Genomic DNA, 115343 nt, shown 5'->3' with positions numbered 1-115343 from the left:
AGAGCAGAAGTAATTGCAGCCAATATTGCAAATGCTGATACGCCGGGATACAAAGCAAAAGATATCGATTTTGCCACAGCATTAAAAGCGGCAAAATCAAACCAACAAAGCGGCAATACAATGGTTAGAACCAATGCTAAACATATTGCTGGTGGGACTCGTAGTGTTGGTAATTCTGAGTTATTTCGTATGCCAAATCAAACAGATACGGGCGATGGTAACTCTGTTGATATACAAGTGGAACGAAACTTGTATACACAGAATGCTATGGAGTATCAGGCCAGCTTACAGTTTCTAGGTGGCAAATTTAAAGGTCTGAAAAAAGCACTCGGTAGTCAAGGAGCCTAATTATGAGTTTATACAATGTTTTTGATATAGCCGGTTCAGGTATGAGCGCACAGAATGTGCGTTTAAATACCACGGCTAGTAATATCTCGAATGCAAATACGATTAGTTCTTCTCAAGACAAAACGTACCGAGCAAGGCAACCTGTGTTTGCAGCTGAGCTGACTAAGGCGTCAGCATCAGTAAGTAATCCACAGGGATCGGCTGTTGGCGTTAAAGTGTTAGGCGTTGTTGAAAGTAACAAGCCATTACAAATTGAATATAACCCAAACCATCCAAGTGCGGATGAAAATGGCTATATTTATAAACCTAACGTTAATGTTGTTGAGGAGATGGCTAATATGATCTCAGCCTCTCGCTCCTATGAAACAAACGTGCAAGTTGCAGATGCAGCTAAGCAAATGTTAAGTAAAACACTGCTATTGGGCCAGCGGTAAATGAGGGTAGACCATGAGTAACGATATTAATACCTCTACATCCTATACGGACTCTTTGCGTTGGCAGGATACACAGCCGGAAACTGCAAAGAAAAGTGATGCATTAACCCAAGAAGATTTCTTCTCGTTGTTAACGCAGCAGTTGTCGTTTCAAGATCCCAGCAAGCCAGCTGACAATGATCAAATGATTGCGCAAATGACAAATTTTACCATGGCTGAAGGTATCTCAAATCTAAATTCAAAATTTGAGTCTTTGGCAGCTTCAATGACCTCCAACTCGGCGTTGCAGGCATCAACACTTGTTGGTAAGAAGGCATTAATCGGATCAAGTACATTAGAGCTTAACAGCAGTGGTGAAGCCAAAGGCACAATCGCAGCTGAAAAGCCTGTTAAAGATTTGAAACTCAGTATTACGGATGCGTCAGGACAACTTGTTAGAACTATTGAGTTAGGCACTCAAGCAGCGGGTGGCATACGATTTAACTGGGATGGAAAAAATGAAGCTGGCGAAAGTCTTCCTACGGGAGAATATAGCATAAAAGCTGAAGGGAGTATGGGGGAGGAGTTTACAAGCTTGCCTATAGCCTCATATAAAAACATTGAGAGCGTAAGTATTAATGGTGCTAATGGCATTATTCTTAACACCAAAGAAGGTGCGATTAAGCTGACTGATGTCGCAGAAATTGCATAAAGTATTTAAAGTATATTTCTAGCCTAAGGCTAAATATTAATAGTTTAGAGGTCAATTATGAGCTTCAATATTGCGTTAACTGGCATCGCTGCCGCACAAAAAGATTTGGATGTTACTGCTAATAACATTGCTAATGTAAATACCACTGGCTTTAAAGAGTCTCGCGCTGAATTTGCTGATGTTTATGCATCGTCAGTGTTTACTTCAGGTAAAACTAAAGCTGGGGATGGTGTGCAAACAACATCGGTATCTCAACAATTTCACCAAGGTTCAACTTTAGGTACGAAAAATTCGCTCGACCTTGCTATTGGTGGTGATGGATACTTTGCGCTTAGTTCAGAGCTTGGCTCACAAGATCAAACCTTTACTCGTGCTGGTGCATTTAAATTAAATAAAGATAATTTTATCGTTGATTCACAGGGTAATTTTTTACAAGGTTTCCCTGTTGATGCAGTCAGTGGCGATGCAACATCGGTGAGCTTAAGTACCTCTACAGCAATCCAGATCCCTGACTCATCTGGTTCACCGCGTGCTACAACAAATGTGTATTCATCGTTTAGATTGGACTCAACCAAAGCGCCACCATCAATTACGCCATTTGACCCAACTCAAACGGGGTCATTTACTCACTCTACCTCAACGAACGTGTACGATTCGTTAGGTGAAGCACATACAATGCAATTGTATTTTGTGAAAACAGACTCGACTGTTACAGGTAATGCTAACGAATGGCAAACCTTTGCCACATTAGACGGTCAACCATTTAACCCAGATGGTAGTGCACAACCTACAGCGCCGTATAACCCAATTTCAACATTCCAGTTTGATGCTAATGGCATACCACTTAATACCAATGGTGCATTAAATACAGGAAATACATTCAACCCAGTCACGTTAACTGGTGCAAATATATCAGGACTTTTGAGTAATGGCGCAAGCTTTCCTAATGATGTAACAATAAATTGGCGTGACGAAGCTGGTACATCTTCAAAAATACCAACACAGCATGCAGGGGCTTTTGAAAATAAAGTATTAGATCAAGATGGTGCCGCAGTAGGTCGATTAGCGAATATTGATATTGGCGTAGATGGAAAAATTGTTGCTTCTTACAGTAATGGCGACTCTACCTATTTAGGGCAAGTCGCATTAACTCGTTTTTCTAATTCTCAAGGCCTACAACAAGTCGGAAATACTTCTTGGAAGAAAAGTTTAACTTCTGGTGAGCCGATAGCCGGTGAAGCTAATTCAGGTGCATTTGGCAAAATTAACTCATCAGCATTAGAGCAATCAAATGTTAATTTAACAAATGAGCTTGTTGATTTAATTAGTGCACAACGTAACTTCCAAGCCAATTCACGTGCGCTGGAAGTGAATTCAACACTACAGCAAGCCATTTTACAGATACGATAATTTAAATTTTTATCGACTAAATACTAGGCTGCCTTGTTGCAGCCTTTTTTATTATCTGGAGTTAGAATAATAGGATATAAAAATCATCTATTTCGACAGCGATTTTTTATCATTATTAGACAGAAAATTAGCTTAAGTGGTGTCACCATTTTTATTTTTAATACAGGGTGATTGCATCAAAATAGCTGCCTTTAGCTTGATATAACTACCATTATCCCCCTCAAAACGCGTCAATTTCAATTTCATACTTCTTTGGCATCTATTTTGCATTTACTTAATTAGAGATTTTTTATGTGAGTCGATGTTATGGACAAAATGGTCTACATTGCGGCGTCTGGTGCAAAACAAAGCCTGCAAGGGTTAGCACTTAAAGCCAATAATTTGGCGAATGCTAATACAACTGGGTTTAAATCCGATTTTGCACAAGCGCGTTCTATGCAAGCGTTTGGTGAGGGTTTACCAACGCGTGTATTTTCAATGCAAGAACGTCCTGGTTCAAACATGGCATCGGGCGGTATTATTCAAACCGGTCGTGACTTAGATATCGCAATGAGTGATAACGCTTGGCTTAGTGTGCAAGATGCATCAGGAAATGAGGCATATACAAAAGTAGGTACGCTCAACATCACAGCCGAAGGCATGCTAGTTACAAGCGGTGGTCGTCAAGTTATTGGCGAAGGTGGTCCCGTTATATTACCAGTGCCAATTGAAAAAATTGCATTTAGTGAAGACGGTGCAATTCAAGTTCGTCCGCAAGGCGCACCCGCTACTTTTTTAGAAGAGATAGGTAGACTTAAAGTAGTCGAAGCAAATAACGCACAGCTTGAAAAAGGCAATGATGGTTTATTTAGACCAAAGCCAGATCAAACTGTTGAGACGTCTGCCAATGTAAAAGTATTGAGTGGTAGCTTAGAGATGTCGAATGTGAATCCAGTTCACGAAATGGTCGATATGATCAGCCATCAACGCCAATTTGAATTACAAGTGAAACTAATGAAAACAGCTGAACAAATTGACGAACGTCAAGATCAGTTATTACGCATAGTTTAGCTTTAAAGTGAGGACATTATTATGAATCCAGCATTGTGGATAAGTAAAACAGGGCTTGATGCTCAACAAACTGATATTTCGGTTATTTCAAATAACTTAGCCAACGCAAGTACTGTTGGTTATAAAAAGAGCCGCGCAATTTTTGAAGATTTACTCTATCAAAATATTAATCAACCAGGTGGGCGTTCGTCGCAAGACACTGAAATGCCATCTGGTTTAATGCTTGGCGCTGGTGCGAAAGTGGTTGCTAACCAAAAGAACTTCTCACAAGGCAACATGTTAACTACTGAAAACTCATTAGATTGGATGATTTCAGGTCCTGGCTTTTTTGAAGTGCTGCAACCAGACGGCAATATTGCTTATTCACGTAATGGACAATTTACAACTGACGGTAACGGACGAATTGTAACCTCGGGTGCGGGTTATGTTGTTCAGCCAGAAATGAATGTGCCAGATGACGCAAAGTCGATAACTATATCTCAAGATGGTGAAGTGTCAGTTAAAGTTGGAGGGCAAGCCGAAAACGTTGTTATTGGTCAGCTGACGATTAGTGACTTTATCAATCCATCTGGTCTGGAGCCTGTAGGGCAAAACTTATATACCGAAACGGCAGTAAGTGGTGCGCCTGTACAAGGCAATCCAGGTGTTGAGGGGTTAGGTACAATTATTCAAGGCTCACTTGAAACGTCAAACGTCAATGTAACCGAAGAATTAGTAAACCTAATTGAAACCCAGCGAATTTATGAAATGAACTCAAAAGTAATTTCAGCAGTTGATGAAATGATGAGTTATATCAATCAGCAATTATAAGGTTTAAGGGGCAGTTTATGCGTAATATTATGCTATTTACAGCAGGCACTTTGCTTTTAAGTGGCTGTATATCAACACCTAATAGTGAGGTAGTTCAAGACGACCCTTACTACGCACCAATGTACCCTGAACCTAATTTAGAGCCCGTTGTAGCAACGGGATCGTTGTTTAATGTAAACGTATCTAACGACTTGTATGCAGATAGAAAAGCACTGCGCACTGGCGATATTATTACGGTTAAACTACAAGAATCGACTCAAGCTACAAAAGCGGCAAAAACAGAAACAGATAAAGAAACCGATGCAAGCCTTGACCCTGTTGTTGGCTTGGGAGGGTTACCGGTAAATATTGGCGGTGACAGTATTCAATTTGGTATTGGCAGCGACTCTTCTTTTAAAGGGGATTCAAAATCAAACCAGTCAAACAGCTTGGTTGGCGATATATCTGTAAACGTAATGCGTGTTTTACCAAACGGAAATTTAGTTATCCGTGGTGAAAAATGGTTAACGCTTAATACTGGTGAAGAGTTTATTCGTCTAGAAGGCTTAGTCCGCCCGCAAGATGTAACCTCAGATAACACCGTAGAATCAAACCGAATTGCTAATGCACGTATTCAGTATTCGGGTAAAGGGCAAACGCAAGAAGCGCAAACAGCCGGTTGGTTAACACGCTTTTTCACAAGCTCACTCTTTCCTTTTTAGAGGACATTCAATATGAATGGATTTAAATTTTTCTGTTTAATCGTTTTATTCGCAAGCCAATTTTCGGCCAATGCAGAACGTATTAAAGATATCTCTATGGTGGAAGGTGTGCGCTCTAACCAATTAGTTGGTTATGGTTTAGTGGTTGGTTTACCTGGCACTGGCGAACAAAGTCAGTTCACACAACAAAGCTTTAAAGGAATGTTAAGTAATTTTGGTATTACATTACCTGCTAATTTAAAGCCTAAAATTAAAAATGTCGCAGCTGTTGCAGTACACGCAGAACTGCCTGCATTTAGAAAACCTGGGCAAACAATCGATATTACAGTCTCATCTATCGGTAGCGCAGGTAGTTTGCGCGGAGGGACTTTAATACAAACGTTTTTAAAAGGTGTTGATGGCAATGTATACGCTATTGCGCAGGGAAGTCTTATTGTTGGAGGGTTAGGTGCGCAGGGTCTAGACGGCAGTAAGGTCGTTATTAATACTCCGACTGTGGGCCGAATTCCTAATGGTGCAACAGTCGAGCGGGCTGTTAAAAGTCCCTTTATGCAAGGGGATTACATTACTTTCAACTTAAATCGTCCAGATTTTACAACCGCAAAACGCCTAGAAAAAACGATAAATGATTTGGTTGGCCCAAATAGCGCTCAAGCAATTGATTCGGTCTCTATTCGTGTAATTGCCCCAAGAGATGCATCACAACGTGTATCGTATTTATCAACGCTTGAAAATTTAGAATTTAAACCGGCTGATATGGCGGCAAAAATTATAGTTAATTCACGTACGGGCACTATCGTAATAGGTAAGAATGTGAAATTACAGCCAGCGGCTATAACGCATGGCGGGTTAACCGTCACTATTGCTGAGCAACAAAACGTATCGCAACCAAATCCGCTAAGCGAAGGTGAAACTGTTGTAACGCAACAAAGTATTATTGATGTTAAGCAAGATGACTCTCGCGCCTTTGTATTTAACCCAGGTGTCAGCCTTGATGATTTGGTGCGTGCAATTAATGAAGTTGGCGCAGCACCGGGTGATCTAATGGCTATTCTTGAAGCATTAAAAGAAGCAGGGGCTATTAACGGCCAGCTAGTGGTTATATAAATCGTTAAAAATAAGTCCTAGAAAACTATTTTTTAGGACTTAACTTGTACATTTCCCACCAACATAGTTTTATCACATATTAAGTGGTTCAATTTTTGCATTCTAATTCGTATTATTCATTATTGTGTCAAAAAGCTGATGGAAACAAATCACCTCGATAAGCAAAACTTTTTTGATTTAGGTAACTTAGATTCTCTGCGTCGAGAAGCCTTAACGAGCGGTGATGCATCAACGGATGCGTCTAAAGCTGCGCTCAAAAAAGCGGCGGCACAATTTGAAGCTATTTTTACGCAAATGTTGCTCAAAAGTATGCGCAAAGCAAACGAAGCATTTGAAGACAAAGAAAGTCCTTTCAATTCAAGTGGTGTTAAGTTTTTTGAAGAAATGCACGATCAGCAATTATCTACTGAGCTTTCATCTAATGGTTCATTGGGGTTGGCTGATTTAATTGTTCAACAGTTATCTCCTGACGGTAAGAGCTTTATGCCGGGGTCTGTACTTAGAACCACTAATGATATTTTTAGTGATAAACGAGCTGGTTCGACACTTCCTCATGAGCAAACAGCACAAGAAGCAACGTCTGCTCTTAATAACAATAAAGCAGAGGCTGAAAAATCAACAGTAACCACGCCTACGTTTGAAACCGCTGAAGAGTTTGTCAGTTCGGTTTGGGAACATGCTAAAACAGCCGCACAAAAAATTGGCTTGAATCCCGCTGTTATGGTTGCACAAGCTGCACTTGAAACGGGTTGGGGTAAACACATCATTAATAAAAGTGACGGTAATAGCTCATTCAACTTATTTAATATTAAGTCAGATAAAAGTTGGGAAGGCGAAAAAGCAAGCAAAGTAACACTCGAATTTGAGCAGGGCACGGCAGTAAAAAAACAAGCTAGCTTTAGAGCTTACGATTCAATAAAAGAAAGTGTTAATGATTTTGTTGATTTTTTAACACAAAACCCACGTTACCAAGATGCACTACAAAATACTGCAAAACCGACTGAATTTTTAGATTCATTACAAAAAGCAGGTTATGCCACCGATCCAAACTATGCCAGCAAAATAAAAAAAGTGCTTAACAGTGATGAGCTAAAAGATATTGCGGCAAATGTAATCCGCCAAGGAGTAAAGTAACATGTCGTATGATTTATTTAATATTGCACGTTCAGGAGTCAGAGCTAATTCTGAATTGTTGCAAACGACAAGTAAAAACATTGCGAATGTGAATACTGAGGGCTACGTACGCGAGCGAACAGAATTTGCAACAACCTTTGATAATCAGGTGGGTAGGGATAAAACATATCGACTACTTAACGAATTTGCGCAGAAGCAATTAAATAGAGATACCTCTAATAAAACCTTTTTTGATCAATTTGTTGGTGAAGCGAACCGGATTGATACCTTGTTTTCGGAAGAGTCTAATAGCTTATCAACACGTATAAATTCCATGTTTAATAATGTGCAAGAGGCACTAAATCAACCCTCGTCTTCGGTTGCTCGTTCATTAGTTATAAGCGACACAAAAAATTTACTCGATCAAATGAATAGACTTTCAGGAATTGTGTCAGAGCAAAAAGAAGTGGTGAATGAGCAGTTAGAAATATTTGCCGGTGAAGCCAATACGTTAATCCAAAGCATTAATACCTTGAATCAAGAAATTGCAGGGGTTAGCGGCACAAGCCAAGAGGCTAATGCGAGCTCTGCTTACAATGAACGTGATAAAGCAATTCGCGATTTATCTAAACTAATTGATATTGAAACGCTCGATGGCCCTAATGGCGAAAAGCAAGTTTTTATGGGCACTGGTGAAGCCGTAGTTATGCAAAATGGTTCATTTAATTTATTTTCAATAAGCAGTGATCCTGACGCCGATTTTAAAGAACTTCGTCTAGAGGTAAACGGTGGTAAAGCAGTGCCAATAGAAGTTGATGCGAGCAAATTAAAGGGCAAAATAGGCGGTTTACTCGCTTTTAGAGATGATATTTTAGTGCCTACTCAAAATCAAATTGGACAAATGGGAATTGCTCTAGCTGATTCATTCAACCAGCAGAACCGCCTTGGTATGGATGCCGATGGAGAGCTTGGCGGCGATATATTTAATATACCTACGGTTAACGGTTACGCCTATAAAGCGAACACAGGTACCGCAGGAATAACCGCAACGGTTGAAGTTGGAAAAGGAAGCGAGCTTCCAGCTAGTGATTTTATTATTACTTTTACTACAAACCCTAATGAAGTCAGTATTCAGCCTATTGATAACAAAGGCGAACCATTAGGTAATCCCTCTCTTGCAACTGTGCCTGCAAGTGGAATTGTCGATTCAGCCGCTATAACAAGTGGCGAATCGTTTGGTTTACAAATGAATATAGCGGGCGCGGGTGTTGCGGGGGATCAATTTCAAGTAAAACTAAACTCTGGAGCCGCTGGTAATATTACACTGACCACTGAAAGAGGTGAAGATTTAGCATTAGCATCGCCTGTAAGAACCAAAAATAATATTGATAATACCGGGAGCGCGTCTATTTCGGCGGGCGACGTAAGCAGTGTTACATCCGGTGGATTTACCAATCTGCCTTTAGGGCTAACTAATGGTCCAATTACGTTAGTTAAAACAGCTAATACAAACGAGTATCAGGTAACAGATACGAGCGGTACGACCACATTCACTGTGACGCCACCGGCTAATAATATATTAGCGCAAGCTGGTGCACCTTATAGTACCTATGGTTTTGATTTTAATATAGATGGGGTTCCTGCAACGGGCGATACCTTTACATTAGAGTTTAACGAAGGGGGCTTTGACGATAACCGCAATGGTTTAAAACTTGCTGAACTTCAAAATGGCGAATTGGTTCGTCAAAATGTAGTCGCAAGTGCATCTGCAGATAACCACGGAACATTTAATCAAGCTTTTGCTGAGGTTGTTACAGATATTGGTGTGGTAACAGGTCAGGCGAAAACAAATGGGGCCGCGTTTAATGCGCTTGCCGAGCAATCTGAATCTTGGTATGAGTCGCTATCAGGTGTAAACCTTGATGAAGAGGCGGCAAATTTACTGCGTTTTCAACAATCTTATGCCGCCTCAGCACAAGTTTTAGCGGCAGCCCGTTCTATTTTTGAAACTTTACTTAGTGCCGCGAGGTAATTATGCGCTTATCAAATAACTTAATGTATCAAAACAGTATTAATAACATACTTAAAAATCAACAAGGTGTGGCAAGTGCTCAAGAGCGTGTAACTACCGGAGAAAAGTATTTAACGACTTCAGAAGCGCCAGCTGCGGTATCGCAAGGTATGCTGTACACCAATAAAATAGAAACAAATGAACAGTACACTAAAAATATTAATCAGCTCAAAGGTCGATTAGAGACTGAACATAGTATTTTAAAAGGCATGAATGAGAACATTTTAGCTACGCAAGAATTAACCATTCGGGCGGGTAATGGCTCGCTTAGTAAAAGTGATTTGGCTGGAATTGCAGGTGAGCTACAAGAGCTACAAAAGTCATTGGTTAATTTAATGAACACCCAGTCGGAAGGTGGTAAATATATTTTCTCTGGGTATCAAGACAATATTCAAACTTACACTTTTAATAACCTTACTAAAAAATATGAGTATCAAGGCGATCAGGGCCAACATGAAGTGACTATTGCTAAAGGTGTTGAAATTAAATCCAGCGATAATGGATTTAACGCGTTTGAAAAAGTTAATGCCCGATTAGATGTAACCTCAAACAGAGGTATCGCTACAGGTACAATCACATCGGGCACTGTTTACGTTAGTAACCAAGGTGAGTTTGATAAGTTCCATAGCAATAATTACAACACCGACCCAGATCCTTTGGTTTCAGCAACTGTAAATACATACAACGTTAATGTATTACCAGGTGCAACAGCATCTTCCCCTGATACATACGAAATACTACGAGATGGTGTGCCACTTGTTCCTCCTGTTACAGGGGAGGTAACCGATGAGCCAATTGAATTTGCTGGGATGGAAATTAAACTCGAAGGCGAAGCACCAGGGCAATTAGATTTTAGTCTTGAGAAACCGCATAAAGAAAATGTACTTAATACTCTGCAAGGGCTTATAACAAGTTTAAAAGATGAAACGCTAGAAGGTGAAGACTTACAACAAGCGTTAGCTAGTGGCCTAATACAGCTAAAAAATGCGAGTGAGCAAGTTGTATTTACGCAATCTAGTTTGGGTGGGCGAATGAATGTAGTTGATAAAGTAACTGATTCTAATAGTGCTGTAGATATAAATAACAAAGCGAGCAAATCAAGTTTAGTTGAAGTTGATATGGCAGAAGCTATTAGTGAATTAACTAAACAAGAAACTGGATTGCAGGCGTCGCAAGCCACGTTTGGCCGTTTGGCTAAACTAACATTATTTGATTATATATAAACCAAACTTATTCACATTATTGCCCTTCATCAGTAAGGGTAATAACTTGCCCTTATAAAGCGGCAAAAAATTGTCACCCCTTTCTTCCTCTTTTATAAAATCAATCTAACTATTAACTAATACCCATTTTATTTTTGTTTTTTATGTTTAAAAACAATGCCTTAATGTTTTAATTTGAGTTGGCACAACAAATGCATTTACTTGATCATAGAAAAGTGTGGATTCTGCTAAAGAAAATTGAACCACATTCTTAATTAAAACTAGGAGATGGTAAAATGGCTTTAAGCGTAAATACAAATGTTGCATCACTTAATGGGCAACGAAACCTATCAAAATCTAGTATGGCACTAGAAACATCAATGCAGAGATTATCATCAGGCTTGCGAATCAATAGCGCTAAAGATGATGCGGCAGGTCTGCAAATTGCCAATCGCTTAACTTCACAAGTTAATGGCTTAACGGTTGCACAACGAAATGCAAATGATGGTATTTCAATGGCACAAACCGCAGAAGGCGCAATGCAAGAATCGGCAAACATACTACAGCGTATGCGTGATTTATCACTGCAATCAGCGAATGGCTCTAATAGTGCGGTAGACCGTGCTTCACTGCAAAAAGAAGTCAGTGCACTTCAACAAGAATTAACACGTATTTCAGATACCACTAAATTTGGTGGCACCAGTTTATTAGATGGCACATTCGGCACAAAGCAATTTCAGGTTGGTGCCAACGCGAACGAAACTATTAACGTAAGTTTGAGTAATACAGCGGCTGATGCGATTGGCGCAAATGAAATAAAAGGTCCTGGTACTGCCAGTGCAAATAAATCATTAGGTGACGTACAAACAGTAAGCTTAGCGGTGAATCATGGCACTACAGCCGATACGGTTAATCTAAATGGTACTGATATCGCTATTACAGGCGGAAGCGGCGCTGCACAAATTGCTGATACGATTAATTCATCTGGTGCAGGTGTAGAGGCCGAGGCAAAAATTGATACTATAATCGCAGGCATTAAACCAGAGAGTACTGGCGTAATAGAACTGAAAAAAAATGGCACTATAGAAAAAAGTTTTGATTTAGGTACATACGGTGGCGATATGGATCGTTTAACTAAAGATATGCAGCAGGCCGGGTATGATGCAATCTTTGATCCTAAAACTCAACAAATAGCTTTTAAAGCCACAGATGTAGATGGTATTGATGTAACCGGGGCCGACACAAGTAACTTTACTATTGGCGGTGCAGCGGTTACATCGGCTGCTAACTCATTTAGTTTGTCTGCAGAGTTAAACTTATCTTCAGCAAATAAGATAGGTATATCAGCAACTACTGGCAATGAATTGTTTGGTACAGGTGCTGCGGCAATCACATCAAGTGGTGGTGTTAGTTCTCTGACTAGTGTTGAGAGTATTGATATTTCTGGTGCAAGTTCAACGGGGGCACAAAATGCAGTTAAAACCATTGATGCGGCACTTGCTCAGATAGATGCACAGCGAGCTGACTTAGGTGCGGTACAAAACCGTTTTGGCCATACTATTTCGAATTTAGCCAACGTTGCAGAGAATGTATCTGCATCACGTAGCCGTATTCAAGATACCGATTATGCACTAGAGACCGCAACATTGACAAAAAACCAGATAATGCAACAAGCAGGTACAACCATCCTGTCTCAAGCAAATCAGTTGCCACAGGCAGCATTGAGCTTACTAGGTGGTTAAGCTTAAGTGAAATATCATTATTATTAAAAAGCCAAGTGCAATATTGCACTTGGCTTTTTTAGTTTTTAAATCAAAGTTGTTATGTGCTTTGTATTTTTTTAGTAAAAAAGATTAAAGATATTTTGATGCATGCCGTTAACTTAATCAGAACGGAGCTTGAACAAGATGTAATGGCTCTTGGTTAAAATCACTTAGTGCATTACGAAAGTAATCAGGAGTTACATAGCATGGCTTTATCAGTAAATACAAATACAGCGTCTTTAAACGCACAAAGAAACTTGTCTAAATCAAGCGATGCGTTAGGTACATCAATGCAACGTCTTTCATCTGGTATGAAAATTAACAGTGCCAAAGACGATGCGGCTGGTCTACAAATAGCAAACCGCTTAACATCACAGGTAAATGGTTTAGGTGTTGCTCAACGTAACGCGAATGATGGTATTTCGATGGCACAAACGGCTGAGGGTGCGATGCAAGAATCATCGAACATCTTACAGCGTATGCGTGATTTATCACTACAGTCAGCGAATGGTTCAAATGATGCGGATGCACGTGCAGCGCTACAAAAAGAAGTAGGCGCTCTTCAACAAGAGCTAACACGTATTTCTGAAACCACAAAGTTTGGTGGTACGAGCTTAATTGATGGTTCATTCGGTACAAAACAATTCCAAGTTGGTTCAAATGCAAATGAAACTATCAACGTAAGTTTACGTGATATGTCAGCAGATGCGATTGGTGCAAATGAGATCAAAGGTGGAGGCACTGCAGCTGCAAGCGCTAGCTTAGGTGATGCAGAAACAGTTGCTCTTGCAACTAACCACACAACAACTGCGGATACTTTAAATATTAATGGTACATCTGTAGGTGTGACTGGAGGCCAAGGTGCAGCAGATATTGCCGCAACAATAAATGCATCGGGTGCAGGTGTTAAGGCTGAAGCGCTGCTTGAGACCAAAATTGTCGGTATTGATTCTGGCGCGAATGCTGTAATCACGATTGGTGAAGATAAATATGATTTAGGTAAATTCGGTGGTGACATGGAGCGTCTGGCTAAAGATATGCAGGCAGATGGCCATGATGCAATCTTCAAGAAAGTTGAAGGTGGTGATAATGAAATTACCCTTAAAACGACTGGTGTAAATGGTGTTGATGTAGCGGGGACTGCTGCTGCGGGTGTAGGTTCATTCACTGTGGGTGGTAAAGCGGTTACTTCAGCCAACTTAGCCGCGAGTGTTTCATCAGAGTTAAACTTAAGCTCTGCGGATAAAATAGGTATTTCAGGAACTACCGCTAACGAATTGTTTGGTTCAGATGCGGGTACAATTACATCTACTGGCGGTAGCAGTAAGTTAACAACGGTTGAAGATATTGATATTTCGGGTTCGACAGCAATTGGTGCGCAAAATGCGATAAAAACAATCGATGCGGCACTGGCTCAAATTGATGCGCAACGAGCAGATTTAGGTGCGGTACAAAACCGATTTGGTCATACTATTAGCAACTTAGCGAATGTATCGGAGAATGTGTCGGCTTCAAGAAGTCGTATTCAAGACACCGATTATGCTGCAGAGACCGCCATGCTGACTAAAAACCAGATAATGCAACAGGCAGGAACGACTATTTTGGCTCAGTCTAACCAGTTACCACAGGCTGCGTTAAGCTTACTAGGCTAGTTCAATAAAGTAATAACTGATAAACGGGGCATATTATATGCCCCGTTTTTTATTTATTTCAATCGGTTATGTTTTTTTTAAAAAAAACTCAAGGTTTGCTCTTTACTGCCGTTAACTTAATTAGAACGGAGCTTGAACAAAGATGTAATGGCTCTTGGTTAAAATCACTTAGTGCATTACGAAAGTAATCAGGAGTTACATAGCATGGCTTTATCAGTAAATACAAATACAGCGTCTTTAAACGCACAAAGAAACTTGTCTAAATCAAGCGATGCGTTAGGTACATCAATGCAACGTCTTTCATCTGGTATGAAAATTAACAGTGCCAAAGACGATGCGGCTGGTCTACAAATAGCAAACCGTTTAACATCACAGGTAAATGGTTTAGGTGTTGCTCAACGTAACGCGAATGATGGTATTTCGATGGCACAAACGGCTGAGGGTGCGATGCAAGAATCATCGAACATCTTACAGCGTATGCGTGATTTATCACTACAGTCAGCGAATGGTTCAAATGATGCGGATGCACGTGCAGCGCTACAAAAAGAAGTAGGCGCTCTTCAACAAGAGCTAACACGTATTTCTGAAACCACAAAGTTTGGTGGTACGAGCTTAATTGATGGTTCATTCGGTACAAAACAATTCCAAGTTGGTTCAAATGCAAATGAAACTATCAACGTAAGTTTACGTGATATGTCAGCAGATGCGATTGGTGCAAATGAGATCAAAGGGGCTGCAACATCAACCGTGTCTGCATTGGGTGATGTTCAGTCTGTTAGTTTAGCAAATAACATGGCCACTTCAGCTCAAACAGTGAACTTAAACGGGGTTGATGTTGAAATTGCGGCAAACTCCGGTGCTGCTGATATTGCTGCGACGATAAATGCTTCGGGCGCTGGCGTTAAGGCTGAAGCTGAACTTGAAACCGAAATTGTCGGCATAGATTCTGGCGCAAATGCAGTCATCACGATTGGTGAAGATGAATACGATTTAGGTAAATTTGGTGGTGACATGGGGCGTCTGGCTAAAGATATGCAGGCAGATGGTCACGATGCTATTTACGATGATAGTAGCAAAACCATTACTTTAAAGACCACGGGTGTAAACGGTGTTGATGTAGCGGGGACTGCTGCTGCGGGTGTAGGTTCATTCACTGTGGGTGGTAAAGCGGTTACTTCCACTAACTTAGTTGCGAGTGTATCAGCAGAATTAAACTTAAGCTCAGCTGATAAAATAGGTATTTCGGGCTCATCTGCGGATGAAATATTTGGCTCAGATGCGGGTACGATTATATCGACAGGCGGTAGCAGTAAGTTAACAGCAGTTGAAGATATTGATATTTCGGGTTCGACAGCAATTGGTGCGCAAAATGCGATAAAAACAATCGATGCGGCACTGGCTCAAATTGATGCGCAACGAGCAGATTTAGGTGCGGTACAAAACCGATTTGGTCATACTATTAGCAACTTAGCGAATGTATCGGAGAATGTGTCGGCTTCAAGAAGTCGTATTCAAGACACCGACTATGCTGCTGAGACGGCTCAGTTGACTAAAAATCAGATAATGCAACAGGCAGGAACGACTATTTTGGCTCAGTCTAATCAGTTACCACAGGCTGCGTTAAGCTTACTAGGCTAGTCCAATAAAGTAATAACTGATAAACGGGGCATATTATATGCCCCGTTTTTTATTTATTTCAATCGGTTATGTTTTTTTTAAAAAAAAGCTCAAGATTTACTTTTAACTGCCGTTAAGGTAGTAACGGTGGAGCTTAAACAAATTTTATGGCTCTTGGTTAAAATCACTTAGTACATTACCAAAGTAATCAGGAGTTACATAACATGGCTTTATCGGTAAATACAAATACAGCGTCTTTAAACGCACAAAGAAACTTGTCTAAATCAAGCGATGCGTTAGGTACATCAATGCAACGTCTTTCATCTGGTATGAAAATTAACAGTGCCAAAGACGATGCGGCTGGTCTACAAATAGCAAACCGCTTAACATCACAGGTAAATGGTTTAGGTGTTGCTCAACGTAACGCGAATGATGGTATTTCGATGGCACAAACGGCTGAGGGTGCGATGCAAGAATCATCGAACATCTTACAGCGTATGCGTGATTTATCACTACAGTCAGCGAATGGTTCAAATGATGCGGATGCACGTGCAGCGCTACAAAAAGAAGTAGGCGCTCTTCAACAAGAGCTAACACGTATTTCTGAAACCACAAAGTTTGGTGGTACGAGCTTAATTGATGGTTCATTCGGTACAAAACAATTCCAAGTTGGTTCAAATGCAAATGAAACTATCAACGTAAGTTTACGTGATATGTCAGCAGATGCGATTGGTGCAAACGAGATCAAAGGGGCTGCAACATCAACCGTGTCAGCTTTAGGCGATGCTCAGTCTGTTAGTTTAGCTGCTAACATGGCTACTTCAGCTCAAACAGTGAACCTAAATGGCGTAGATATTGAGATTGCGGCAAACTCCGGTGCTGCTGATATTGCTGCGACGATAAATGCTTCGGGCGCTGGCGTTAAGGCTGAAGCTGAACTTGAAACCGAAATTGTCGGCATAGATTCTGGCGCAAATGCAGTCATCACGATTGGTGAAGATGAATACGATTTAGGTAAATTTGGTGGTGACATGGGGCGTCTGGCTAAAGATATGCAGGCAGATGGTCACGATGCTATTTACGATGATAGTAGCAAAACCATTACTTTAAAGACCACGGGTGTAAACGGTGTTGATGTAGCGGGGACTGCTGCTGCGGGTGTCGGCTCATTCACTATTGGTGGTAAAACTGTCTCATCAGTAGCTACAGAGTTAACTGCGAGCGTATCAGCAGAATTAAACTTAAGCTCAGCTGATAAAATAGGTATTTCGGGCTCATCTGCGGATGAAATATTTGGCTCAGATGCGGGTACGATTATATCGACAGGCGGTAGCAGTAAGTTAACAGCAGTTGAAGATATTGATATTTCGGGTTCGACAGCAATTGGTGCGCAAAATGCGATAAAAACAATCGATGCGGCACTGGCTCAAATTGATGCGCAACGAGCAGATTTAGGTGCGGTACAAAACCGATTTGGTCATACTATTAGCAACTTAGCGAATGTATCGGAGAATGTGTCGGCTTCAAGAAGTCGTATTCAAGACACCGACTATGCTGCTGAGACGGCTCAGTTGACTAAAAATCAGATAATGCAACAGGCCGGAACGACTATTTTGGCTCAGTCTAACCAGTTACCACAAGCAGCCTTGAGTTTATTAGGCTAAACTAGAATAAAAGGGAGGTTTAACCTCCCTTTTATTTATTATTATAAAATTGTATCTCAGCTTTATTTTAGGGGCGAGTTATGGAAACTTCAAACGTACCATCTCAAATTAATATTATTAATCACAAAGATATATCTAGTCAGTCAGCTAACCAAGTTTCGCTTTATAATAATAGTGGTAAGCAAAACGACACTGCTGAACAAATAAATCAAACGCAAACTGCTAGCAATGATGATTTATCTCCAGAGAAATTAGAAAAAGTGGCGCAACAATTGCAGACTTTTATGACTGACATGAATCGAAGTTTAGAGTTTCATGTTGACGAAGATTCTGGGCGTAACGTTATCAAAGTAATAGATAAAGAAAGTGGCGATTTAGTTAAGCAGTACCCTTCGGAAGAAGTTTTGAAAATTGTTTCTAATTTAGCTGAAGCAACAGGTGTACTAGTAGATTTTAAAGTATAACAAATTAAGTTTAATAGGAGGTTGAATTATGGCTCTTTCATTTACAGGTATTGGATCTGGTTTACAAGTTAACGATATTGTAGATGCACTGGTGAATTCACAAAAGGCCCCCTATCAAGCAAGAGTAACTCGTCAACAAGCGGCTCATACTACCGATATATCAGCGGTTGGTACGCTTAAGTCATCGCTTGAAGAACTCAATAAATCTTTAGAGTCGCTAGGAACCACGGACAATTATCAAAAACGTTCTATCAGCGGTAACGATGACTTTATTTCTTTGAGTTCTGAAAAAGCGGCTCAAGTAAATAATTTTTCTATTAAAGTTAATAGCCTTGCAGATAACCATAAATTGGTAGCAGCAGCGGTACCGAATGGAACTGCTGTTGGCGAAGGCAAATTAGCTATTAGCTCTGGTACCAATAAATTTGATATCGAGGTAAAAGCTACTGCTACGCTTACGGATATTAGAGATGCAATTAATGACTCTGAAGATAATGATTCAGTAAGTGCAACCATTATTACCGATAGCACCGGTGAGCGTCTTGTTTTGTCTAGCAAGGAAACTGGGGAAGTTAATGCAATTAAGATTGTTGTTAATGACACAGGTGATGCAAATAATACAGATACTAGCGGTTTATCTCGTTTTGCTTACGATCCGGATCCGGCCTCAACAACGTATGCTGAAAACTTAACCGAAGTAACTAAAGCTGCGGATGCGTCGATAACAATTGATGGTCAATTAAATGCTACAAGTAGTACCAATGAGTTTGTTGATGTTATCGATGGCGTTACTATATCCGCTAAAAAAATACACGGCACTGATGACGATATAAGTAATGCTAAAATTACTGAAAATAATAATAATGTATCCGCTGGGCTTAAATCCTTTATAGATAAATTTAATTCATTTATTGACTTATCAAAGCAACTAGGTCGTTCAAGCAAAGAAGATGGAGTGGGGGCTTTAGCTGGTGATTCACTATTGCGAGGCTCTGTGAATCAAGTGAGATCGATGCTAACCTCTGAATTTAATGTTACTGATAAGAAAAAAGAATTTTTAGCTAACCTTGGGGTAAGGACTGAGCGTTCAGGGAAGTTAAGTTTAGATTCGGATGCATTAAAAGCTGCCATAGAAAAAGATCCAAATGCAGTTCAACGATTTTTTACTGGCGATAATGATAATGGCTTTGTTGCTAAATTTGATGATGTTATTAAAGGCTATACTGCGTCAGGCGGTATAATAGAAACTAGAATTGATGGCCGAGAAGCTCAAATAGATAAGCTTACAGATGAATCTGTTAGCTTTAATTTAAGAATGGCTGATTATGAACAAAGATTACTTGACCAGTATAATGCAATGGATTTACTCGTTGGTAATTTAAAAAATACGGGTAATTATTTAACCGCACAATTAGCTAACCTCCCAGGGGTCGTTAAGAAAAGTTAATGGAGTAAACCTTGAGCGTTAACCAACAAGAATTAACAAAAATGATGTTACAGGCTACGTTGTTAGCTAATTTAGCGCTAATAAAAGAGCGTATGCCTGGTATTTATAAAGAGTTTAAAGATTACCAACCTACCGATACCGGCGTTGCGATAGATAATCAAGGTTGTGCCAATCTATTTAATAATAATAAATTTGTTTATGAGGTAGACCCAAGAGAGTTTGCTAAGCAGCAAGTGACTCAGTTTTTAGAGCGTCCCCTCTACTTTAAATATCAAATAGAACATCAAGCAGATGAAGAGATCTTTTTTAAACATTCAGCCTTACTTAAATCTATTCATAATGTTCGAGTAGCTGAATCTGAAAACAAAATTGGTAACCCCGCAGACGAGGAGCGAATTGATTTTGTTTGTTTTTTTGGTGGTGGATTAGGTTATCAAATTGAAGAGCTATTAAATACGAAAGATGTCTTAAATGTTTTTTTATTTGAACCAAGTAAAGATAGCTTCTATGCCTTATTGCATTGTATTGAATTAAAACCTCTACTAGATAAGTGTACAAGTAAAGGCGGACAATTCTCTATTCGTATTTCGGGTAGTGAAGACGGGGTTGTAAATGATATTTCTAAATTTTTATTTCAACAAGGCCACTTTAACCTTAGCCAAGTGCTGTTTCTTAAGCATTACGATAGCCCATTAATAGAAAAAACAATTGCTAGAATAAAAGCAATTGGGCATCGCTGGTCTGGGGGCTGGGGATTTTTTGAAGATGAAGTTATTGGTATCTCGCATACACTCTCTAACTTAAGTGCCAAATTTCCAGTTGTAAAAAAGAGCAGTACATTTAAAAATCCCTTAGTAGATTACCCTGTATTTATTGTAGCAAATGGACCATCGTTAGATTTAGCAATTGATTTTTTGAAAGAAAACCAAAGTAATGTTGTTATTTTATCATGTGGTACTGCACTCAAAGCATTACTTATAAATGGGATAACTCCAGATATTCATATAGAAATGGAGCGTACTGCAGCATTACTAGACTGGGTAGAAGTTGTTGAGCGCACTGAAGGTGTAACCACCCGATTAGACGAGCTTAATATAGTAGCACTTAATACGGTGTATGATGGAATATTAAAGCGCTTCAAGAGTGCTCATTTATTATCTAAAGTAAATGATGCCGGAGGACGTTTAATACGTGCGATGGATGAAAAACAGCTATTTACCTATCCAGAAAGCAGTAACCCGAGTGTGTCTAATACTGGACTTGCTGTTGCCGCTGAACTGGGCTTTAAAGAGGTCTACTTAGTAGGGACTGACTTTGGCTTTGTATCGCAAGAACATCATCATTCTAAGCATAGTATTTATTTTGATAAAGATTTTAAGCATAAAGAGCTAATTAAAAAGAATATGCAAAGCGATATGGTCGTAAAAGGTAACTTTAGAGATGAAGTTCTTTCTACCCATATATTTGATTCTTCAAAAGGTAATGTTGAAATATTATTACAGAGTAACCCTCAAGTTACGGCATATAATACTTCAGATGGGGCGTTTATTCGATTTACCACGCCTAAGCGTATAGCTGATATTAGCCTTAAAAATACGATAAAAAATAAGCAAGAAATGGTGAGTGAGTTACTCAAACGAGCAACCTCATTAGAGCAGTTATCTTTAGGTAATATTGATAGTAAGATGACGGCTATAAAAAGCGGCACTAAAGCTATTTTAGAGAAATTGTTGTTAATAACGTCAGCGCACTTTAATACCAGAGAGTCTCTTGCTGATGCGTTTACTCTGCAAAATAAAATTCTACTAATGCTGCGCGATGGAAACAGTAATGATCATGTTGTTTATTGGTTGATACAAGGAACATTCAGGTATTTTCAAGCCTATATAATGACTAACAGTTATTATTACCGTTGTTTAGAACAGCGAGCTGAATTTATGAATGCATGTATTGATGCATTTCACAGCCATGTAGAAGACTTATATTTAGAGTTTATTGAAAACTACAATAAATCAGCTAAGCTTTAATCTTTTATTATTCAATGGGCTGGTGGTTTTATTAACCAGATTTTAGATTAATAGCGATTACTTTAAGTAATCGCTATTTTTATCGCTTCGGGGTTACTTTCATTGAATAGAGAAACCTGAACTAAATCACATGGTTTATCATTTAATAAGTAGTGGTCTTTTAAAGTGCATTCATTCTTATATCCAGATTTTATAAATGCTTTTGTGCTGCCTATATTGGAAGAGTAAGCTCCCGCAGTTAATTTACGCAGCTGTAATATTTTAAATGCATATTGGCTTATTAGCTTAATAGCTTGGTTTGCATAGCCTTTTCCCCAACTTTCTTTTTCGCCAATAAACAGGCTCACTTGAGCTATATTGTGAACCTTATTTATACTTCCAACTTTTATATTCCCAATGTGCTTATTATTATTGCTTGTTCTAATAGTAAATAATTGTTCAAGCGGATTATCTAAATTAGCAGAAATATAGCTCTTAACTGAGTTAAGATCTTGTTTACTAAAACGAGTTTCTAAGTATTGATTTACCAAAGGATCGTTAAGCCAAGCAACATAATTTTCATTCGCATCGTCTAAAGATATACTTTGTAAAAATATATCTTTAGTCTCATTACTCGTTATTTTAATTTGGCTACTCATCAATAAATTCCCATTTAGCAGCTGTTCCTCTTGTTATATCTACGGCGGCTTTTTTGCCAATCAGCGTATCGTAATACTTACAAGGCAGACCGTAGCCTGGGCGTATTCTTTTTATGTGTTTTTTTGTTATGATTGTACCTGCCGGTATATCTTCAATAAAATAAATAGAGCGTCTAAATTTTAGATTTTCGCTTTCAGCTGATTTTAATTCATACCCTGCATTACCTATCGATTTGTACACATCTTTGCTTTGGCTAACAATTGATTTAAGTTGCTCTGGCTCAATTGAAAATTCTGAGTCAGGGCCTTTTTTAGATCTATCTAAAATAAAATGCTTTTCAATAAAGGATGCTCCTAAAGCAACTGAGGCAATTGCTGCCGTTGTGCCTAAGGTATGATCAGATAAGCCTGTGATAACGTTAAAGCGTGTTGCAATATCCGCGATTGTCGCTAAATTAGCTTGCTCGAATGGCGCAGGGTAAGCACTTATGCAATGCAGTACAATCAGTTCATCACAACCATTATCTCTTGCTGTGCTAATCGCTTCTTCTATCTCTGTGATATTAGCCATACCTGTAGACATAATGATAGGTTTACCTGTTTCAGCAATTCGCTTGATGAGAGGTAGGTCGGTTAATTCGAAAGAGGCGACTTTGTAAGCTGGGGTATTTAATTCTTCTAGCAACTCCACTGCTGTTTCATCAAACGGTGTTGAAAATATAGTGATACCGACTTCTTTGGCTTTTTCAAACAGTGCACAGTGCCATTCAAAAGGGGTGTGAGCCCATTTATATAGTTCATATAAATTATAACCATCCCATAACCCGCCTTTAATCTGAAACTCGTTTTTATCGCAGTCGATAGTCATTGTATCTGGCGTATATGATTGAATTTTTATCGCATCGGCTCCACATTTAGCTGCTTCTTCGATTGTTTTTAGGGCTTCTTTAAGATCGCCGTTATGGTTAGCTGAAAGCTCAGCAACAATGTAAGGTTCATAATCTAAACCTATTCTTCGACCATTTATTTCTACAAATTTATTTTTCATTGTTACTCAAATAAAGTTAATTTTATATTGGCAGTTAAAGCGCCGTTGCTTTTTGTGGCATTAGTAAACTCAAGCTTATACTTTCCATGTTTTATGTATGCTTTTGGATAACTATCGGCATCTAACATGCGAATATGATCAAAGATAGCATCCAGATCTAAGTTCGTATCAATAACGCTTTGGCTTGGATTGCGTCTTGAAAATGCTGTTACAGGCCCTTCTTGAGGTGTTACTTCAGGATTTTCGTTAACAATAAACTGAATCATATCAAAAGTTAAGGCTGAACAGCGTAAAAATATTTGTTGTGCGGTGCCCTCCAAAGATAAAGGCCTTTTTAGGTAAATAGGGCCTGTATCTATACTTTCTTCCATTTTTAGGGCACTTAATTTTGTGGTGGTATGGCCAAGAGAAATTAAATTCTGCATTGGACTTCCGCCCCGCCCATAAGGCAAATCAGTCATATGGAAGCATACGCAATTAAAGTTGTTAATTATTTCTTCAGGAACAATCCAGCTCCAATGAGGAAAAAATATATACTTGGGGTTTAAGTGTTTTAAGTGACTATAAGTGAGCTCTTTTTTGTCAGTAATTAAATGCCAATTTCCATTGTAAGCTGGCGTGCGTTTATTATATTGGGCAATATTCCAGTCTTTAATTGTAGCTACAACGTAATTGTTCATGTTCAATCGCTTATCGGTTTTAGAGATGTGATCTCTATAGTCAAATTAATAATTATTCAGTTTCAGGTTAATTGCTATTTTATAATTTTGAGCACTTCGTTGGCGACTCTTATACTGCCTTTGCCATCACAAATACTAATGCAATTTTTATAAACGTCATTATTTAATTTTAATCTATTTTGCCAAAATTCAACTTCTTTAATTAATTTTTCTTCAATCTCTGCTATTGAAATAAAGCGGATCACTTCAGCTAATTGAAGCGCGTTAGCGATCTCTCGCTGATTGTCTGCCTGTACAATAACAACAGCAGGAAGGCCTAAAGCGCACCTTTCCCATGACGTTGTTCCTGCTGCACCAATCGCTAATGTTGCCGTTGACATGATCTCTGCAATATTGCTCGGCGATATATGTAAAAAGACTTTTTTATGGCATTGTGCAAAGTCAAACACTGACTTTACGTTTTTTGCTGTTCTATTTAGGATTACATTAATTTTTTCAAAGTATTTTAATTTTATTGCTAGCGTTAAAACTTGAAGAGTCAAGTTGTCCGGATCTGTTCCTCCAAACATTATGAGTAAGGTGCGCTCTTTTTTTTCAATTGAGACTTTTTGAAACTCTAAAAACTCAGGTCTTAATAAAGCAAAGTCTGAGCCAAGTAGTAGTTGAGTATGGTTATTTACCAAGTGTCTGTATTTAACTGTTGGGCATTGGTAGGTTTGATCTAATAACAAGTCACAATTGTGTTTTCGATTTGCTAGGTCGTCAATAACCATCATTTTTTTGGTTATGCTTTTCACTTTATTATGCCAACGGGTATCAATAGCATAATGATCTATTACGATTAAATCGTAATTTTTCCCCGCCGTTAATTGTAAAAACTCTTCGCTGTCATCATCTAAACTAGCACCTAGCCATGAGCTGTAGTTTTTTAAGTCGATGGTACTTTTTGGAGGAGCCATTTTTACAAGCTCAAACCCTGATTGGATTATATTTTCATTACTATTGCCAATGGCATCGCGACAGAAAAAAGTGATATTAACATTGGCAGCTTTGCTAATTGCCGTCGCTAATGTAAGGCAACGCATCACATGACCCGAACCAATATTTAAAGAAGAATCAACTCTAAAAGCGATGTTGAATAATCGAGTCGGGGTTTTGGTATTACTTTTTTTTATATTAATGCTCACCTTTTAGAGCCTCTTTACGGATGTAAATAAAACATTTTTTATTTTCTATTGTTGTTTCTTTTTCTCGTTTAAAATTACAGGCTTCGAATAATTTAATAGATGCTTTATTTTCAATTAAAATAGTCGCTATAAATGTACTATCTATGCTCTTTTCTATTAGGTTTAGTGCTTGTGTTAAAATTTTTTTACCGTAACCATTGCCTCTACTGCAAGGAGATAAATGCGTATCTATTTCATACGTATTAAGAGTTGTTTGATTAAATCTGACTTGTCCGATGGGTTTACCGTCAATGGATGCAATATAAATTTTACTATTAAGAGACACTAGTTGCTTATTAAACCAAGTTAAGTGATTTTGTAAGGTAATTGGGGCGTCGTTTAATGCGCAGCTGCGAATAACGGGATCATTAACCCAATGGTATAAAGTAGTGCAATCACTTTGCTCGGCTTCCCTTAATGTTATCATTTTATTTTCTATCCTAAGTTATACCTATCGTAATAATACTTAATCAATTTGAGGGATTAAACTTGGCGCTAACGGTGTTAAAAATCTCTGATAACGAACAACTAAATAACGAAATTTTTGCTTCAAAATAGACCACTTAATTAAGCGAATTGGTATTAGATATTAAAACCGCAATTTAATAATGAGCGTAATAGGCCTAATCTATAAAGCGTTCAATATAAAATGCTTCAGCAAGTGGAGTGCCTACACACATACCTCTAAATTTAGCGAGTGCTTGAATATTCTCAATACTTCGAGTGTGTGGGGCTTCTCTCATTTCATCTTTATAAGCTGTGAGAGCTTTTATTTTTTTACTAAATACATGCTCGATATTGACAAAATAGTTAGGTTTGAATGCCTCGTAACGGTGACTTGCCCATTCAGTGCTTGATAGTGTTTCGAAGCAAAATATTTGCTTTACTGATTGCATGGGTTGCGGCCTGCAAGCGGTTAAAACAGCTTCATAAGTTTTTCGATGATCAACATTTAAATCGCTATGATAATGGGTATACACGCGTGTAATTATATTTTTAGATAAAAATAGTTCGATAGCTTGCGCTATTTTTAGCAGTGATACCGTATCGAATTCATTATCTGGAAAATCCAACGATGTTAGATTGTTAGGTGAAATACCTAATTGTTGGGTTGCATTTAAAAAAGCGGTTTGCCGCGTTTTAATGTCTGCTTCGTTATGCTCTTGACGTGAGCTAACCCCATTAGAAAGCGTCAAAATATATATTTCATCACCTTTTTCAATATGGTTCGCGATTGTGGCACCACAGCCGAGTGTTTCATCGTCAGGATGGGCGACGATTATTGCTACTTTCATGCTTTATTATCCTCGATAAATTTAATGATACCAATCGGCTTATATATGGGGTTTATTTAATGATAAAGAAATTGCGCTGTAACTAGGCAAAAATTTTTATATCTAGTTGTTCTAAATAAAAAATTTTTAACAACGTTATAGAGTGATTTAATTCGTTAAATTGTTCAAATATTTATGCCGGTTGGTATTAAAGGGCGGTTTTTTTAGCCGTTCATCTAACCTTAAAAACGGGCTCTAATAGTTTGCCTTTAAAAACAGTATAAAGGTTTTGTGTTTTTATGGTGTTAACTAAAATGGCGATAACTTCATCGTATGCATTGAGGAGCTTTTCAATATCGCACAAGGTATGCGCATAACTAAGGTTATGACTTCCTGCGATTAAAATACCTCTAGTGCACATCTCTTGAATAAATAATGACTTTAATTCTAGCGAGCTATAGTGTGCGGTATCTTTTATTACGATAAATGACCACGCAGGATGTCCTGCCGTACTTAGCCATTGTTGTGCATTGTGCTTTAAAATTAACGTGTCGAGTTCTGCTATTAATTTATCACCTAAGTGATGAATGTGAGTAAGCACATCCTTTTCCTGCATTTTTTTTAATGTCGCCTTGGTCGCAGCTAAAGACATTGTTTCACCTGCAAAGGTGCCTGAAAAAAAGATGTCTTCCATTAGCGACATTATTTTTTGTTTACCTACGACAGCCGAAATAGGGAACCCGTTTGCCATACCCTTGCCAAAAGTTGCTAAATCAGGAGTAACATTAAACAATCCCTGAGCGCCATGTAAATCAAATCGAAAACCTGTAATAGTTTCATCAAAAATGAGAACAGTGCCATATTTTTGACAAAGTGCTTTTACTCCTTCAAGAAATCCTTGCTTTGGGTAGGCAACGTTCATAGGTTCCATAATTACAGCAGCAAGCTGTTCAGGGTGCTCATTGAAGAGTTTTTCTAATGAATCAAGGTCATTGTATGTAAAAGTATGGGTAAGCGCTCTAACACATTCAGGAACACCTAAGTTTCTGGTTGTGGAGCCAATATACCAATCTTGCCAACCGTGATAACCACAAACAGCAACATGCTCTCTTTTTGTATACGCTCTTGCTAATCGAATTGCTGCAGATGTTGCGTCACTGCCATTTTTACCAAAACGCACCATTTCTGCACAAGGAATTAGTTTTACTAGCTCTTCAGCAACTTCCATTTCGAGTTTATGAGGAAGAGAAAACGTAACACCTAAAGCAAGTTGACTGATAACAGCTTGGTTTATTTCAGCATCACAGTAACCTAAAGATATTGACAGTAAACCGTTAACAAAATCAATGTATTCGTTGTTATCGGCATCCCATACTTTAGAGCCATAACCTCGCTCAATAAATAAAGGGGCAGCATTTTGGGGAAATGCAACTTTGCTTTTGCTGAAGGTTTGAGAACCAAGCGGGATCGTTTTTTCAGCTCTTTGTAGCCATTCCCCTGAGTTAGTATAATTATTCATAGCCTTCTTCTTTATCTTGTTTTAATGATTTTAGCATTCCCTCATTACGCGAGAATTGGGCATTGATAGAGCTCAGTTCTGGTTTCAAAGAGAGTAAATGAAGTATATCTTGATAATTAAAATAGTGATTTTGTGTATATAAATGATCATAAATTGCAGAGATTAGTGCAAAATCTTCAGGCTCATCAACGGTCCATCTGTGATTAGATAAATCAGTCTCACTTTGGATGTTTTGTAATTGATATTTTTGCGGATTATTACGTATATATGGTGTTACATGCTCCAGCTCTGAGGGCTTTTTAGCGTATTTATAAGCATCTAGGAGTGCGTGTTTACTGATGACTTCCGTATCAAGACCATCTGGGAATGTGCTTTTCAAGCAGTTACTTGTGTAATCATTGCTATTAATTAGGTGCGCATTAATAACATGATCTATAAGTGCAGAGTCTATAACCGGGCAGTCGGCAGTCACTCTAACTGCGTGCTCGCATGGGTAAGCGAGTTGTGCATAATAATAGCGACTAAGTACGTTATTTAAATCGCCTCTAAAGCACAACAAATTGTTTTCTTTACAAATAACTTCAAGTATATCATCGCTTTTTTCAGTGCTTGTAATAACAATCAGTTTATCTATTTTTTTACATTGCTGTATTCGTTTCGCTTGCTGTACAAACATAGGTAAACCGTGAAGGTTCTTAAGTACTTTGCTTGGTAGGCGCGAAGAGCTAACTCTGGTTTGCATGAAGGCGTTTATCATATGTTTAATCCCAGCTGTATCTTAACTGACCCACAGAGAAGGGTTAATTAACGCTAATTCAGAGGTCGCTAAAGAGCTTAAAACGTCATCAGAAGGGAGTTTTAGATTTTTAGCATCGGCGTAGCGCTGAATTAATTGCGTTAATTGTTTTTTTGAGCAACAACCTATTACGGCACTTTCAATATGTGGTGTTTTTTGAGCAACAATGGCCATTGCAAATGTAAGGTAATCGCATTCTAACTCTTCAATAATTGCATTATATTTTGAAAAAATATGACCGAACTGAGAGAAATAAGCACGCTTTTGAATTTCTGGTTGTAGTAACAGCCCTTGCAAAAAAATCGAACGAGCGTGCAATTTTATATTTTTCTTTATTAGTAAATTCGTTACTTCGGGTTGAATAAAACGCTGATCTAGCCAGTTCAATGGCGCTTGAACTATGTCTAAATTATACATGTCACTGAGTAAACTGAGTTGCTCAGGAGTATAAACAGACACTCCTATACGTTTAATGATGCCAGTGTCTTTTAATGCTTCTAATTGCTTAAAGTGATTTTTACCTGCGTTATTTAATAAAGGGTCGAAATCATGAAATAAAACAGCATCTAATTCTTCACGTTGTAGATTAGAAAGGCTGAGTTGTACTTGTTCTTCAATACTCAAATGGCTGCTAGCGGATATTTTTGTTATAACTGAAAAGTGATTGCTAAAACCAGACGTGCCAATGTTCTTTTCACTATTTCCGTATGCTAAAGCAGTATCAAGTGTAGTAATACAGGATTCTTTAGCCAGAGTGAGCATTTGCTTAATTTCATCAAAATTAACTTGGCCTTGGTCATTACTAATACCGTAATTTAAACCGAACTGTGCAGTTCCTAGCGCTAATTTCATACTAACTCATTAATCGTCTGAATAATAAATTCTTGTTCTGACTGCGTTAATCCAGGGTGCAGTGGGATGGTAAGTGACGTTTGGTAATATTCAATCGCGTTAGGAAAATCACTTTCTTTAAAACCAAGTGCAGCATAATAGGGCTGGATATGTATAGGAATATAATGCAGATGACTCATTATTTTTCTATTACGCAATTCACAAATTAAGGTGTGATGAGCTGCTTTGTCCTCCAGCTGTAAAATATACAAATGATAGCTAGATAAACACGCATCTGATTGCGCTAAATGATTTAATGGTTGTGCTTTAAATGCTTGAGTGTAAATAGATGCGATAGCATTTCTGGCTAAAATAAATTCATCTAGCCGCTGCATTTGACTAACACCTAAAGCGGCTTGTAGTTCGGTCATCCGGTAATTAAAACCAAGTTCAATTTGTTGGTAATACCATGGACCATGGCTTGCCTCTGTCATTTCAGTAGGATCAGTTGTAATTCCGTGACTTCTTAAGCGTTTTAATCTTTTTGCTATGTATTCATCATTTGTTACAGCCATACCCCCTTCGGCAGAAGTGATAATTTTAACGGGGTGGAAACTAAATATGCAAATATCTGAAAACTGACAGTTTCCAACTTGCTTACCTAAGTACTGAGCGCCTATTGCATGGGATGCATCTTCAATTATTTTAAATCCGTATTGCGTTGCTAGCTTATGAATGGCGAGCATATCGCACGACTGGCCTGCTAAATGAACGGGTATAACTACTTTTGGCAAACTGCTTTTTTGTTTTGCATTAATTAATTTTTTCTCAAGTGCGGCAACTGACATATTACCTGTCGTTAAATCAATATCTACAAAGTCAATTTTTGCACCACAATATAAAGCGCAGTTAGCCGATGCAACGAATGAAATGGGTGACGTCCACACTATATCGTTTTTGCCAACATCCAATGCTAAACACGCAATATGCAACGCAGAGGTTGCACTATTGGTCGCACAAGCAAAGTCGACATTACAATAGTTTGTAATTGCCGATTCAAACATTGGCACTTTTGGCCCTTGGGTCAGCCAATCTGATTCCAATACACCAACGACAGCATCTATATCAGCTTGAGATATAGATTGTTTACCATAAGGGATCATGTTTACCTGCTGTTTAAAGGAGTGCTTGTGTATTAAACATTTTTATATCATCAATGCTCATATAATGATGATTATTTAATGAATTATACTCAAAACCTTGAGGCACTTTATGCCCTTTTTCACCAATAGCATTTACAGTAAAGTCATTACTTCGGCTACTAAATTTAATACCTGGTGCTATAAGGTAATGATCATGATATTCATAGGTTTCAAAGCACAAATCGGCAGGGCACATAACTTCATGAAGCTTTTCTCCAGGTCGTATCCCTATATCTTTTATAGGTAAATCTGGCGCCATGGCTTTTGCTAGATCTATTATTCGAATTGAAGGTATTTTAGGAACAAAGATCTCACCGCCTAACATGCGCTCAAAATTGGTTAAAACAAAATCGACACCTTGCTGCAAGTTAATCCAAAAACGTGTCATTTCTAGGTGAGTAATCGGAATGTGATCACGACCCTCATCAATGAATTTTTGAAAAATAGGTACTACAGAGCCCCTAGAACACACAACATTACCGTAGCGCACGACAGAAAATGTAGTTCTATGACCGCCTGCAATATTATTTGCTGCAATAAATAATTTATCTGATGCTAATTTTGTGGCACCGTATAAATTAATTGGGTTTGCAGCTTTGTCGGTAGATAGCGCGATGACTTTTTCAACATTGTTATCAAGTGCTGCATCAATTACATTTTCAGCCCCATTAATGTTGGTTTTTATGCATTCCATTGGATTGTATTCTGCGGCAGGGACTTGCTTTAGTGCTGCTGCATGAATTACATAATCCACACCACGCATTGCTCTTTGTAAGCGAGCTTTATCTCTAACATCTCCGATAAAATATCGCATACAAGGTTGATCAAATTCTTGCTGCATTTCAAATTGTTTTAGTTCATCACGCGAGAATATTATGATTTTTTTTGGCTGATAACGCTCAAGTAACGTTTTTACGTACTTTTTACCGAATGAACCTGTGCCACCCGTTATGAAGACAACTTTTCCGTTAAACATTTTGTATATCTCCGTTGGATGCTTAGTTAATAGTTAGTAATACTCTAAATTAAGAGTTGGCTTTGTATTGATTGACCGCGTTATTGCTTTTTTGCTTACTTATTATTTTTTCTGCAACTTGTTGTTTAGCATATTCTATTTTAGCAGATAGTTTTCCAATTAGATCAATTATTAATTCAAGCTCTGCGGCGGAATAAAAGTTTTCATCTTTTGCGATAGATTCTTTCAAATGGCTATCTAAATCATTATGAGCATGAGTAGCGCTTTCAACTTGCAGCACTTCGTCATCTGATAATAGTTCTATAAGTTTTAAACATAGTTCACGGGTGTGACAATCGTTTATTGATAGCGCTGTAATTGACTTTCCTAACATGGTTAATCCTAAGATCTATGCTCTAGAGGAATTGCTTCCCAACCTGATTTAATCTCTTTGATCAGTACGATAACTTCATCAAGCTTATCTATGTTATTTTCCATATTGGCCATCAAAAGCGTGCGCTGGCAATAGTCGTACAAAGAATCTAAGTTTGTAGATACTGCGTTATCACCTTCAAAATTCAGGACTTGCTGTAATGCCCCAAGCAATGTAATACAGTCTGAAATAGCAATTCCTTTCTTATCAAACTCTTTACGCTGGATGAAGCCTTTTGCTGCTGAAAGTTTACCAACAATATTTGCAAACACTAATTTGACTTGGTCATAAGGCGTCATTTCTTTAACGCTACTTACAGTGACTTGACGGTATTTGTTTATTGACGCGTGTGCCATATAGGTAATTCCTAGAAATTTAATTACAATACTTAAACCTTAAGCAAGTTTAGTTCCAAAATGAACATAACATTTACTTATCGGCAAATAAGTTTGTTTCTTTAAAAAAATGCATGCCATATTTCAAATATTTTACTCTTATTGATATAAAACTACTATTGCAAGTTATTTGCATGTGTTGGGTCGTTAGGTATATTTATACTCTTAATGTAAATGAGCATTTTTTAGTACTTTAATGTGCATGCCTAGATTGTAAAGAGTTATTAATTAGTTATTAAGTACTGCTTTTTTAATTTATATGTCTGTTTTTTGGCGTTAATGTCAAAAAATTGCCGCTAGTGCTTGCATCCAAAATTTACTGGCTTACAATTTCATTAATAAATAAATTAGTGAAATTATGGCTCGCTATATATGATCTTGATTTTAGATAATAATAACAACCGCTCGATAGGGTTAAATGCATCACTTACTTTTATTGGTGAAGCTGTTCAACTTTTAGACGAAGCAAACTTTGAGCAAGAATGTGCGAAGTATCAACAAAAAGAATGCATTGTAATTTTAGGTGCCTTGCAATCGCTCGATCATGAAAGCTTAATTAAGTGTTATCCAACACTGCCATTTTTGCTAATAGGCGAAACGCTAAAACCATTACTTAGTATCGCCAATGTAGTCGGACTTATTTGTGAGCCATTTAGCCATGAAGTAACAACGCAATTGCTTCACGATTGTCAGCAATATCAGCGAATGCTTCCCAGTGACCATAAGCACTCTAAACCGCATAAAACTTTTGATGGCCTTGTGGGTGAAACCGATGCAGTTAAGGATGTACGCTTTTTAATTGAGCAAGTTGCAAAAACTGACGCAAATGTTTTAATTTTAGGCGAATCGGGAACTGGTAAAGAAGTTGTTGCACGCAATGTACATTTACTATCAAAAAGAAGCGCAGGGCCGTTTGTGCCAGTCAATTGTGGTGCGATCCCAGCTGAACTTTTAGAAAGTGAATTGTTTGGCCATGAAAAGGGCGCATTTACAGGGGCTATTTCGGCGCGTAAAGGCCGATTTGAACTAGCACAAGGTGGCACGCTATTTTTAGATGAAATAGGCGATATGCCATTGCAAATGCAAGTAAAGTTATTGCGTGTGTTACAAGAGCGCAGTTATGAACGTGTTGGTGGTACCAAAGCTATTCAGGCAGATGTACGGGTCATTGCTGCAACGCACCGTAACTTAGAAAATATGATTGAAGAAGGTAGTTTTCGTGAAGATTTATACTATCGCTTGAATGTGTTTCCTATAGAAAATCCATCGCTTAGTGAGCGCGCTGATGATATTCCATTGCTGCTAAAAGAATTAATGCGCCGTGTTAATGATCAAACAGGGTCAACGGCTAAATTTACCGAGCGTGCAGTTGATAGTCTAAAAGAGCATGCGTGGCCAGGGAATATTCGTGAACTCGCTAATTTAGTTGAGCGCATGGTGATCATGTTTCCTGAAAAGGTAGTTGATATACCTGATTTACCTAATAAATATCGTTATATTGAGGTTGAAGCATACGAGCCAGAATACCCAGAAGAGCTAATGGAAAAAGATGCGTTTAACGATATATTTAGCACTGGTTTTAGTGATTATGACGAAGAGCCTGAGCCTGAATTCAACCAATCTGGAAGTGGTTTACTACCCGATGACGGGATCGAACTTAAAGAGTATTTAGCTGAGCTTGAAATTAGCTTAATTACCCAAGCACTAGAGCGTTTTGATTACGTCGTTGCTCGTGCGGCTGAAATACTAGGTGTACGCAGAACAACTTTAGTTGAAAAAATGAAAAAGTATAATCTATCGAGAGACTAGGGCGTGTTGACCTTTGTAGATTGAAATTTGTTCAATCTAGGGGCGATTTAATCGCGGCGCGAGGTTTGTAACCTAGTGGGCTAAGTAAAAACTGAGTAACAAAGAGTTAATCGTCCCTAGAAAGAACCCAAAGGGCAGCGCATGTTTGGCATTTATGCTGCGTTATCGCCTATTTATGGGGAATAACCACACTACATAGGCTCTGCCTTGCCTAAAAACCAAACATACAGCTGCAAAATCAATCACGAAAGGTCAACACGCCCTAGGGGCTGTTGATCTTTGTGGATTGAAATTTGTTCAATCTAGGGGCGATTTAATCGCGGCTATTTTCTCATCGAAAATAACCGCATAAAATCAATACCTTCTTTTCTAAAAGCACATTACTTGGTAATCCCCAAAGAGTCGTTGCTTCTAATGCTTCATTAAATTTGAGATTACTTAACCTGAACTCTGGATAATAAATCTATCTCGAGCAGCTATTTTCAGCGCTAACCGCGTTGAATTTACTTGCAATAGGCTAGCTATTGACGCGTAAATTCGCCTTGTTTTCACTGAAAATCTCTGGCTAGAGAAAATAAATTTAAACATCACCATAATTCAATGCGTTAGTAAATCTCTAACCAGATCTCAGGTTACTTAACGAATATTTCTTTGAACATATTAACTACTTTTGAAACTGTTTCAGGTTTTACATGTCGTGTATCAGAGTTCCAAGCATCTTCAGTGCACTCGGTCACCAACTCATAACTAGGAAGGTAATACATATCCTCATTATTGTTGACCAACTCTTCAGCAGCAACTCTTAAAACGGCTTTCGAGTGAGTATTTGCTGTAATTATATGATGAGTATCCGCTCTGCCTGTAGCTAAAAAAGGAATCGGCGAAAGACTAATTATCAGTTTAAAATCAGGATTGTATTTTTTGATGATATCAAAAAAAGATTGAATATTATTTACGTTTTCTTCGACCGTTAGCGTTCGGTGTTTTACAAACTGATAGGTGTTATTTCTAGGGTTTCTAGACATAACAGTACCATCTGGAAGCTCCCAGCATTCATTTAATCCCAATGTGACGACAAACACTTTACAGCTTAAAAATGAATCTTTAACGGCTTGAATATGCTTATCGTAATCAGCTAGGTAAGCTTCTTTGGTGTTAAAAAATACATTTTCACGGTATGGATCTACGTAATGGCCAGTTTCTGATTGAAATAATAATTTATCAAACTTTTTAACACCAAATGCTTTTTCTGCTAACTGTTTAAAGCTCGGCGTGTTAAACAGTATTCCATAGTTTGCACAAAACTTGGCATACTTGTCCCCAGGTTGATAACCATCGACCACTAAGCCGCTCTGTGGATTATCATTTCGCTCTGTGATGACGTAGTTATAACCATCTTGTTGAAAAAACTTGGCTATCTCAAAGGCAAAACAACTTCCTGCCGAACCAATAGGTGTATCCATATCCATAATCGGTACTTTATTAACATAAGGCAGCGCATTATATTTTGATAAAGGGCGGGTTGGGTGATCTGGATTCGGCCAAAAGACGGCGCTAGGGTCGGGTTTTTTATTTGCGTTGTAGCGGGCGCAACTATCAATGTAATTTCGTTCATACTCACAGATATTAGTGAGTGCCTCAGACCATATTTCTTCTGTAATCGAATCGGCTTTAAATTGCTCAATGATAGATTGCTTAATAAACTTAATAAGGTCAAATAGCGTATTGTGGTATTTAAGCTCGGGGTCATTCGTTTGAATATGTTCAAGAAACATATTTTCCACGGCACTATTTTTAATAATCGCTTTTAAAAGGTAAGCCAAATGTCGCAAGTTAGTAACTTTATTATCTAATGCAATATCAATACAGTCATCGTCATTGCGTTTGATAAATGTTTTAGTTAATTCAGGGAACCCATCAAATGCGATAGAAGTGGTCCCAGGGGTAAAGTGTTCGTCGGCTACTTTCTTCCAGTGCAGCTCACTAGGCAAAAAACATAATGTTAAAGAATAGCGAGCTTTCCCTTTATTCGCAGGCATTGCTTTATGGGCAAGTTGATGGGGATTGAAAATAATTGAGTCCCCTTTATTTGGTTTAATCAAACTTGGCGAAAAATTGATGTCGTAATGTTTGCACAAAGGAGCAATGTCTATATTTCTCTTGTTTATATTATTAAATATATAGCCAATGTCTTTGAGTTTATCTGTGGATTCTTTGTCTAATACTGCGGTGCTACTGCCGTGTTCATCATAACCATTTAAGTAGGTTATAAGCTTTAAGTGATTTTTAGGACCGCCATCACAATGCCACTTTGAAAAGTAAGTATCTTTTTCTATGTCATCTTCAAGTTTATGCATTGCCCACCACAATACACAATATTCACTTTTAAAATAAGATCTTAGATGGTCATCTACTTCTTGCGTTAATATGTAAGGCAAAAATGACTTTAATACAGCGGGATCTTTTAGTGCTTCTTTATCTTTATCATATTCAGAAATTAAAGTATCGCACAGCAGCTCAGGTACATTATTTTTTACAACATGTTTATGGGCATTTATCAATGGCGTGTCGATTATATCGCGGCGAAAAGCGTTGGTAGCTCTATAATTTAAATTGGTATAGCCTTGGTTTATTTCATAGTGATGCGCCGTATTAACATTAGAGCTTTTAAGCAAGCAGTAACGTATATCATCTATTTCTAATACTTCTTCCGTAGTTATCTGTACCATTATTCTAGCCTTGTTCTATTAATTATCTAATATGATTGACATTATGCATATTGCGAGCCAAAGCTTTATTGCTAGATTTGACTTTTAAAAGGGTCACTTCCTTTCGTATTAAATTCATTGAAGCGTTTTTATTGAGGTTGCTGTAAGTTAGTGAGTTAAATTTTAATATAGTATAAAAATACTTTAGGACAACTAAATAGGTTCTAATACTCTGAAATTATTTCATTTTTTCTAAAGCAATCATTACTGTGATCGTTAACCATGCCGCAAGCTTGCATATAAGCGTATACCGTTGTTGGTCCTAAAAATTTAAATCCACGTTTTTTTAAATCTTTAGCAAATGCAGTAGATTCCTCTGTAATTGCAGGGTAATCATCAATATTATTTAACTGACTCACCAGCGGCTTATTACTTACAAATTGCCATTGGTAATTGCTAAAACTAGCAAACTCTTTTTGTATCTCAATAAAGCGCTTTGCATTATTAACAGTCGCTGCGATTTTTAAACGATTTCGTACAATGTCTTTATTAAGCATTAAGCGTTCTATGTCTTCGGGTGTGAATGAAGCTACTTTTTCTACATCAAAATTAGCAAATGCTTTTTTATATCCATCACGTTTTTTTAAAATGGTATACCAACTCAACCCCGCCTGTGCTGATTCAAGTGTGATAAATTCAAATAGTGTTTGATCGTTATAAAGCGGCACGCCCCACTCTTGATCATGATAGGCCACATAGTCAGGTTTAGTGGTATCTAACCATGGACATCGGCACTTCTTTTGTTCAGTCATTAGTCACTCTTTATTTGTAGGCGTCATTTTTATGTCGCGCATTATTTTATGTAACACGATGAAAATTATAAAATAAAACTTTGGTACAAATTGTGCATTTAGCTCTATATAGACATCAATTAGAGATTTGATTATGGCCCTTGCTACTGTGCTAAAACCACTGTTTATTTCTGCAAATCAGTATAACCCATGTTTACTTCAAGAGGAGTATGTTGGGGAATTAAGTGATCTGCGTAAGCAGGCGAGTTGGCTTTCACATTTGGTTGATACCATGCCTGCGGGTGTCGTGGTACTCGATGGCAAAGGGTTAATTGCTAAAGCGAATCAAATTGCTATGGATATGTTAGGTGAGCCGCTTGAAGGTGAAAAGTGGTTTAATGTTATCCAACGCTCTTTTAGACCGCACCAAGATGATGGTCATGAAGTCTCTTTAAAGGATGGTCGATTAATTAAGCTCGACATCACCGCATTAGCTCCAGAGCCGGGGCAACTTATTTTAATGACAGATTTAACAGAAACGCGCCGTTTACAAAAGCGTGTTGCTCATATGCAACGATTGAGTGCGCTAGGTAAAATGGTGGCATCATTGGCGCATCAAGTGCGAACGCCATTGTCTGCGGCCATGCTTTACGCTGCTAATTTAGGGTCAAAGCGCTTACCAGAAGCCTCTCGTGATACCTTCCAAACTAAGTTGATGTCGCGATTAAAGGATTTAGAAACCCAAGTAAACGACATGTTGTTATTCGCTAAAAGTGGTGAACAGCATGTTGTAGAGCAAGTATCCATGCAGCAGCTACTTAGTGAAGTAAAAGTAGGAGCCGATGTAATGGTTACGCTAAATGAAAGCGAGCTAGACGTTAGCTTACCCGAGCCTGACATACAGATCACGGGTAATAAAACAGCAATTGCCAGCGCTATACAAAATTTAATACACAACAGTATTCAAGTGATTGGGGCAGGTGCCAAGGTTCATTTGAGCGCATCGACGGATAGAAAAGATCATGACTTTGTGCGTATTAGTGTCAGCGATAACGGCCCTGGTATTGATTTAGGGAAAGCCGATAAAATATTTGAACCCTTTTTTACGACTAAAAGCCAAGGCACGGGTTTAGGTTTAGCTGTGGTTAGTTCTGTCGCTCATGCACACCAAGGACGTGTTGAAGTTGATAATAATACACACGGTGGGGCTTGCTTTAGTTTGCTTTTGCCAATTCGTACATCATCTAAATTAGAGGAATCATTATGAGTAATACTATTTTAGTTGTAGAAGATGATGCAGGGCTACGAGAAGCCTTAATTGATACACTTGAAATGTCAGGTATTGACTGCGTAGCAGCGAATAGCGCTGAGCAAGCTATGTTATTGCTAAAAAAAGAGTCATTTTCATTGGTGGTGAGTGATGTACAAATGGGTGCAATGAGCGGCCTAGATTTACTTCGCAGTATAAAATTAAATCATCCAGACTTACCTGTTTTAATGATGACAGCTTATGCCACAATTGATGATGCCGTGGAAGCAATGCGCTTAGGGGCTATTGATTACATGGCAAAACCATTTGCACCAGAGGTGCTATTGAACATGGTGAGTCGCTATTTACCCGAAAAACCAAAAGAGACAGACGGTCCTATTGTTGCCGATCCAACCAGTATTCAGCTATTAGAACTTGCCAGTAAAGTTGCACGTTCTGAAGCCAGTGTTATGGTGCTTGGACCAAGCGGGTCTGGTAAAGAGGTTTTAGCACGTTATATTCACGATAAATCAAATCGCTGTAATGAACCATTTGTTGCTATTAACTGTGCAGCTATTCCTGAAAATATGCTTGAAGCCACTTTGTTTGGCTACGAAAAGGGCGCATTTACAGGTGCAATCCAGGCGTGTCCAGGAAAATTTGAACAAGCTCAAGGTGGTACGATTTTACTTGATGAAATTACCGAAATGGATTTAGCTTTACAAGCTAAACTACTGCGCGTGTTACAAGAGCGTGAAGTTGAGCGTTTAGGCGGTCGTAAAACAATTCAGCTTGATGTGCGAGTATTAGCAACCAGTAACCGCGATTTAAAAGAAGCGGTTGCTAAAAATCAATTTAGAGAAGATCTATATTATCGCCTCAATGTTTTTCCATTAATGTGGAGACCATTGTGTCAGCGCCCAGGTGATATTGTTATATTAGCTAAGCATTTAATTGAACGTCATATAACTAAAAGCAAAGAGCCGATGGCTTATTTGGATAAAGTAGCTGAAGAAAAACTACTGGCCCATACCTGGCCTGGTAATGTTCGTGAACTTGATAACGTGATTCAGCGTGCACTTATATTACGAACAGGCGACACCATAAACGAACATGCTATTTTTATTGAAAATTTAGCACCGAGTAATTTTGTTATGGACGCTACATCTACATCGGTCCTAGAAGCTGAAAAAGCATCAGAGATTTCAACAGAAAATAAAGAAAAAAGCACGTTAAGTTCAGCTTATTATGATAAGAAAAACGATGATGAAAAAAATATAACGGCTGATCAGCCAAAGCATGATTTACTCGCAGCTGAGACCGGAAGTTATAAAGATGAGCTTAAAGATAAAGAGCATCGCATCATTTTAGAAACACTTGCACGCTGCCAAGGTAAACGAAAAGATGTGGCAGAGACGCTGGGTATTAGCCCCCGTACTTTACGGTATAAATTAGCGCAAATGCGTGATCTAGGTATTTCTCTTCCAGCATAACCTTTCTTAAGCCCTAAATTCAAGCAGTTGAATTTAGGGTTGTCAAAACTATGACTCACCAAAATTCCATCTAACCCTTTGTATTTTAAGTTTAATTTATTTGGCATGTTTTATGCTTTATTGACTGTAATAGTAAACTGCATTGTCAGAGATAAATTATGAAAATTCAAAATAGCGCTGTATTTCAAGAAATGCAATCAATGGCCCTAGAAGCTGGTCGTAATGATCAACTTAATAAAATACCTACTCAGGTAAACTCTACATCTTCTGCACAATTTGGTGATATGTTGAGTAATGCGCTAAATACAGTGCATGAGCTACAACAAGACACAAGTAAAAAAGTAAAAGCAGTTGAAATGGGCGACCGAAGTGTATCACTCGCTGAGGCAATGATTGCTTCTCAAAAGTCTTCAGTTGCATTTGAAGCGACGGTACAAGTTCGTAATAAACTTGTTGAAGCTTACAAAGAAATTATGAATATGCCTGTTTAACTAGGTAGTGGAGAATAATTGTGGCGCAATCTAATCAATCTACAGATCTGGCACTCGCTGATGGCGATATCGGCATCGACCAAAGTGATAGTGATGATCAACAAGAACAAAAGTCGGGCTATTTAAGTGCTTTAAATGGTGTTGATATATTACGCCAAGTAACACTTGTTATTGCACTGGCCATTTGTTTGGCTATCGCGATATTTATCATTATTTGGGCTCGTCAGCCAGATATGCGCCCGCTTGGTAAAATGCAAACTGAAGAGCTTATTCAAACGCTTGATTTTTTAGATGCGCAAAAAATTGATTATCAACTTGATGGTAATGTGGTGTCAGTTGATGAAACTGAATACCAAAATATTAAATTACTAATGACTCGAGAAGGCCTAGAGCAAGGTCCGACTTCAGGTTCAGATATTATAATGCAAGATATGGGCTTTGGTGTAAGCCAACGTCTTGAACGAGAGCGTTTAAAGCATGGTCGCGAACAGCAACTAGCACGCACAATCGAAGAGCTTAATAACATCACCCGCGCTAAAGTATTGTTAGCTATTCCAAAGGAAAATGTGTTTGCTCGCAGAGAAAAAAAGCCCTCAGCTACCGTTGTATTAACACTAAAGCGTGGACGTTCACTCGATAGAGAAGAAGTCGATTCAGTTGTAGACATGATTGCTTCTGCAGTACAAGGTTTAGAGCCCTCACGTGTGACAGTTACAGATCAAAATGGTCGCTTATTAAATTCAGGTTCGCAAAGTTTATTGGCAGCACGTTCGCGTAAAGAATACGATTTAGAGAGAAAGCGTGAACAAGAATACCTTGAAAAAATAGACAGTATTTTAATTCCAATCGTCGGGCTTGCAAATTATACGGCACAAGTTGATTTGAGTATGGACTTTAGTGCGGTCGAAGAAACGCAAAAGCGTTACAATCCAGATTTACCTGCGGTGCGAAGTGAAACCACGTTTGAAGAAAATAATATTGGTGGTTTAGCTATCGGTATTCCAGGTGCACTGACCAATCAACCACCAGTTAATTCCGATATTCCTGAATCGGTGACTGAAGGTGGTGCCGGTACAGCAAGCTCACCAAGTCGCAGCCATAAAGAAGCAACGCGCAACTATGAGCTTGATACGACTATTTCACACAGACGCCAACAAACAGGTGTTATACGCCGTATAAGTGTATCGGTTGCGGTTGATTATATAGCAAAAGTGGGCGAAAACGGTGAAACAACCATGACACCACGCTCTGTAGAAGCATTGTCAAATATTCGACGCTTATTACAAGGTGGTGTAGGCTTTGATATGCAACGTGGTGATGCACTGGAAGTGGTTACTGTTCCTTTTGTTCGTGAAGAAAGCGGTTTAAATCTTGAGTTGCCAATTTGGGAGCAGGATTGGTTCTTGAAAATGGTTCGCCTAGGGCTGGGTGCCTTGGTTATTATTGTACTAATCATGGCTGTCGTTAAACCAATGCTTAAGCGCCTAATTTATCCAGACGACACGTTAGAGGATTACGATGACGATGCACTCAGTTCAGGTGTTGATATTGGCGACAGTACGCTAGATATGCTAAATAAAGACTTTGATTCTGCTTCAATTGGTTTCTCAAGCGATGGTACACTACAGTTACCAGACCTGCATGGTGACGAAGACTTACTTAAAGCGATTCGTGCCCTTGTTGCCAATGAACCAGAACTATCATCACAAGTAGTGAAAGCGTGGTTAACAGAAGATGACTGATCAAGAACAAAAACAACTACCAGCAGCATTTGATGTTGATAAGCTAGATGGTGTAGATAAAGCGGCTATATTACTTTTAAGTTTAACCGAAGAGGATGCCGCACAAATACTCAAACACCTTGAGCCTAAGCAAGTGCAAAAAGTAGGTATGGCAATGGCAAGTTTAGATGACTTGTCGCAAGCCAAAATAAGTGCTGTTCACAACTTATTTATAGAACAAATTCAAAGCTTTAGTACTATAGGTTTTCAATCAGAGGACTTTATTAAGAAGGCGCTTACTGCAGCACTAGGTGAAGATAAAGCGGCAAGTCTCATTGATCAAATTGTAATGGGCTCAGGCGCTAAAGGTCTTGATTCATTAAAGTGGATGGACTCAAAGCAAGTGGCGAACATTATTCGTAACGAACATCCGCAAATTCAAACGATTGTTTTATCCTACTTAGAACCGGAGCAATCAGCTGAAATACTCGCTCAATTCCCTGAAAAAGTACGTTTAGATTTAACAATGCGTATTGCTAATCTTGAAGAAGTACAACCAGCTGCATTGCAAGAACTTAATGAGATTATGGAAAAACAATTTGCCGGTCAAGCCGGTGCACAAGCGGCCAAAATGGGCGGCTTAAAAGCGGCAGCAGATATCATGAACTACCTAGACACTAACGTGGAAGGGCAGTTAATGGATTCAATTCGTGAGCACGATGAAGAAATGTCGCAGCAAATTCAAGACTTGATGTTTGTATTTGAAAATCTAATGGATGTTGATGATCGGGGTATTCAAGCAATACTGCGCGAAGTACAGCAAGATGTATTAATGAAAGCGATTAAAGGTACCGACGACGCACTTAAAGAAAAAATACTGGGTAATATGTCTAAACGTGCGGCAGAAATGCTTGCTGATGATTTAGAAGCAATGGCACCAGTGCGAATTAGTGAAGTTGAAGCCGCGCAAAAAGAGATATTATCAACAGCAAGGCGTTTATCTGACTCAGGCGAAATTCAGCTTGGTGGCGGCGGTGGTGAGGAGTTCTTGTAAACCATGAGTAAATTGAAAGGACGGTCACTGCATGCTGATGAAGCAGATGCACTGTTAAAAAATTGGCCGATACCAGATGTTGCGCCGGATGAAAAAAGTTTTGGCAATCGCTCTACAGCCTACGGTACGCCACTTTCAGAATTATACAGAAAAGAAATGGCACAAGAGATGCCAGAGGAAGAGCCAGAAGAACCTGAACTTCCTTCTCTTACGATGGCTGAGCTTGAACGAATTAGGCAAGATGCGTACGAAGAGGGAATTAAGCAAGGACATGAGCAAGGTTATATTGATGGTTTTGACAAAGGTGTTACTGAGGGTAAAGAAGCCGGTCATAAAGAAGGCTTAGAGCTTGGTAAAGCCCAAGGCCACGAAGATGTAAAGCCGCTAATTGAAGAGCAATTAACTAATTTACGTACGATGCTAGATAATTTAACAAACCCGTTAAATAAAGTCGATGAGCAAGCTGAAAAACAGCTTGTACAGTTAGCGGTTATGCTAGCTGAAGCATTAATTTACCAAGAGGTAAAAACGTCGCCTAGTATTATTTTACATACACTAAAGCAAAGTATTGATTCGCTTAATGTAGAGCAAGAAAAAGTAAAAATTCATTTGCACCCTGATGATCTAGATTTCATCAAAGAAAGTTATGGTGAGCAAGTAATTACAGATAATAATTGGCAGTTAATTTCGCAGCCAAGCCTCGAACGCGGTGGCTGTGAAGTTAAAACAACGCAATCATCACTTGATATGACACTAAAAACCCGTGTCAAAGAAACGTTGGATAGTTTTTTGCATAGTAGTGGTATATAACTATTATTTTGGCGCGCTATGTCAGCTCAAAATGCATCGTTAAGCGAACGCTTATCTCAATATCAACAACACATTAAAGCCCCTACACCTGCTGTTGCGGGTATTTTAACTCGAGTTGTAGGCCTTACACTTGAAGCAAAAGGCTTGCGTGCACCAGTTGGTAGTCAGTGTAAAATAGAAACTTTGAATGGGTTTGTTGATGCTGAAATAGTAGGTTTTAATGACCAAACACTCTATTTAATGCCAAATGATCATATCTCAGGCGTATTACCTGGGGCTCGTGTAATTCCTCAAGTCAATAATTTAGGTCTCCCCGTGGGTATGAGCTTACTAGGGCGTGTGGTTGATGGCTTAGGCCGTCCGCTTGATGGCCTAGGTAGTATTAATGCTGAACACCATTTAAAATTTGCGCAAAATACAATAAATCCACTTTCTAGAAGACCAATAAGCCAGCCGATGGATGTAGGCGTGCGCGCAATAAATTCTGTCATTACCGTTGGGCAAGGTCAGCGAATGGGTTTGTTTGCAGGCTCTGGTGTGGGTAAATCTGTACTGCTGGGTATGATGACTCGCGGCAGTGAAGCTGATGTCATTGTGGTTGGACTTGTAGGCGAGCGTGGTCGTGAAGTAAAAGAGTTTATTGAAGAAATACTCGGTGTTGAAGGGCGCAAACGCTCAGTAGTGGTAGCAGCACCTGCTGATTCATCCCCGCTAATGCGTTTAAAAGGCTGTGAAAGTGCCGTAACCATCGCTGAATACTTTCGTGATCAAGGTTTAAATGTACTGTTATTACTCGATTCGGTTACTCGCTATGCGATGGCTCAGCGTGAAATAGCGCTTGCTGTTGGCGAGCCGCCTGCAACAAAGGGCTATCCGCCATCGGTATTTGCTAAGCTACCTGCGCTGGTGGAGCGAGCCGGTAATGGGGGAGAAGGGCAAGGTTCAATTACCGCCTTTTTTACGGTATTGAGCGAAGGCGATGATATGCAAGATCCTATTGCAGATGCTGCTCGAGCTATTTTAGATGGTCATATAGTACTGTCGCGAGATTTAGCCGACAGTGGTCATTACCCTGCAATTGATATTGAAAAATCAATCTCACGTGTAATGCCTCAAGTGGTTTCTGAGCGGCATATGCAGCAAGCGAGGGTGCTTAAACAAGTGTATTCCATGTACCAGCAAAATAAAGATATGATTACTTTAGGTGCCTACCAAAAAGGAACTGATCAAATGCTTGATCAGGCTATTAACATGATGCCAAGAGTAAATGCTTTTTTACAACAAGGTATGCGAGATGTAATTAGTTACGATGATGGTCTCGAAGGTCTTGCGCAATTATTAGGGCAAGCATAATGGCAAAAAATAAATTGCACTTATTACTTAAACTTGAAAACGACAAAGAAGAAACGTTGAGAATGAGCTACTTGCAAGCTAATCAAAACTTGCAGGCTAATCAACAAAAATTAAGAGGTTTAAACGACTTTAGACTTGAATATACGCAGCAGCTACACCTAAAAGGTCAAGCGGGTTTATCGAGTGAAGGGTTTAGTCAATACCATGCTTTTATTGCAAAAATAGAAGAGGCGATACGTCAACAAGGAAGTACCGTTAATACAGCAAAACAAGTGGTAACCCAACGCAAAGCGATATGGTTAAAGCAACAAATTAAAGCTAAAGCGGTTGCAAAATTAATTGAGAAACAGAAATTAAAAGCAGATGTGTTGATTGCTAAAAATGAGCAAAAAATGCTAGATGAGTTCGCTTCTAATCAGTTTTTTCAAAGGCGTAAAGCATTATAAGTTAGGCATGTTAATTGCTTGGATATTAAGTAGAGTTTAATTTTTGGTGATGTGCGGTGGCGCATTGCCGCATATTATGGGTGATTTATGGCAATGAATAATATTTCAACTTTAGCAACATCTGAGCAAGACTCTTATTCAGCTTATCAAGATAAGACACCTGTTGATAAAGAGAGCACTTCAGACTCAGGGTTTTTAAGCTTATTGCATCATGCCGAACAATCATCTGAACAGCCTAACAGCACTGATGTTAACGCTCAAATAGACTCACAAAACACGGTTGTGCTCTCTTCTGAACAACAAAGGAGTGATGACAGTACGGTTAATAAAATCTTTGTTGATATAGAAGATGATAAGAATAAGGGTGTTGAGGGCAATGATTTACCCAATAAAGAGTTAACAGATAAGGAATTAGTAGATGAGGGCGTTTTGTTATCTGGGGATTTACTACTAGCTCAAATTAATTCGGCCCAAACAATTAATACATCGGTTAAAAAATATAGTTCTGCTATCGAAAAAATAGAAGTTGATTTAAAAGGGAACAATAAGAAACCGGTTGATGATGTAACACCTATAATAATTTCACCACAAAAAGTAAATACTGATAACTTGCAAGATGAACAAGCTAGCAATATAAAAATAGCCGTTGAGAAAAATGCTTTAACAGAGGTCGACTCGCCAATAAAAGCGTTAGTCAAAGGTAACAAAGAATTAGAGCTCATTGTTAATCAACATAAGCCAACGAGCGGGCTAGATAAATCAGTTGAAAGTTTGACGTCTAGTCAGCTTGATAAATTAAACGCGCAAATTCAATCGCTAGATAAGCCAAATAGTAATGTAGCGACATTAAAGCAAATGATAGAGCAGTATGTAACTGAAAGTGAGTCTATTGAACCTGAATCTATTGAACCTGAGTCTAAGCCTAATTTTAATTTGGAAATTAACGCACTAACAAAAGCTGAGAAGCAGGCGTTGGTTTCTCAGTTAAATAGTTATATTAAAAGTGTGCAACCTCAAGGTGAAGAATTAGCTTCGCTTAAACAAATGGTTAACGACTTAACGGCATCAATAGATGAAGCGCTCACACCACCGCTAAAAGTGAAATCAATAGCTGCTGGTGTAAGTGATAAGTTAAATACAAGCAGTAACTCTCAAACACACAGCGAAAAATTTGTAGTTGATGATAAAACTCAAGAATCAACAAAACCCGCTATCTTAGCTAAAAACGAAGAACTCGCCAAGCCATTAGAAGGCAATGCTAAAGAAGGTTCTCGCAACAACGCTAATACTGTGGAGCAATTAACCAACCGTGCTACGCAGCTGTTTACGCAGATCACCAATGCATTTAGTTCTGGACAAGCGAGCACGCTGAGTAGTTACGATACGTTGAGCTATGAGCAATCAATAACGGATATGCAAGCTTTGCAATCACAGCAATTGCAAAGTACCGCTCAAATCAAGCAGGTAAGTATCGATCCTGGTGTGATGCAGGCAATTAATATAGTTAAAAGTGATGCTGCAAAATTGCTTCAAGAGCGTGTGAGCTCTATGCTAAATATCAACAATAAAGAAGCTGAGATACGCCTTGATCCTCCCGAAATGGGCAGTATGCAAATACGCATTAGAAGTGATGCAGAACAAGCTCAAATAAATTTTGTTGTACAAAACCAGCAAGCAAAAGAGGCGCTAGAGCAATCTTTACCGCGTTTACGTGAAATGCTTGCGCAGCAAGGTATCGAAATGGGAGAGAGTACGATTTCTTATGGTGACTCAGGCAGTGGCGCAGATCAAAGCGAAGAGAATGGCCAAGGCAGATTGGCTAATAAAGATTCAGTTAATGACGAAAATGATGAACAAGTGGGCAATGGCGCTGAAACTTCTCGACAACAAACGTCATCATCAATAGATTACTATGCCTAAGTGCTGCTATTATAATAGTTAAAACAAGTAAATACCTTTGCGGATAAAGGAAATACAATGGCTGAAGACACTAATTTAGAAATAGAAGAAACAGGTAAAAGTAAAAAGAAACTCATAATAATCATCGCAGCCGCTTTACTTGTTGTAGGTGGCATTGCAGGTTACTTTTTAATGTCAGGTTCTGACGCTCCTGCAGAAGCTGTAAACAAAGAGACAGCAGCGGCCACTGATGCTCCTGCTGATACGGCTAGTTCATCAGCTGAGGTCGGGACTGCGTTATATGTCGCCATGCCTAGACCATTTGTATTTAATGTACCTGGTTCAAGTAGAGATAGAATAGTACAAGTTAAAGTACAACTTTTGGTACGTGGTAGTGTTAATGAAGAAACTGCAAAAAAACATATTCCACTTATTGAAGGAAAGCTACTTAGTATTTTTTCAACGACCACCGCTGATGAGTTGAGCACAAGTGCAGGTAAAGAAACACTTCGTTTTGCAGCTCTGGAAAAAGTGCAAGCAGCGTTAATCGATGTTGAAGGTAGTAAAGTAATAGAGCGGGTGTTATTTACCGGCTTTGTGATGCAATAAGGGGTTAGTGTGAGCGATTTATTATCCCAAGACGAAATTGATGCGCTATTACACGGTGTTGATGATGTTGAAGAGGAAGATATACACGACGGTGAAGGTGGTGGAGGGGGGACACTTCAGTACGACTTTTCTTCCCAAGACCGGATCGTACGTGGTCGCATGCCGACACTCGAAATTGTTAATGAACGTTTTGCAAGGCATATGCGAATTAGCTTATTTAACATGATGCGCCGCACTGCTGAAGTGTCTATCAACGGCGTTCAAATGATTAAATTTGGTGAGTACGTCCATACGCTATTTGTACCTACTAGTTTAAATATGGTGCGTTTCAGACCATTAAAAGGAACTGGGCTTATCACCATGGAAGCACGTCTTGTGTTTATTTTGGTTGATAACTTTTTTGGTGGTGATGGACGCTATCACGCCAAAATAGAAGGGCGTGAATTTACGCCAACGGAACGTCGTATAGTACAAATGCTACTTAAAATAATTTTTGAAGATTATAAAGAAGCATGGGCACCGGTTATGGATGTGTCATTTGAGTATCTGGATTCTGAAGTAAATCCAGCCATGGCTAATATTGTAAGTCCAACCGAGGTTGTTGTTATTAGCTCTTTTCATATTGAGCTTGATGGCGGTGGCGGCGACTTTCATATTGCGCTTCCTTATTCAATGCTTGAGCCAATTAGAGAGCTATTGGATGCGGGTGTTCAATCAGACACTGAAGATACCGATTTACGTTGGAGCAAAGCGCTGCGTGATGAAATTATGGATGTAGAGGTTGGCTTATCGACTCAATTACTGGAAGTCGATTTAACCTTAGCACAAATAATGGAGCTTAAAGCGGGCGACATAATTCCGGTTGAAATGCCAGAGCACATAACCGTATTTGTTGAAGAGTTACCTACATTTAGGGCGAAGATGGGTCGTTCTCGCGACAATGTTGCCCTACAAATTAGCGAAAAAATTAAACGTCCTGATTCAGTTAAGTCTGAGCTGCATGTATTTACTAAAGGCGGCAAGAAAATTGATTCGGATGCAGAATTAGCAGAACTAGAAGATGATTTACACCTCTCTGAGGGTGTAGACTTAGACTGGTAATTTACTAAAAGGCGAAGAGTATGAGTGATGACCAAGATACTATGGATGAATGGGCAGCAGCATTAGCTGAGGCTGAAATTCCAGAAGAGAGTGCGGATGAAGCACACGTTGCTGAACTCGATGAGTTAAGTGATGAACGACATGAGCTAAGTGGTGATGAAAAGCGTAAACTTGATACGATTTTAGATATCCCCGTTACTATTTCTATGGAAGTAGGGCGCTCTAAAATTAATATACGTAATTTATTGCAACTTAACCAAGGATCCGTTGTAGAACTAGATCGAGTCGCTGGTGAGCCTCTTGATGTACTTGTTAATGGCACACTGATAGCACATGGTGAAGTTGTTGTTGTTAATGACAAATTTGGTATCAGATTGACAGATGTTGTTAGTCAAGTTGAACGGATTAAAAAGTTACGATGAGTAGTTTGATTGCATTGGCAAATTCAGTTTTTCCTGCCGCAGATACCGCAGCCCCATCTGGAGACATACTCTCTATGGTGCTTTCATTAGCTGCAGTGCTAGTACTTATACTTGTACTGGCTTATTTTGTAAAAAAACTAAATCCTAATTTAGTCAATAGTGATGAATTTAAAGTTATTCGGAGCTTACCACTGGGCTCGCGAGAGCGTTTACTGGTTATTGAAATAGATAATACGCAACATTTGCTAGGTGTTACCCCACAAAATATTAATTATTTGCATAAATTAGAAACACCTTTAACAGAAAAAGAATTACCAGAGCTCGCTAAGCGATTTGGCAAGCTTTTAAACCCACAAGTAAATCAAAATAAAAAGAAATAACACTATGATAAAATGGCTACTTATTTTTATTGCCATTGTGTTTGTTCCCAGTGCAAGTGCAGAAGGCCTTGATGCGCTAACAATTACAACAAACGCAGATGGCACGCAAGATTACTCAGTAACATTGCAAGTTTTAGCCATTATGACGGCGTTGAGCTTTATACCCGCCGCCATAATTATGATGACATCATTTACACGTATTATTGTTGTACTCGCTATTTTGCGCCAAGCTATTGGTTTGCAGCAAACACCATCAAATCAAGTTCTATTAGGTATGTCGCTTTTTTTAAGTATTTTTATCATGTCGCCCATTTATGAAAAAATTAATGAACGCGCCATAGAACCATATTTAAGTGAGAAGGTAACCTCATTAGAGGCGTTAGAACTTGCTAAAGAGCCGATGAAAGCATTTATGCTTTCTCAAGTTCGTCTTAAAGACTTAGAAACATTTGCAAAAATAGCGGGGCACGATCAATTAGATTCACCAGAAGCAGCCCCATTAATTGTATTAATACCTGCATTTGTAACCAGTGAGTTGCAAACCGCCTTTATTATCGGTTTTATGTTTTTTATTCCTTTCCTAATTGTTGATTTAGTGGTCGCCTCAGTTTTAATGGCCATGGGTATGATGATGCTCTCGCCAATGATTGTTTCTTTACCGTTTAAAATAATGCTATTTGTGCTGGTAGATGGCTGGAGTTTAGTAATGGGTACGTTAGCTAAAAGCTTTGGTTTAGGTACGTGAATACGCTTAATAAAAAGCAAATACAAAACTAGGAGTCAGCATGGAACCGGAAATTTTTGTTGATATTCTGAGTGATGCACTATTTTTAGTTATCAAACTGGTTTCTGCAATTGTGGTACCTGGTTTAATTATTGGTTTGGTGGTTGCTGTATTTCAGGCGGCAACGTCAATTAATGAACAAACGCTGAGCTTTTTACCTCGTTTGCTAATAACTATCAGCGCACTCATTGTTGGAGGTCACTGGCTTACGCAGGAACTCATGGACTTTTTTACTCGATTAGTCATGATCATCCCTGAAATTGCAGGCTAACTATGGAGCTGCCATTTTCAGTAATCATTCAATGGTTGAGTGACTTTTTATTACCGCTAGTACGAATAAGCTCAATGATAATGGTGATGGCGGGTTTAGGCGCTAAAAATGTACCCACACGAATAAAAGTCGGGTTAGCGGTTGTCGTTACTCTTGTTGCTTTGCCTAACCTTCCTCCTGCGACATTTACCAATTTATTTTCTTTTGAAATGATTTTAGTTGTGATCCAGCAACTGCTGATTGGTGTGGCGATTGGGTTTGCATCTACGCTATTATTAAATACATTTGTTTTAGCAGGACAAATATTAGCAATGCAAACGGGCCTTGGTTTCGCCTCAGTTGTTGATCCCTCCAATGGTATGAGTGTACCTGCTGTTGGACAATTTTATTTGATTTTAGCGACTTTATTATTTTTTGTATTTAATGGTCATTTAATGATGATCCAAATGGTTATCCATAGTTTCGAAGTGCTACCTGTTGATGGTAATTGGTGGGCTGTTGATCATTATTGGGATATTGTAACCTGGGGTGGCTGGATGTTTAGCACGGCCTTGGTGCTATCGCTTGCCCCCTTAACTGCAATGCTGGTTATTAATATGTCGTTTGGCATTATGACGCGTGCGGCACCACAATTGAATATCTTTTCTATTGGCTTTCCATTAACGCTTGTGGCGGGGCTTATTATTATTTGGGCTACGCTAGGTAACTTTATTTTTCAGTTCGAATATCAATGGCTCAAAATGATTGAGTTAATGTGTACTTTAGTTGGCTGTTCGCCATAGGAGAGCCTAATGTCTGAAGATTCAGGACAAGAAAAAACAGAAGAACCCACATCGAAAAAAATTGATGAGTCGAAAAAAAAGGGCCAAATAGCACGCTCCAAAGAACTCGGAACCATGTTTGTTCTAATTTTTTCTGCAATTTCGTTATTAATGTATGGACCAGAAATAGGCAAAGGTTTGTACAATATAATGGGGCGCATGCTTAGTTTGAATCGAAATGAAACATACGATACAACTAAAATGTTTGCTGTATGGGGGGAGGTTTCGGATGCTTTGATTTTCCCGATGGGCATGTTTGTATTTATAATTGTCTTAGCTGCATTTATTGGTAACACCTTGTTAGGTGGCTTTAATTTCAGTTGGGGCGCGGCGGCACCTAAAGCAAGTAAAATGTCGCCGATGAAAGGTTTTAAACGCATGTTTGGGTCGCAAGCGGCTGTTGAACTTGTAAAATCACTTTTAAAATTTGGTTTAGTAGCCAGCTTTGCGGTGTTTTTAATTAATACATTTTTTGATGAAATACTACATTTAAGCGTAGAGAATACGCCAGGTAATATTATTCATGCTCTGGAAATTTTGGCATGGATGTTTTTGGGTCTATCGTGCACTTTAATTATTATTGCAGCTATTGATGCGCCATTTCAAAGCTACAATCATAACAAACAACTAAAAATGACGTTGCAAGAAGTTAAAGACGAATATAAAAATTCAGAAGGTGATCCTCAAATAAAAGCACGCATAAGGCAAACGCAAAGACAAATGTCGCAAAAGCGAATGATGCAAGACGTACCTGACGCTGATGTTATTGTTACCAACCCAACACATTATTCTGTGGCGCTAAAATACGATACAGAGCGTGCAGGAGCGCCTATTGTGCTAGCCAAAGGCATTGATGAAATGGCGATGCAGATTCGTAAGGTCGCAATCGGCAACGAAGTACCCGTTGTAGAGTCCCCTATGCTCACTCGAGCTCTTTATCATACAGCTGAGGTGGGCGATCAAATCCCCGATCAATTATTTACCGCTGTAGCTCAAGTTTTAGCGTATGTGTTTCAACTTAAGCGCTTTAATAAAGGGCGTGGAAAACGTCCAACCAAACTTAATAATAAACTGCCTATCCCCGACGCCTATAAATATTAAACCGTTAACTTAGTAACTTGGAATAGTTATTGCTAATTCTATGCAGTGTCAATTTTTTGAAATTGTAGATTTATGAGTTTTAAAGCAGTATTACAACAACTTAACAGAGATAAAAAAGAATATGCCAAAGGGGTAGGTACCCCTTTGCTTGTTCTTGCTGCTTTGGGAATGGTGATTTTACCCTTACCGCCATTTTTACTTGATATTCTTTTTTCGTTCAACATAGCGCTCGCTTTGGTTGTATTACTGGTTACAGTTTATACGATGAAACCAGTTGAGTTTGGTATGTTTCCAGCCGTACTCCTAATCGCAACAATTATGCGCCTAGCACTCAATGTCGCTAGTACGCGGGTAGTACTACTTGAAGGCCACAATGGCGGTGATGCTGCAGGTAAAGTAATAGAGGCCTTTGGCTCTGTTGTTATTGGTGGTAATTACGCAGTTGGTTTGGTTGTATTCTTAATTCTAATTATTATTAACTTTGTCGTAATTACCAAAGGTGCAGGGCGTATTTCTGAGGTATCGGCACGTTTTACCCTTGATGCAATGCCAGGTAAACAAATGGCGATTGACGCAGATTTAAATGCGGGCTTTATTAGTGCAGAGCAAGCACGAGATCGCCGCGAAGAAGTCACACGAGAAGCCGATTTTTACGGTTCAATGGATGGTGCGAGTAAGTTTGTAAAAGGTGATGCTATTGCGGGTATCATCATTTTGATTATTAATATTGTTGGTGGTTTATTTGTTGGTATGATCCAGCATAATTTAAGCTTTAGTAACGCAATGGAAGTGTATACGTTACTTACCATCGGTGATGGATTAGTAGCTCAACTTCCTTCTTTATTACTCTCAATTGGTACTGCAATTGTTGTAACACGTCAAAATGAGTCGCTCAATATGGGCGATCAATTTAAGAAACAACTCGGTAATGAAAAGTCATTATTTATCGCCTCAGGTATATTAATAATAATGGGCTTAGTACCTGGCATGCCACATTTTGCTTTTTTAAGCTTAGGCGCACTTTTAGGGTACTTAGCTTATTATACACAACAAAGTAAACTAAAAGCTGCTGCCGCTATAGAGGAAGAGGCTGTGAATGGTGCTGCTGGTACTGGCATTGCCAATAAACAAGAGCAAAAAGAACTTGGTTGGGATGATGTTCAGCAAGTTGACGTAATTGGCTTAGAGGTTGGCTATAGACTTATTCCACTCGTTGATCAATCACAAGGTGGTGAGCTGCTCAATCGTATAAAAGGTGTACGTAAAAAGCTTTCTCAAGAATTGGGCTTTTTAGTTCCACCAGTTCATATACGCGATAACCTGGAGCTTGACCCTAATGCATACAGAATAACGTTGATGGGCGTTTCAACAGGTGAAGGTGAGCTTAAGCATGGCGATGAGTTAGCGATTAACCCAGGGCAAGTATTTGGCCCTATTAAAGGCGTTGAGACTAAAGACCCTGCATTTGGACTCGATGCTGTTTGGATCAAGCCAGATCAAAAAGATGAAGCACAATCTTTAGGCTATACCGTGGTTGACTCAGCAACAGTAGTGGCAACACATATAAGTCAATTACTAACAAACAGTGCGGCATTATTATTAGGTCACGAAGAAGTTCAAAACCTACTAGATATGTTGGGCAAGAGCCACCCTCGTTTAGTTGAAGGACTTGTGCCTGACGTACTACCATTAACCGTTATTGTAAAAGTATTACAAAATTTATTAAATGAAGGAGTCGCAATACGCGATATGCGATCAATCGTGCAAACCCTTGTAGAGTATGGTCCTCGTAGCCAAGACCCTGATGTATTAACGGCTGCGGTGCGTATTTCATTACGTAGACTTATCGTTCAAGATGCGGTGGGTATGTCTTCAGAAATCCCTGTCATAACCTTGGCGCCGGAGTTGGAACAGATGTTGCATCAGTCATTGCAGAATGCAGGTGACGAAGGTGCCGGAATAGAACCAGGTCTTGCTGAGCGACTTCAAATTTCATTAAATGAAGCGCATCAAAATCAAGAAATGGCTGGTGAACCTTCAATATTGCTAACGTCAGGAATGTTACGCACTGTGTTATCTCGTTTTGTTAAGTACACCATTCCAGGATTGAGAGTGATGTCTTATCAAGAGGTACCAGATGAAAGACAGATTAAGATTGTTAGCTCGGTAGGCCAACAATAAGATTTAAACAGGGGTTAAACCATGAAAATTAAACGTTTTTTTGCTAAAGATATGCGCACAGTGCTTAAAGAAGTTAAAGATGAACTCGGTGTTGATGCGGTTATCATGTCAAATAAAAAACTAGCTAACGGTGTCGAAATTGTGGCAGCTGTTGATTATGAAAAAACGGCCCCAAAACCAGTTGCTCAGTCTCAAAATACAGCAACAGAGCGCTCTAATCATTTAGCACAATCGCAAAATACGCACAATTTTATAAAACCGGAACCACAGCGTGCACAGCCTTCACCACAGGCTAAAGTTGCAGATAGTTTAGAAGCATTATTGGAACGCCAATCACCTCGACCTCGTTCACCTGAGCTAGCTTCAATGTTTTCACAATCGGGAATTGATACTACCGAAAATTATCAAGAACCTGTAGCTAAACAACGTCCTAAAAATATGTTTTCACATGAAAATGCAGCGCCGATACGTCCTCAAACACAAGCTGATAGCTTAGGTTTTGATGATTTAGAAAGTGATTTTGATGACCTTGAAAGCCCGATAGCACCTCGTCAGCAAGCTAAAAATAATGAAAGCGTAGAGATGACATCTATGCGTGAAGAGATGAATGCAATTCGTCAGCTATTAGAGCACCAAGTCTCAGGTTTAATGCAACAAGATATGGCGCGACGTGATCCAACGCGTGCATGCATGATTGATCGTTTAATTGGCATGGGAATAGGCAAAGATGTTGCTGAGCAAATGGCGTGTTTTGTACCTGATGATGTTTCTCGCCAGCAAGGTTGGAAAGCTTTATTAGCGATGGTTGAAGATCAAATGCAAACCACGAACAACGAAATACTGCGTCAAGGTGGAGTTTACGCATTAGTCGGCCCAACGGGAGTGGGTAAAACAACAACTGTCGCAAAACTTGCTGCACTTGGTGCGCAAAAGTATGGCGCTGATAAAGTTGCGTTAATTACTACGGACACCTACAGAATTGGTGCATACGAGCAACTAGCAACATATGGCCGAATTATAGGGTGTAGCGTAAAGCAAGTTAAAGATGCTAATGAATTGGCTGAAGTTTTATATCATTTACGAAATAAACGTCTAGTATTAATTGACACCGCAGGAATGAGCCAGCGTGATTTACGTTTAACCGAGCAATTAAATACGTTAATGCGTAATCAACGTGTCGATATTCGTAATTATTTAGTATTAAGTGCCACAGCACAAATTAATGTATTACAAGAAACGGTAAGACATTTCAAAAAAGTACAGTTAAGTGGTTGTATTTTTACTAAATTAGATGAATCGTTAAGTTTAGGTGAGATTATTAGTATTGCGATTCAAAATCGTCTTCCAATAGGTTATCTTACTAATGGTCAGCGAGTACCAGAGGACATTCGCGTTGCGAATTCAGAAAAACTAGTAAAAAAAGCTGAGCAATTATATTTAAAAAGAATAAAATCACAACATTCACGACATCAATCAGTGGCGTCGAACACAGTAGGGATGTATGATTAACACAGTATTAGATCAAGCAAGCGGCCTGCGAAAAATGAGTCAAAACAATAATAACGGCGTAAAAGTTATCGCTGTGACCGGTGGTAAAGGTGGAGTAGGTAAAACAAATGTTTCACTAAATACTGCAATCGCATTAGGTCAACAAGGTAAGCGAGTTTTAGTTCTTGATGCCGACTTAGGTTTAGCAAATTGTGATGTGATGCTTGGGCTTCGTGTTGAGCGCAATTTATCACATGTATTATCTGGCGAATGCGAACTGGATGAGATTTTAGTTGAAGGTCCTGCCGGGATTAAAATTGTCCCTGCAACGTCGGGTTCGCAAAACATGGTTGAATTATCACCTTCTGAACACGCGGGTCTTATTCGTGCCTTTAGCGAATTAAATACCGAATTTGATATATTGATAGTAGACACCGCCGCCGGCATTTCCGATATGGTGCTGAGCTTTTCTCGTGCAGCACAAGATGTAATGGTCGTCGTGTGTGACGAACCAACATCAATAACAGATGCGTATGCACTTATTAAAGTATTAAGCCGTGAGCACGGTGTGTATAAATTTAAAATTGTTGCAAATATGGTTCGCAGCCTTCGCGAAGGCCAAGAATTGTTTGCAAAGTTATCTAAAGTAACAGATCGTTTCCTAGATATTTCTATGGAGCTAGCTGCAACGATACCTTACGATGAAAATATGCGTAAAGCGACACGTCGGCAGAAAGTTATTGTGGAGTTGTTTCCAAGCTCTCCAGCTTCAGTGGCTTTTCGAGCTCTGGCAACAAAAGCGGTCAAATGGCCAATACCGAATCAACCGTCAGGGCATTTAGAGTTTTTCATTGAGAAGCTGGTTAACGGCTAATTATGACAACATTGGTAAATAGAGCTATGGGATATCAATCAACACAAAATTTAAATGTGATTGTTGAGAAACATGCGTCACTGGTTAAAAAAGTGGCATGTCACTTAATTGCTCGTCTACCTCCAAGTGTACAACTCGATGATTTAATTCAATCGGGTATGATAGGACTGATTGAAGCGTCAAAAAACTTTGATGCAACTAAAGGCGCAAGCTTTGAAACGTTTGCAGGTATTCGCATCCGTGGCGCTATGCTAGATGAAATGCGCCGTGGTGACTGGGCTCCGCGTTCTGTACATCGTAAAAGTCGTCTTGTTGCTGAAACGATAAACGAATTAGAAAAAAACTTAAATCGTGAACCTACAGATATAGAAGTTGCTGAAAAACTTGATATTTCGTTAAATGAGTACCATCATATTTTAAACGATGTAAATGCAAGTAAAGTGTTGGGTATAGAAGACCTCGGAATTGATGAAGATGTCATAACTCCAGCAGGTCAAGATTTAACACTAGACAAACCTTTTAATAATGTTAAAAATGAACGATTTAATGAGTCTTTATTAAGTGCAATAAAATCATTACCAGAGCGAGATGCTATGGTGTTATCTTTGTACTATAACGATGAAATGAATTTAAAAGAGATTGGGCATATACTCGATGTTAGTGAATCGCGTGTGAGTCAGATACATGGTCAGGCGATGATTAAGCTAAAAGCAAAAATCAATGACTGGATAAACTAGTAGTAAGTAAATAAAGGTTAAGACCTCACTGGAGGATGTTTTGGATAAAAACATGAAAATTCTTGTCGTTGACGATTTTTCAACAATGAGACGTATTATTAAAAATTTATTGCGTGATTTAGGTTTTACGAATGTTCAAGAAGCAGATGATGGTTCGACTGCTTTACCAATGCTACAAAATCAGTCTTTTGATTTTGTCGTGACGGATTGGAACATGCCAGGTATGCAGGGTATTGACCTTTTAAGGGCAATTAGGGCGGATGACAAGTTAAAACATCTCCCTGTTTTAATGGTAACGGCTGAAGCTAAAAAAGAACAGATAATAGCTGCTGCTCAAGCTGGTGTTAATGGCTACATTGTAAAACCATTTACAGCTGGCACATTGAAGACCAAATTAGAAAAAGTGTTTGAACGCTTAGGTTAATTATAGGGAGAGGCTTATGTCAGCACCTGCTGCGCCTCGAATAACTTTAGAACAAGCGCGTCAACTCGTTGTTTTTTTAGAAAACGACGAGCAAGATAAAGCTGATCAATTAATTTTGGATACAGCGTCTAAAGAGCAGTCAGAGATATTTGCTGAAGTTGGCAAGTTAACGCGTCAATTGCATGAAGCTCTAAAAGGTTTTGAGCTAGATTCGCGTTTAACAAACTTAACAAACGATGCAATTCCGGATGCTAAAAAACGACTTAGTTATGTCATGGAATTGACAGAGAATGCTGCAAATAAAACCATGGATGCGGTTGAGGCAAGTCTCCCTATAACTCAGGAGTTAGCGGGTGAGATAGCAGCCATTAAACCGACATGGGATCGGTTAATGAGTCGGGATATAGAGCTTGGTGAGTTTAAAACTCTGTGCCACAGCATAGATAAGTTTATGAGTAACTCACACAATAAAACAGATGAATTACAAAATTTAATGACAAATGTTTTAATGGCGCAAGATTATCAAGATTTGACTGGTCAAGTTATTCGTCGAGTAATTGAGCTTGTAAGAGAAGTAGAAGAAAGCTTACTTCATCTACTCACTGCGTTTTCTGCGCAGGATGTGGGTACAGTTAATATAGTAGAACAACAAAAAACAGAAGAACCGATTGCCGTACAAACATTAGCAGGTCCCGAGGGCCCTATTATTGATAAAGAATCGCGTAATGATGTTGTGTCTGATCAAGATGAAGTCGATGATCTTTTATCAAGTTTGGGCTTCTAAGAGGAGAGTAACTGCATGTTTGAAGTCGATGAAGATATTTTACAAGACTTTCTTGTAGAAGCAGGAGAAATTCTTGAACTTCTATCCGAACAGTTAGTTGAACTGGAAAATAATCCAGAAGATACCGAACTATTAAATGCTATATTTCGAGGCTTTCATACAGTAAAAGGCGGTGCCGGATTTTTAGCTATGACAGAGCTTGTTGATGCTTGTCATGGTGCAGAAAATGTATTTGATTTGCTCAGACAGGGCGTTCGAACTGTAAACTCTGAATTAATGGATGTTATCTTACAAGCATTAGACACCATTAATGAAATGTTTGCGACAATTCAAAACCGTGATAAGCCTGAGCCTGCAGATCCTCAATTACTTGAAGTCCTACATAAATTAGGGTTACCTCCAACGGAAGATGAGTTATCTGGAGCTTCTTCTGAAATTACAGCAGACGAACCTGAACAGGCTGATGTCGTTGCCACAGAAAACGGTGACAATAACACTATCAGCTCACAAAGCCCTGACGACGACCCATTTGCATTCGATGAATTATTTAGTAGTTCGGCTTCGCCAGCTGCTGAGTCACAAATTGATGAAATTACAGAAGATGAATTCGAAAACTTACTTGATGAACTGCATGGTAATAACCAAAGCTCTGAGACTAAGAAACCTGTAAGTACTACTTCTAGTAGTGACATCACTGACGACGAGTTTGATAATTTATTAGATGAGCTACATGGTGTTGGTAGTTTTGGCACTGTTGATGTACAAAAAAATGAACCAGTTGCTTCGCATACACCGCAAGAAACAGCGCCAGTCGCCAATAACTCAGGCTCTTCTGATGATGATATTAGCGACGCAGAATTTGAATCTCTATTAGATGAATTACATGGCAAAGGCAGCGCACCTAAATCTGTAGAAAGTAATCAGCCCGTTGCTGCAAAACCTGCACCTCCAAAACCGGCTGTTCAGGCAAAGAAAGTTGAGCCTGCCCCTGTTAGTAAGCCCGCTAATAAGCCTGAAGCAAAAGCACCAAGTCCTGCAGTCCCAAGCCCAGCTGCAGCTCCGAAGAAGGCAGTCGCGCCCGCAGCTGAAACTACCGTACGCGTAGATACTAAGCGCCTTGACCAAATTATGAATATGGTTGGTGAGCTAGTGCTCGTGCGAAATCGCCTCGTTAGTTTGGCCACCAATTCAGAAAGTGAAGCGATGGGTAAAGCAATATCAAATTTAGATGTTGTAACCGCCGATATTCAAGGTGCGGTTATGCAAACCCGCATGCAACCGATCAAAAAAGTATTTGGACGTTTTCCTCGAGTTGTTCGTGACTTGGCGAGAAGCTTAAATAAAGATATCAATTTATTACTGGTCGGCGAAGAAACTGATTTAGATAAAAACTTGGTTGAAGCGTTAGCCGATCCGCTCGTGCATTTGGTCAGAAACTCAGTCGATCACGGCATTGAAATGCCAGATGTACGTGAAGCATCTGGAAAATCAAGAACAGGTACTGTTACGTTATCAGCGTCTCAACAAGGCGATCATATTTTGCTTACTATCAAAGATGATGGTGCTGGTATGGATGCTGAGAAACTCAAGAAAATAGCAATAGCTAAAGGTGTACTTGATCATGACCAAGCAAGTCGACTTTCAAACACTGAAGCTTACAACTTAATTTTTGCACCAGGCTTTTCAACAAAAGAAGAAATTTCGGATATTTCCGGACGTGGTGTTGGAATGGATGTTGTAAAAACAAAAATCACCCAACTTAACGGTTCTGTAAGTATTGAATCAGAGTTAGGTGTTGGTACAACATTAGAGATTAAAGTACCGTTAACGCTCGCAATACTTCCAACGTTAATGGTTGTTGTTGGTGCACAGACATTTGCATTACCACTTGCTGGTGTTAGTGAAATATTCCACTTTGATTTAACTAAAACAAATGTTGTTAATGGCCAGTTAACCGTTATTGTCCGCAAAAAAGCGGTTCCATTGTTCTACTTAGAACATTGGCTTGTAAAAGGGGCCGATCGTTCTCTACGTAAAGATCAAGGTCATGTCGTTATTGTTCAAATAGGCACGCAGCAAGTTGGTTTTGTAGTGGACTCGTTAATAGGGCAAGAAGAGGTTGTAATCAAACCACTTGACGCTTTATTACAAGGCACTCCCGGAATGGCTGGCGCTACAATAACGTCTGATGGTGGAATTGCATTAATTTTAGATGTTCCAAGTATGCTAAAACATTACGCGAACTGACAATAAGTAGGTGTAGTATGCACTACACCTACGTCTAAACTAAATAAGAGAGCTCAATGGTTGTTAAAGTCTTAGTTGTTGATGATTCAAGCTTTTTTCGCCGTAGAGTAAGCGAAATTCTCGAACAAGATAACGATATTAAAGTAATTGGCTTTGCTGTAAATGGTCGAGAAGCTGTTGAAAAAACTGAGCAATTACGCCCTGATATGATCACAATGGATGTTGAGATGCCGGTTTTAGATGGTATCAGTGCTGTTAAAGAAATAATGGCAAGCAATCCAACCCCTATTTTAATGTTTTCATCGCTAACGCGTGATGGTGCTACAGCAACACTCGATGCGCTAGATGCTGGAGCAATGGACTTTTTACCTAAAAAGTTTGAAGACATTGCTCGTAATAATGATGATGCAATAAAGCTTTTACAAACAAAAGTAAAAGAGATTGGCCGTCGTCGTATCCCTCGTTCATTTAAACCTTTAGTTCCAGCTAAGTTAGCACCAACATCCCCAGCGCCGAGTATAAAGCCATCAATAGCTGCTAAAGACACTAATATACGCCAGCCAGATAGAAGCTTTCAACGCTCAGCAGTGCAGCCTAAGTCATCAGTAAATGCTTCAACAATTCGCACTAGCGGTAAACATTATCAACTACTTGCGATTGGTACATCTACTGGTGGGCCTGTGGCCCTGCAAACTATTTTAACTCAGTTACCAGCTAACTTCCCGCACCCCATTTTGTTGATTCAACATATGCCTGCGGCATTTACACCGGCATTTGCGACGCGCTTAAATAGCTTATGCAAAATTAAAGTAAAAGAAGCACAACAAGGCGATCGTTTACAACCTGGAACGGCTTATTTAGCACCCGGTGGTCAGCAAATGATGGTTGAGGGGCGTGGAGCTGCAAAAACGTTAAGAGTTTTTGAAGATCAAAGCGAGCGAATCACTTATAAACCAAGCGTTGATGTAACGTTTGCAAGTGTAGCGAAAGCTTATCAAGGCGATGTGTTAGCAATAGTGTTGACTGGTATGGGAGCTGATGGGCGTGATGGAGCAAGAATGCTCAAACAAACGGGTGCAACGATTTGGGCACAAGATGAAAATAGTTGTGTCGTTTATGGTATGCCACAAGCATTAGTAAATGCAGGGCTAGCCAGTGAGATCTTAGCGCTTGATGACGTAGCTGCGAGAATAAAAAGAGAAACTGGCTGTGGATAAGCTTTCTATTCTAGGGCTACTTATTGCGCTAGGATCTATAGCAATTGGTTACTCTTTGGAAGGGGGCGTTGCATCTGCATTATTTAATGTCCCTGCGCTCGTTATAGTGCTTGGTGGCACATTGGGTGCTGTGATGTTACAAACATCTGCAAGCACCTTTAAAAAAATGCTAAAAATAAGCCATTGGGTTTTTTTCGCTCCACAATACGATATAGACGAAGCAATTGAGCAAGTTAAACGCTGGTCGCACAAAGCCCGTCAAGAAGGCTATTTGGCACTAGAAAACGAAGCGTTTATTCATCCTGATATTTATGCCGCCAAAGGGCTTGGTTTATTGGTTGATGGTTGTTCTGAGCAAAAATTACGAGACACACTCGAAATAGACTTATTACTTGAACGCGATAGATTATTAGAGGCAGGGCGTGTCTATGAAGCAATGGGAGGTTATAGCCCTACCATTGGTATTTTAGGTGCTGTGCTAGGGCTTATTCAAGCGATGTCTTTCATCACTGATCCGCAAAAACTGGGTGAAGGTGTGGCAACTGCGTTTATTGCTACAATATATGGTGTAGGTCTCGCTAATATTATTTTTTTGCCGATGGCAAATAAGTTAAAACAACGGATTGAACAAAAAATGCTTTATCATGAAATGCTTGCTGAAGGTGTTATCGCGATAAGCTTAGGTGAAAGCCCGATAAATATTGAATTAAAGCTTGAAGCCTACCGTGTAGAACGTCCTAACTTAGCTCAAGAGTAATCGCTATGTTACGCCGCCGCTTACGCAATGTCTCTTCAAAAAGCCAACATACCGAACGCTGGTTAGTCTCTTATGCTGATTACATGACCATTATGTTTGCATTCTTTGTGGTTATGTATGCTATTGCAATCAGTAAAGAAGAAAATTTTCAAATATTGTCAGATTCACTTGAACATGTTTTTGATAAATCTGCACGCCAATATTCACAAAATGGTGAAGGTGTAAACGGTAATGGTATTCTTATTGATAGAGTAACTCCTGAACAAGAAGTACTTTATGGCGAGAGCATTCAAAAACAAGAGCAAGGTCCTGAACTACTTGATGGACAAAGTGACACAAGCAATATACAGCAAAAGTATTTAGGAAAACCTTTAGATAGCTTGTTAACAAAATTACAATCAGCACTTATTGACGAAATTCGTGATGGTGAAGCAAATTTAGAGTTAAACCAAGATTGGCTAATTATTGAACTTAGCTCTGGAATGCTATTTTCAAGTGGCAGTTCAGTCGCTCATTTACGAGCTAAACAAGTCGTCAAACTCGTTAAAGATATTATTGCGCCCGTAGATAATTATATCAGAGTGCGTGGTTATACTGATAATGAAACTATTCGTAATGAAATATTTCGTTCTAATTGGGAGTTATCGGTAGCAAGAGCAACATCAATTTTAGTTGAACTAGAAGAGTTAGGAATAAACTCTGCGCGTATGGCAATAGAAGGTTATGGGCAATATTCTCCTCTTGCAGATAATAGTACAGAGCAAGGGCGAGCTGAAAATCGCAAAGTTGTCATAGCACTTTCTAAGTATGGATTACCACCTGTTATTGGCGTTGATAAATCAAAGCCAGAGAGTCAAAAAATAGAACCCGAAATTGAACTCCCTTCAGATGACGATACAATAAAAATAATTCGTTTACCTCATGGTGGTGTTCGCATCACTACTCGTAGCGAACAGTAACTAGGATGTAATGTGAAAATCTGGACTGTGGCAAATCAAAAAGGTGGTGTGGGTAAAACAACAACAGCAGTGAGTCTTGCCGGTATTCTTGCTTTGCGCGGCAAGCGTGTATTACTGATTGATACAGATCCGCATGCATCATTAACCTATTATTTTGGTATCGATTCAGAAGATTTAGAAATTAGCGTATATGATATTTTTGCCCGTGGTACAGGCATGCAAAGTGAAGAAATACTTCAATCACTCTGTCCGTCAACGCTCGAGAATTTGGATATTTTACCCGCGACAATGGCAATTGCCACACTCGATAGGAGTATGGGTAATAAATCGGGTATGGGGTTAATATTAAAAAAAACGCTTGCAAAAATTAGTGACCATTATGATTATGCAATTCTTGATTGCCCACCCGTGTTAGGCGTGTTAATGGTTAATGCACTTGCGGCAAGCGAGCGTATTTTAGTTCCCGTACAAACTGAATTCTTAGCTTTAAAAGGACTTGATAGAATGATGCGTACGATGGAGTTAATGCAAACCTCGCAAGCGAAAAATTATGAATATACTATAATTCCTACTATGTACGATAAACGGACTAAAGCATCTTTAGAAGCTTATAAAACTTTGCAAGATACCTATAAAGATAAGGTGTGGCCAGGAGTTATTCCCGTAGATACAAAGCTAAGGGATGCGAGCTTTGCGCAAAAAGTACCCATTGAGTTTTGTCCTCGATCTCGAGGTGTGTTTGCTTATAAAGCACTATTAGACTATTTAATTGAACAAGGTTGATAAATGAGTAAGCAATTATTTGCTAATGAAAAAGTTATGACTCAATATTTAGGTGCATTGTTACGTGACGATGGGCCTATAGATAACTTAGAGCCAGTCGCAAAATTGCTTGAAAAAATACCTAATGGGACTGATCAAGAACAGTTACAGGCTAAAGAGAGCAATATAACTGAAAAGACTGATGAACAAATTCAATCAGTAGTAGCACCCAAGCCTTTACCGAGTGAAAAGGTTGTTACAGATAATATTATTGATGTAACAGATAATACCGCAGCGCAATTATCAGAAAAGCCTTCACAGGCACTGAAAACGCAAAGCCAAGAAGATTATTTTGAAGGCGAATTTCAGGCATTGTTTTTTGAAGTTGCAGGGTTAACGCTTGCTGTGCCATTAAAGTCACTGGGTGGAATTCATCAGTTAAGTGAAGTAAATCATCTGTTTGGTAAGCCAAAATGGTTTAAAGGCGTTATGCTTAACAGAGATGAGAAGCTAAATGTTGTTGATACTGCTCGTTGGGTCATGCCTGAAAAGTATGATGAAAAGTTAGAGGCATCTCTTAATTATCAATATTTAATCACGCTAGGCGATAGCCAGTGGGGATTATTGGCTGAAAAGTTAATAAATAACATTACATTGAGTAAAGAAGATGTAAAATGGAATACTAATAAAGGTAAGCGTCCATGGCTTGCCGGTGTTATTAAAGAAAAAATGTGTGCTTTAATAGATGTAGATAATTTAAATGCATTATTAGAAAAAGGCTTAGATAGTCGTCAGTAATAATGACCATTACGGGGAAATAGCATGAATCAAGATAAATTACTGTCAGCAAATAAAAATGCAGATAATGATGAAATATTACAGTGGGTTACATTTAAGCTAGAAGAAGAGACTTATGGCGTAAATGTAATGCAAGTGCAAGAAATATTGCGCTACACTGAAATTGCTCCAGTGCCTGGTGCGCCTTCTTACGTAATTGGTATTATTAATTTACGTGGTAATGTTGTAACCGTTATAGATACACGCTCTCGCTTTGGTTTAGATGCTGCAGATGCAACTGATAACTCTCGTATCTTAATCATTGAAGCTGAAGAACAAGTTATAGGTATTTTAGCCGATAGTGTCTCTGAAGTGGTTTATCTACGTAGTTCTGAAATAGACAGTGCACCAAATGTTGGTACTGAAGAAAGTGCTAAATTCATTCAAGGTGTGTGTAATCGTGATGATGAATTGCTGATTTTAGTCGATTTAAACAAATTGCTCAGCGATGATGAATGGGATGAGTTAAGCGATATATAAGCTTTGCCACTAAAATATGTTGTTACTTAGTATCGCAATTGCAGCGCTGGCGATTGGACTTATATCGTTAGCGCTAATTGCTGCATTAAAAAGCAAACAAGCAACTGAGCTTGATTCTGCTATGCAGCAACTTAAAGACACTTCAGAGCAAACTCATATTCTGCGAAGTGAAGTATCTGAATTACGAACCGGATTATTGAGTATTGGTAAACGAGTGCTTGAGGTTGAACAACAAAACCAAGAGTTAGTTTTACAACAAGCGGCTCAGAAATACGACGATCCAGATGCTAAAATTTATTCTCGTGCTGTAAAAATGGTTGGCTTAGGTGCCGATTTAGACGAGGTTATACGCGAATGTGAACTGCCTAGAGCTGAAGCAGAATTACTGTTTTCTTTGCATAAGCAAAAAGGCGCTTAGCGCCTTTTTAGTTTAATTGGTATTTTAAGCCAACATTTTGTTTATGCTTTTATATTTAGCTTACCTTGAAAGTCCTTCCAACCTGGCGGGAATTGCCCCCTTAATACATAGGAAAAGGCAATTAGCTCCGCAATTACATAGTAAAGCTCTTTAGGGATTTCTTCTCCTAATGCCAAGTGTGATAATGTTTTAGCAAGCGCAGCATCTTCGTGGATCATAATTCCTTTCTTTTTGGCCGCAGCGACTATTTCGTCAGCTAATTCACCAAACCCTTTAGCACTTATCGTGGGTGTACTACCCGTTTCGTATAAAAGCCCGATAGCTGATTTGTTATTAAGCACATCACTCATAATTAAACCTTAATATTAATAATTGCATGTGAATTATCAAATGCTTGATGATTAGTATCACCGCGCTTTAAATTAAGTTCGCCTACTTGCAAACCATGCTTTGCAAGCTTTGATCTTAAGTTATCTAGGTGCGGATGAGCAATCGCTGTAATTTCTTGGCTAGATGCGAGTAACTGGCAATCAAGTGCTTTATCCATCAACTCCGCAGTGATCTGTAATTGACCCAATTCAGCATAGTCAAAATTTAATCTGACAAACCATACACTTTTACTCTCTAGTTTATCGTTACTCGATTTTTTATATTGCCCTAGCGTTATTTCTGTTTGAGCGGCCTCAGGGGGAAGTTTCATGGGTAATAAAAATTGCACTAAAGGATTTGAATCAGGATGTTGATTTGGCATTGAAACTTGTACCTGATTTAACGTGTTTTTTACTTGTATCAGCTCGTTTGCAAGAGCTTGAACTTGAGGTTTCTGTAGTTGCTCAAGCAGCTTAGCACTCGTGTTACCTGTTTTAAAAGTAGGTAGCAATACTTGCAATAATGCATCTAAGCCAGTGTGATTATTCAAGCTAACAGGGACGATTGACTGATTGATAGCGGGTGCCGCTAAAATGCTTACCGCCATTTGTTCTAGCCCTTTAGTAAAACTGCTTTGCAACGTGTCATTAGCAAGTATAGAGGGTTGAATGTTTGTTAGTATCTCACGCTGAATAGTCACGGGATGCACATTAGTACTTGAGACCATACGGTTAAAAGCTTGATTAATAAGGCGTGTTAAATCTGGTGAATCCTTTTCTATTTTGCTTGTTATGTTATTTATTTGGCTGTTTAAAATTGATTTGCTGTTCACTGGTTTTTCAGTGGCAGCAATTGAGTCAGGTAGCTTTAAAAGAGGGCTAAGCAGCTTTGCTTCTATCGGTTGTAACATTTGGCTGCGAGAAATACTTTCTGGTGAAATTATATTTTTAAAGTGATGAGCATCAGTATTATTGGCGTTACTGACTGGTAATGTTTGATTATGCTGAGGTAATGCCTGCCATATATTAACACTGGCTTTTAGGAGCTGAGTTAATTGTGCTAAAGGAGGTAGTTGATTAAAGTGCTTTGGCAAAATATTTGTTGCGTTAGTCAAGGTTTTACCGTCAATGCCTTTGATTAGCATATCTAGGTTTTGTGTCATATTTATTTTTTTTAATTGCTGATTAATAACAGCGCTAGGAGTGTCACTTTTAGATAATTCAGGTGCCAATGCAATTGTTTGTTTTGACTCTGTTGCGAACGGCTTGTGTTCAAAATATTTTACTGCGTCATTAATCCGTGTTTTTAAATCACTAAAACTATGTAGCAGCCATGATTTTATTGGGCTGCTTTGTGTAAGTAGTGGACTCATTTTTTTATTGGACGAGGTTGAGAGCGATATTTCAGGGTCACTATTTTTTTGCGCTAAAAGCAGTTCGTTAAACGGTTTGGAGAATGAATTATTAAGCGTCACGTTTATATTATTAGTATCGGTTTTAATAAATAACTTATCGGCCTGATTTACTAAGTTTACTTTAATCGGTATGTTGGGTAGTTCACTAACTTGTTTATTATTTATAGGCGTTGTAAACGAACCCGACTTTTGTGGGTGAGTTAAAATAGCTAGTTTAGGTGTTGCTTGCAGTTGTGCATTAGGTAGTAGCGCTGCAAGTAATTTAGTGAGCTTTGCTTGACTTAGTGGTTGCGAATGAACTGTATCAGCAAAGCTATTAATAACATTTATCTGCGCGCCTTTGTTGTTAGTACTCACAATTACTTTTAAAGGTTGCTCGGTTATAAGTAGCTGCGCTACCTCTTTATTTATTGCAATACTGGCGTTGAGCTTATCAATGACTAATTTTGGGGTTGGGGATAACATCACTTGCACAGCCATTGGTTTGCTTTCTACCTCGGCGCCTGTGCTCACATAATTTAATAAGCGTTGCAACTGAGCTGGTTGGTTTATGGTCAGTGTTGTACTGTTTGGCGTAATGTTGAGCTGTTTGCCATCGGGGCTGAGCTGTATGTTAGCACTGGCTATTTTTTGTAAGTTTTGAGGCACGTTGGTAGTGCCAAGCCTTAATGTTTGCCAATGCTTATCAATAAATACATCAAGCGTAATCGAATCTTTCGAAAATTGTATGTTTTTAGCGGCAAGTACCTCATCAGGTAATTGCGATAATTCATTCGTTTGAGCATTGCTCGATTGATTGATAACCAATGAATTAGATAATGTGATTTGCGTTGGCGTATTCATTATTTTAAATCAAGTTTTCTCTATTTTAAGTGAATCGATTTTAAAGCAATATTCGTATTACCCTATCATTATGGTAGACTAACGCCTAATTTTTGGCAGAGAGAATCGTCATCTTGTTACACATTAAGTCCGTCACCTGCATCAAGCAAGAACGTTGTTTGTTTGCGGATCTTAATTTTAGCCTTAATAGCGGTCAAATCATGCAATTAGCGGGTCCTAATGGGGCTGGTAAAACGTCGCTATTGCGTATTATCGCAGGTTTTTCTGTGCCTGACGAAGGCGTTATTTTATACCAAGAACAACCGATATCTAAGTACTATGAAGAGTATGCCAGAGAGTTATTATTTATAGGCCATAAAACGGGTGTAAACACCCAGCTTAGCGCGGTTGAAAATGTTCGTCATTGGTTACATATAAATGGCTACATAAATGAGCCTGACTTATATCCTATTTTAGCGAAACTGGGTCTTGTTGGGCTTGAAGATGTACCTGTTAGAACGTTATCAGCAGGGCAACAGAGACGTGTTGCTTTAGTAAGGCTTTGGTTAAGCGATGCTAAATTATGGGTACTTGATGAGCCATTTACTGCACTTGATAAAAGCGGTGTCGCCTTTTTACAACAAAGATTTACTGAGCACTTGCAAAGCGGTGGTGCTATTTTGTTAACGACTCACCAAGACTTAACGACCCACTTTAGTAACTTACAAACGGTTACATTGGAGTATCGCCACTAATGACTCGTCAACACTCTTATTGGTTGCTCTTTAGTGCGGTATTTAGCAAAGATGTAAAGCTTGCATTTCGTCAGCGCGCCGAAATTGTAAACCCTATTTTGTTTTTCTTAATTGTAATTTCATTATTTCCGTTAGCAATAGGGCCTGAGCCAGGTCTATTAGCGAGAATAGCGCCAGGTATCATTTGGGTCGCTGCACTACTTTCTACTATGTTGGGTTTAGATAAGTTATTTAGAGATGATTTTAATGATGGCTCTCTTGAACAATTAATTGCGTCTTCTTATCCGTTATCACTCACTGTGCTTGCCAAAGTTGCCGCACACTGGGTAGTGACAGGTTTACCGCTGGTATTAATGACGCCGCTGTTTGCATTGTTGTTAAACCTAGAGAGTACGGCACTAACCGCGACTGTTTTAACATTGTTATTAGGCACACCACTGTTGAGCTTTATTGGCGCAATAGGCGCTGGGCTTACTGTGGGGCTACAAAAAGGGGGTATTTTGATGAGTTTACTCGTACTGCCTTTGTATATTCCTGTTTTGATTTTTGCAACGTCGGCTATCGATACCAGCTCTATGTCGCTGGATTATAGCGGGCAGCTTGCCATCCTTGGTGCTATGTTACTTATTGCTATTATTAGCGCACCAATTGCCATATCGTCAGCTTTAAAAGTGAGTGTAAGTTAATGTGGAAATGGTTACATCCCTATGCTAAAGCAGAGCGTGCATATCAGTTATGCAATACGTTACTGCCTTATTTCGCCGTAGTTACTGTAGTTAGTATGATTGTTGGATGGGTTTGGGGGCTTGGTTTTGCACCTGCCGATTATCAACAAAAAGATAGCTACCGTATCATCTTTATTCATGTTCCTTCTGCCATTTTATCAATGGGTGCTTACTCATCAATGGCTATTGCCGCTATTGTTGCACTTGTATGGCAACTAAGAAATGCAGAGCTTGCGGTTATTGCTATAGCACCAGTAGGTGCTTGCGTGACTGCAATAGCGCTCATTACTGGCGCTGCCTGGGGTAAACCTATGTGGGGTGCTTGGTGGGTGTGGGATGCACGTTTAACCTCTGAGCTTATTTTATTATTTTTATATTTGGGTGTGCTTTCGCTATACCACGCATTTGAAGATAAGAAATCAGCAGGACGTGCCGCGTCTATTTTAGCCATTGTTGGGGTGATCAACTTACCAATCATTCACTTTTCGGTTGAATGGTGGAATACATTGCACCAAGGCGCAAGCATTACAAAGTTCAATACAAATGCAGTTGACCCAAGTATGTTTTGGCCACTTATGGTTAATATTTTAGCCTTTGCTGCTTTTGTAGGAACAGTGACTTTAATTCGTCTTAAAAATGAAATTTTGCAACGCGAAAAGCATCGACCGTGGGTGCGTACGTTGTTAAATAAGGGGTAATTATGCAGTTTGACTCTTTTTCTGATTTTATTGCAATGGGGGGCTATGGGTTTTATGTATGGCTTTCTTTTGGTACATGCGCACTTATTTTGCTTGGTATTTTAGTCAACTCTTTAAGAGATACCAAACGTATTATGGCTTCTGTAGAGCAACAAATAATACGTGAAGTGCGAATTAAAAAAGCTAAACAGGAACAAATCTCATGAATCCAAGACGTAAAAAGCGCTTATTGGTAATCATTGCCGTACTGTTTAGTATTGGTGGCTCAATTGGTTTAGTGCTCTACGCACTTCAAGAAAATATAAACTTATTTTATACGCCAAGTGAACTTATTGACGGTAAAGGCCCTAACAAAGAAAAGCCATATATAGGTCAAAAGTTACGTATTGGCGGCATGGTTGTTCCAGGTACTGTTAAGCGTAATGAACAAAGTTTACAAGTAAGCTTTAAGTTAATTGATACTGGCCCACTGGTAACAGTACGTTATCAAGGTATTTTGCCTGATTTATTTCGTGAAGGGCAAGGCATTGTAGCGCAAGGCGTATTAATTGAGCCTAACGTAATAGAAGCATTTGAAGTGCTTGCAAAGCATGATGAAGAATATATGCCTGCAGAAGTTGCAGAGGCAGTTAAAGGTATTAAGCACGAAAAACCAAAATACAACTTAGATAGTGGTAATTAGCTATGATCCCAGAAATTGGTTATTTTTCTTTAACGCTTGCCATGGTGCTAAGCGTTTTGCTGTGTATTTTTCCTCTTTGGGGTGCGCATACCGGTAATCTTCGATTGATGCGCGCGGCTCCATCTTTAGCAATAGGGCAATTTGCTTTTGTTTTAATCTCTTTTGCTGCACTTATTTATGCCAGTTTAACGGATGATTTTACCGTATCGTACGTAGCCTACCATTCAAGTAGTACATTGCCTTGGTATTATAAAATCACCTCTACCTGGGGCGGTCATGAAGGGGCCATTTTACTATGGCTTGTAATGCAAGCGGGTTGGACAGCGGTAGTTGCTGCACGCTCCAAATCATTACCTTGGGTATTACGTGCGCGTGTATTGGGTGTGCTTGGCTTTTTAGGTGTGGGTTTTATGATGTACACCTTGCTGCTTTCAAGCCCATTTGAGCGTTTACTGCCTTATTTTCCGGTCGAAGGACGTGATTTAAACCCGTTACTTCAAGATCCCGGTATGATTATTCATCCGCCATTACTGTACATGGGTTATGTAGGGCTGTCGGTTGCTTTCTCTTTTGCTATTGCGGCATTGTTAACAGGTAAACTTGATAACACATGGGCTAAATGGTCACGCCCGTGGACAATGACTGCATGGGGCTTTTTAACTCTAGGAATAACAATTGGTAGCTGGTGGGCGTATTCAGAACTTGGCTGGGGCGGCTGGTGGTTTTGGGATCCGGTTGAAAACGCCTCGCTTATGCCATGGCTTGTTGCAACTGCATTACTGCACTCTTTAAGCGTGACTGAAAAACGCGGTGTGTTTAAATCGTGGACGGTATTACTCGCAATTGCTGCATTCTCTTTAAGTTTGCTGGGTACGTTTATTGTGCGCTCGGGTATTATTGTATCGGTGCATGCTTTTGCAACAGACCCTGATAGAGGTTTATTTATTCTCGCCTTTTTCGGCATCGTTGTAGGCGGTGGCTTAGCATTGTATGCGCTACGAGTATCGCAAGTGCACAGCGAAGGTCGATACAAGCTTGTATCTCGCGAAGTGGCATTATGGCTCAATAATATATTTTTAGTGGTTGCTACATTAATCGTACTACTGGGTACGCTATTACCTATGGTTCATAAAGAAATGGGCTTAGGCAGTATTTCTATCGGTGAACCGTTTTTTAATAAAATGTTTGCAATAATTTTAGTGCCGTTCGCTATTTTGATGGGAATAGGACCATTTTTACGTTGGAAGCAAAACAAATGGGCCTTTTTGCAAAACAAAATATTAATGGGTGTCGTGTCGAGTGTCGTGATCACCTGTGCTTGGTTATTCTCTAGTTACGATTTAGTAAAACCACTTACGCTCTTAGCTACAACGCTTGCAGTTTGGATTGCTATATCAACAGGGATTGATATTTACACCAAAGCAGCTGTGCACGATACCTTAAAAGAAGGCTTAAAACGCTTAGGTGTAAGTTACTGGGCCATGGTGCTTGGTCATATTGGTATTGCGTTTGTTATTGCGGGCGTAACGCTTACATCTGCTTACTCAGTTGAGCGTGATGTATCAATGAAGCAAGGTGATACGGTACAGCTTAATCAATACGAATATCGCTTTGATGGTGTTAAAACTATTCGAGGGCCAAATTACAGCGGACATGCGGGTGTTGTCTCAGTGCTTAAAAATAATGAACTTGTAACCCAATTACATGCTGAAAAACGCAAGTACGATATAGGTATGCAGTTTATGACTGAGGCGGCAATAGATGCTGGCTTTACACGTGATTTATACTTAGCGCTGGGTGAGCAATTAAGCCAAGGTGCATGGTCACTTAGAATTTATCATAAGCCATTTGTTCGTTGGATGTGGATTGGTGGTGTACTTGTATCGTTAGCAGGATTTATGATCTTGTTTGATAAGCGGTATCGTACATCGACGAAAACAGCTCGAAGAGCAGCTGCGGAGAGTGTTTTATGAACCGCAAAGTTTTAGCTATTGCGCCGCTTTTGGTGTTTGCTTTTGTCTGCGTATTTTTATACCAGGGACTTTTTGCCAATCCTCGTGAAATTCAAACAGGGCGATTAGGACAAGAAATGCCTGCATTTAATTTACCTGATTTAATGCAAGATAATAAACAGTGGACTAACGAGTCGTTAAAAGGTGAAGTTTACTTATTAAATGTATGGGGTACTTGGTGCCCAACCTGTTTAGCTGAACTTGGCTATTTAACTAAGTTACGTGAGCAAGGCGTTAAAATTGTCGGCCTTTATTACGTACAAGGTTATGACGCAGATTTTGATGGCCCGTTTAATATGCAATCACTTCGCACTGAAGTAAGCGATATGCTAGAGCGCGCAGGCGACCCGTATCAATTTAATATTTTAGATTTGCACCGCACTTTGTCGTTGGATTTAGGGGTGTCGGGTGCGCCTGAAACATTTTTAGTCGATAAAAACGGCACTATTTTATTGCATCACACCGGTGATATAAACCCGCGAGTATGGCGAGCTAAATTTGCGCCAATTATGCAGGAGCTTAAATAATGAAGTGGTTATTACTTATTCTTAGCCTTTTTGTAAGCTTGGGAGTGTTTGCACAGCAAGATCGCTACCAATTTGATAATAACGAACAAGCAATATTGTTTGAAGAGTTGAACAAAGAGCTGCGTTGCCCTAAGTGTCAAAATCAGAATATTGCTGACTCAGACGCTGTTGTTGCTAAAGATTTACGCGATAAAGTACTTGTGTTGGTTAAAGAAGGTAAAAGCAAAGACGAAGTAATTGATTACATGATCGATCGCTTTGGTTATTTTGTTCATTACGACCCACCAGTTACACCAGCTACGTTAGTGTTGTGGGTGTTACCTGTATTAATCGTAATTATCGGCTTTGGTTTTATTGTTATTCGCCAGCGAAAAGCATCAGTAAAACAAACGTGGAGCAGTGACGACGAAATGCTGCTAGCGAAGCTAATCGATGAAAATAAACGTCAGGAGCAATGCTAAATGATTTTAATGTGGGCGTGTTTTGCTTTACTCACACTAGTTGCGCTTGGTTTTGTTATGCTACCTTTTTTAAAAAAAGAGCGTGTTCAAACAATTACTCATAACGCCAATGCTGAATTAATTAGTATTTATGAGCAGCGTTTAGTCGATTTGCAAACTGATTTAGATAATCAACGCATTGATAGCATAAACCATGCAGAATCAATCGTTGAATTAAAACGCCGTTTGTTGAACGAGCTATCACCAGAAAAATCACTAAACAGCAAAGGTAATAATCGTATTTTTGCTTTAACGGGTGGTGCATTTGTTCTTGCGCTCACAGGGATTTTTTATAGCTTTACGGGAAGTCAGCAGCAAATTTCGGCTTGGCATGACGCAATGGATAATCTAGCTGATTACGGTGAGCGTGCTGTAATGCAAAAAGGTGAGCCACTTAGTCAAAATGAGCTACAAGCTTTTGCACTGGCCCTTCGTACAAAGCTTAGCCGTTCGGGTGATGACGAAATTGCTTGGATGCTACTTGGCCGAGTGGCTATGTCGCTAAATGAGTTTGATATGGCGCAGCAATCATTTGATAAAGCATTGCGTATGAATCCTGATAATATGCAGGTACTTATTAGCTACAGCCAAGTTTTATTACTTGAAGGTAGCGAAGCTAATATGACCCGCGCGGCAGGCATGCTCTCAAAAGTATTAAAAGTTGAACCTACAAATTTAGATGCAATTTCATTACTCGCGCTGATTGCTTATGAACGTAAAGACTGGCCGCAAGCTAAAGCTGCATTTGAAGTTCTACTTGCGAGTATGGAAAAAAGTGATTCGCGCTATAGTATGATCTCCAAACGTATTGCTGATATTGAGCAGCAAATGCAAAGTGAAGGTTCTGTTATACCTGTAACAAACGGTGTGAGCACTATTACTGTTACCGTCGATATTGCAAAAGAGCTTATTGATAAACAACCAAAAAACGGCATTTTGTTTATATTTGCAAAAGCTGCAACTGGCTCTCCTATGCCGCTAGCTGCTGTTAAGCTAACTACCTATTCATTTCCAGTTACGGTTGAGTTGAGCGATAGTAGTGCTATGGTTGCAGGGCTTAACTTATCTAGTGCAGAGAATATTGTTATATCGGCTCGTATTTCTATAGATGACTCGGTTATGCCAAGTTCTGGGGAGCTTGAAGGGCATTCAGAGCCGTTAAAGCGTGAAAGTGTAAGTGACTACCAACTTCAAATTAATACATTAATACCTTAAGGACGTTAGATGTTAAAACATAGTTTCACATTTTTATGTTTATTGGTACTGGCCGGTTGTGCTCAGGTACCACAAAGCAAAGTAGATGATAGAGATCCGCTGCAAAGTATTAATCGCCCGCTGTATGACTTTAATATGGATGTACTAGATGCATACATATTACGTCCAGCCGCAGTCGGTTATATAACAGTAACGCCAGCACCTGTTCGACAAGGTGTTGTACATTTCACTGATAATATTACAGCACCAGTGGATATGATAAATGCTGGTTTACAGGGTAAAGCAGGAAATGCAGGCGTGAGCTTAGCGCGTTTTTTAGTTAACTCGACGGTGGGTATATTTGGTATTTTTGATGTTGCGAGCTCATTAGGTCTTGAAGTTGTAGATGAAGACTTTGGCCAAACTCTGGGTGTATGGGGCGTCGGTGATGGTGCTTATTTAATGCTCCCAGGTATGGGGCCAACGACTGCCCGTAATTTAACAGGTGATGTTGTTGATAATATCGCCTTGCCTAAAATAGCACTGACCACACCACAAACAATTTTAGTCTTTGTTTTAAAAGCCGTTGAAGCGCGAGCATCGTTAATCCCTCAAGAAGGTTTGCTGAATGATTCGCTCGACCCATATTTATTTGTTAAAGATATTTACTTTCAACGTCAAATATATGAACTATATGATGGTAATCCGCCAGTAAAAGAAGAGCCTGCGGATTTTGATGAAGATTTTCTAGAAAGTCTGTAATTAAAAAGCCACTTACAAAAACGCCAGCTAAATGCTGGCGTTTTTGTTTGCTATTTATATAGTTAACTTGAATTCTGGATAATAAATATATCTCGAGCAGCTATTTTCAGCGCTAACTACGTTGAATTTACTTGCAATAGGCCTGCTATTGACGCGTAAGTTCGCTTTGTTTTCACTGAAAATCTCTGGCTAGGGTCCGTTGACCTTTCAAGGTTGAATTTGCAGCAGTCTGTTTGGTATTTAGGCAAGGCAGAGCCTATGTAGTGTGGTTATTCCCCATAAATAGGCGATAACGCAGCATTAATACCAAAAAGACGCTGCCAAAGGGTTCTTCCTAGGGGCTATTTACTCTTTTTTACTCGGTTTTTACTTAGCCCACTAGGTTACAAATCTCGCGCCGCGATTAAATCGCCCCTAGATTGAACAAATTTCAATCCACAAAGTTCAACACGCCCTAGAGAAAAATAAATTTAAATATCATTATGATTCAATATATTAGTAAATATCTTAACCAGAGTTCAGGTTATTTATTTTTCGTTAACTATCAACTGCATTTGCTCGCTCACCCAACCAAGCGCTTCGTGATAGGCATCGGGCACTTTGCCTCCTAGATTTAGCTCCTTAGTCATTTCGTTTGCTGCTGGCCAATTAGCTTGCTCGTAATATTTTACTAGGTTTAAGTATTTAGCGAGTAGCCCTTCATTTTTGAGCAACGCCGCTTTTATTTCATCAGACAGCGGTAACTTACTCATTACGCTTTCCATGCTTTGATCTAAAATAGCATCCATTAATGACATCATACCGGTCAAAAAGGCCATGCCAGTATCTTTAAACTGTCCATGAGATATTGCGAGCAACTCGGCGAAGCGAGCACGAGTAAGTGACAACCGAAGCAGCTCTACGGGTTTATTAGCAGAGATTTGTGCTGCAAATAATAAAGAGAGTAGTTTTTTTATTTCATTTGCACCGAGTATGATAAGTGCTTGCTTAATAGTGTTTACTTCAGCGCGTTTTGCAAATGCAGCTGAATTAGAATAACGCAGCAATTTATATGATAAATTTACGTCGCGTTCAAATACATCCGTAATCTTTTGTAAATTGATTTCAACGCTTGAGGTTTCATAAAGTAACTCAGCTAATGCCATTTCAGATGGCGGTAATGCTTTGCTTTGAACCATTTCAGGCTTTGAAAAGAAAAACCCTTGAAAATAATCAAACCCGAGCTTTAAAGCTAAATTATACATTTCATGGGTTTCTACTTTTTCAGCAAGTAATTTGATATGCGGATATTGTTTTAAGTCAGCAATAATGTCGTGAATATTGTTGGTATCTAACGTTAAAAAGTCGATTTTAATAATATCGATAAATGGATAAAAATGCCGCCAAACTGGTTGGTGAGTATAATCGTCCAATGCCAGAGTGTAGCCTTTGCCTTTTAAATCTTTAACAATAGCGAGTAGACGCTTACCAGGCTGGATTGTTTCTAAAATTTCAACAACGATAGCGTCTTTACCAAGTATTGTTGGGTAACCTTTTAGCAGTGTTTCTAAAGTGAAATTTATATATGCTGGTTTATTGTCTGTTAAATCTTCTAGACCAAAGTTAAATTGGCTGCCTTCGATTAAGCGTGTTGTTGCTTCATCTCCATCTATGTTGGGAAATACGTTGTCTACACCATCACGAAATAAAAGCTCGTAACCAATAAGCTCTTTGTTGCGGTTTAAAATAGGCTGGCGTGCAGCATAAAAATACATAAACATTCCGTATGAGTAGAGATAGTAATTAGTGTAATAATATATGGTAAAACATTCAAAATAGCATTATGTAAATGTTTAGTATTAGGGCGTGTTGACCTGTGTAGATTGAAATTTGTTCAATCTAGGGGCGATTTAATCGCGGCGCGAGGTTTGTAACCTAGTGGGCTAAGTAAAAACCGAGCAACAAAGAGTTAATCGTCCCTAGAAAGAATAAGTAAAAACCGAGTAACAAAGAGTTAATCGTCCCTAGATCGAGCTCAAAGGGCAGCGCATGTTTGGCATTTATGCTGCGTTATCGCCTATTTATGGGGAATAACCACACTACATAGGCTCTGCCTTGCCCAAATACCAAACAGTCTGCTGCAAAATTAATCACGAAAGGTCAACACGCCCTAGTAAATTATACTTATAAACCAAGTGAATTATTAGGATAAATAGGGCTTTAAAATTATTTTCAATTTAAAAAAGTGAAGTTTATAAATTCATGTGTTGAATGAGGTGTAGCCAAGCTTAAGCGTTATATTTACATTTTATTTATCACACCCTTGTGGTTAAACACGTTTATCACTCCTTGAAGCGTTTTTGCTGAGCGTTACACATTGCTCTTTATTTTATAAAGAGTGGTAACTTTGTAATACGCTTTTCAAAAATTAACGGGATCTAATGGTTTGATTTAAAAGCGTACAACGTGAATGTTTTTAAATCAGAAAAGGCAACAAGTTGGAGATTTGCGTATTAGGCATGTTATAGTCATTACGAATAGCTTTTATCCTAATACTGTCTTTATTATAAAATATTAAGAGTCAATATTCGGATCAAAAGCCTGTTATTAATAATTGTGCGGAGGCTAATTTGGAAACAGGAATGATTATTTCACTGACGTTATACTTTGTTGTAATGTTGGGTATAGGACTATATGCATATAAACAATCTACGAGCGATGTTTCCGGCTATATGCTAGGAGGCAGGAATTTATCACCAAGTGTAGCTGCGCTTTCAGCTGGTGCTTCAGACATGAGTGGTTGGATATTAATGGGCCTACCTGGTGCAATGTTCGTAACTGGGTTTAGTAGTACGTGGATAGCAATTGGCTTAATTGCAGGTGCTTGGTTAAACTACTTTCTGGTAGCCCCTCGACTAAGAGTTTATACCGAAAAAGCAAATGACTCGATTACCATTCCAGATTACTTTTCTAATCGCTTTAATGATAAATCAAACTTATTACGTGTTGTTTCTGCTGTTGTGATTATTGTGTTCTTCACACTTTATACTTCTTCGGGAGTTGTTGCTGGCGGTAAATTATTTGAAAGCTCATTTGGCCTAAGCTATGAAATGGGTTTATACGTCACCACGGGTGTTGTTGTTTTGTATACTTTGTTTGGTGGATTTTTAGCTGTGAGCCTAACTGATTTTGTGCAAGGCTGTATCATGTTTATTGCGCTTATCTTAGTGCCTACTGTTGCCTACTCATTGCTAGAACAACCACTAGAATCGACCCTAAACAGTGTTAATCCAGATATGCTTAGTTGGATTGGTGCAGGCTCAACACTAGGTATTATTTCAGCAATGGCATGGGGATTAGGTTATTTTGGACAACCTCATATTATTGTCCGTTTTATGTCAGTACGCAGTGTTAAAGACATGCCAACGGCTCGTCGTATTGGTATGACATGGATGATTGTTGCCGCCGTTGGTGCTGTTGCTACAGGTATATTTGGTGCCGCATATACTTATGAAAATAACATTGTAGTGAAAGACCCTGAAACTATTTTCTTAATTCTTTCAGAGCTACTATTTCACCCTTTGATTGCTGGCTTTTTATTAGCTGCAATTTTAGCGGCTATTATGAGTACAATTTCTTCACAGTTATTAGTTAGTTCAAGCTCTTTGACAGAAGATTTATATAAAACATTTTTACGTAAAGATGCTAGCGATTTTGAATTGGTAACCGTTGGCCGAATTAGTGTAGCTATTGTGGCACTGTTCGCTATCTACTTAGCCTATGACCGAGATAGCTCTATTTTAGACTTAGTTAGTAATGCATGGGCAGGGTTTGGAGCTGCATTTGGTCCATTGGTGTTGTTTAGTCTTTATTGGAAACGTATGAACTTTGCTGGTGCTTTAGCCGGTATGCTGGTGGGTGCATTTACAGTACTTATTTGGATCTACGGTCCATTTACTATTGATGGCAAGAGCTTAAGTAGCTTTATGTATGAAATAGTACCTGGCTTTATTTTATCGAGTATTGCTATTGTCGCTGTAAGTTTAGTAACAAGTGAGCCTGCAGAAGATATAACAATATTATTTGATGAGGTAGAAAAAGAGCTTTAAATAGCTAATTTAAGTTGGATTAAGTGATAAAAAAGGGAGCAACTAAGTTGCTCCCTTTTTTATTTAATGCTTTTTTAGCTTACTTGTTTTTCGTCGCTATTTTTGATCGAAGCAACATTATCTGTTTTTTTACTTTTTTCTGAGACTTTAGCCGGCACAGGATCTTTTGCGCCTTTCAATACAGCCATAAAGTCATCTTTGCTCTTTGCTATTTCCAGGGCCAGTGACTCTATTTGTTGCTCACTTAACGGTACATCTACTTTTTCGAGCATTAGCTCAAGTGACTCTGCTATATCGAGCATTTTGTCATAGGCATCAGCTTCTTTTTTAGTAGTAAACGTCATGCGCTCAACTCCGTTTCGTTCTACAACATATTTAACAACAACAGCCATGATTTCTCCTGCAAGCTTGCGTGGCAATGTGGTTTATAAAAACCATTAGTTTACTGTTTTTATGTACAGTAATGGTTTGTGATGTAATTTGCAAGTTTCTCTTATTATTTTCAGTTCGTTCTAAATTTGACAAAAAACGGTAATTTTACTTTAGTTAAGCAATCACTTGTTTTACCCGCTGCATTACAGGATTTCGGATAGTAGTGATAATGCGCTTAGTTATTCTTTAAGTGACTAATTCTAGCACTTTATTTATTGAATGTTTCCTAAGCAAAATTTAAACAATGTTCGAACAGAATTCAAGGAAGCCAAAATGAAAATATTTAACAGCTTATTGCTTGTAAGTTTATTGTGTTTACTCCCTGCAACTAATATTTATGCTCAGTTATCTGAAATTACTCAACAGATACCGCAATTTGAAGCCATTAGTATAAATAAAGCAGATGCGAGTTTACTAACGAAATTACCAGGAATTGGCAATAAGAAAGCCGAGGCAATCGTTGAGTATAGAGATAAAAATGGTGAATTCACTTCTATAGATGATTTAACTAAAGTTAAGGGGATTGGTAAAAAGCTAATGACTAAGTTGGAGGGAAAAGTTAAGCTTTAAGTCCTATTAAACCGTATTGGCCTTTGACTAAATATATTTAATAATGTGTTAGTCGTGTTTGAGCTGTAAATAGGTTTTTTATTGTTAAACTAATAAGCATAAAGGGCGCTTAAGCGCCCTTATCATAATGTTTTAATGCTTCACTGAGATTTTTTTTAGCGAAGTTAATTTCTATTGGTGTTGTTAATAAGGGGTAGCAAAGTCCGCCAAGGATTAAAAATGGTATTAGGATCCAACCTTTAAATACTGTAAATATTAAAAATAGTGGGCTGAGTAACAACAATTTTATAATACGAAGCAATACGCGTTCAGAAGGTGAAAGCATCGTTAATGAATCAGCGATAACAGCTTGCCTGTCGCGTATTTTTAAATGCTTTAGTTCTGTAAGTTGACTAGAAAAAAAAGTAAACATAATGACTAAACCGTTCTTTTTAACATTAGGCGACCTGTTATTACGATAAAAAATGTAATAGCAAATAATCCAAATATAATTTCCATCCAAGCAGGCATACTCAAACCCGCAAACTGCCAATCTATATTTCCGCAATCACCCGTCGCTTGAAAAAAGTGAGGGATCCATTCATGCAAAGGCATAAACGACGGGAAGTTTGGCTCAAACTCGCAGCTAAATGCAAAAGGATCTGTGGTTGTTTGCATATCGATATGTTCGCGTGCGATTAAATAGCCCCAAATACTTGATACTCCCCAGATTGAATAGGCAATAACACGCGTTACTTTACTGTTTGGATTAATTGAGCCAACAATACCAGCTGCAAGCAATCCTAACACCGCAGTACGTTGATAAATACACATTATGCATGGCGCCAGCCCCATTTGGTATTGAAAGAATAGGGCAGTAACTTCAAGTAAAAAAACAATAGCGGTGAATAAAAGCCAGGGTGTACGTTGGGTGGGTAATTGCGCAAGCCAGTTCATAAAAATTCCACGTTTAAATAAAGCATTAGATTATGACTTAGGATAAAGTCTGCGGCAACAAAAAGGAAAGAAAGCGACCGAAGTAACTAAAATTAATGATCACTTGATACAACCCTAATTGACGCGGTGTGCTGTTCTACCAAGCCCCATTGATAACATAAGTCCTGCCATATCACTTTATAAGCCTATAGTAGGTACAGCTAAGGCCCACTGTAGCTAGCGCATGATATAGGGTAGTAGGATTAGGATGATAGTAGGATTAGGATGACACCCATTCTAATTATTAAGAATGAAATCAAGGCTGCAGAAGCATTGGGCAATAGGTGTCTGGTTGCATTTTGTAATAAGAGAACAGCTGAAATATTAATGACAAGTGTATCAGAAATCATTAATAGCGCTAAATCATTAACTAGGCAGGTTTCAGTTCAGTTGAAGTCCTTGCCTAACAAGAACCTAAATCAGGCGGCTAGCACTGTCGCACTTGTCACAAAATAGACGCAAAAACACCGCCAGCACGCCGCTGACTTGCGGTATTCATACATAGTTGTCCAGTGATGAGCCAGATTTTAATTTGATATGTTCTAATAGTTTGTTCAATTAAAAGTTATTATCATCCCTTTTATTGAGCCAAAAATCTTATGCTCTGCAGCAATCTTACCTTTGGTGTGTATGGTCACTTTGACTAATGTATATTACTTTACTTGTTAGTTGTGCATCGTCTGGTACAATCAGTCGGCTATTCATGTGAACAATAAGTTGTAGATTAATTCGAGTGGGAATTGAATGAGAATTTTTAAAGCCAAAAGTCCAGCAGGATTTGCTGAAGAATATATAGTTGAGTCTATTTGGAATGGTGATTTCCCTCCAGGTTCAATTCTACCTGCAGAACGGGAACTCTCAGAGTTAATTGGCGTAACAAGAACAACTTTACGTGAAGTATTACAACGTTTAGCACGTGATGGCTGGTTGACTATTCAACATGGTAAACCTACCAAAGTTAATAATTTTTGGGAAACATCTGGTTTAAATATTCTTGAGACCTTAGCGCGTTTAGATGAAGATAAAATGCCTGAGCTGACCGATCAACTTCTATCGGCAAGAACAAATATCAGTGCAATTTATACGCGTGCTGCAATTAAATTAAACCCAGAACGTGTGATTGAAATTTTATCACAAAGTGATGAATTAGAAGATACCGCTCAAGCCTTCTCTGATTACGATTACAAAGTGCATCACGAGCTGGCTGTTGCCGGTAACAATCGTATTTATGTATTAATACTAAATGGCTTTAGAGGCTTTTATTCAAAAATTGGTTGTCATTACTTTTCAGATGCAGGCACACGTGAACTTGCTCGCCAGTTTTATAAAGACCTAACGGTATTAGCGGAAAATAGAGAGCACGATGGTGCGATTTCGATGATGCGTAAATATGGACATCAAACAGGCGAAATTTGGCAGAGAATTCGTGGTGATATGCCATCGGATATAATGGACTAAACGCTTGAAAAAAACCTGCATTTGCAGGTTTTTTTGCATTTTAGATGTTTTAAATTATTGTTCGGTATTATCGATTGCGCACATCGTTAAATACGATTATCTTTTTTAAATATTTATATCTAATATACAGAATAATTATATATAGGTGCTATTGGTTTTTAACTTTTAGCGCCCATATATGTACCAGCATTGCAAAAGCAATTGATAACAAACTCAAAATATTTGGAGAATAAAATGGGTGTATTAGTAGGCCGCCAGGCACCAGACTTTACCGCTGCAGCTGTTCTTGGTAATGGTGAAATCGTAGATAGCTACAACCTTCATGAAACAATTAAAGGTAAAAAAGCAGTTATCTTCTTTTACCCACTAGATTTCACGTTTGTATGCCCTTCTGAACTTATTGCATTTGATAAGCGTTTTGAAGAGTTTCAAAAGCGTGGCGTAGAAGTAATTGGTGTTTCTATCGATTCACAATTCTCACATAACGCATGGCGTAACACGGCTGTTGCAGACGGCGGTATTGGTAAAGTTCAATACGCACTAGTTGCAGACGTTAAGCACGAGATTTGTAAAGCATACGACGTTGAGCATCCAGAAGCGGGTGTTGCATTTCGTGGTTCATTCTTAATCGACGAAGAAGGTAATGTACGTCACCAAGTAGTGAACGATTTACCACTAGGTCGTAACATCGATGAAATGCTTCGTATGGTTGACGCACTGACGTTCCACACTGAGCACGGTGAAGTATGCCCTGCTGGTTGGACTGAAGGTAAAAAAGGTATGGACGCAAGCCCTGAAGGCGTTGCTAAGTTCTTATCTGAAAATGAAGGCGATCTATAATTTAGCCTTTAATTTTAAATAAAAAAACCGCCAACTGGCGGTTTTTTATGTGTCTTTATTTAGAAAGATAAGCTTACTTTAGTATAGAAGTAACGGCCACGAGGATTGTGCACACCCGATGCATAACCGTATAAATCGCCATCTCCATCACCAATTGCAAATGGTGGTTCTTCATCAAATAAATTGTTAACACCGAGCGATATTTTAGCCGATTCAGTTATACGATATGAGGTTTGTAAATCAACCAATGTTTGTGAATCAATCATGCGTGATGTATTACTGTCAAAATCTAAATTACCGTCAAAGTCGATATCTGGCGTATCTTCAAATTCACCTACATAACTGATATTTACGTTGGTGTTAAACTCACCAATTTCCCAGTTAGTTGAGAAAATGAAGCGGTGTTCTGGGTAACCATATTCACCAGTGTAATCACGGCCATCTTTTTCAAACTTATCTTGATATGCCCACTCTAGATTAAATTTAAGTAAACCTAAGTCATCTAGAGAGTGATTATAGTTTGCTGAAACATCAACACCAGATACTTCCTGCGATGATAAGTTTTTAAATGTACTGTGTATTTTTTGTATTGTGCCCAAGCTTGCACCGCCAGTAGGCGCTAAACGAACACACACGGTACTATTTTGATTACCACATTCTGCAGCGTAAATAGGGCCAAATTCTTCTTCATCGATTTTGTTATCTTGAGTAATACTCCACACATCAACGCTTAAACCAAATTCCGCTGTAGGTGCCCAAATAAAGCCAACATTCCACGATTCAGACTCTTCTGGTTGTAAGTCTGCATTACCTGAAAACTCAATATTGTAATCGAGTGCGGTACAGTCTTTACCCGTTGCCTGACAGCGGTATGTGTCTACAAAAAACTGACTTTTTTGTGATGGGCCTAAGCCTATTTGTGCTAGTGACGGCGCTCTAAAGCCTTGTGCCCAAGAACCACGAACAGTTATTTCGTCAGTGGGTGCCCAACGCAAAGCTACTTTTGGATTTGTTGTTGTACCGAAGTCGCTATAGTCATCGTAGCGACCTGCTAATTGCAGCTCAAGGTTTTCAGCAAGCGGAATTGAAAACTCAACATAGGCTGCGTATTGCTCACGATCAGCAGATGCCGATACTGACTCTGTACCAAATATTAAACCGCGTTGAAATTGATCGTCAGGGATATCATTTACGTCTTCTTCACGATATTCAATACCCGCAGCCATCATCACTACATCATCACCGAAACTAAATGCTTCGCCAGTAATGTTGGCGTCAAAAGAAGTCATATGAGACTCACCACGACGCACTAAGCTGGTTGTGATTCTGTCAATCACTTCAGGATCGTTATATGTGCCACCGAATGGATTATAGTTACCCGCATCAATTTCTTGTTGTAAGAAATCGGTGCGTACCCAGCCTTGTGTACGATCGCCCGTTTGTAGTGATTTACTACGGCCTTTTTGTACTGCTGTCTCCCAGCTCCAATCGTTTATTTCACCTTTTAATCCAGCAACAAAGCGTAAGGTGTCTGACTCAATATTCCATTGGCGAGCGCCTGCATCTACTGTACGGTAACGACCAATTTTAATGTCTTCACCAAATGGATTATTTGGATGACTAGCAGGTACGGTTAATCCTGCATCTTCATCAAGTGGTGTTGGTGCACCTGCAGCTACAGAGCTATTATGCTGAACAGCCATTTCTAAAAAGCCAGTAATACCATTATCAAAGCGGTATTCAAATTGTGAAATAGCGCCTACACGCTCAGATGCAGGGGCAACATATCCATATGGGCCGTAATCAAATAAACAGCTGCCACTTGAAGTTGCATTTTCAGCAGGGCAGGCAGGGTCGATTGTTTTAACGCCATCCACGTAAAAGTAGCCTGGAAAACCACGAGATGAACGGAAATCTTCACCACCATACGGTGCTTGGTTTGCAGTGCCAAGACGGCCCATTTCGTCAGAAGAAAGGGATGTGTTTTTAAAATAATCGATAATAACTGATGCACTACTTTTTTCGCTCGTAGTACCCCAAACGAGACTTGCTGTTGTTTCTTCATAATTTGGACCATCTGTACCGCCATAGCCTAAATTAATCTCAACACCATCAATATCTTTCTTTAAAATAACGTTAACCACACCCGCTACTGCATCTGAACCATAGATAGCTGATGCACCATCTTTTAGTATATCAATGCGCTCAATAGCTGATACAGGAATACTATTTATATCTACAAATGAATTTGTAATGCCCTCAGCAAAGGCACTAATTGATACACGACGACCATTAATTAGTACCAGAGTTGCATCGGCACCTAAGCCTCTTAAGCTTACTGCCGCGGAACCGTTAGCGGTTGAATCTTGGTTGTTACCTCGGGTAGAGAAAGTACCGCTGCCCGCTACAGGCATTCTTTCTAGAAGTTGTTGCAGGTTGTCGTAACCCATATTTTCGATTTCAGCTCTACCGATTGACTGAACCGGAGAAGGTCCTTCTATATCTGAGCGCTTAATACGAGAACCAGTTACTTCAATACGTTCTACTTTTTTTACTTCTTCAGCGGCATAAGTTGTTGTTGTAAAACCTGCTGATAATGCGAGTGTTGCGCCCGCAATAATGCTTGGTGCAAATGCTATTGATTGCTTCATCCTTAAATCCTTGTTGATATTTTGTAAATTTATTTTATTTGTAAGCGTTCATATTAATATCATGTAAGTTAATTGTTGGCAATTGCTGAGGTTTTGATTTAAGTACTGACTAGACGCTTTTTTATCTGTCTAGGGCCTGTTTATCTTTCGAGGTTGAATTTGCAGCAGACTGTTTGGTATTTAGGCAAGGCAGAGCCTGTGTAGTGTGCTTATTCCCCATAAATAGGCGATAACGCAGCATAAATGCCAAACATGCGCTGCTCTTTGGGTTCGTCCTAGGGACGATTCACTCTTTGTTACCTACATGGCTCTAGGTAAAGGGCGTGAGCAGGACGCGGAAGCTTTGCTCTGTTTTTACTTAGCCCACTCGGTTACAAACCTCGCGCCGCGATTAAATCCCCCCTAGATTGAACAAATTTTAATCCTGAAAGGTCAACAGGCCCTATGGGCTGTGGAATTTTTAGATTAAGGGAAATCGGGGGGAGCTTGATAATTATCGCACAACTAAATAAAGCTATGCCTGACATAATATAAGATTTAAATAATTTATTTATACTTTGATTTTTATATTTATAAAATAAAAATGCCTAACAAGGTTAGGCATTAAAGTTATACTTTGTGTTTCATTAAGCGTTCTTTTTCACGAGACCAATCTTTGTTTTTCCCGTCGTCACGTTTGTCATGTAGCTTTTTACCCTTAGCTAAATGAAACTCAAGTTTTACCCAGCACTTTTTCCAGTACATAGCGGTGGCAATTAAAGAGTAGCCATCACGCTCTGTAGCGCCGAGTAAACGGTCAAGTTCGCGTCTACCTAATAGTAATTTACGATAACGTAACGGGTCGCAAATAACATGGGTCGATGCACTATTAAGTGGCTGAATTTGAGCGCCAAGTAAAAATGCTTCGCCATTTTTAAGATGAATATAAGTTTCTGTGATATTTACTTTACCAGCTCGAATACTTTTAACTTCCCAGCCTTGTAGTTCAACACCCGCTTCAAACTTATCGTGTAAAAAATACTCATGTCGCGCTTTTTTGTTTAGCGCGATGGTATTACTTGTCGATTTTGATGAATTTTTCTTAGCCATAGTGACCTATAATATACGTAATGTGAGATGTTTTACATCGATTTCTTTAATAATATTTTTAAAATTTAAGCCATATGAAAATTTGGGGAAACGCGCAAAGCTTGCTAAAATTCGGCCACACAGTTGGGAGCGAGTATGCCACAAATAGAAAAAAGTGCGCTGGTTATGTACAGCACTAAAGAGATGTTTGATCTAGTTAATGATGTAGAGGCTTATTCACAGTTTTTACCAAATTGCTCAGACTCAAAAATTATTTCACAGCACGATAATAACATGACCGCGAGTTTAGAAATATCCAAGGCGGGTATAAAAAAATGGTTTACCACAGAAAATACCTTTGTTGATGAGCAAACTGTATTGCTATGCCTTGTTGATGGCCCGTTTAAAATGCTAAAAGGGCGTTGGCACTTCCAAGAGCTTGATGTTAAAGCATGCAAAGTTCATTTAGAGCTAGAATTTGAATTTTCAAACAAATTAATCGAGCTTGCTTTTGGTAAAATATTTAATGATGTAGCCAAAAATATGGTGAGTGCATTTACTAATCGTGCAAAGCAAGTTTATGGGGTACGAGTATGATTAATGTTGAGGTGGTATTTGCGTTACCAACGACGGCAACGTGTTTATCAATTGACGTTATAGAAGGGACAACGGCAGAGCAGGCTGTTATCCAATCGGGCATTATAGAAAAATATCCAGAAATAGAGGCTACTTCATTAACTCTAGGTGTTTGGAATAGAACAGTTAAATTAAATCAAGAGCTTAAAAATGGTGATAGAGTTGAAATTTATCGTCCATTAATTGCAGATCCTAAAGATGCGCGCAGAAAACGCGCTGAAAAAGCAAAAGAAGAGGGGCGAGCAAACAAAGTGACAGGTGGGCGACCATTAGAACGCTAGTCTATAAATAAAAAAGTGAGCATGGCTCACTTTTTTATTAACGCATAACTGGAGTATTATTGCTCTAGTGGCGTATTGAAATTTTCTGGTTGATCGTAATCACCCGCAAGAGATACTAGTCTTTCGTTTTCAAACTTAATAACTAATGATTTTTGTTGCTCGTTTTTACGCCCTTTATTGAAGCTGTAAACATAACGCCATGTATTTTTGTCAAAGGCGTCTTCGGCAATCGGTTTACCTAGTACATAAATAACTTGCTCTCGAGTCATACTAACACGAAGTTTTTCAACATCAGATTGCTCTAAAAAGTTACCTTGAGGGATGTTGATTCTGTATACCCAGCTTGAGCAGCCCGCAGCTGTACTAAGAGTTAGAGCAACGATAAGCCAAAGAGAAAAAGTTTTTAACGACTGCATTGTTAGTTGTGATCCTTATTTTTTATAATCTGTATGATACCGATTAGTCACTGAAGGTAAAACCCTTTTAGCAATTGTTTTTTGTTAAGGGTGCAAAGGTAATGTTTTGACCATTGATAATGAAAAAAGTTTACAGTCAATTGAAGATAATAACGTTAAAAGTACTTCTACTTGGTACTTATACATAGTGCAAACACGTTTTGGGCATTGGTATACAGGAATTACCACAAATGTAGATAAGCGTATGATTACTCATCAAGTGGGTAAAGGTGCTAAAAACCTTAGGGGAAAAGGGCCACTATTGCTGGTCCATCAACAAAAAGTAGGCAGTAAAAGTGAAGCAAGCAAGTTGGAATATCAGATAAAGAAACTGACAAGAGCTAAAAAAGAAGCCTATGTATCAACTTTTAAACCAACGAGCGATACCTGAGCTAAATGCTTAATAAATGCCTCTACCATTGTTACTGTGTTGATATAAAGATGTATATTAATGTGCTCCATTGTGTCTTTTGCGGTGTGATTATAGCTATCATGCCCCATTCCAAAGTATACATAAGGTATGTTGTTACGAGCAAATGAGTAATGGTCGCTGGCTCTGTGCCAATCGATGTTTTGTGACCTAGTTAAGCGATTCATTTGTTTAGATGAATAGGCAGGTTTGAGATTTATGCCTATATTTTTTAAATCACTAAAAATAGGCTGCAGATGGGATTTTAACGAATAAGATGTTAATGCATATAAACGCTTATTTCGCTCTTTAACGCCAAGCATATCTAGATTTATATTCATAATAACATCTTTAGGATTAATTGATTCTGCAAAGTGGAGGCTGCCATACAAACCATTTTCTTCAGCATCTGTAAATACAAATACAAGCTCAAATGGAAGGGGGGTACGGTGTAATGACGCAGCTAAATATAGTACTGCAGCAACACCGCTTGCGTTATCATTGGCCCCCAGGTGAAGTTTCCCATTTCGTTTTCCTAAATGGTCATAATGTGCAGTAATAATAACCTTCGGTAGCTTTTTTGGTGACTGAGCGACGATATTAATACCTTCAGATTTCTTAAATAGGGTGGGTTTATAGGTAAAATATTGCTCAGTTACTTCTAAATCGAGTAAGGATAGCCTTTGCATTAAATATTCTCGGCTTAGTTTGGCCCCTTGTGAGGCTGTTTGTCTGCCCATTAGCTCATCACTTGCTAAATAATTAAAATCTTCGATTAATTGATTTTTAAGAGTATTGCAATGGCTGTTAGCGCTAGCTAACGCTATGATGAAAAATATGAGTCGTTTAATGGCCATCTAGCTTCCTTAGTTAATGAACGTAATATATTTAGTTTACTGCCATAGCGTTTTTTATAATATAAAAAATAGGTTTCTTTATTAGCTTGCTTAAGATGAAATTTGGCTTTTAAAATCGCCCAATTATAAGTACACGCGTGCTTGACCAAAATGCCTATCGTAAAGTAAGGGACTAAGTGTATACGTTTTTTATAATGCTTTAATGCATTAGCGTAATCAAATTATTAGGGCGTGTTGATCTTTGTGGATTGAAATTTGTTCAATCTAGGGGCGATTGAATCGCGGCGCGAGGTTTGTAACCTAGTGGGCTAAGTAAAAATCGAGCAACAAAGAGTTAATTGTCCCTAGAAAGAACCCAAAGGGCAGCGCATGTTTGGCATTTATGCTGCGTTATCGCCTATTTATGGGGAATAACCACACACCATAGGCTCTGCCTTGCCTAAATACCAAACAGTCTCCTGCAAAATTAATCACGAAAGGTCAGCACGCCCTAGTATTGAGTTTGAAGTTAATCGTTAAATATTTATTGCCTTTATACATAAAGATCGCTTCTTTGGAGGGATTGAAACTGCTGTCTATGCAGAAGTTAATGTGGCCAGTATTCGGGAATATGAACCTTTGAAAGCGCTTTTCAATATTTAACTATTCTGCTATGCGTCATTATAGATAACGCTAGGCAATTAGCATTTAAGTATTGTGAAGTGATGATTGTCGGTCCTGATTGATTCGATAGTAAAAAATCGATTATGTTTTGAGCTAACCTTATACACCGAATTCTGGCTCTTTAAATCATACCAACCCGCAAAAATACTTGATCAATTTGAGGGAATAAATCTGACGCTAACGGTGTTAAAAATTCTGATATAGAACTGTTTAATAACGGGGTTTTTGACTTGTTATCGACACAATTTTCTTACCTCAAAATAGATCACTTAATTAAGCGAATCGGTATGACTTCTAAGTTGATTGGTAAGATTATCACTTAGCTTGAAAACCTCATCAGGGGTCAATAGCGTGCATTCTAAATATTGCTTTTTGAATGAGTTTAATTGAGGGCTATTTGGCAGGAATTACATGCAAATAAAATAAATACCATACAAAACAGAAAATAAAAGCCATTGTTTTTAATAAAACACCTCCAAAAAACTACTTTAATAAGTGTAGTTACTATTTCTCTTGAAGGTGTTGTATGTATGTCACTAAAGGTATTTAACGATTCCTTTCAAAGGTGGCTACTAAGGTGTCAAGAGTTTGAGCACTGTTTGCTAAATCTCGGATTGCTTGCTCAGTGCTAATTTGCTCGCTCATTGCTTTGTCACTAATTTCGCTAATTTGTTCAATATTACGGCCCACACCAGCAACCACATTACTTTGTTGTTCAGTGGCTGTTGCAATTAGAGTTGCCATGTCATTCACTTGATTCGCGGTCTCAGTTATGGTTTCAAGCAACTCAACTGAGCTTTGCATTGCACCTACACTTTGCTGAGCTTTATCTTTAGATTGACTTATATCGTTAACGACATCATCAGAAATTCTTGTTAACTCTTCAATCATTGATTGAATTTCAGTCGTTGATTGCGAGGTGCGATTTGCAAGCGCGCGTACTTCATCAGCAACAACGGCAAAACCACGGCCATGTTCACCTGCACGGGCCGATTCAATAGCTGCATTAAGCGCTAATAAGTTTGTTTGCTCGGAGATCGCCCTGATAGAGTCAACAATACTTGCAATATCTACTGTTTTTTTAGAAAGCAGGGTAACTTGCTCGGTTATTCCATCAATATCGCTGGCAAGTGCTGAAATAGTCGTCTGGCTCTGCAATACTTGTTGATGGCTCTGCTCTGTGTTTTCACGACTGTTATCGGTTAGTTTTGCAGCTTTTGCAGCACTTTGGGCTATTTCTTGAACGGTCGCACCCATTTCGTTTATTGCAGCAGCAACAGAAATTGTTTGCTCTTTTTGATTATCAATAGCTAATGAGTTTCGTTGAGTCTGTTCAAACACATGGTCAGAGCTTGTTCTGATATCCCGACTTTCATTCGCAACTTGCTTAATGGCGGTTTCTATTTTATTGATAAATTGATTAAAACCGTCGCTTAAATAATTTAGTTCTGGTTGGCTTGATTCAGGGAGTCTATACGCTAAATTAGCGTCGCCAGAACCTAAGCGAGAAAAAAGTTCAGCCATTTTAGATAAAGGGGATGAAAGTGAACGCGCAAGTAAGTAACTTATTATACTGGCAACGAGCGCAGTAATAAGTGTAAAAGTAAAAATTTGCCACTGTAGTTTGTTAACGCTTGAAAATACTTCACTTTTAGGAACTTGAGCAACCACATATAAATCAGTGTTTTTGATAGGCGTTGCAGCAACAAGCGTCGGTTGCCCATTTAAGTTTATTTCTTCTAGCGCAAAGCTGGCACTACTTAGCAACTTACGATGCATATCAGATGCGTATAAGTCATCAATATTAACTTTAGCAACTTTACTGGCATCTTTGTGTAGTTGTATTAAACCGTGCTTATCTGCTATGAAAACATAGCCAGTTTTTTCTATTTTGAATTGCTGCAGCAGCTTTTGCATTTCGGTAATACTTTTTGCAAGGCCCGCTAAGCCAGTACCATTAGGCTGCTGATGATTAATGAACATTTTCACATCGTTGGCTGACTCTTGATAGATGCTAATAGAATAAGGTAGCTTTGATTGCTTAAACGCAAAAAACCAGCCATCGGCTGCATCGTTTTGTAAAACGCGTAAAAAGCCATTTTGATTCCAATATTGCGCAGTGTTTCTATTAGCCCAAGATGCAGTCGCTAAATCGTATTGATTAACTAAGCGATTTAACTCTTTAAGTAATAGAGCGTCGTTCTTGCTATCTGTTTGCGCCCATTGCAAAATAAATTCGTTTGATGAAAGTTGCTCGGCGGCTCCGATAAGAGTGTTTATTTCACCTCCAACATGATTACTTATAGTTTGTAATTTACTTGGTAGTTCAGACTCAATCATACGCTGTTCAATGATATCTTTAGAACTGTATACAGAGGTCAAGCCGATAAGTGCCGCAACGCAAATAGCAATGCTACTGCCTAAAACGGTGATTTTTTGAGTAATAGAAAGGTTTTGTAACATCATTATAGTAATTTATTTTTACAACTAAATAGATTGATATATTAGCACAATATTTGCTTTGGGCTAATCTGTGGCTAGGTAAATAAAAAAGCCCATATGTAAAACACATGGGCTTGGTTTCTAACAAGCGAAATTTTAAAGTTTAGGGTTATACAATTTTTTTCATTGCTGACATGTAACCACGTAATTTAGCACCTACTTTTTCAACAGGGTGTTCACGAAGAGCTGCATTGATTTTAATTAATGTTTGGTTATCAACTTGGTTGCTGTGCTCGCCAAGGCCTTTACCAATAATGTCGGTATCAACGCTTTTCATAAAATCTGCAAGTAATGGTAAACATGCATGGTTATATAAATAACAGCCGTACTCTGCAGTATCAGAGATAGTACGGTTCATCTCAAACAGCTTTTTACGCGCAATAGTATTAGCGATTAATGGTGTTTCGTGTAATGATTCGTAGTAGGCCGACTCTTCAATAATACCCGCTGCTGTCATGGTTTCAAAGGCAAGTTCAACACCTGCTTTAACCATTGCCACCATTAAAATACCGTTATCAAAAAACTCTTGTTCAGAAATCTCTACTTCGCCAGCTGGAGTTTTTTCAAAGTTAGTTTCAGCTGTTTCTGCGCGCCATTTAAGTAAGTTCACGTCATCGTTATTCCAGTCTTGCATCATAGTGCGTGAGAAAGTGCCGTCGATGATGTCATCTTGGTGCTTATTATAAAGCGGGCGCATAATCAGTTTTAGCTCTTCGCTTAGTTCAAACGCTTTTACTTTTGCAGGGTTTGAAAGGCGGTCAAGCATGTTGGTAACGCCGCCATACTTAAGTGCTTCGGTAATTACTTCCCAACCGTATTGAATTAGTTTTGACGCATAACCTGCATCAATGCCTTTTTCTATCATTTTATCAAAACATAAAATAGAGCCTGTTTGTAACATGCCACATAAAATGGTTTGCTCGCCCATTAAGTCAGACTTAACTTCAGCAATAAATGATGATTTAAGTACACCAGCACGATGTCCGCCAGTACCCGCTGCATACGCTTTAGCTTGTGCTAGACCATTACCTTGAGGATCATTTTCTGGGTGAACAGCAATTAGAGTTGGAACCCCAAAACCGCGTTTGTATTCTTCACGTACTTCACTACCTGGGCACTTAGGCGCAACCATGATTACGGTAATGTCTTCACGTACTTGCATGCCTTCTTCAACAATATTAAAGCCATGAGAGTAAGCAAGTGTGGAGTCTCTTTTCATAAGCGGCATAATGGCACTTACTACAGCGGTATGTTGTTTGTCTGGTGTTAAGTTAAGTACGACGTCTGCTGTGGGAATTAACTCTTCATAAGTACCAACAGTAAAGCCGTTTTCAGATGCATTTAAAAATGATTGGCGACGCTCAGAAATAGCTGATGCGCGTAATGTGTAAGAAACATCTAAACCAGAGTCGCGTAAGTTTAAACCTTGATTTAAACCTTGTGCGCCACAACCGACAATAACGAGCTTTTTACCTTTAAGTACGTCAACGCCATCGGCAAATTCGCCTGCGTCCATAAATTCACATTGCGCTAGTTGCGCTAATTGCTCGCGTAAAGGTAGGGTATTGAAATAATTCGCCATTGTTAATGTCCTATAAAGTCATGTTTGTTAGATGCGCAATGTTTACTGCGCTTACAAACACCATATGCAAAATCGTTACTTGCGTAAAATGATATATTTGAATTAAAGTGTTTCATAATATGAAATACAGGGTCTGGTATGGATCATAAACATTTAAACTACTTTTTAGCTTTAGCTAAAACACTCCACTTTGCACGCGCAAGTGAGCTTTGCCATATAAGTGCACCTACGCTGAGTCGCAACATCAAGTACTTGGAGCAAGAGGTGGGCGGGGCATTATTTATCCGTGATAACCGCAGTGTAAAATTAACGCGAGAAGGGGAGTTGTTTATTGATTACGCCACAGCAACGCTCGCTAATTGGCAGCGCTTTAAAGCAAATATAAAAGACCCTCAGCAGCATATTTATGGCAATGTGAGTATCTATTGCTCGGTTACCGCGTCTTATAGCTTTTTGCATCAAATATTGGAACAACTTCGTGCACAGCATCAGTATATAGAAATAACATTGAATACTGGCGATCCCGCTTTGGCTATCAATCGGGTACTTGATGGACATGAGTCAATGGCAATTGCCGCTAAACCAAGTAAATTACCAGCACAAATTGCCTTTGTAGAGATAGGTTATTCTCCATTATTATTTATTGGGCCAAAAATTCAGTGTCCAATCACCGAAAAATTAACACAATGCAATGATGATATTAATTGGTCTGAGCTTGAGTTTATCGTTCCCGAGCAAGGCTTTTCTCGCCAAAGGTTAGAGCATTGGTGGCGCAAAAATAATATTCACGGAAAAATTTATGCGCACGTTGCAGGGCATGAAGCAATGGTATCTATGGTGAGTCTAGGGCTCGGTGTTGCGATGGTGCCTAAAATAGTACTCGATAACAGTCCACTACAAGATAAAGTACAAATATTAACACCAAAAATGCAAGCACCGGATGGATTTGATATAGGTTTGGCTGTGTTAAAAAAGGAACTAAATGATCCTGCAATCAGTGCTTTATGGAATATTGCCCAGACGTTAGCTGCAAAAGCAATATAATACATCATGAATAAATAGGTCCAATAAATGGCTTTAGCCCAAGCCGTGTAATATTGTCTAATGCTAAAGATTTACTTATCAATTGTGCTGTATTGCTTACGTATTCTTCTCATCTTTAAACGTAAATGAAATAAAAAGTTAATAAATACGTATACAAATTGTGAATGATTGTAACCAGCTACAGCTAGTTCAAAACGAGTTTGCTATTATAAACAGCTTATTTATTTAAATTTTTGACATATTACTGATGCGGTTTAATTCTTTGATATTAAAAACCATACTTTATGCAACTCTAGTAGCTTGCTTTTCTGCCTATTCGCAGCAAAGCGATAGCCCCGAGGATGGTTTTAAAAATCAACATATAGCTACCGAGCAATGGCATTTAAGTTTGAGCGCTGGGATCGGCGTTATTACAAACCCTTTGCGCGGTGGTAATAACATTCCTTTAGTATTAATCCCGCAAGTTGCTTTTTATGCAGAGCAATGGTTTTTTGATAATGGTCGACTCGGGTATTCACTCGTACAAACTCCAAAGCATCATTTTAACTTTGTAAGTGAGTTAAATACAGAGTCTCGTTTTTTTATCAATTGGCACCCTAGAAATATATTTTCTTTATCCAGTAGTTCATTAAGTAATCAAGTCGTAGATGAAGGCAATTCTTCACCGGCAAAATACGCTAATATAAACGATGTACAAAAACGCCATATTACATTTGATGTTGGTGCTGCTTATCACTATGTAAAAAATGATGCGAATGTATTTTCTATTCAAGCATTACACGACATAACGAGTGTTTATAATGGAATACATGCTGCAATGCAGTGGCAACATCATACGCAAATAGGTCAACTTAAATTAAAACAGACGATGGGTATTAATTATAAATCGGCTGAGCTAAATAACTATTTTTATGGGTTGAAAGCAGGTGAAACTCAGTTTGGTAAAATAGACGTTGGTAGTAGTTGGCAGCCTTATGCTAAAATCGATGCCCGTTGGCCATTGAGTAAGGCTAACTCTCTTCGTTTTCATTTAGCCTATTATGACTATTCAGCTATGGATAGCAGTCCGCTCTTTGAACGTACTTATTCGATGACAGCCTTTATAGGATTAGATCATACGTTTTAATATGAAGTATTTAATGTTTATTGTGTTTACTGCGCTTGTGTTTAGTGGTCTTAGTACGACGCAGGCTGCGCCCTTTAGCGTTTCTCCTAAAGTATGTGTGGTTTCTGAGCAGCAAGAGTTTTGCGATCTTGATTTACAATTTAATTGGCGTTTAGATGAGATTGTTGATGCTTGTTTGTATCAGCAAAATGAGAAAATACATTGCTGGCAACAGCAACGTTCAGGGCAATTTAATTATAAAGCGCGTGTTCATGTAGAGACCATATACTCCTTAATCAATTCTCAGACGGGTGTGCTATTAGCAAAAACACAAGTTGAAGTGCAAAGCGCTCATGCTAAAAAAAATAAGCGCAGGCTTCGCTCACCGTGGAGCTTTTTTTAAATTAGGAGCAACCAATGCCAAAAATTCTACTTGTTGAAGATGATCTAGGCTTACAACAATTAACAAAAGATTATCTTGAACATAATAGTTTAGAGGTTGCTGTGTTAGATCGCGGTGATGAAGTATTGAATTACCTTGAAAATAATACAGTAGATTTAATTATTTTAGACGTTATGTTGCCAGGCAAAGATGGCTTTAGTGTGTGTCGTCAAGTCCGTGATAAATATACTTTACCGATTCTAATGCTTACAGCTAAAGGAGAGGATTTTGACCAAGTTCTTGGCTTGGAACTCGGCGCTGATGATTACGTTATAAAACCGGCAGAGCCGCGTGTACTGTTGGCCAGAATCAATGCATTATTACGCAGGGGGAAACCCATAGAAAGAGTAAATGACGAGTTGCAGTTTGGCGATTTAATAATTGATAAAACAAGCCGCATAGTTAAATTAAGTGATACCGAAATTACTCTTACATCCCATGAGTTTGAATTGCTTTGGTTACTAGCATCAAATGCTGGTGAAGTACTCAGTAGAGAGCATGTACATCAACATATGATAGGTCGTCAATACGATGGGCTTGATCGGACAGTTGACGTACGAGTATCTCGGATCCGCAAAAAACTAGGTGATAACAGCGATAAGCCGTATCGTATTAAAACGGTGTGGGGGCAAGGGTATTTATTTGTTTCTGATGCGTGGGATTTATAATTAATGTTTAGGGTTAATCGTCTTTAATGGGAAAATTGTTTGCAAGTTTGTATGTCTACATCATTGTTTCTTTATTCGTAGTCAGCGGTGTTATTGAACAACTGTGGCCATACGACGAATCGCAACAACAAGTACTATTAGATGACGAGTTTGGCCAATCGCTTTTGTTGCTTTCTCAAACACCAAATGGCTTGAAAAAACTAAAAAATAATTTTAAAAGCCATATTATTGCCCAGCACGATTTAATGCTACCTCAGCAGCAGCAAACGCAACTAACTAACAATCATTATCTCTACTTATATGATAAACAGCAACGCATTGTTTGGTATATACAATTAAATTCAACGGAGTTGCTACAAGTCGGTCCTATTGATGTTATCACGTCTGAACCTCCCTCTGTTTGGCCATACCTGTTATTGCTCATAGTTGTTGGTATTCCTGTCGGGCTTTGGAGTTTTTTACTCTGGCGCGATTTTTCGAAGTTACGACAATCGTGTGAGGCAGTGGAAGGTTTACAGGATTTTCAATTAACTAACACGTCTAAATCATTTTTTTTGCCTGTTACCGATACTTTAAAAGTAATGCAGCAGCGCATAACGTTCTTATTAACAGCACAACAAGAGCTCACTTCATCTGTTTCTCACGAATTTAGAACGCCACTGGCACGTTTAAAATTTGCCGTCGCCATACTACAAGACCAACTTCTGGATGAAAGAAATGATCAATACTTAACTAATATGCAAATGGATATTAGTGAATTAGAGTTGTTAGTTTCTGAAATGCTTGATTATGCGAGATTAGACTCCCAGCAACCGAGTTTACAACCGGCTAATTGTGACTTGGTCAAATTGGTTAAAACAAGTGTGGAAAAATTAAATTTTGATACACGAGTGGATCTTATTTATAGCTTACCAGATGAATTAAACTATAGATGCGATTGTCATTTTATGGCCAGAGCATTTCAAAATTTAATCGGTAATGCGCTTAAATATGCAACAAATCAAATAAAAATAACATTGCGAACTGAGCAGCACGCTATCGTCTTTATTGTTGAAGATGATGGGATGGGGATTGCTAAAACAGATCGGGAAAATGTATTTAAGCCTTTCACACGTCTAGATAAGAGTAGAGGTAAACAAACAGGGGGTTTTGGCCTTGGGCTTGCCATTGTATCTAAAATAGTCTCATGGCATCAAGGTGGATGTTGTGTTGAGGATTCGGCTCTTAATGGGGCTAAGTTCATTATTAGCTTACCTATAAACAAATAGGCTCTAATAAAAAGATAAAACGCCCGAAGGCGTTTTTTATGGTTGGAAACCAAAATCAACAAGTAGCAAAGTAATAGACCGTATACTTTTAAAAAAGTTTCTAATTATTTTATTTTTTGTCTAATAAGGGCATTAGCATTTGCTCTAGTCCATTGAGCTTTACTTCATACATCATCGCTAATTGACTCCCAAGCTTAGAGTCAGGAAATCCTTGTTGTTTAAACCAAACTAAATAAGGCTCGGGCAACATCAGTAATGGCCGGCCTGCGTATTTACCAAAAGGCATTTTTGTATTTATAGCAATTTTTAATTGTTTTGGATCCATTGGCTCATCTAAACATACAAAAGGAGCTTTAGTGTATGGCATTTAGAAGAGATAAAATAGGCTGTGACGGGCAAGAAACAGCCTATTGTATAAGGAGTAGGCCCTTACATTTAGGATTTTATATTGATTAATATGATCATGTGGAACATTAATTAGTCGATTGAAAATTAATTTATTGTTGGAACATAGATTCTTATTTAATCAATACTACAGTGTACCTGTTTTTTTTAGGGTTGTTTACTTAGCTTGTAAAGGAATGTAAATAGAGTTGCTTTTTTGTTTTTATTAATAATAAAGCCCTAGAACGAATTCATAGGGCCGTGCATGTTTGGTATTTATGCAGCCACTTTATTGCCCCATTTATGGGAGCAACCACATTATATAGGCTCTGCCTTGCCTAAATATCAAACAGTCTGCTGTAAATTCAATGTAGTTGATACTGATAGTAGCTACTTGAAATGGATTTATTATCCAGAGCTTAGGTTACTTAAATAGTTTCTGTTTTACATGCTCTGCAAAGCCGCTACCAGCCTCTAAGTAAAAGTTATAGGTTGAATGTACGCCCATATCTTCTAGTTCTTTTTGCTGATCGGGATAGTTTGCGATTGCTGTCACTTGACCGCTATATCCTGAAGCTTGTAGTTGCTCTAAAGCAAATATATTTTGCATATGTTTAGGCATTGCTAACATCACCATTTCTACGTGCGAATGGTTTACACGTTGCCAAAAATCCGGATCTGTCGCGTCTGCAATTAATACTTTGCGACCTTTATTTATATGTTTATCGACAACTTCTGGCTTTATGTCGATACCAGCGACTAAATTTGGGTGCGTCGCATTAATCGTTTCATAAGCACCTGTACCTATTCTTCCCATTCCAAAAATAACAATTTTTGTATCATTTAGATTTACTGGTAACTCTTCGGCTAAGCGGGTCTGGCTTTCAAACTTTAATAACCAATGTTCCACTTTCACATATAATTCGTTTGATCGTTTATTCAAAGGTGAGGCAATAACAAAAGTAATAGAAACAGCAATAGCCAATACAGCTAGCCACTCAGACGTAATCATTCCTGTTGTTGCTGCAACAGCGCAAACAATTAGGCCAAATTCACTGTAGTTAGCAAGGCTGAAAGCAGTAAGCAGGGATGTTCGTGCACGCAGTTTAAATATATTTGTAAACACGTAGTACAAGAGTGTTTTAATTGGCATTAATAAAACGAGGAGTAAGGCTATAAACAATGAGTTAGCAGTCAGCTCTGCATTGAGTCCAATACTTAAGAAAAACCCAACAAGGAGCACATCTTTTAAGTTAAGTAGTGATTTAGAAAGTTCGCTTGCTTTTTTATGCGGAGCGAACATCATCCCAACAATAAGGGCACCTAAGTCGCCTTTAAGTCCTGCAAATTCAAACGCGTTATAGCCAAGTACAAGTGCGAAGAAAAAACCGAATAATGGCAGTAGCTCACCGTGTTTAGAGCGATTTAGCACCCAATACATCACAGGGCGCAGTAATGGTAATGCAATAATGAGAGCCAATGCCCAAATATTTGGAACTTTACCTGTACTAATCGCTAAAAACATCACAGCAAAAATATCCTGCATAACTAAAATGCCAATAGCAATTTTACCGTGTAGACTTGCCATTTCACCACGTTCTTCAAGTACTTTTACTGCAAATACGGTACTTGAAAAACTAAGTGCAAAGCCAATCAGTAATGCACTTTGCCAACTTAAATCAACAAATAATGGTAGTGCAAATACCCCTAGGAGTAACATAAAGCCACTAAATAAAGCGCTGCTAAAAATGATATGCAGTGTAGCAGGGGCCCAAACTTGCGGTTTGATTAAGCTGCTTACTTTAAGCTTTAAACCGATACTAAACAGTAAAAGGGTGACGCCCAATGCAGCAATTGTATTAAGCAATTCGGTGCTTTTATAACCGGCTAAGTTAAGCGCAAATCCCGCTAGCAAAAAGCCAATAAGAGGAGGTAGTTTTAATTGATAAACGCCAAAACCACAAACAAATGCGGTAGCAAAATAAATTAGTTCCATAATTCTTAATTATCACTTCGTTTGGTATTGCAGTGTAGCGAATAATTTATCTCAATGAAAAGAAATATCGATATTAAAACAGGGGAAAGCTAAGTAATAGTCACTTAATTGCGTATAAAAAATGCACATCTAACGTGAATTTAACCGTAAATAGCGTTTAAATCACACTTTTTCACTGACAACCGCTTTTAAATATGGTTAAGATGCGATAACGAAGACGTTTAAGTTAGGGCAAACAACACATCAGCTCAACTTAAGGAGAAACACATGTTTAAAAGAATTTTAGCATCGGTTGGTATCGGTGCCGCAAAAGTAGATACTATTTTAGAAACTGAGCACTTACAACCGGGTCAACTATTTAATGCACAAATAGTGATCAGCGCTGGCGATGTTAGCCAAGAAATATCGGGCTTAGATTTACTACTGATGACTCGTGTAAAAGTAGCAGCAGAGGATGGCGATTACTTTACTAACCATGTAATCGATCAATGGCGAATTACAGATATTGGTACAATTGAACCTGGTGAAGTAAAAAACATCCCCTTTGAAGCACGCCTTCATTCAGAAACACCTATTACAGAAATTAACGCTGGCTATAACCAATCTCATGTATGGTTAGAAACAGGCCTTGATATTGATTTAGCGCTAGATCCTACTGATAAAGACCATTTACATGTATATCCAAATGAAGCGGTTAAAACATGTATGCAAGCAATGGAAAAACTAGGCTTTAGTTTGACCAAAGCGGATGTTGAAAAAGGTCACTTACGGGCTTCAACCTTTCAGTCAGTATCTGGGTGCTATCAAGAGCTTGAATACAAACCTAATAGCCGAAGCCTATTTGGTATTCAAGAAATTGAATTATCGTTTGTGCCAGAAGCGCATAAAACACATGTATTGATTGAGTTAGATCGAGCTTTTAGGGGCGATGGTTATATTGATTTAACAATAGAGCATGACCACGTAAACCTTTCGCAGTTATGTGATCAGCTAGAGCGTTTATTTAATTAAGTGCTAAATGAACCCGGCTTTGGCTGGGTTTTTTGTTTGCAGGGATCATGATGGAATTTAAATGTGAATCTTTTATAGCGCTTAATACACATACTTTATTTACTATTGTGCGAGGGCGTATTGAGGTGTTTGTAGTAGAGCAAATGTGCCCTTATCCTGAACTTGATGATAATGATACAGCAAATACAACCGTTCATATTTATCAAATGGATAAAAATAACTTATTAGCTTATGCACGTTGCTACGAAAAAAATGCTCAGTATAGTGCAATAGGAAGGGTGTTAGTCGCTAAAAGCGAACGTGGTAAAGGCGTTGCTAAAAGACTTGTTAACGAAGCTATAAATTGCTGCAAAGCAAATTGGCCTGAACGCGATATATACATAGGTGCACAAACTTATTTACTTGATTTTTATCGCTCACTGGGTTTTGAGGGTGTAAACGATGAATATTTAGAAGACGGTATTGCACATCATGACATGATTTTAAAACTGACAGATTAATAGCAACTTTATTAAAAACATGATCATTTTAGCGAATTTAATAATTCACTAACGTCGTTAAAAATTATTCGTATACGACTGCATGGATGCAGGAGATAGAGCAAGGCAGGGAGCAATGAGTGATAACAACTGCATGTCATGACTTCGTTTATTTGTCGCCATAATAGCTCACTAATTTAATGCAATTGGTATAACTCACTAAAAAGCCCGTAATTAAAAAAATTAATTACGGGCTTTTTAGTACAAATTTTAACAATAAATAATCGGTGTTATTTATTTTTTCTAGTGTTTAGTCTACGCGTTTGTTTTGCGTGATCGCTAAGTTCAGTTAAACCTAACTTGTCGTAGCTTTTTTCCATTATTTCAAGTGCTGGCTCTAAGTAACTACTTTGTGAGTAATGCTCAACAACAAACTTACCACGATTCGCCGCAGCCAAATAGGCTTCACGCTCGAAGTAATAAGTCGCTACTTTTAACTCATAGCGTGCCATACGATTTAAAAGCCATACTAAACGTCGTTTAGCCTCCGGTGCATAATCACTTTTTGGAAAGCGCTTAACCAGTGTTGATAAATCGGTAAATGCAACGCGTGTACGGTTTGCATCTCTATCAGCTCTATCTACACCAAAGTATTCTTGGAATGCATTTTTGTCGGCTTTGATGTTGATTAAACCACGCATGTAATACATGTAGTCAAGATCTTTATGATTTGGGTTTAAGCGTATAAAGCGATCGACTGTCGCTAATGCTTGTTCAGTATTACCTGATTGATAATGAGCATAAACTAAATCCATTTGTACTTGTTTAGAAAACGGGCCAAACGGATAACGTGAATCTATTGCACTTAAAAGCTCTATTGCACGCGCGTACAAACCAGAATCTAGCGTTTCTTTAGCATCTTCATACAAAGCTTGTGCCGATCTATTTGGTACACGTTGAATATCTTCTTGGTCAGGAGCAGACGAACAAGCACCTAAACTAAGTACAGAAACTGAAAAAACAATGGCAAATGCACGTTTCCCTATTTTATTTATCATTTTATTTGTTACCTTCGATGTCTTCGGCTAGGCCAAGTCGGTAAAACCGAGTAAACTATGCGTATTATATTATGCTTTTATTAAAAGCGATTCTAACCCAGTCGAGCAAAGCTTGCACTGGTAAATTGGGTAAAGTTACTAATGTCAGAGCAAATTTCTCTTCAAGCCGAGGTTCCAACCGACTTAGGTGGTAAACGTCTAGACCAAGTATTAGCACAATTGTTCCCTGATTATTCACGTTCACGTATAAAAACATGGATTTTGGATGATAAAATAACCGTTGATGGTGAAATATTAAACACTCCGCGTACTAAGTTACTCGGTGGTGAGCTTCTTAATATCGAAACAACCATTGAAGCACCACGCGAATACGAAGCACAAAACATAAAATTAAACATCGTTTATGAAGACGATCATATTTTAGTAATCAATAAGCCAATGGGCCTTGTTGTTCACCCTGGTGCAGGTAATCCAGATGGGACTGTGCTAAATGCGCTTTTACATCACCATCCTGAAATTATTAATGTGCCACGTGCAGGTATAGTGCATCGATTAGATAAAGATACAACCGGACTTATGGTTGTTGCAAAAACGATTCCAGCGCAAACACATTTAGTTACAGCACTGCAAAAGCGTGAAAACTTTACGCGTGAATATGAAGCACTGTGTAATGGCACAATGACAGCGGGTGGTATGGTTGAAAAACCAATTGGCCGCCATGCAACGCAAAGAACGCACATGGCTGTTCACGAACTTGGCAAACCGGCTATTACACATTACCGTGTTGCCGAAAAATTCCGTGCTCATACTCGTTTACGTCTGCGTCTAGAAACAGGTCGTACACATCAAATTCGTGTACACATGGCTCACTTAAATCACCCACTAATTGGTGATCAGTCTTATGGCGGCCGCCCGCGCCCACCAAAAGGTGCAACACCGCAATTGTTTGAGTTACTTCGCAGCTTTAGACGCCAAGCTTTACATGCAGTAAAGCTAAGCATTGCTCACCCTATTACTGGTGAAATGATGACATGGCAAGCGCCTATCCCTGATGATATGGTCGCCATGACACACGCTCTACGCGAAGATACTAAAGCAAACCCAGACATCGATAGATAATGAATGTGTTATCAGCACCATGGAAAAACCTTCATACTGTAGGAACGTTGAGTACTACACGTGAAGGTGGTGTATCAAAAGCTCCCTTTAGAAGTTTAAATGTAGGGCTCCATGTTGGTGATAATAAAGGGCATGTATTAAAAAATCGTTCATTATTAAATGAACACACACCTAAACCTGCAGTGTGGCTAAATCAAGTGCATAGCGCCGATGTTGTTATTGTTGATAAGCACTTTGACGTTAATGAGCAACGTGATGCGGATGCACTTTATACTCAGCTATTAAACCAGCCGTTAGCGATAATGACAGCCGACTGTTTACCTATTTTGCTAACAAGCAGCGATGGTAGGGAAGTCGCCGCCATTCATGGTGGCTGGCGAGGGTTGGAGCAGGGCATTGTTAAAAACGTATTAGAGTGCTTTAGCGCAAAATATGAAAATATACATGCGTGGCTAGGACCTGCTATTGGTCCCAGTCAATTTGAAGTGGGGGCTGAGGTGTTAGAACTGTTTGAAAAACGCTCCCCATTGCTTACTAGCGCGTTTACATTGCAAGCGAATAATAAGTACCTTGCTGATATTTATGCAATCGCACGTATCTTGCTCTCGCAATGCTGCATCAAAAATATCACTGGTGGTGAGTACTGTACAGTGACCCAGCATGATTTATTTTTTTCTTATCGACGCGATTCAAAAACAGGGCGTATGGCAAGTTTGATCTGGCGCAAATAATTACTTGTTATAATGATTATATTTTCCTCAGCACCTTGAACAAACCGCACCGCATACCCATTAATTAGGTAATTCGTTATTTATTTAATAGGTAAACCCTGATGCGTTTAGATCGATTCACTAGTAAATTTCAATCAGCGCTTTCTGATGCGCAATCGCTAGCCCTCGGCCGCGATCATCAATTTATTGAACCTGTGCATCTAATGTATTCGCTACTACAGCAAAGTGGTTCTAGTGTACGTGCATTATTTGCACAAACAGGTGTTAGTGCCGACGAACTAAATACTAAACTTTCCCAAGAAATAGAAAAATTATTTAAAGTAGAAGGCGTAGGTGGCGATGTGCAGCTATCAAACAATATGGCTTCACTTATTAACTTATGTGACAAGTACGCGCAAAAACGCAAAGACAAATATATTTCAAGTGAGTTATTTGTGCTTGCTGCATGTGATGATAAAGGTCCGCTTGGCGATATATTTAGATCGTTAAATATTACGTCTACTAAAATTGAAAGTGCGATTAAAGCGATTCGCGGTGGTCAAAAAGTTGACGATCCAAATGCAGAAGAAACACGTCAAGCACTTGAAAAATACACTATTGATTTAACCGAGCGAGCAGAGCAAGGTAAACTTGATCCTGTTATTGGTCGTGATGATGAAATTCGCCGGACAATTCAGGTACTGCAGCGTAGAACAAAAAACAATCCCGTATTAATCGGTGAGCCAGGTGTTGGTAAAACAGCAATAGCCGAAGGCTTAGCACAGCGCATTATTAATGGTGAAGTGCCTGAAGGATTAAAAAATAAACGTGTATTGTCGTTAGATTTAGGTTCGCTGGTGGCTGGTGCCAAGTATCGCGGCGAATTTGAAGAGCGTTTAAAATCAGTACTGAATGAGTTAGCTAAAGAAGAAGGCCAAGTCATTTTATTTATTGATGAAATTCATACTATTGTAGGCGCTGGTAAAAGTGACGGCGCAATGGATGCGGGCAATATGTTAAAACCAGCGTTAGCGCGCGGTGAGTTACATTGCGTAGGAGCAACGACCCTTGATGAGTATCGTAAATACATAGAAAAAGACGCAGCCCTTGAACGTCGTTTTCAAAAAGTACTTATTGAAGAGCCATCGGTAGAAGATACCATTGCAATATTGCGAGGCTTAAAAGAGCGCTATGAGCTACATCACTCAGTAGAGATCACCGATCCAGCGATTGTGGCAGCAGCGCAGCTATCTCATCGTTATATTAGTGACCGTCAGTTACCAGATAAAGCCATTGATTTAATAGATGAAGCAGGCTCTTCAATCCGACTACAAATTGATTCAAAACCAGAGTCGTTAGATAAGCTTGAGCGCCGTATTATCCAACTAAAGTTAGAAGATAATGCACTAGCTAAAGAAAAAGACGAAGCAAGCCAAAAGCGCCGTAGTGAAATGCAAGAGTTGATCACTGATCTTGACGCACAATATCGTGAGTTAGATGAAATATGGAATGCTGAAAAAGCATCGCTTCAAGGTACGCAAGTAATTAAAGCAGAGCTTGAGCAAGCTAGACTAGATTTAGATGTAGCGCGAAGGGCAAGCGATTTGCAGCGTATGTCTGAGCTGCAATATGGACGTATTCCAGAGCTTGAGCGAAAGCTCGACTTAGCATCACAAGCAGAGATGCAAGAAATGACTCTGCTTAAAAATCAGGTTGGCGAGGACGAAATAGCAGAAATACTATCGCGTTGGACCGGCATTCCTGTTGCAAGAATGCTTCAAGGTGAGCGTGAAAAACTACTGCAAATGGAAGAAAAACTGCACAGTAAAGTGATAGGGCAAGATGAAGCGGTGGTTGCTGTTTCTAACGCAATACGTCGCTCTCGTGCAGGGCTTGCTGATCCTAATCGTCCTATTGGTTCTTTCTTGTTTTTAGGCCCAACAGGTGTGGGTAAAACAGAGCTGACAAAAGCACTGGCTGGTTTTATGTTTGATACCGAAGATGCCATGGTGCGTATTGACATGTCTGAGTTTATGGAAAAACATTCAGTTGCTCGTTTAGTCGGTGCACCTCCAGGTTATGTGGGATACGAAGAGGGGGGTTATTTAACAGAAGCCGTTCGCCGTAAACCTTACTCCGTGATATTGCTGGATGAAATTGAAAAAGCACATCCGGATGTATTTAATATTTTACTACAAGTATTAGATGATGGTCGCCTAACCGACGGACAAGGTAGAACCGTTGATTTTAAAAATACCGTTATTATTATGACTTCAAATTTAGGCTCAGATATTATTCAAGAACAAGCGGGTAACAATGATTATACAACGCTTAAATCTAAAGTGATGGAGGTATTAATTAATGAGTTTAGACCTGAGTTTATTAACCGTATAGACGAAACGGTCGTGTTCCATCCGTTAGCTAACGAGCACATTAAAGAAATAGCAGACATTCAGTTGATGAAATTACGTGAACGTTTAACTGAAATGGGTTACTTACTCGAAATAAGTGATTCAGCACTTGAGCGTATTGCTGCAAGTGGTTTTGATCCTGTGTATGGTGCGCGACCTCTGAAACGTGCTATTCAGCAAACAATCGAAAATCCGCTAGCCCAAAAGTTACTAAATGGGGATTATGTCCCAGGCAGCATTATTGTCATTGATTCTGATGAAAGTGGACTTGTTTTTTCTAATCGGTAATTAATACCAATCGGTATAAGTATTTGAAGAATTTAAGCCGATTAGCGTAAAAAAGCCGGATAGTGCCGTAATTCTATAAATTTAGAATCGCACTATCCGGCTTTTATCTAAGAATGATTAAAAAGTAGCAATAACTTTTACTTTATCGCTCACTTTAGCACTATCTATATAACCAATTGCATCTTTGTTAGCTGCAACAAAGTCAATAACAGCTTGATCACTGTCTAATTTTCCTGGAGGAGTACCCTTACCAGTAAATACAAGTTTAGACCAATACGCATTAATCTGGCTACTTGATTTACCAACGACCTTATCATTGAACTCATCAGCAACAGCAGTACCATTTTGATCAACAGGGCTAACTTTTGTACCATTGTCGAAAGATTTATTTTTACCTAAATAAATTTTCTTTATAGCATCAATATCAATTGTGCTCGTATTACTTGGATTAATAATAACCGCGACTTCTGCAAATGCACTTACAGAGCACAGTGATAATACACCTGCTAACATTAATTTTTTCATTATTCGCTCCAATTAAAATACTAAATCAACACCAAATGCAATTACATCAGTGTCTGTATTGGTTAAATCATTTTCATAGCGACTTAAATCAATTTTAAATGCTGCTGAAGGGTGAAAATCATAACGCGTACCAATTGTATATACATTGCTTTGTGATTTACTACCATCTAAAGCACTGTTTAGAGCAGTGTTTAGAGGAGGGATCGCTTGGATTTGATTGAAACGAGATGATTCATGTTTATCGTCATTATCTTCATAGGTGAAGTGTACAATTACATCATCCATTCTGTAGCCAACAGAAGCGTAATACTGAGTCTGTTTAGCTAAAAAGCTATTTTCAACTTCAAATTGGGTATACTCGGCATCAAATAACACGTTGTTATAATCAATTGAAAAACCAATGCCAATAAATGTGCCATTGTCTTCATTAATAGCAAGATCATCAGCTTGTGCTGTTAGCCCACTTTGACGCAATACGTTTTCAAGTGCATTTATTTGAGCCCCCGTCAAATCATTTGGATCATTTTGACCAAGCGCTATTGATGTGTCGGCTACTAAATAAGCAGCACGTGCACTAAACCAGTCGTATGATAATGTCCAGTTGATACCGACGATATCATTTAGTTCAGCTTTATCTTTGTAAGTGATGGCTTCAATTTCACCATCGAAGCTACCATAAATGACTTGTACTGTAGAATCCCAGTCACCAAGTTGCGAATTATAAAGTAAGCTTAATCCTTCATAAGTAGAAAATGGGATGCTGTATACTGATTCAGGTGGACGTACCCAACGGTATGCATAACCTACATCAATAAAGTCAGAATAACGGTAAAAAGGCACACGCATTTTACCAGCGCTTAATTGTAACTCATCATTAAATTCATAAGTTAAGTAAGCCCACTCAAATTCGGCATCAAAATCATTATTACCACGAGCTACAATTTGCGCTGTTGCACTTAGTTTTTCTTGTAAATCGGCGGATATTTGCAGTGCAAACACACTTTCATTTTTAAATGAAATGTCATCATCATAGCCATAACGACCACGATCATCTTCGAGACTTTTTCCGCCAACTATTGATGCAAAGCCATTAATTCTTACTTCAGCATTAGCATAACTCGTTGCTAGTGCTGCACATATTGCTACTGCTACAGATAGCTTTTTCATATGTAGTTCCTATTTATTATTAAGTGTTGATTCCTTATGCATTATAGAGTTAAAACAATAATTATCTAATAAATAAGCTAATTTATTTTTTAGTACTATGGAAATAAATGGATAATCACTGAGCAAATAAGTGAAAACGTATGTGTGCATTTTAAGTTTTTGTACGCCAATTGAAATTATTAATACATTTATTCACAATAATGTCATACAATACCCTTCCAGAGGAAAGATGCTTTTAGCGTCTTTTTTTATGCCTGAAATTTATATTATCTAAATATAAACGCATAACCAATCACACGGTATCCTTTGGAGAACATTTTGAAATTACGCAACCTCTCACAGTTAAGTCTCGCAATACTTGCTGCACTAACAGCCTCTGTAAATGCTGAAGAAACCAAAACAACAGCAAAACAAGATGCATTTGAAAAAATCGAAGTAACAGCTCGTAAACGTACTGAAAGCTTATTTGAATCTCCAACCGCTATTACATCAATTGGTGCAAACCTAATAGATAAAGCCAATATGAGTAACCTAGAAGATATTGGCAAATATGTACCTAACTTAAATATCACGCGTTACGGCGTGGGTAATTCTGCTCATGCTTCTGTATTTATTCGTGGTATTGGTCTGCAAGATCACATTATTACAACGGATCCTGGTGTAGGTGTTTATTTAGATGGTGTTTATTTAGGCCGCCAAATGGGCTCTAACCTATCATTACCGAACGTTGAACGCGTTGAAATTTTACGTGGACCACAAGGTACGCTATACGGGCGAAATACACTCGGTGGTGCTGTAAACGTAATAACAAAACAGCCAGGTGATGAGGGGATTATTACCACAACCGCAAAAGTAGGTAGCCGTGGTCGTATTGCTGGTGATGTATATTTTAATAACACATTAACAGATGATTTAAGTATGTCTGCAAGTGCAGCTTACAAAACACGTGATGGTGTAGGTAAAGCGGTAAACCTTGCTAATCCAGAAAAAGAAATAGGTGAAGAAGAAGAGCTTAGTGGCCGCGTTGCACTTAAGTGGCAAGCAAATAGCGACTTGGCATTTACATTCTCTTTAGATGGTGTTGATAACGAGTCAGGCCAATCGCCATATACAATTGAATTAACTGAGCCACTGGACCCTAATAACGTTTTCAATGGTGACTTTCCATTACTAACGCAAGATTTAATTCCATCAAACCCTGATGATTTAGGCACAACGGTTGCCGGTATTGAATCAACATCTTACTCGGGTTGGGGCACATCATTCACGGCTGATTGGGCTATTAATGATACATACACGGCAAAATTTATCTCAAGTTACCGTACTTCAGAATACGAAGGTGGACTTGATGATGACGCTTCACCACTTAATTTATCAGAGTTTCCAGAAGAAGGCGGCGCAGATCAGTATTCTTTTGAAGTACAGTTAAACGCGACGTTTGATAATATGGATTTTGTATCAGGTCTTTATTTCTTTAATGAAGACGGCTTTACACGTTCTGGTCCATTTGTATTTAGCCCATTCAATACACCAAATGGTTTATTAAATGATGGCGTAACACCATCATTTGGTGGTTACGGTAGTTTTGAAATAAACCAAGAAACTAACTCTTACGCAGCTTATATCAATGCAAGCTACGACTTAACTGATGACTTAACGCTTGGTGGTGGTTTGCGTTACTCTCAGGATGAGAAA

The 115343-nt window shown here is 38.8% G+C and carries 110 protein-coding genes (2 of these 110 only partly in view); 78 read left to right on the top strand and 32 right to left on the bottom strand.

All coding sequences use genetic code 11. The annotated features are described in order from the left end of the window. The 18 genes from flgB to PALI_RS12465 form a co-directional block, all read left to right on the top strand. Positions 1-348 carry the 3' portion of a flagellar basal body rod protein FlgB gene (gene flgB / locus PALI_RS12550; RefSeq protein ID WP_077537205.1) on the top strand. It extends 63 nt beyond the left edge of the window, so only the last 348 of its 411 coding nucleotides appear in the window; its start codon lies beyond the left edge, outside the window; the stop codon is at positions 346-348. Between the two features lie 2 nt (positions 349-350). Beyond that, the gene (flgC, locus tag PALI_RS12545; protein ID WP_077537206.1) at positions 351-782 is read left to right on the top strand and encodes a flagellar basal body rod protein FlgC; all 432 of its coding nucleotides are present in this window, start codon (positions 351-353) and stop codon (positions 780-782) included. A gap of 13 nt (positions 783-795) precedes the next feature. Next, complete coding sequence (locus tag PALI_RS12540) at positions 796-1473, top strand: flagellar hook assembly protein FlgD (protein WP_193156058.1); 678 nt, start codon at positions 796-798, stop codon at positions 1471-1473. A gap of 57 nt (positions 1474-1530) precedes the next feature. Next, the gene (gene flgE, locus PALI_RS12535; protein ID WP_138586405.1) at positions 1531-2883 is read left to right on the top strand and encodes a flagellar hook protein FlgE; all 1353 of its coding nucleotides are present in this window, start codon (positions 1531-1533) and stop codon (positions 2881-2883) included. 306 nt (positions 2884-3189) lie between these two features. After that, complete coding sequence (locus PALI_RS12530) at positions 3190-3933, top strand: flagellar basal body rod protein FlgF (protein ID WP_077537209.1); 744 nt, start codon at positions 3190-3192, stop codon at positions 3931-3933. 21 nt (positions 3934-3954) lie between these two features. Then, entirely contained in the window at positions 3955-4743 is a 789-nt protein-coding gene (flgG, locus tag PALI_RS12525; RefSeq protein ID WP_077537210.1) for a flagellar basal-body rod protein FlgG, read from the top strand. A gap of 17 nt (positions 4744-4760) precedes the next feature. Beyond that, positions 4761-5444 carry a flagellar basal body L-ring protein FlgH gene (gene flgH / locus PALI_RS12520; RefSeq protein ID WP_077537211.1) on the top strand — a complete coding sequence of 228 codons (684 nt, stop codon included), beginning with the start codon at positions 4761-4763 and terminating at the stop codon, positions 5442-5444. A gap of 12 nt (positions 5445-5456) precedes the next feature. Beyond that, positions 5457-6551 (top strand): flagellar basal body P-ring protein FlgI, encoded by a 1095-nt coding sequence (locus tag PALI_RS12515; protein WP_193156057.1) that lies wholly within the window; start codon positions 5457-5459, stop codon positions 6549-6551. Between the two features lie 138 nt (positions 6552-6689). Next, positions 6690-7685 (top strand): flagellar assembly peptidoglycan hydrolase FlgJ, encoded by a 996-nt coding sequence (gene flgJ / locus PALI_RS12510; protein WP_182700956.1) that lies wholly within the window; start codon positions 6690-6692, stop codon positions 7683-7685. Position 7686: 1 nt separating this feature from the next. Then, positions 7687-9696: a flagellar hook-associated protein FlgK gene (gene flgK / locus PALI_RS12505; protein WP_193156056.1), complete on the top strand. Its 2010-nt coding sequence runs from the start codon at positions 7687-7689 to the stop codon at positions 9694-9696. 2 nt (positions 9697-9698) lie between these two features. Beyond that, positions 9699-10958, top strand: coding sequence for a flagellar hook-associated protein FlgL (gene flgL, locus PALI_RS12500; RefSeq protein ID WP_193156055.1), 1260 nt, complete (start codon positions 9699-9701; stop codon positions 10956-10958). Positions 10959-11233: 275 nt separating this feature from the next. After that, positions 11234-12679: a flagellin gene (locus tag PALI_RS12495; protein ID WP_193156054.1), complete on the top strand. Its 1446-nt coding sequence runs from the start codon at positions 11234-11236 to the stop codon at positions 12677-12679. A 227-nt stretch (positions 12680-12906) separates the two neighbouring features. Further along, a complete protein-coding gene (locus PALI_RS12490; RefSeq protein ID WP_193156053.1) occupies positions 12907-14352 on the top strand; it encodes a flagellin in 1446 nt (481 codons plus the stop codon). 204 nt (positions 14353-14556) lie between these two features. Beyond that, entirely contained in the window at positions 14557-15990 is a 1434-nt protein-coding gene (locus PALI_RS12485; RefSeq protein WP_193156052.1) for a flagellin, read from the top strand. Positions 15991-16193: 203 nt separating this feature from the next. Continuing rightward, positions 16194-17633, top strand: a complete 1440-nt coding sequence (locus PALI_RS12480; RefSeq protein ID WP_193156051.1) for a flagellin — start codon at positions 16194-16196, stop codon at positions 17631-17633. Between the two features lie 80 nt (positions 17634-17713). Next, on the top strand, positions 17714-18097 hold the full coding sequence (locus PALI_RS12475) for a flagellar protein FlaG (protein ID WP_193156050.1): 384 nt from the start codon (positions 17714-17716) through the stop codon (positions 18095-18097). A 28-nt stretch (positions 18098-18125) separates the two neighbouring features. Continuing rightward, positions 18126-19544, top strand: a complete 1419-nt coding sequence (gene fliD, locus PALI_RS12470; RefSeq protein ID WP_193156049.1) for a flagellar filament capping protein FliD — start codon at positions 18126-18128, stop codon at positions 19542-19544. A gap of 11 nt (positions 19545-19555) precedes the next feature. Further along, positions 19556-21571 (top strand): motility associated factor glycosyltransferase family protein, encoded by a 2016-nt coding sequence (locus PALI_RS12465; RefSeq protein ID WP_193156048.1) that lies wholly within the window; start codon positions 19556-19558, stop codon positions 21569-21571. A gap of 62 nt (positions 21572-21633) precedes the next feature. Here PALI_RS12465 and PALI_RS12460 read toward each other — a convergent pair whose 3' ends face one another. The 13 genes from PALI_RS12460 to fliS all read right to left on the bottom strand — a co-directional run bounded on the left by PALI_RS12460 (position 21634) and on the right by fliS (position 32529). Continuing rightward, positions 21634-22209: a GNAT family N-acetyltransferase gene (locus PALI_RS12460; RefSeq protein WP_138585016.1), complete on the bottom strand. Its 576-nt coding sequence runs from the start codon at positions 22207-22209 to the stop codon at positions 21634-21636. Beyond that, entirely contained in the window at positions 22202-23257 is a 1056-nt protein-coding gene (gene pseI / locus PALI_RS12455; protein WP_193156047.1) for a pseudaminic acid synthase, read from the bottom strand. Before pseI ends, PALI_RS12460 begins: the two co-directional genes overlap by 8 nt. Positions 23258-23259: 2 nt before the next feature. Continuing rightward, entirely contained in the window at positions 23260-23937 is a 678-nt protein-coding gene (locus PALI_RS12450) for a methionyl-tRNA formyltransferase (protein WP_193156046.1), read from the bottom strand. A 74-nt stretch (positions 23938-24011) separates the two neighbouring features. Beyond that, positions 24012-25124, bottom strand: a complete 1113-nt coding sequence (gene pseG, locus PALI_RS12445) for a UDP-2,4-diacetamido-2,4,6-trideoxy-beta-L-altropyranose hydrolase (RefSeq protein ID WP_193156045.1) — start codon at positions 25122-25124, stop codon at positions 24012-24014. Beyond that, complete coding sequence (locus PALI_RS12440) at positions 25114-25590, bottom strand: GNAT family N-acetyltransferase (RefSeq protein ID WP_193156044.1); 477 nt, start codon at positions 25588-25590, stop codon at positions 25114-25116. Before PALI_RS12440 ends, pseG begins: the two co-directional genes overlap by 11 nt. Before the next feature lie 196 nt (positions 25591-25786). Further along, positions 25787-26458, bottom strand: a complete 672-nt coding sequence (locus PALI_RS12435) for a PIG-L deacetylase family protein (RefSeq protein WP_138585012.1) — start codon at positions 26456-26458, stop codon at positions 25787-25789. A 211-nt stretch (positions 26459-26669) separates the two neighbouring features. Continuing rightward, positions 26670-27956 (bottom strand): aminotransferase class III-fold pyridoxal phosphate-dependent enzyme, encoded by a 1287-nt coding sequence (locus tag PALI_RS12430; RefSeq protein WP_193156043.1) that lies wholly within the window; start codon positions 27954-27956, stop codon positions 26670-26672. Next, on the bottom strand, positions 27949-28713 hold the full coding sequence (locus PALI_RS12425) for a cytidylyltransferase domain-containing protein (RefSeq protein ID WP_193156042.1): 765 nt from the start codon (positions 28711-28713) through the stop codon (positions 27949-27951). The genes PALI_RS12430 and PALI_RS12425 overlap by 8 nt, the downstream gene beginning before the upstream one ends. A 21-nt stretch (positions 28714-28734) precedes the next feature. After that, complete coding sequence (locus PALI_RS12420) at positions 28735-29604, bottom strand: aldo/keto reductase (RefSeq protein WP_193156041.1); 870 nt, start codon at positions 29602-29604, stop codon at positions 28735-28737. Then, on the bottom strand, positions 29601-30746 hold the full coding sequence (pseC, locus tag PALI_RS12415) for a UDP-4-amino-4,6-dideoxy-N-acetyl-beta-L-altrosamine transaminase (protein WP_193156040.1): 1146 nt from the start codon (positions 30744-30746) through the stop codon (positions 29601-29603). The genes PALI_RS12420 and pseC overlap by 4 nt, the downstream gene beginning before the upstream one ends. A 13-nt stretch (positions 30747-30759) precedes the next feature. Next, on the bottom strand, positions 30760-31761 hold the full coding sequence (gene pseB / locus PALI_RS12410) for a UDP-N-acetylglucosamine 4,6-dehydratase (inverting) (protein ID WP_077537232.1): 1002 nt from the start codon (positions 31759-31761) through the stop codon (positions 30760-30762). A 49-nt stretch (positions 31762-31810) separates the two neighbouring features. After that, positions 31811-32134, bottom strand: coding sequence for a hypothetical protein (locus PALI_RS12405; protein ID WP_193156039.1), 324 nt, complete (start codon positions 32132-32134; stop codon positions 31811-31813). Between the two features lie 8 nt (positions 32135-32142). After that, positions 32143-32529: a flagellar export chaperone FliS gene (gene fliS, locus PALI_RS12400; RefSeq protein WP_077537234.1), complete on the bottom strand. Its 387-nt coding sequence runs from the start codon at positions 32527-32529 to the stop codon at positions 32143-32145. 411 nt (positions 32530-32940) lie between these two features. On the opposite strand from fliS, the gene PALI_RS12395 reads away from it, so the two are divergent. Continuing rightward, positions 32941-34377, top strand: a complete 1437-nt coding sequence (locus PALI_RS12395) for a sigma-54 dependent transcriptional regulator (RefSeq protein ID WP_193156038.1) — start codon at positions 32941-32943, stop codon at positions 34375-34377. Positions 34378-35009: 632 nt separating this feature from the next. Here the strand turns inward: PALI_RS12395 and PALI_RS12390 are convergent. Both PALI_RS12390 and PALI_RS12385 read right to left on the bottom strand, forming a co-directional pair. Next, positions 35010-37106 (bottom strand): GSCFA domain-containing protein, encoded by a 2097-nt coding sequence (locus PALI_RS12390; protein WP_193156037.1) that lies wholly within the window; start codon positions 37104-37106, stop codon positions 35010-35012. Between the two features lie 203 nt (positions 37107-37309). After that, positions 37310-37897: a DNA-3-methyladenine glycosylase I gene (locus tag PALI_RS12385; RefSeq protein ID WP_193156036.1), complete on the bottom strand. Its 588-nt coding sequence runs from the start codon at positions 37895-37897 to the stop codon at positions 37310-37312. A 133-nt stretch (positions 37898-38030) separates the two neighbouring features. On the opposite strand from PALI_RS12385, the gene PALI_RS12380 reads away from it, so the two are divergent. The 31 genes from PALI_RS12380 to PALI_RS12230 all read left to right on the top strand — a co-directional run bounded on the left by PALI_RS12380 (position 38031) and on the right by PALI_RS12230 (position 68046). Beyond that, entirely contained in the window at positions 38031-39143 is a 1113-nt protein-coding gene (locus PALI_RS12380) for a sensor histidine kinase (RefSeq protein WP_193156035.1), read from the top strand. Then, positions 39140-40618 carry a sigma-54-dependent transcriptional regulator gene (locus PALI_RS12375; protein ID WP_193156034.1) on the top strand — a complete coding sequence of 493 codons (1479 nt, stop codon included), beginning with the start codon at positions 39140-39142 and terminating at the stop codon, positions 40616-40618. Before PALI_RS12380 ends, PALI_RS12375 begins: the two co-directional genes overlap by 4 nt. Positions 40619-40776: 158 nt before the next feature. Further along, positions 40777-41109 (top strand): flagellar hook-basal body complex protein FliE, encoded by a 333-nt coding sequence (fliE, locus tag PALI_RS12370; RefSeq protein ID WP_077537240.1) that lies wholly within the window; start codon positions 40777-40779, stop codon positions 41107-41109. 20 nt (positions 41110-41129) lie between these two features. After that, positions 41130-42851 (top strand): flagellar basal-body MS-ring/collar protein FliF, encoded by a 1722-nt coding sequence (gene fliF / locus PALI_RS12365; RefSeq protein ID WP_077537241.1) that lies wholly within the window; start codon positions 41130-41132, stop codon positions 42849-42851. Beyond that, the gene (gene fliG / locus PALI_RS12360; RefSeq protein ID WP_182700931.1) at positions 42844-43884 is read left to right on the top strand and encodes a flagellar motor switch protein FliG; all 1041 of its coding nucleotides are present in this window, start codon (positions 42844-42846) and stop codon (positions 43882-43884) included. Before fliF ends, fliG begins: the two co-directional genes overlap by 8 nt. Positions 43885-43887: 3 nt before the next feature. Beyond that, positions 43888-44694 (top strand): flagellar assembly protein FliH, encoded by an 807-nt coding sequence (gene fliH, locus PALI_RS12355; protein ID WP_193156033.1) that lies wholly within the window; start codon positions 43888-43890, stop codon positions 44692-44694. A gap of 18 nt (positions 44695-44712) precedes the next feature. Then, positions 44713-46047, top strand: a complete 1335-nt coding sequence (gene fliI / locus PALI_RS12350; protein ID WP_193156032.1) for a flagellar protein export ATPase FliI — start codon at positions 44713-44715, stop codon at positions 46045-46047. Continuing rightward, positions 46047-46493, top strand: a complete 447-nt coding sequence (gene fliJ / locus PALI_RS12345; RefSeq protein WP_077537245.1) for a flagellar export protein FliJ — start codon at positions 46047-46049, stop codon at positions 46491-46493. The genes fliI and fliJ overlap by 1 nt, the downstream gene beginning before the upstream one ends. 87 nt (positions 46494-46580) lie before the next feature. Then, positions 46581-48413 carry a flagellar hook-length control protein FliK gene (locus PALI_RS12340; RefSeq protein ID WP_226894548.1) on the top strand — a complete coding sequence of 611 codons (1833 nt, stop codon included), beginning with the start codon at positions 46581-46583 and terminating at the stop codon, positions 48411-48413. A 57-nt stretch (positions 48414-48470) separates the two neighbouring features. Then, positions 48471-49001, top strand: coding sequence for a flagellar basal body-associated protein FliL (gene fliL / locus PALI_RS12335; RefSeq protein WP_138585395.1), 531 nt, complete (start codon positions 48471-48473; stop codon positions 48999-49001). A 9-nt stretch (positions 49002-49010) separates the two neighbouring features. Next, entirely contained in the window at positions 49011-50102 is a 1092-nt protein-coding gene (gene fliM, locus PALI_RS12330) for a flagellar motor switch protein FliM (RefSeq protein ID WP_077537248.1), read from the top strand. A 20-nt stretch (positions 50103-50122) separates the two neighbouring features. Beyond that, positions 50123-50524: a flagellar motor switch protein FliN gene (gene fliN / locus PALI_RS12325; RefSeq protein WP_138585394.1), complete on the top strand. Its 402-nt coding sequence runs from the start codon at positions 50123-50125 to the stop codon at positions 50522-50524. Further along, positions 50521-50904 carry a flagellar biosynthetic protein FliO gene (gene fliO / locus PALI_RS12320; RefSeq protein WP_077537250.1) on the top strand — a complete coding sequence of 128 codons (384 nt, stop codon included), beginning with the start codon at positions 50521-50523 and terminating at the stop codon, positions 50902-50904. Before fliN ends, fliO begins: the two co-directional genes overlap by 4 nt. Before the next feature lie 4 nt (positions 50905-50908). Then, positions 50909-51649 (top strand): flagellar type III secretion system pore protein FliP, encoded by a 741-nt coding sequence (gene fliP, locus PALI_RS12315; RefSeq protein ID WP_182700927.1) that lies wholly within the window; start codon positions 50909-50911, stop codon positions 51647-51649. A gap of 40 nt (positions 51650-51689) precedes the next feature. Continuing rightward, positions 51690-51959, top strand: coding sequence for a flagellar biosynthesis protein FliQ (gene fliQ / locus PALI_RS12310; protein ID WP_077537252.1), 270 nt, complete (start codon positions 51690-51692; stop codon positions 51957-51959). Between the two features lie 2 nt (positions 51960-51961). Beyond that, complete coding sequence (fliR, locus tag PALI_RS12305) at positions 51962-52741, top strand: flagellar biosynthetic protein FliR (protein ID WP_138585393.1); 780 nt, start codon at positions 51962-51964, stop codon at positions 52739-52741. A gap of 9 nt (positions 52742-52750) precedes the next feature. Beyond that, entirely contained in the window at positions 52751-53881 is a 1131-nt protein-coding gene (gene flhB, locus PALI_RS12300) for a flagellar biosynthesis protein FlhB (RefSeq protein WP_138585392.1), read from the top strand. A gap of 72 nt (positions 53882-53953) precedes the next feature. Next, positions 53954-56062 carry a flagellar biosynthesis protein FlhA gene (flhA, locus tag PALI_RS12295; protein WP_193156031.1) on the top strand — a complete coding sequence of 703 codons (2109 nt, stop codon included), beginning with the start codon at positions 53954-53956 and terminating at the stop codon, positions 56060-56062. A gap of 21 nt (positions 56063-56083) precedes the next feature. Beyond that, a complete protein-coding gene (flhF, locus tag PALI_RS12290; RefSeq protein WP_077537256.1) occupies positions 56084-57571 on the top strand; it encodes a flagellar biosynthesis protein FlhF in 1488 nt (495 codons plus the stop codon). Continuing rightward, the gene (locus tag PALI_RS12285; RefSeq protein ID WP_077537257.1) at positions 57564-58424 is read left to right on the top strand and encodes a MinD/ParA family ATP-binding protein; all 861 of its coding nucleotides are present in this window, start codon (positions 57564-57566) and stop codon (positions 58422-58424) included. Before flhF ends, PALI_RS12285 begins: the two co-directional genes overlap by 8 nt. Positions 58425-58450: 26 nt before the next feature. Continuing rightward, positions 58451-59161, top strand: coding sequence for an RNA polymerase sigma factor FliA (locus tag PALI_RS12280; RefSeq protein WP_077538953.1), 711 nt, complete (start codon positions 58451-58453; stop codon positions 59159-59161). Between the two features lie 40 nt (positions 59162-59201). Then, positions 59202-59585, top strand: coding sequence for a chemotaxis response regulator CheY (gene cheY, locus PALI_RS12275; protein ID WP_024610547.1), 384 nt, complete (start codon positions 59202-59204; stop codon positions 59583-59585). 16 nt (positions 59586-59601) lie between these two features. Then, positions 59602-60369 (top strand): protein phosphatase CheZ, encoded by a 768-nt coding sequence (locus tag PALI_RS12270; RefSeq protein ID WP_077537258.1) that lies wholly within the window; start codon positions 59602-59604, stop codon positions 60367-60369. A gap of 15 nt (positions 60370-60384) precedes the next feature. Then, a complete protein-coding gene (locus PALI_RS12265; RefSeq protein ID WP_193156030.1) occupies positions 60385-62616 on the top strand; it encodes a chemotaxis protein CheA in 2232 nt (743 codons plus the stop codon). Between the two features lie 56 nt (positions 62617-62672). After that, positions 62673-63833, top strand: a complete 1161-nt coding sequence (locus PALI_RS12260; protein ID WP_193156029.1) for a protein-glutamate methylesterase/protein-glutamine glutaminase — start codon at positions 62673-62675, stop codon at positions 63831-63833. Beyond that, a complete protein-coding gene (locus tag PALI_RS12255) occupies positions 63826-64590 on the top strand; it encodes a flagellar motor protein (protein WP_077537261.1) in 765 nt (254 codons plus the stop codon). Before PALI_RS12260 ends, PALI_RS12255 begins: the two co-directional genes overlap by 8 nt. A gap of 5 nt (positions 64591-64595) precedes the next feature. After that, positions 64596-65549, top strand: coding sequence for a flagellar motor protein MotB (locus PALI_RS12250; protein WP_193156028.1), 954 nt, complete (start codon positions 64596-64598; stop codon positions 65547-65549). A 12-nt stretch (positions 65550-65561) separates the two neighbouring features. Further along, the gene (locus PALI_RS12245; RefSeq protein WP_182700920.1) at positions 65562-66332 is read left to right on the top strand and encodes a ParA family protein; all 771 of its coding nucleotides are present in this window, start codon (positions 65562-65564) and stop codon (positions 66330-66332) included. 3 nt (positions 66333-66335) lie between these two features. Beyond that, entirely contained in the window at positions 66336-67109 is a 774-nt protein-coding gene (locus PALI_RS12240; RefSeq protein ID WP_193156027.1) for a chemotaxis protein CheW, read from the top strand. A 24-nt stretch (positions 67110-67133) separates the two neighbouring features. Beyond that, positions 67134-67628: a chemotaxis protein CheW gene (locus PALI_RS12235; protein ID WP_077537265.1), complete on the top strand. Its 495-nt coding sequence runs from the start codon at positions 67134-67136 to the stop codon at positions 67626-67628. Positions 67629-67644: 16 nt separating this feature from the next. Beyond that, positions 67645-68046: a DUF2802 domain-containing protein gene (locus tag PALI_RS12230; protein WP_077537266.1), complete on the top strand. Its 402-nt coding sequence runs from the start codon at positions 67645-67647 to the stop codon at positions 68044-68046. Between the two features lie 41 nt (positions 68047-68087). Here PALI_RS12230 and PALI_RS12225 read toward each other — a convergent pair whose 3' ends face one another. Continuing rightward, positions 68088-68396, bottom strand: a complete 309-nt coding sequence (locus PALI_RS12225) for an EscU/YscU/HrcU family type III secretion system export apparatus switch protein (RefSeq protein WP_138585386.1) — start codon at positions 68394-68396, stop codon at positions 68088-68090. A gap of 2 nt (positions 68397-68398) precedes the next feature. Next, positions 68399-70672, bottom strand: coding sequence for a flagellar hook-length control protein FliK (gene fliK, locus PALI_RS12220; RefSeq protein WP_193156026.1), 2274 nt, complete (start codon positions 70670-70672; stop codon positions 68399-68401). Between the two features lie 113 nt (positions 70673-70785). Between fliK and ccmA the strand changes: the two genes are divergently transcribed. From ccmA to PALI_RS12170, 10 genes are read left to right on the top strand one after another with little or no spacing between them, the layout of a single operon-like run. Beyond that, positions 70786-71406 carry a cytochrome c biogenesis heme-transporting ATPase CcmA gene (gene ccmA, locus PALI_RS12215; protein ID WP_182700917.1) on the top strand — a complete coding sequence of 207 codons (621 nt, stop codon included), beginning with the start codon at positions 70786-70788 and terminating at the stop codon, positions 71404-71406. Beyond that, positions 71406-72092, top strand: a complete 687-nt coding sequence (gene ccmB / locus PALI_RS12210) for a heme exporter protein CcmB (RefSeq protein ID WP_193156025.1) — start codon at positions 71406-71408, stop codon at positions 72090-72092. Before ccmA ends, ccmB begins: the two co-directional genes overlap by 1 nt. Further along, positions 72092-72829, top strand: coding sequence for a heme ABC transporter permease (locus PALI_RS12205; protein WP_077537270.1), 738 nt, complete (start codon positions 72092-72094; stop codon positions 72827-72829). The genes ccmB and PALI_RS12205 overlap by 1 nt, the downstream gene beginning before the upstream one ends. Before the next feature lie 2 nt (positions 72830-72831). Further along, positions 72832-73035 (top strand): heme exporter protein CcmD, encoded by a 204-nt coding sequence (ccmD, locus tag PALI_RS12200; protein WP_193156024.1) that lies wholly within the window; start codon positions 72832-72834, stop codon positions 73033-73035. Further along, the gene (ccmE, locus tag PALI_RS12195) at positions 73032-73511 is read left to right on the top strand and encodes a cytochrome c maturation protein CcmE (protein ID WP_138585383.1); all 480 of its coding nucleotides are present in this window, start codon (positions 73032-73034) and stop codon (positions 73509-73511) included. Before ccmD ends, ccmE begins: the two co-directional genes overlap by 4 nt. A 2-nt stretch (positions 73512-73513) precedes the next feature. After that, positions 73514-75484, top strand: a complete 1971-nt coding sequence (locus PALI_RS12190; protein WP_182700913.1) for a heme lyase CcmF/NrfE family subunit — start codon at positions 73514-73516, stop codon at positions 75482-75484. Then, positions 75481-76050: a redoxin family protein gene (locus tag PALI_RS12185; RefSeq protein WP_193156023.1), complete on the top strand. Its 570-nt coding sequence runs from the start codon at positions 75481-75483 to the stop codon at positions 76048-76050. The genes PALI_RS12190 and PALI_RS12185 overlap by 4 nt, the downstream gene beginning before the upstream one ends. Continuing rightward, positions 76050-76511: a cytochrome c-type biogenesis protein gene (locus tag PALI_RS12180; protein ID WP_182700911.1), complete on the top strand. Its 462-nt coding sequence runs from the start codon at positions 76050-76052 to the stop codon at positions 76509-76511. Before PALI_RS12185 ends, PALI_RS12180 begins: the two co-directional genes overlap by 1 nt. Continuing rightward, positions 76512-77765, top strand: a complete 1254-nt coding sequence (gene ccmI, locus PALI_RS12175; protein ID WP_182700910.1) for a c-type cytochrome biogenesis protein CcmI — start codon at positions 76512-76514, stop codon at positions 77763-77765. Positions 77766-77774: 9 nt separating this feature from the next. After that, a complete protein-coding gene (locus tag PALI_RS12170; RefSeq protein ID WP_077537276.1) occupies positions 77775-78506 on the top strand; it encodes an MlaA family lipoprotein in 732 nt (243 codons plus the stop codon). Positions 78507-79033: 527 nt separating this feature from the next. On the opposite strand, the gene PALI_RS12165 is transcribed toward PALI_RS12170, so the two are convergent. Continuing rightward, positions 79034-80260, bottom strand: coding sequence for an EAL and HDOD domain-containing protein (locus PALI_RS12165; RefSeq protein ID WP_193156022.1), 1227 nt, complete (start codon positions 80258-80260; stop codon positions 79034-79036). A gap of 855 nt (positions 80261-81115) precedes the next feature. Here PALI_RS12165 and putP point away from each other — a divergent pair. Beyond that, a complete protein-coding gene (gene putP, locus PALI_RS12160) occupies positions 81116-82594 on the top strand; it encodes a sodium/proline symporter PutP (RefSeq protein WP_138585471.1) in 1479 nt (492 codons plus the stop codon). Between the two features lie 74 nt (positions 82595-82668). Here putP and PALI_RS12155 read toward each other — a convergent pair whose 3' ends face one another. Then, on the bottom strand, positions 82669-82986 hold the full coding sequence (locus PALI_RS12155) for a YebG family protein (RefSeq protein WP_182700907.1): 318 nt from the start codon (positions 82984-82986) through the stop codon (positions 82669-82671). 313 nt (positions 82987-83299) lie between these two features. Between PALI_RS12155 and PALI_RS12150 the strand changes: the two genes are divergently transcribed. After that, positions 83300-83596 (top strand): ComEA family DNA-binding protein, encoded by a 297-nt coding sequence (locus PALI_RS12150; protein ID WP_138586988.1) that lies wholly within the window; start codon positions 83300-83302, stop codon positions 83594-83596. Positions 83597-83705: 109 nt separating this feature from the next. Here the strand turns inward: PALI_RS12150 and PALI_RS12145 are convergent, their stop codons facing one another. Both PALI_RS12145 and dsbB read right to left on the bottom strand, forming a co-directional pair. Further along, positions 83706-84008 (bottom strand): DUF6170 family protein, encoded by a 303-nt coding sequence (locus tag PALI_RS12145; protein WP_182700906.1) that lies wholly within the window; start codon positions 84006-84008, stop codon positions 83706-83708. A 5-nt stretch (positions 84009-84013) separates the two neighbouring features. Then, entirely contained in the window at positions 84014-84532 is a 519-nt protein-coding gene (dsbB, locus tag PALI_RS12140) for a disulfide bond formation protein DsbB (RefSeq protein WP_182700905.1), read from the bottom strand. A 783-nt stretch (positions 84533-85315) separates the two neighbouring features. Here dsbB and fadR point away from each other — a divergent pair. Next, positions 85316-86029: a fatty acid metabolism transcriptional regulator FadR gene (fadR, locus tag PALI_RS12135; RefSeq protein ID WP_182700904.1), complete on the top strand. Its 714-nt coding sequence runs from the start codon at positions 85316-85318 to the stop codon at positions 86027-86029. 234 nt (positions 86030-86263) lie between these two features. Beyond that, the gene (locus PALI_RS12130) at positions 86264-86869 is read left to right on the top strand and encodes a peroxiredoxin (protein ID WP_077537285.1); all 606 of its coding nucleotides are present in this window, start codon (positions 86264-86266) and stop codon (positions 86867-86869) included. A 59-nt stretch (positions 86870-86928) separates the two neighbouring features. Here PALI_RS12130 and PALI_RS12125 read toward each other — a convergent pair whose 3' ends face one another. Next, on the bottom strand, positions 86929-89520 hold the full coding sequence (locus tag PALI_RS12125; RefSeq protein ID WP_077537286.1) for a TonB-dependent receptor: 2592 nt from the start codon (positions 89518-89520) through the stop codon (positions 86929-86931). A 609-nt stretch (positions 89521-90129) separates the two neighbouring features. Then, a complete protein-coding gene (smpB, locus tag PALI_RS12120; protein WP_138585169.1) occupies positions 90130-90609 on the bottom strand; it encodes an SsrA-binding protein SmpB in 480 nt (159 codons plus the stop codon). Between the two features lie 135 nt (positions 90610-90744). Here smpB and PALI_RS12115 point away from each other — a divergent pair, with 135 nt between their 5' ends. Continuing rightward, entirely contained in the window at positions 90745-91185 is a 441-nt protein-coding gene (locus PALI_RS12115; protein ID WP_193156021.1) for a type II toxin-antitoxin system RatA family toxin, read from the top strand. After that, positions 91182-91505 (top strand): RnfH family protein, encoded by a 324-nt coding sequence (locus PALI_RS12110; protein WP_193156020.1) that lies wholly within the window; start codon positions 91182-91184, stop codon positions 91503-91505. Before PALI_RS12115 ends, PALI_RS12110 begins: the two co-directional genes overlap by 4 nt. A 56-nt stretch (positions 91506-91561) precedes the next feature. On the opposite strand, the gene PALI_RS12105 is transcribed toward PALI_RS12110, so the two are convergent. Continuing rightward, positions 91562-91921 (bottom strand): outer membrane protein assembly factor BamE, encoded by a 360-nt coding sequence (locus PALI_RS12105; RefSeq protein WP_077537290.1) that lies wholly within the window; start codon positions 91919-91921, stop codon positions 91562-91564. A 106-nt stretch (positions 91922-92027) separates the two neighbouring features. On the opposite strand from PALI_RS12105, the gene PALI_RS12100 reads away from it, so the two are divergent. Beyond that, positions 92028-92351 (top strand): GIY-YIG nuclease family protein, encoded by a 324-nt coding sequence (locus tag PALI_RS12100; RefSeq protein ID WP_193156019.1) that lies wholly within the window; start codon positions 92028-92030, stop codon positions 92349-92351. Here PALI_RS12100 and PALI_RS12095 read toward each other — a convergent pair. The 3 genes from PALI_RS12095 to ilvC form a co-directional block, all read right to left on the bottom strand. Next, positions 92315-93226 (bottom strand): M20/M25/M40 family metallo-hydrolase, encoded by a 912-nt coding sequence (locus PALI_RS12095; RefSeq protein WP_193156018.1) that lies wholly within the window; start codon positions 93224-93226, stop codon positions 92315-92317. The two genes, PALI_RS12100 and PALI_RS12095, sit on opposite strands and share 37 nt — an antisense overlap. Before the next feature lie 1209 nt (positions 93227-94435). Then, positions 94436-96355 (bottom strand): methyl-accepting chemotaxis protein, encoded by a 1920-nt coding sequence (locus PALI_RS12090; RefSeq protein ID WP_193156017.1) that lies wholly within the window; start codon positions 96353-96355, stop codon positions 94436-94438. Between the two features lie 145 nt (positions 96356-96500). Next, positions 96501-97973 (bottom strand): ketol-acid reductoisomerase, encoded by a 1473-nt coding sequence (ilvC, locus tag PALI_RS12085; protein WP_193156016.1) that lies wholly within the window; start codon positions 97971-97973, stop codon positions 96501-96503. 138 nt (positions 97974-98111) lie between these two features. Between ilvC and ilvY the strand changes: the two genes are divergently transcribed. From ilvY to PALI_RS12060, 5 genes are all read left to right on the top strand, one after another. Then, positions 98112-99017 (top strand): HTH-type transcriptional activator IlvY, encoded by a 906-nt coding sequence (gene ilvY, locus PALI_RS12080; protein ID WP_193156015.1) that lies wholly within the window; start codon positions 98112-98114, stop codon positions 99015-99017. 247 nt (positions 99018-99264) lie between these two features. Then, complete coding sequence (locus tag PALI_RS12075) at positions 99265-100143, top strand: MipA/OmpV family protein (protein WP_193156014.1); 879 nt, start codon at positions 99265-99267, stop codon at positions 100141-100143. A 1-nt stretch (position 100144) separates the two neighbouring features. After that, complete coding sequence (locus tag PALI_RS12070) at positions 100145-100525, top strand: DUF3019 domain-containing protein (protein ID WP_226894547.1); 381 nt, start codon at positions 100145-100147, stop codon at positions 100523-100525. A 14-nt stretch (positions 100526-100539) separates the two neighbouring features. Continuing rightward, on the top strand, positions 100540-101232 hold the full coding sequence (locus PALI_RS12065; RefSeq protein ID WP_077537297.1) for a response regulator: 693 nt from the start codon (positions 100540-100542) through the stop codon (positions 101230-101232). Between the two features lie 26 nt (positions 101233-101258). Continuing rightward, the gene (locus PALI_RS12060; RefSeq protein WP_193156013.1) at positions 101259-102500 is read left to right on the top strand and encodes an ATP-binding protein; all 1242 of its coding nucleotides are present in this window, start codon (positions 101259-101261) and stop codon (positions 102498-102500) included. A 109-nt stretch (positions 102501-102609) separates the two neighbouring features. Here PALI_RS12060 and PALI_RS12055 read toward each other — a convergent pair whose 3' ends face one another. Both PALI_RS12055 and PALI_RS12050 read right to left on the bottom strand, forming a co-directional pair. Next, complete coding sequence (locus tag PALI_RS12055) at positions 102610-102825, bottom strand: DUF3820 family protein (protein WP_077537299.1); 216 nt, start codon at positions 102823-102825, stop codon at positions 102610-102612. A 483-nt stretch (positions 102826-103308) separates the two neighbouring features. Next, a complete protein-coding gene (locus PALI_RS12050) occupies positions 103309-104880 on the bottom strand; it encodes a cation:proton antiporter family protein (protein ID WP_138585010.1) in 1572 nt (523 codons plus the stop codon). Between the two features lie 267 nt (positions 104881-105147). Here PALI_RS12050 and PALI_RS12045 point away from each other — a divergent pair, with 267 nt between their 5' ends. Then, complete coding sequence (locus tag PALI_RS12045; protein WP_077537301.1) at positions 105148-105891, top strand: sporulation protein; 744 nt, start codon at positions 105148-105150, stop codon at positions 105889-105891. 50 nt (positions 105892-105941) lie between these two features. After that, complete coding sequence (locus tag PALI_RS12040; protein ID WP_193156150.1) at positions 105942-106391, top strand: GNAT family N-acetyltransferase; 450 nt, start codon at positions 105942-105944, stop codon at positions 106389-106391. A gap of 269 nt (positions 106392-106660) precedes the next feature. Here the strand turns inward: PALI_RS12040 and PALI_RS12035 are convergent, their stop codons facing one another. Further along, positions 106661-107428 (bottom strand): outer membrane protein assembly factor BamD, encoded by a 768-nt coding sequence (locus tag PALI_RS12035; RefSeq protein WP_138585008.1) that lies wholly within the window; start codon positions 107426-107428, stop codon positions 106661-106663. Positions 107429-107569: 141 nt separating this feature from the next. On the opposite strand from PALI_RS12035, the gene rluD reads away from it, so the two are divergent. From rluD to clpB, 3 genes are all read left to right on the top strand, one after another. Continuing rightward, positions 107570-108547: a 23S rRNA pseudouridine(1911/1915/1917) synthase RluD gene (rluD, locus tag PALI_RS12030; RefSeq protein ID WP_138585007.1), complete on the top strand. Its 978-nt coding sequence runs from the start codon at positions 107570-107572 to the stop codon at positions 108545-108547. Beyond that, on the top strand, positions 108547-109278 hold the full coding sequence (pgeF, locus tag PALI_RS12025) for a peptidoglycan editing factor PgeF (protein ID WP_193156012.1): 732 nt from the start codon (positions 108547-108549) through the stop codon (positions 109276-109278). Before rluD ends, pgeF begins: the two co-directional genes overlap by 1 nt. A 101-nt stretch (positions 109279-109379) precedes the next feature. Next, a complete protein-coding gene (gene clpB, locus PALI_RS12020) occupies positions 109380-111956 on the top strand; it encodes an ATP-dependent chaperone ClpB (RefSeq protein ID WP_077537306.1) in 2577 nt (858 codons plus the stop codon). Between the two features lie 117 nt (positions 111957-112073). On the opposite strand, the gene PALI_RS12015 is transcribed toward clpB, so the two are convergent. After that, positions 112074-112481 carry a type 2 periplasmic-binding domain-containing protein gene (locus PALI_RS12015; RefSeq protein ID WP_193156011.1) on the bottom strand — a complete coding sequence of 136 codons (408 nt, stop codon included), beginning with the start codon at positions 112479-112481 and terminating at the stop codon, positions 112074-112076. Positions 112482-112493: 12 nt separating this feature from the next. Further along, positions 112494-113648: a porin gene (locus tag PALI_RS12010; protein ID WP_193156010.1), complete on the bottom strand. Its 1155-nt coding sequence runs from the start codon at positions 113646-113648 to the stop codon at positions 112494-112496. A gap of 318 nt (positions 113649-113966) precedes the next feature. Between PALI_RS12010 and PALI_RS12005 the strand changes: the two genes are divergently transcribed. Then, positions 113967-115343, top strand: the 5' portion of a protein-coding gene (locus PALI_RS12005; protein ID WP_193156009.1) for a TonB-dependent receptor. The gene runs 846 nt beyond the window's last position; 1377 of the gene's 2223 nt are visible here — the first part of the coding sequence; it begins with the start codon at positions 113967-113969; its stop codon lies off the right edge, out of view.

It is taken from the genome of Pseudoalteromonas aliena SW19 (assembly GCF_014905615.1).
In the GTDB taxonomy this organism is placed as follows: domain Bacteria; phylum Pseudomonadota; class Gammaproteobacteria; order Enterobacterales; family Alteromonadaceae; genus Pseudoalteromonas; species Pseudoalteromonas aliena.
This window is presented reverse-complemented; position numbering and strand designations above follow the sequence as displayed.

Excerpts from the sequence above, each read along its gene's own strand:
- flgC (WP_077537206.1), top strand. The coding sequence starts at position 351 with ATGAGTTTATACAATGTTTTTGATATAGCCGGTTCAGGTATGAGCGCA.
- PALI_RS12540 (WP_193156058.1), top strand. The coding sequence starts at position 796 with ATGAGTAACGATATTAATACCTCTACATCCTATACGGACTCTTTGCGT.
- flgE (WP_138586405.1), top strand. The coding sequence starts at position 1,531 with ATGAGCTTCAATATTGCGTTAACTGGCATCGCTGCCGCACAAAAAGAT.
- PALI_RS12530 (WP_077537209.1), top strand. The coding sequence starts at position 3,190 with ATGGACAAAATGGTCTACATTGCGGCGTCTGGTGCAAAACAAAGCCTG.
- flgG (WP_077537210.1), top strand. The coding sequence starts at position 3,955 with ATGAATCCAGCATTGTGGATAAGTAAAACAGGGCTTGATGCTCAACAA.
- flgH (WP_077537211.1), top strand. The coding sequence starts at position 4,761 with ATGCGTAATATTATGCTATTTACAGCAGGCACTTTGCTTTTAAGTGGC.
- PALI_RS12515 (WP_193156057.1), top strand. The coding sequence starts at position 5,457 with ATGAATGGATTTAAATTTTTCTGTTTAATCGTTTTATTCGCAAGCCAA.
- flgJ (WP_182700956.1), top strand. The coding sequence starts at position 6,690 with ATGGAAACAAATCACCTCGATAAGCAAAACTTTTTTGATTTAGGTAAC.
- flgK (WP_193156056.1), top strand. The coding sequence starts at position 7,687 with ATGTCGTATGATTTATTTAATATTGCACGTTCAGGAGTCAGAGCTAAT.
- flgL (WP_193156055.1), top strand. The coding sequence starts at position 9,699 with ATGCGCTTATCAAATAACTTAATGTATCAAAACAGTATTAATAACATA.
- PALI_RS12495 (WP_193156054.1), top strand. The coding sequence starts at position 11,234 with ATGGCTTTAAGCGTAAATACAAATGTTGCATCACTTAATGGGCAACGA.
- PALI_RS12490 (WP_193156053.1), top strand. The coding sequence starts at position 12,907 with ATGGCTTTATCAGTAAATACAAATACAGCGTCTTTAAACGCACAAAGA.
- PALI_RS12485 (WP_193156052.1), top strand. The coding sequence starts at position 14,557 with ATGGCTTTATCAGTAAATACAAATACAGCGTCTTTAAACGCACAAAGA.
- PALI_RS12480 (WP_193156051.1), top strand. The coding sequence starts at position 16,194 with ATGGCTTTATCGGTAAATACAAATACAGCGTCTTTAAACGCACAAAGA.
- PALI_RS12475 (WP_193156050.1), top strand. The coding sequence starts at position 17,714 with ATGGAAACTTCAAACGTACCATCTCAAATTAATATTATTAATCACAAA.
- fliD (WP_193156049.1), top strand. The coding sequence starts at position 18,126 with ATGGCTCTTTCATTTACAGGTATTGGATCTGGTTTACAAGTTAACGAT.
- PALI_RS12460 (WP_138585016.1), bottom strand. The coding sequence starts at position 22,209 with ATGAGTAGCCAAATTAAAATAACGAGTAATGAGACTAAAGATATATTT.
- pseI (WP_193156047.1), bottom strand. The coding sequence starts at position 23,257 with ATGAAAAATAAATTTGTAGAAATAAATGGTCGAAGAATAGGTTTAGAT.
- PALI_RS12450 (WP_193156046.1), bottom strand. The coding sequence starts at position 23,937 with ATGAACAATTACGTTGTAGCTACAATTAAAGACTGGAATATTGCCCAA.
- PALI_RS12440 (WP_193156044.1), bottom strand. The coding sequence starts at position 25,590 with ATGATAACATTAAGGGAAGCCGAGCAAAGTGATTGCACTACTTTATAC.
- PALI_RS12435 (WP_138585012.1), bottom strand. The coding sequence starts at position 26,458 with ATGAAAGTAGCAATAATCGTCGCCCATCCTGACGATGAAACACTCGGC.
- PALI_RS12430 (WP_193156043.1), bottom strand. The coding sequence starts at position 27,956 with ATGAATAATTATACTAACTCAGGGGAATGGCTACAAAGAGCTGAAAAA.
- PALI_RS12425 (WP_193156042.1), bottom strand. The coding sequence starts at position 28,713 with ATGATAAACGCCTTCATGCAAACCAGAGTTAGCTCTTCGCGCCTACCA.
- PALI_RS12420 (WP_193156041.1), bottom strand. The coding sequence starts at position 29,604 with ATGAAATTAGCGCTAGGAACTGCACAGTTCGGTTTAAATTACGGTATT.
- pseC (WP_193156040.1), bottom strand. The coding sequence starts at position 30,746 with ATGATCCCTTATGGTAAACAATCTATATCTCAAGCTGATATAGATGCT.
- pseB (WP_077537232.1), bottom strand. The coding sequence starts at position 31,761 with ATGTTTAACGGAAAAGTTGTCTTCATAACGGGTGGCACAGGTTCATTC.
- PALI_RS12405 (WP_193156039.1), bottom strand. The coding sequence starts at position 32,134 with ATGTTAGGAAAGTCAATTACAGCGCTATCAATAAACGATTGTCACACC.
- fliS (WP_077537234.1), bottom strand. The coding sequence starts at position 32,529 with ATGGCACACGCGTCAATAAACAAATACCGTCAAGTCACTGTAAGTAGC.
- PALI_RS12395 (WP_193156038.1), top strand. The coding sequence starts at position 32,941 with ATGATCTTGATTTTAGATAATAATAACAACCGCTCGATAGGGTTAAAT.
- PALI_RS12390 (WP_193156037.1), bottom strand. The coding sequence starts at position 37,106 with ATGGTACAGATAACTACGGAAGAAGTATTAGAAATAGATGATATACGT.
- PALI_RS12385 (WP_193156036.1), bottom strand. The coding sequence starts at position 37,897 with ATGACTGAACAAAAGAAGTGCCGATGTCCATGGTTAGATACCACTAAA.
- PALI_RS12380 (WP_193156035.1), top strand. The coding sequence starts at position 38,031 with ATGGCCCTTGCTACTGTGCTAAAACCACTGTTTATTTCTGCAAATCAG.
- PALI_RS12375 (WP_193156034.1), top strand. The coding sequence starts at position 39,140 with ATGAGTAATACTATTTTAGTTGTAGAAGATGATGCAGGGCTACGAGAA.
- fliE (WP_077537240.1), top strand. The coding sequence starts at position 40,777 with ATGAAAATTCAAAATAGCGCTGTATTTCAAGAAATGCAATCAATGGCC.
- fliG (WP_182700931.1), top strand. The coding sequence starts at position 42,844 with ATGACTGATCAAGAACAAAAACAACTACCAGCAGCATTTGATGTTGAT.
- fliH (WP_193156033.1), top strand. The coding sequence starts at position 43,888 with ATGAGTAAATTGAAAGGACGGTCACTGCATGCTGATGAAGCAGATGCA.
- fliI (WP_193156032.1), top strand. The coding sequence starts at position 44,713 with ATGTCAGCTCAAAATGCATCGTTAAGCGAACGCTTATCTCAATATCAA.
- fliJ (WP_077537245.1), top strand. The coding sequence starts at position 46,047 with ATGGCAAAAAATAAATTGCACTTATTACTTAAACTTGAAAACGACAAA.
- PALI_RS12340 (WP_226894548.1), top strand. The coding sequence starts at position 46,581 with ATGGCAATGAATAATATTTCAACTTTAGCAACATCTGAGCAAGACTCT.
- fliL (WP_138585395.1), top strand. The coding sequence starts at position 48,471 with ATGGCTGAAGACACTAATTTAGAAATAGAAGAAACAGGTAAAAGTAAA.
- fliN (WP_138585394.1), top strand. The coding sequence starts at position 50,123 with ATGAGTGATGACCAAGATACTATGGATGAATGGGCAGCAGCATTAGCT.
- fliO (WP_077537250.1), top strand. The coding sequence starts at position 50,521 with ATGAGTAGTTTGATTGCATTGGCAAATTCAGTTTTTCCTGCCGCAGAT.
- fliP (WP_182700927.1), top strand. The coding sequence starts at position 50,909 with ATGATAAAATGGCTACTTATTTTTATTGCCATTGTGTTTGTTCCCAGT.
- fliQ (WP_077537252.1), top strand. The coding sequence starts at position 51,690 with ATGGAACCGGAAATTTTTGTTGATATTCTGAGTGATGCACTATTTTTA.
- fliR (WP_138585393.1), top strand. The coding sequence starts at position 51,962 with ATGGAGCTGCCATTTTCAGTAATCATTCAATGGTTGAGTGACTTTTTA.
- flhB (WP_138585392.1), top strand. The coding sequence starts at position 52,751 with ATGTCTGAAGATTCAGGACAAGAAAAAACAGAAGAACCCACATCGAAA.
- flhA (WP_193156031.1), top strand. The coding sequence starts at position 53,954 with ATGAGTTTTAAAGCAGTATTACAACAACTTAACAGAGATAAAAAAGAA.
- flhF (WP_077537256.1), top strand. The coding sequence starts at position 56,084 with ATGAAAATTAAACGTTTTTTTGCTAAAGATATGCGCACAGTGCTTAAA.
- PALI_RS12285 (WP_077537257.1), top strand. The coding sequence starts at position 57,564 with ATGATTAACACAGTATTAGATCAAGCAAGCGGCCTGCGAAAAATGAGT.
- PALI_RS12280 (WP_077538953.1), top strand. The coding sequence starts at position 58,451 with ATGGGATATCAATCAACACAAAATTTAAATGTGATTGTTGAGAAACAT.
- PALI_RS12270 (WP_077537258.1), top strand. The coding sequence starts at position 59,602 with ATGTCAGCACCTGCTGCGCCTCGAATAACTTTAGAACAAGCGCGTCAA.
- PALI_RS12265 (WP_193156030.1), top strand. The coding sequence starts at position 60,385 with ATGTTTGAAGTCGATGAAGATATTTTACAAGACTTTCTTGTAGAAGCA.
- PALI_RS12260 (WP_193156029.1), top strand. The coding sequence starts at position 62,673 with ATGGTTGTTAAAGTCTTAGTTGTTGATGATTCAAGCTTTTTTCGCCGT.
- PALI_RS12250 (WP_193156028.1), top strand. The coding sequence starts at position 64,596 with ATGTTACGCCGCCGCTTACGCAATGTCTCTTCAAAAAGCCAACATACC.
- PALI_RS12240 (WP_193156027.1), top strand. The coding sequence starts at position 66,336 with ATGAGTAAGCAATTATTTGCTAATGAAAAAGTTATGACTCAATATTTA.
- PALI_RS12235 (WP_077537265.1), top strand. The coding sequence starts at position 67,134 with ATGAATCAAGATAAATTACTGTCAGCAAATAAAAATGCAGATAATGAT.
- PALI_RS12230 (WP_077537266.1), top strand. The coding sequence starts at position 67,645 with ATGTTGTTACTTAGTATCGCAATTGCAGCGCTGGCGATTGGACTTATA.
- PALI_RS12225 (WP_138585386.1), bottom strand. The coding sequence starts at position 68,396 with ATGAGTGATGTGCTTAATAACAAATCAGCTATCGGGCTTTTATACGAA.
- fliK (WP_193156026.1), bottom strand. The coding sequence starts at position 70,672 with ATGAATACGCCAACGCAAATCACATTATCTAATTCATTGGTTATCAAT.
- ccmB (WP_193156025.1), top strand. The coding sequence starts at position 71,406 with ATGACTCGTCAACACTCTTATTGGTTGCTCTTTAGTGCGGTATTTAGC.
- PALI_RS12205 (WP_077537270.1), top strand. The coding sequence starts at position 72,092 with ATGTGGAAATGGTTACATCCCTATGCTAAAGCAGAGCGTGCATATCAG.
- ccmD (WP_193156024.1), top strand. The coding sequence starts at position 72,832 with ATGCAGTTTGACTCTTTTTCTGATTTTATTGCAATGGGGGGCTATGGG.
- ccmE (WP_138585383.1), top strand. The coding sequence starts at position 73,032 with ATGAATCCAAGACGTAAAAAGCGCTTATTGGTAATCATTGCCGTACTG.
- PALI_RS12190 (WP_182700913.1), top strand. The coding sequence starts at position 73,514 with ATGATCCCAGAAATTGGTTATTTTTCTTTAACGCTTGCCATGGTGCTA.
- PALI_RS12185 (WP_193156023.1), top strand. The coding sequence starts at position 75,481 with ATGAACCGCAAAGTTTTAGCTATTGCGCCGCTTTTGGTGTTTGCTTTT.
- PALI_RS12180 (WP_182700911.1), top strand. The coding sequence starts at position 76,050 with ATGAAGTGGTTATTACTTATTCTTAGCCTTTTTGTAAGCTTGGGAGTG.
- ccmI (WP_182700910.1), top strand. The coding sequence starts at position 76,512 with ATGATTTTAATGTGGGCGTGTTTTGCTTTACTCACACTAGTTGCGCTT.
- PALI_RS12170 (WP_077537276.1), top strand. The coding sequence starts at position 77,775 with ATGTTAAAACATAGTTTCACATTTTTATGTTTATTGGTACTGGCCGGT.
- PALI_RS12165 (WP_193156022.1), bottom strand. The coding sequence starts at position 80,260 with ATGTATTTTTATGCTGCACGCCAGCCTATTTTAAACCGCAACAAAGAG.
- PALI_RS12155 (WP_182700907.1), bottom strand. The coding sequence starts at position 82,986 with ATGGCTGTTGTTGTTAAATATGTTGTAGAACGAAACGGAGTTGAGCGC.
- PALI_RS12150 (WP_138586988.1), top strand. The coding sequence starts at position 83,300 with ATGAAAATATTTAACAGCTTATTGCTTGTAAGTTTATTGTGTTTACTC.
- PALI_RS12145 (WP_182700906.1), bottom strand. The coding sequence starts at position 84,008 with ATGTTTACTTTTTTTTCTAGTCAACTTACAGAACTAAAGCATTTAAAA.
- dsbB (WP_182700905.1), bottom strand. The coding sequence starts at position 84,532 with ATGAACTGGCTTGCGCAATTACCCACCCAACGTACACCCTGGCTTTTA.
- fadR (WP_182700904.1), top strand. The coding sequence starts at position 85,316 with ATGAGAATTTTTAAAGCCAAAAGTCCAGCAGGATTTGCTGAAGAATAT.
- PALI_RS12130 (WP_077537285.1), top strand. The coding sequence starts at position 86,264 with ATGGGTGTATTAGTAGGCCGCCAGGCACCAGACTTTACCGCTGCAGCT.
- PALI_RS12125 (WP_077537286.1), bottom strand. The coding sequence starts at position 89,520 with ATGAAGCAATCAATAGCATTTGCACCAAGCATTATTGCGGGCGCAACA.
- smpB (WP_138585169.1), bottom strand. The coding sequence starts at position 90,609 with ATGGCTAAGAAAAATTCATCAAAATCGACAAGTAATACCATCGCGCTA.
- PALI_RS12115 (WP_193156021.1), top strand. The coding sequence starts at position 90,745 with ATGCCACAAATAGAAAAAAGTGCGCTGGTTATGTACAGCACTAAAGAG.
- PALI_RS12110 (WP_193156020.1), top strand. The coding sequence starts at position 91,182 with ATGATTAATGTTGAGGTGGTATTTGCGTTACCAACGACGGCAACGTGT.
- PALI_RS12105 (WP_077537290.1), bottom strand. The coding sequence starts at position 91,921 with ATGCAGTCGTTAAAAACTTTTTCTCTTTGGCTTATCGTTGCTCTAACT.
- PALI_RS12095 (WP_193156018.1), bottom strand. The coding sequence starts at position 93,226 with ATGGCCATTAAACGACTCATATTTTTCATCATAGCGTTAGCTAGCGCT.
- PALI_RS12090 (WP_193156017.1), bottom strand. The coding sequence starts at position 96,355 with ATGATGTTACAAAACCTTTCTATTACTCAAAAAATCACCGTTTTAGGC.
- ilvC (WP_193156016.1), bottom strand. The coding sequence starts at position 97,973 with ATGGCGAATTATTTCAATACCCTACCTTTACGCGAGCAATTAGCGCAA.
- ilvY (WP_193156015.1), top strand. The coding sequence starts at position 98,112 with ATGGATCATAAACATTTAAACTACTTTTTAGCTTTAGCTAAAACACTC.
- PALI_RS12075 (WP_193156014.1), top strand. The coding sequence starts at position 99,265 with ATGCGGTTTAATTCTTTGATATTAAAAACCATACTTTATGCAACTCTA.
- PALI_RS12070 (WP_226894547.1), top strand. The coding sequence starts at position 100,145 with ATGAAGTATTTAATGTTTATTGTGTTTACTGCGCTTGTGTTTAGTGGT.
- PALI_RS12065 (WP_077537297.1), top strand. The coding sequence starts at position 100,540 with ATGCCAAAAATTCTACTTGTTGAAGATGATCTAGGCTTACAACAATTA.
- PALI_RS12060 (WP_193156013.1), top strand. The coding sequence starts at position 101,259 with ATGGGAAAATTGTTTGCAAGTTTGTATGTCTACATCATTGTTTCTTTA.
- PALI_RS12055 (WP_077537299.1), bottom strand. The coding sequence starts at position 102,825 with ATGGATCCAAAACAATTAAAAATTGCTATAAATACAAAAATGCCTTTT.
- PALI_RS12050 (WP_138585010.1), bottom strand. The coding sequence starts at position 104,880 with ATGGAACTAATTTATTTTGCTACCGCATTTGTTTGTGGTTTTGGCGTT.
- PALI_RS12045 (WP_077537301.1), top strand. The coding sequence starts at position 105,148 with ATGTTTAAAAGAATTTTAGCATCGGTTGGTATCGGTGCCGCAAAAGTA.
- PALI_RS12040 (WP_193156150.1), top strand. The coding sequence starts at position 105,942 with ATGGAATTTAAATGTGAATCTTTTATAGCGCTTAATACACATACTTTA.
- PALI_RS12035 (WP_138585008.1), bottom strand. The coding sequence starts at position 107,428 with ATGATAAATAAAATAGGGAAACGTGCATTTGCCATTGTTTTTTCAGTT.
- rluD (WP_138585007.1), top strand. The coding sequence starts at position 107,570 with ATGTCAGAGCAAATTTCTCTTCAAGCCGAGGTTCCAACCGACTTAGGT.
- pgeF (WP_193156012.1), top strand. The coding sequence starts at position 108,547 with ATGAATGTGTTATCAGCACCATGGAAAAACCTTCATACTGTAGGAACG.
- clpB (WP_077537306.1), top strand. The coding sequence starts at position 109,380 with ATGCGTTTAGATCGATTCACTAGTAAATTTCAATCAGCGCTTTCTGAT.
- PALI_RS12015 (WP_193156011.1), bottom strand. The coding sequence starts at position 112,481 with ATGAAAAAATTAATGTTAGCAGGTGTATTATCACTGTGCTCTGTAAGT.
- PALI_RS12010 (WP_193156010.1), bottom strand. The coding sequence starts at position 113,648 with ATGAAAAAGCTATCTGTAGCAGTAGCAATATGTGCAGCACTAGCAACG.